Origin of the sequence: Pseudomonas sp. TMW22089, from assembly GCF_022496645.1 — a bacterium.
GTDB lineage: Bacteria > Pseudomonadota > Gammaproteobacteria > Pseudomonadales > Pseudomonadaceae > Aquipseudomonas > Aquipseudomonas paraversuta.
On record NZ_SCFG01000008.1, the window covers coordinates 1 to 115,343 of the forward strand.

Genomic DNA, 115,343 nt, shown 5'->3' on the forward strand with positions numbered 1-115,343 from the left:
TCGACTTGGTCGACGACCGACAATTTAAAGGTCAGCGTGTAGTCTCGCTGACTACGCCTTTTACTTGTCTCCATTACGCCCTCCTGAAAATAGATCAGAAGGTGTAAACCTTATTCAGGACGGGACAACTAAAACAAATAAAGGGGCATATTCGCCCCTTTAATTGTTCCTGCACCTGATGATCAAGTGTGGTGCGCAGTATTAGTTCGCAGCCACTTCCTGAACCATACGGATGACTCGCTGAGGAAACGGAATGTCCACACCCTCTGCCCGCAGGCGATCACGTGCGTGCTCGTTGAACATGAACAGAACATCCCAGTAATTCGGCGTATCCACCCAAACCCGCAGCGACATCGTGATAGCACTCTCACCCAGGGCGGATACCACCACCACCGGGGCCGGATCTTTAAGTACCCGCGGATCATCTGCCAGCATCAGCAGCACCTCACGCACCTTCTGCAGATCCGCGTCGTAATCAACACCGACGTCAAACACCACCTTGCGTGTCGGCTGACGGTTGTAGTTGGTGATGATGCCGTTGGACAGATTACCGTTTGGCACGATCACGGTTTTGTTGTCACCGGTACGCAACACCGTGTGAAAGATCTGAATGCTATCGACGGTTCCGCTCACGCTTTGCGCTTCGATCCAGTCACCGATCTTGAACGGACGGAACAACAGAATAAGCACTCCGCCGGCAAAGTTCGCCAGGCTGCCCTGCAACGCCAGGCCAATAGCCAGGCCTGCCGCACCAATGGCCGCCACGAACGACGTGGTCTGGATGCCAATCATTGAGGCAACGCTAACAACCAGTAACACCTTGAGAATGATATTGACCAGGCTGCTGATGAAACCCTGCAACGCCAGATCAGCCTTCCTCAACGCCAGCAAGTGCGCCAGTTTTGCCGTCAACCGGTTGATCAACCACCAGCCTACCGCCAGGGTGATCACTGCCAGCAGCACACGGCTGCCGTATTCCATAATCATCGGGATCCAGGCCTGTGAGGCCTTGATCAACTGATCAACTTCAGCATTCAAATCCACTTGTATCTCCTTGCACCCATATCCGGCGACTTCATTCGTTCAGCGAGACGATAGGACAGCTCAATCGTTTTTGCAGGTCCAGGGAAAATCGGACGTAGATAATCGCCATAGGTTCCCCCGTATTCAGTCACGGAAGTTATTGAACTGCAGCGGCATATCGAAGGTTTTGGCCCGCAGTGCAGCGATCGCTTCTTGCAAGTCGTCACGCTTCTTGCCAGTGATACGCACTTGCTCGCCCTGAATGGAAGCTTGAACCTTTAGCTTGGCGTCCTTGACGTGAGCAACGATTTTCTTCGCCAGCTCCTTGTCGATGCCTTCCTTCAATACGGCTTCCTGCTTCATCAATTTGCCAGAAGCGTAGGCATCCTTGATCTCAAGGCATTGCGCATCAATCTTGCGCTTGATCAGGGCCAGCTTGAGAATCTCGATCATCGCTTCCAGCTGAAAGTCAGCCTCGGCGGTCAAGTTCACGGTCAGGTCCTTCTCCTTGAACTCAAAAGTACCCTTACCCTTGAGGTCATAACGACGATCCAGCTCCTTGACCGCGTTTTCAACGGCGTTGGTGACTTCGTGCTTGTCCAGTTCGGATACCACGTCGAACGACGGCATGTAGTTTTCTCCAATAATAAAGGGCGCGCTCAACACAGATGGAGCACGCCTGACCTGACAGTTAAAATGCGCGGGCATTATAGCGGTTCTTCGACTTCATTCACTTGCGAGTACACATGCCAAATTCGGCCTTGCCTCAAACCTCCTCCAATATGCCGACGCCGTGGCACATTCTCGGCGCCGGGAGCATGGGCATGCTGTGGGCCGCGCGACTGGCGCGTGCCGGCCTGCCTGTCACGCTGATCCTGCGCAACGGCGCGCGCCTGCAAGCCTATCAAGCGGCACAGGGGGTAACTTTAGTTGAAGGTGAGCACTCGCAACTGATACCCATCCGCGCCCAAACACCCGAGGCCGACGAGCCAGTTCAGCGTCTGCTGGTGACCTGCAAGGCCTATGACGCAGAGCACGCCGTCAGGCAGATTGCCGGACGGCTCAGCCCCGATGCCGAACTGATCCTGTTGCAGAATGGCCTTGGCAGTCAGCAAATCGTCGCCGACCTTGTCCCACACAACCGCTGCATCTTTGCCTCAAGCACTGAAGGCGCATTTCGCCAGAGCGACTGGCGCGTAGTATTTGCCGGCCAAGGCCAGACATGGCTGGGAGATACCAGCGGCGGCGAAGCACCGCAATGGCTTGAAGAACTGCAGCGCAGCGGCATAGCCCACCAGTGGAGCCCGAATATTCTAAGCCGTTTATGGCGAAAACTGGCCCTTAACTGTGCGATCAATCCGCTGACCGTACTGCACGACTGTCGTAACGGCGGTTTGCAAGCACACAGTGGCGAAGTCGGCACGCTGTGCACCGAACTCAGTCGCTTGCTTGAAGATTGCGGACACCCTGAGGCTGCGATCGATTTGACTGCCGAAGTCAACCGCGTCATCCAGGCCACTGCCAACAACTTTTCTTCCATGCACCAGGATGTCACCCAAGGCCGGCGCACCGAAATCAGCTACCTGCTGGGCTATGCCTGCGCAGCCGCTGCCAATCACCAACTCGCGGCCCCGCACTTGCAGGCGTTGCAACAGCGGCTCAGCAATCACTTGAAGCAGCGTGGATTGCCCTGCAACTGAGGCCCGCGCTACTCTGCGGCCTTGTTCTTCTTGAATGCGACGACCCATGCCCTTGCGCCAGCGCCTTGAAAACCTCCCGGTAGGCCAGAAGTTGCTGGCCGCCCTCCTCGTATTGCTGGCTACCGTGTTGCTGGTGGCCAACCTGACGTTTATCAGTGCTGCGTACTGGATCTCCCACGAGAGCACTGCACCACAGGCCTTGCAGACACTGGGGCAGCTGGCGTCGAAACCCGCACTTATCGCTCACGCACTGGACTCCGAACACAACGCCGAAGCCCTGCTTGAGGAAATTGGCAGCTACGCCCCTCTGCGGGCCGCTGCGATTTATGACAGTGCGGGTAATCTTCTGGCGCAATTGCAGCACGGAGAGCACCTGCCGCTGCCCGAGCACTACCGCCAGATCGAAGCCTGGCGCCTGACCGAACTGCGCAGCAATCAACTCGCGAAACTCCCCCGGGACCAGGGCCCTCCAGGGCATTTACTGCTGGTCGCCAGCAGCGAACTGCCCATGGCGTTTTACACCGGCACACTCACCGCCAGCCTGGGGATTTTGATCTTCAGCACCTTGCTCTGGTTCGTGATTGCCCGGCAGATCAAACGCCTGATTACCCAACCCATTTACCGACTTGAAGAGCTGTCGCGCCAGGTCACCCGGGAAGAGAACTACGCCTTACGCGCAGCGCCGGGCAACAACGACGAAATCGGCAGCCTCGCCGAGGCATTCAACACCATGCTGTCGCGCATTGAAGCGCGTGAACAGGAACTCAAGCGTGCGCGGGATGAAGCACAAGCAGCGTACGATCAAGCGAAGGCACTCGCAGAAGAAACCCGCAACACCAATCGCAAGCTGGAGCTGGAAGTCCAGGTACGCAGCAAAATCGAGAAAAAACTGACCGGGTTTCAGAAATACCTGAACAGTATTATCGACTCCATGCCTTCAGCCCTGATCGCTCTGGACGAGCAACTCTATGTCACCCAGTGGAATCAGGAGGCCAGCGTACTCTCGGGAACGCAACTGGATGAAGCCTTGAATCAGCCGATTGACCTTGCCTTCGAACCCCTCCAGCCCTTCCTGCCACAGCTCAAGGACACCATCGAAAACCACCGGGTCGCTAAAATTGAACGCGTGACCTGGGGCCAGGGCGAAGATGCACGGCACTATGCTCTGACGTTCTACCCGCTGATGGGCGGTGGCGGCCGCGGTGTGGTTATCCGGATTGACGACATTACCCAGCGCCTGTCACTGGAAGACATGATGGTGCAATCCGAGAAGATGCTCTCCGTGGGCGGCCTGGCCGCCGGCATGGCACACGAAATCAATAATCCGCTGGGCGCCATCCTGCATAACGTGCAGAACATTCGCCGGCGCTTGTCCAGCGACCTGCCAAAGAATGTGGAACAGGCGCAGCAGGCCGGTATAGAACTGGAGGCTATCAATCGCTACCTGCAAGCCCGTGAAGTACCCAAACTGCTGGATGGCATCCAGCAGGCAGGGGCCAGAGCCGCAAAAATCGTCACCCACATGCTGAGTTTCAGCCGGCGCAGCAATCGACAAATGAGCCCCTGCGATCTGTCTGCGCTCATCGATCAGGCCATAGATATCGCCAGCAATGACTTTGACCTGAGCATTGGCTTTGACTTCAAGGGACACGCCGTTACGCGCCAGTTCGATCCGCAGCTAGGCCCCGTGCCCGTTATTCCCAACGAGCTTGAACAGGTGTTGCTGAACCTGCTGAAAAACGCCGCCCAGGCGATTCACCAGCGCACCGACAAGCGCGAACCGGGACGCATCATCCTGCGTACCAAGCTCAACCCGCCGTGGGCGCAAATACAGGTTGAAGATAACGGCGTCGGCATGCCGGAGCACGTGCGCAAACGGATTTTCGAACCCTTCTTTACCACCAAGGAAGTTGGCCAGGGCACAGGGCTCGGCCTGTCAGTGTCGTACTTCATCATTACCAACAACCACAAGGGCCAAATGGAAGTGCATTCAACTCTGGGTCAGGGCACCTGCTTTACCCTGCGCCTGCCGTTGGCTGGTAACCTGATAGCCGCACAGGAATCAACCAAGGTGGAACTCTAGACATGGGCTTTCGTTTATCGAAAATTTATACCCGCACGGGCGACAAGGGCGAAACCGGCCTGGGTGACGGGCGCCGTGTCCCCAAGGACCATCCGCGAATAGAAGCCATTGGTGAGGTCGACAGCCTAAACAGCCAGGTCGGCCTGTTGCTGGCCGGACTCACCGAGCACAGCGCGCAATGCCCGGGGCTCAATGAGCTGATTGAAGTACTTGAGCCCTGTCAGCATCGGCTGTTTGATCTGGGCGGCGAGTTGGCCATGCCGGCCTACCAGGCGCTCGACAACCTTGAAATCGAAAGACTTGAAGCGGCGATTGACCGCTGGAACGAAGAACTGGGCCCGCTGGAAAACTTCATTCTGCCCGGCGGCTCGAGCCTGATCGCACAAGCTCATGTTTGTCGCAGCCTGGCACGCAGTGCCGAACGTCGCTGCCAACAACTCAATGCAGTTGAGCCCATGACCGGGGCAGGCCTGGCGTATATCAACCGTCTGTCAGATTTACTGTTCGTCGCAGCCCGCCTGATCGCCAAGCGGCAGGGGATCGCTGAAATTCTATGGCAGGCAGCAGCAAAGCCCGGGGCTTGATGGCAGCTCAAAAAGTGCCACCCGTGCGAAGTCACGCACAAGGTTGCGGTCAAAAAGCAGAAAGAGAGTAAAGCGCTGCCCGAAGCGGGCCAGATGCAGGCGGGGGTAAAACATGAAGGCAGCCACTGGGGCTGCCTTCATTTGACATCAGGCTACCGGATTGATTGGCTTTTCCGGGTACCACACGTCCAACAGCGGGCTAACTTCAACGCTGGTCAGCTCTGGGCGAGCTTTCAACCAGGCTTCAACAGCGGCACGCTGCTCTTCGCTGACCGAGCCGCGCTTCTGCAGGCAAACCAGACCGTAGTCGTCGCCGCCAACATAGCCCAGACCGTTAGCTTCCATGGCTTCTTTCAAAAACGCTGCGAGGAATGCATCGATAGCCTCTTCCGACAGGTCTTCTTTGAAATCCAGGTTCAGCTCAAAACCCAGCTCCTGAAATTCATCAACGCACAGTTTTTTGCGCAGACGCTGGGAACGATTAGTAGCCATTGAACAATCCTCATAAGTAATTACGGGCGGCACTTTAGCAGCTTAAGGCCGCAGTTGCCCGGTTCCATGTGAACGGTTCATCGTTTTCTGTATTTAATCAGCCAATACCTGCATCACAGCGATGCACAAGCCCGCTGACCTTGGGGCATAATGCCGATACTTTTATGACTATCGAGGGCTTATTTATCATGCCCTCTTATTTTCTCCCCTCGCCTGCAGGGTTTTACTTCATATGATCAAATCTTTACGACCATTGCTTCTGGCCAGCCTGTTTTTGCCGCTCGCCTTCGGCGCCAACGCCGCCCCCGTCAACACCACCCTTTCGCCAAAAGTCCAGCAAGCCCTCAAGACCAACAAGCTGCAAAACGATGCACTGTCATTGGTCATGATCCCCCTGGATGGCCCCGGCACTCCAACAGTCTTCAATGCCGACGTATCGATGAACCCCGCCTCCACCATGAAGCTGGTGACCACCTACGCGGCCCTGGAAATGCTCGGCCCGACCCATCAGTGGAAAACCGAGTTCTATACCGACGGCACCCTGAGCAACGGCATCCTGCAGGGCAACCTGTACCTCAAGGGTGGTGGCGATCCCAAGCTGAACATGGAAAAACTCTGGCTGCTGATGCGCGACCTGCGAGCCAACGGCGTGCAGCAAATCACTGGCGACCTGGTGCTTGACCGCAGTTTCTTCGAGCAACCACAGCTGCCGGTGTTTGATGACGACGGTAACGACAAGAACAAACCGTTCCTGGTCAAACCCGACTCACTGATGGTCAACCTTAAAGCCCTGCGCTTTGTTGCACGCAATGATGCCGGCAAGGTGCTGATCTCGGTCGAACCACCGATTGCCAGCATCCGGATCGACAATCAGGTAAAGGCCGTCAACACCAAGCAATGCACGGGTGATGTTCGCTACAACCCCGTTACCCAGGCCGACGGGTCGGTCCTGGTCACCGTCAGCGGCCAGCTGGCCGATGGCTGCAACTCCCAGACCTACCTGTCCTTGCTCGACCATGCGACTTATACCGCCGGTGCGGTACGCGCCATCTGGAAAGAACTGGGCGGCAGCATTCAGGGGCAGAACCGTCAGGCCGCCGTGCCCAAAAATGCCAAATTGCTGGCCCGGGCCTACTCACCGGATCTGGCAGAGATCATTCGCGACATCAACAAGTACAGTAACAACACCATGGCCCAGCAACTGTTCCTGAGCCTGGGCGCGCAGTTCCGTAGCGATGCCGATGGTGACGACGCCAAGGCTGCACAGCGTGTCATACGCCAGTGGCTGGCCAAGAAAGGCATTACCGCGCCCCATCTGGTCATGGAGAACGGCTCCGGACTGTCACGGGCCGAACGAGTCAGCGCGCGGGAAATGGCGCAAATGCTCCAGGCCGCCTGGAAAAGTCCGTATGCGGCCGAGTTCATCAGCTCTATGCCCATTGCCGGTAAAGACGGCACCATGCGTAAACGTCTGAAAACCACAGCCATGAACGGCCAGGCCCATATCAAAACCGGCACCCTCAATACCGTGCGCGCGATTTCAGGCTTTAGCCGCGACAGCAACGGTCATACATGGGCAGTCGTGGCCATCCTCAACGACCCTCGCCCATGGGGCGCTTCATCGATTCTCGACCAGGTACTGCTCGACCTGTATCGCCAGCCTGCCCTGGCCAACAGCTCGGTATCTATCGCGCAATAAATTTGCAGGCCATAGCCACTATGATTCTGTAGCGCCGCGGGCATTTGGCCCACAATAAAAAACGCCCCCGATCACAAGATCGGGGGCGTTTTTATTTATGCCGGTGTCACTGCTCTTAACGAGCCGTGATTTTCCAGGCACGGTGGATTTTGCTGTTGCGGGCAAAGTCCGGATCGATGGTGCTGGCGGTAATTTCTTCTACCGCATAACGCGCTTCCAGATTTTCATCGAGGATGAATTTGCGGAAGTTGTTCGAGAAGTACAACACGCCACCCGGCGCCAGACGCGCCATGGCCAGGTCCAGCAACTGCACATGATCACGCTGGACATCGAAGATGCCTTCCATGCGCTTGGAGTTGGAGAAGGTCGGCGGATCGATAAAGATCAGGTCGTACTCTTCACGGCAGGCATCCAGCCACGCCATCACATCGCCCTGCTCCAGACGGTTCTTGTCCGAGAAACCGTTAAGGGACAAGTTGCGTCGCGCCCAGTCCAGGTATGTTTTCGACAGGTCGACGCTGGTAGTGCTGCGTGCGCCGCCCTTGGCCGCGTGAACGCTGGCGGTTGCGGTGTAGCAGTACAGATTGAGGAAGCGCTTGCCGGCCGCTTCTTTCTGAATGCGCATCCGCATCGGGCGGTGGTCAAGGAACAACCCGGTGTCCAGATAGTCCGTGAGGTTCACCAGCAGCTTCACGCCACCCTCATTGACCTCAGTGAACTTGCCCTGGGCGCTTTGACGCTCGTACTGCTTGGTGCCGCTCTGGCGCTCGCGACGTTTGACGATGACGCGGCTTTTATCGATGTTCAGCGCCTGCGGAATTGCCGCCAGGGCATCGAACATACGGGCCGAGGCTTTCTCCGGATCGATGGATTTTGGCGCCACGTATTCCTGGACGTGAACCCAGTCGTGATACAGGTCGATAGCCATCGAGTACTCAGGCATATCGGCGTCGTATACACGGTAGCAATCAATACCTTCGCGCTTGACCCACTTGCCCAGCGCTTTGAGGTTCTTTTGCAGACGGTTGGCAAACATCTGCCCGCCTTCGCTCAAGCGCGGCTGCTCGATCACCACAGGAGCCGGCTTGATCGGGTTGCCGTTCTTGTTGAACTTCTCGTACTTGCCCGGAGCTTCGATGTTGGACGGCAGATCAGATTCGACCTGCTCACGCTCAGCCTGACGCTGCTCAGGCGTGCGGCGCTCGCCAGTGACGAACTGATCCGGGACGACCTTGATCAGCAACAACTTGCACGGCAAGGCGCCGTTCCAGAACGAATACTGTTTGTGACTGCGAATACCCATGCGCTTGCCCAGATCCGGGGCGCCGGTAAACACTGCCGCTTCCCAGTTCAGACAGGCCTGACGCAGGCGCTCGCCAAGGTTCTGGTAGAGATAGAGCAAGCTAGCCTCATCCCCCAGACGCTCGCCGTACGGAGGGTTACAGATAACCAGACCTTTCTGGTTCTGATCAGGACGCGGCTCAAAGGTCGCGACTTCACCCTGGTAGATCTTGATCCAGTGACTCAAGCCCGCACGTTCAATGTTGTTGCGGGCAGGCTGGATCAGACGCGGATCAGCTTCATAGCCACGAATCCACAACGGCGGTTTGGCCATGCCGGCCTCTGCACGCGCTGTGGCTTCTTCATGCAGCTTCTTCCAGATCGCCGGCACATGGCCCAGCCAGGCGTCAAAACCCCAGTGAATACGGTTGAGGTTTGGCGCCATATCGGCAGCAATCATCGCGCCTTCGACCAGGAAGGTACCCACACCGCACATCGGGTCAGCCAGGGCTGCGCCTTCGGCGGCCATACGCGGCCATCCGGCACGGATCAAAATGGCTGCTGCCAGGTTTTCTTTCAGCGGTGCAGCACCTTGCTGCAGACGGTAGCCGCGCTGGTGCAAGCTGCTGCCCGACAAGTCCAGGGACAAAATCGCTTCGCCGCGATCAAGGCGCAAGTGAATGCGAATATCGGGACTGATCTTGTCGATGGAAGGACGCTCGCCGGACGGCGTGCGCAGCTTGTCGACGATGGCGTCTTTAACTTTCAGGGCGCCAAAGTGGGTGTTATCGATGCCTGAGCCATGGCCACTGAATTCAACGGCGAGGGTGCCGTCCGGAACCATATGGTCTTGCCATTCGATATCCAGCACACCGTGGTACAGGTCTTCCGCATCTTTCATCGGGAAGCGCTTGAGCACCAGCAACACTCGGTTGGCAAGACGCGACCAGAGGCACAGGCGGTAGGCAGTTTCCATAGTTGCCATGCCACGAATGGCCGAGGTGTGCTCGCGGGCTTCCTCAAGACCAAGGCCGGTAGCCTCCTCAAGGAGAAGGCCTTCAAGGCCTTTGGGACAAGTAAGGAAGAATTCGTAACGATCCGACATGGGATTCCTGAGCTTTTAGCTATCAGTGAGCAGACAACGCATTGCCTGCTCCGTTTTCAATCAAGCGCTTTTCTTGAAGAGCGCTCGTATGGCACGAAACTGTGCCGTTCCACCCCCGCGATCAGTCATGCCCTGAGGCACGAAGAGTTTAGACGCAGAGGCAGGTCATTCATCGAGAAACAAATGGTCATGATCAGACCCTTCGTCGAATAGTCTCCCAGCGCTATGGATAGGTATTCGCAGCAGAGAATGAAACACATCATCTTTGTAAACACTCGCCCTATCAGGCTTTGGGCGAAACCGGCCATGCAAAAGCAGCCGTTCTTATGGCCTTAACACCATTATCGTTACGTCCTTATGACAAAACGATCATTCACACGCCTTGGCGCATTGGTTAGAACTGAACCTAGGTTGTCGCCGCACAGGCGCCAAAAAAATGCTCGCCACGCCGGCAGCGAGCACACCAACGGCAGAACACTCTGCCCCGACCCTTGGTAGGTCGACGCTATATAAAACAGTCAACAAGTGAGGGCAACACCCTATGAGAAGACTTAAGCGTGATCCGTTGGAAAAAGCTTTTATACGCGGATATCAATACGGCGTTCATGGAAAGTCCCGTGAGCTTTGCCCTTTTACTCTACCGTCGGTACGCCAAGCCTGGATTAACGGCTGGCGCGAAGGACGCGGCGACAACTGGGACGGTATGACTGGCACTGCGGGCATCCACAAACTCAACGAACTCCACGCCGTCGGCTAACACCGGGCATAATCCGACATCACCTCGAAGATGTAACGACTTAACCATGCCGTCCTATCCGGGCGGCGGGCTTCGGCCCAAGGGCTCCTTTTGGGAGCCCTTTTTTATGCCTGCCTGTCGACGCAATTACCCTTTTGCAAACTGTTATTTGCGAACCAGAGCAGAAATGGCGTCGACCGACTCACGAATCAAGGCTGGCCCCTTGTAGATAAAGCCCGAGTAGAGCTGGACCAGGCTAGCACCAGCAGCGATTTTCTCAGCTGCGTACTTGCCTTCAGTGATCCCGCCGGCGGCAATGATCGGCATGCGCCCTGCCAGCTCTGCCGCCAGTACCTTGACCGTATGGGTGCTCTTGTCGCGAACCGGCGCGCCAGACAGACCACCGGCCTCGTCACCATGCTCCATACCCTCAACCCCGACACGACTCAGGGTGGTGTTGGTCGCAATCACTGCATCCATCCCCGTCTCAAGCAGTGCCTGGGCTACCAGGACGGTTTCTTCGTCAGTCATGTCCGGGGCAATCTTGATCGCCAGCGGTACTCGTTTGCCGTGGCGTTGCGTCAGTTCGTTCTGACGCAGTTGTAGGGCTTCAAGCAATTGCTTGAGCGAATCACCGAATTGCAGGCTGCGCAATCCAGGTGTATTCGGCGAACTGACGTTGACCGTTACATAGCTGGCGTGGGTATACACCTTGTCCAGGCAGATCAGGTAGTCGTCGACTGCGCGCTCAACCGGTGTATCGAAGTTCTTGCCAATATTGATGCCCAGAATACCGCTGTACCTGGCAGCCTGAACCCGCGTCAGCAGGTGATCAACCCCAAGGTTGTTAAACCCCATACGATTGATGATTGCCTGTGCTTCAGGCAATCGAAAGATTCTCGGTTTCGGGTTGCCTGGCTGAGGGCGCGGCGTAACCGTACCAATCTCGACGAAGCCAAAACCCAGCTGTGCAAAGCCATCAATGGCCGCACCATTTTTATCGAGACCTGCCGCCAACCCCACCGGGTTCGGAAAATCGAGTCCCATGACGGTCACTGGCAGTTTTGCCGGTGTCTTGCACAACAAACTGTTGAGCCCCAGACGGCCACCCGCACCGATCAAATCCAGGGACAGATCGTGAGAGGTTTCTGGGGATAGTTTGAAGAGCAACTGGCGGGCCAGGTTATACATGGGCTCAATGGTCTCGAAGATGACTTGAATAGGGGCGCGATTATAGCCGCGCATCCCCTGCGCAAGCGAGGGGCAGACGCATCACAATGCCCCTGCCGGGCTAAATCGCAGGCAAAGAAAAACCCGGCCTAAGCCGGGTTTTTCTGAACAGCCTAGCTAAAAATTACTTAGCTTCTGCTTGAACGGTAGCTTCTACGCGACGGTTCAGAGCACGGCCTTCTTCAGTTGCGTTGCTTGCAACTGGGTTAGCTTCACCGTGACCAACAGCGTCTACACGGTTAGCTGCAACACCTTGGTTAACCAGAGCTGCACGAACAGCGTCAGCACGACGTTGCGACAGTTTTTGGTTGTAGGCGTCTGGACCGATGCTGTCAGTGTAACCAGCAACAGTAGTGTTGGTCGCAGGGTACTGCTTCATGAAATCAGCAACGTTGTTGATGTCAGGCATGTACTGCGATTTAACAACCGACTTGTCGAAGTCGAATTTCACGTCAAGTTCAACGCGAACCACTTCAGCGATCGGAGCTTCTGGCTCTGGCTCAGCAACTGGTGCTGGCGCTGGAACTGGAGCAGGAGCAACTTTACCGCCGTTGCCGCCGAAGTTCACACCCAGGCCAACGGTAGGAGCGTAGTCCCACTTGCCGTTGTCCAGTTTGTAGTCAGCTTCAACGCCTGCACGGGCGAACAGGTTGTCAGTGATGTACCACTTAACACCAGCGCCTGCAGTCAGGAAAGTCGACTTGTCGCGACCGCTGTGGCCATTGGCCTCAACGCCGGTCATGCTCTTGTGAGCAACACCGCCGGAAACGTATGGACGCAGAGCGTCACCTACGGTGCCGAAGTGGTACTGAGCGTTCAGACCAAAGTTGTCGCCTTTGATTTTCTGATGGTCACCCTTGGTGGAACGGGTGTGGTTAGTCGTGTCGTAGGTCAGGTTCAACGAAACGTCGTCGGTCAGGAAGTAACCGATCGATGCGCCTGGGTTGTAACCGTCTTCTACGGACTTGACGCTGTCGTTGTACTGTTTTTTGTAGAACAGTTCACCCTCGACCGCGCCTTGGCCTTGTGCCAGGGCACCGAACGAAGTTGCGGCTACAAAGGAACCAATGGCAATGCCCAAGGTGTTTTTCAGTTTCATCCGTTAAATCCCCATCTGGTGATTGTAAAGCAGTCCCACATATCCGGGGGACAACTCGGCGACAAGTCTATCAGACCTTGCCTACACGTAGAGCAATTTGCGCTGAACTAAGTTTCAGCAATACCTGCAAATTTCTCACGTAATTTATCAAGAGCACGCTTGTAACGCATCTTTGTCGCACTCAAACCCATATGCATTATGTCTGCGATTTCCTGAAATTCCAGTTCTGCGACAAAACGCAGCACTAAAATTTCACGATCTATCGGGTTCACATGCACCAGCCAGCGATCAAGTCCGCCCTTTTCCTCAGGTTTCGGCGCCTTTTCTTCGGACGCTTCCTCGAGGGGGTCAATACTTAATGCGTCCATCAAGCGACGCTTTCGCCGTTCCTTTCGATACTGCGTAATACATTCGTTGTAAGTAATACTATATAGCCATGTTTTGAATTTCGATTTGCCCTCGAAATTCTTCAGACCATACAGCACCTTTAGCATCACTTCCTGACAGACATCATCAGCGTCCCTATCGTTCCCTAAATATCTTGAACAAACGTTGAACAAGGTGCGCTGATAGCGTCGCATCAGTTCTTCATAGGCGCGCGTGACGTGAAACAACTCATCATGCGCGCGCGCCACCAACTCCTCATCAGAGAGCTCGCGGGGGTCGTAGCGCATGGATAGCGATTGGGCTTTATTCAAAACGAGTCGTGCCGACAGTCAGGTCAATGTCCGCCGCAGCCTTGAAAACAGGCTTTTTTGCGGTGGCATACATTAGCAGGGTTTGCCGCATCAGCGGCTGGTCACGTGCTGCTCCAGCAAGATCCGATTAGAGATGGAGACTAGCTCACCCTCATCAGTCAGCAACGTGGTTTTAACCGTGCCTATTTCTTCAATCTGACCTGCAACCTCACCCACTCGAACGTCCTGCCCAACCTGATACAGCTCACGCACATAGATCCCGGCGAGGATCTGCCCTGCAATCTCCCGACTTCCCAGCCCCATGGCCAGGGCCACAGCCAGGCCAACGGTAATCAGTACAATCACAATTACATGGTTAAGCAGGTCAGTCTTGACCTCCAGCTGGCTGATTGCCACGGAAATACTGATGATGATCACCAGACCCTGTGCCACACGCCCCAGACCGCCTGCGTAATCAAACCCGACACTCTCGGCAGCGCCACGTACAAGACCGTTGAGCAACTGTGCAACTAGCACACCTACCAACAACACTAGCAGCGCACCAAAGACCTTGGGCAAATACAGCGTAAAGATGTCAAGCGTAGCAGAGACACGTTCCAGCCCCAGCGACTGCGCGGCGGAGACCAGAAAGATCAGCAGAATAAACCAATAGACGATTTTGCCAATCAGGGTCGAAATCGGGACCTGAATGCCTGCGCGCCCCAGAATCTTGGTGAGACCGGTACCGCCCATCAAACGGTCAAGACCCAACTTGGCGAGCAGCTTCGACAGCAGGGTATCCAGCAGCTTGGCTACAACGAAGCCCAGCAGCACCACCACCAACGCCCCGAAAAGGTTAGGGATGAAGTTGGCAATTTTAGTCCACAAGGCAGTCATTGCCGTGACCAGGCTCTGGGTCCAGAGATCAAGTTCCATGTTCAATCAGCCTTATCAGCAGGGCGAGCAACAGGTTTGCGTCGCGAAACGGGCGCAATATGAGCCGAACCGCTGTTCAAAGCAATCATCAGTGCTTGCACCCAGCGCCCCAGCAAGCTGAAAAGATCGCCCGCGCCTACCTGGCGGTTAGCGGTTTTCAGTACTCGGCCCAGGCAGGCGTCATCGTCCCGCGTGGACGGCGGCGCCTTGAGCATTTCACGTAATGACTGTTCAAACGGATCGTGCATAAGCACCTCTCGGTATGTCTGTAAAAGACGCGAACAACTTTATCGGCGTCACATGCGCCCCGTTCAAAGCCACTGCAAACGACGATAAAACCACCACTGACCGACACCAATGATCAGCATCAAAATGCAAATCACGGCAAAACCATAGGGGTCGTTGGAGAGCGGTACACCGCCCACGTTGATCCCGAGCAAACCGGTAAGAAAGGTGATGGGCAGGAATATCCCGGTAAGCACGCCGAAGCGATACATGATGCGACTCATGCGCACATTCAAACGACGATCTTCAGCCTCAAGGACCAGCCCCACGCGCTCGCGGGTCAACTCGAGTTCTTCCAGATAGCGGGTCAGGCTGTTGTTCAGCTCGTTCCAGTAATCAGCATCATCAGAGCTGAACCACGGTAATTTTGTCCGTGTGAGCTGTCCGAAAATATCCCTTTGCGGTGCCAGAAAACGACGCAAAGCGGCAGCCCTCCGACGAATCTGCAGAATAGATCCATGCTCCGGCGTATACCGTTCGTCGGCATCTATTTTATCTTCTTCGTCATCGACGATTTCTGACAGCTCGCTTATCAAATCCTGCACCTTCAATGTCAGGTGCTGAGCCAGATAAAGGATCAGTTCAGCCGGATTTTTTGGGCCTTCACCCACGGCAAACTCACCGAGCAGCTCGTCAGTGGCCCGCAACGGACGCATCCGCAAAGAAATAACCCGCTGGGCACTGCCAAAGATCCGCAGCGAGACCATGTCTTCGGGCTCTGCCCCGGGGTTCAGATTGACCCCGCGCAAAAACAGCAGCAGCTCACTGTCGGGCAGTGACAGCAAACGAGGACGGGTGTTTTCTTCAAGCAGCAAATCACAGCTGAAGTCACTTAAACCACTGGAGTCCCGCAACCAGCTCTGGGTTTGCGGGTGACTGCGATCCCAATGCAACCAAATGCTTTCATGCGCCTGCAACTGCAGACCGTTCAGCTCGGTACGAGCGATCGAGCGCGCACCGCCTTCACCGTCCAGCACCAGCGCATGCACCAGCCCCCATTGAGCGTTTTCGTCCTCGAACATCCATGATCCTTAGTGTTAAAGCGTTTAGTCCGGCATTTTCAGAGCAACTGGAGAAATGATAACGCCATTGTTATCGGCGTAAATGAATTCTCCGGGACGAAATGTGACACCTGCAAACGTCACTGGCACATTCACATCACCAAGACCACGCCTGACGGACTTGAGCGGGTGGCTGGCCAAGGCCTGCACCCCCAGGTCAGTTTGAGCGAGAACATCGACATCACGGATACAACCGTAAATCACCAGCCCTTCCCAACCGTTCTTCGATGCTTTTTCGGCAATCATGTCGCCCAGCAGGGCATGACGCAGAGAGCCCCCGCCATCAACAACCAGGACTTTGCCCTTGCCATTGAGCTCGGCTTGCTCCTTGACCCGGGAATTGTCCTCGAAGCACTTGATGGTCACGATCTCACCACCAAAGGAGTCCCGTCCGCCAAAATTGCTGAACATCGGCTCAAGCACCTGAACAGACTCAGGGTAGGCATCACACAGATCGGGAGTGATGTAGTGATTCATGGAATAACTCCTGTTTCGGATGGCGCAGCAGGGAGAAATACGACAACACTACTTTATAGACGCTCTGGTACAGGCTGACTGTATATGTTTACGCATCCATCAGCGAGATCAGAGCACAAGCCAGGACGCCAAATGTGACCATAATCACAAGCGGCGTCACCGACCTGCCAGCACCTGCAGCACTCAGCGCCCCGAATTAAAAACCGCTGACCCGGGCATGCCCTTCTTCGGCCGCCGGCACGGAGTGCTGCATCAACCAGTTACGCACCAACGGCCAGACTTCCTGCCGAGCCGCCTGGCTAACCAGCATTTCTACGTGACTGAAGTCAGAAGTGAAACCCTGCTGGCGCCCCAACGTGACAAAAGTACGCTGCTGCGAGCCCAACTGATCGTAGAGTTTTCGGCACGCCCACTCCGGCGTTTGCTGATCGCCCGCGGCAGCAACGGCCAGTACCGGCACCTGAACCTCGGCCAGCCCTGCCCACCAATCTCTTTGCGCATCTTTGAAGCCACCCATGAAACCATTCCAGCGCAAGGTTTCCAGGGCCATGCTGATGGGTTCGTCTTCCGGACCACGCTTAAGCCGCGAACCCGAGAGCTGCGCAAAGCGCTTCAACAGCAGATAAGCGCACCACTGCACCGGCGGAATTTTCAGTGACCAGTAACGGCGGTTGATCTGGCACCCAAAAAATGCCGCCGAGGCCACGTCCTCATCCCCCAGATACTGTCCGCCAAGGGCCGCTGCCAGGCTGATGCCGCCTTGAGAGTGACCGATCCAGTGCGGGATATCCCCGCTTTGCTCGCGCACGAATGCGCCGATGGCCGGCAAATCATAACGGGCGTAATCCGCCACCCGATTCTTGCCCCAATGGATATTGCGTGACGAAAGACCATGACCGCGCATTTCGGGCAACCACACATCAAAGCCGGCCCGGGCCAGAAATGCCCCCAGCCCCACACCTTTGGGCGAGTACCAGAACCGACGATTGGAAAAGCTGCCGTGCAACAGGATAACCGGCACACCGCGCACTTCGCTGGCGTCAGCCATGCCCAGGCGCGTCACCACCAGCTCCACGGAAATGTCCGGGCTATTGGCGGGTTTCAAGCGATAAACGTCTTCGCTTAGATCACCCCGACGCTCAGCGCTAATCAGGGCAACGGGAAAAAGATGACTGCTGCTTTGCATAATGCTCTTGCACAAAAAAGGGCGACTCCATAGAGGAACTCGCCCTACCACTGCTTATAAAGAGCAGAGCAGCCCATTGGCTGCCCCGCCCTTCTCTCAACGACTCAAGCCTGGGCTTGACCTTCCGCCAGGAAGAACCAGGTTTCCAGCACGGTGTCAGGGTTCAGGGACACACTTTCAATGCCCTGCTCCATCAACCACAGCGCCAGATCCGGATGATCGGACGGGCCCTGACCGCAAATACCGATGTACTTGCCAGCCTTGTTGCAGGCCTGGATAGCATTGGACAGCAGCTTTTTAACTGCCGGGTTACGCTCGTCAAACAAATGTGCGATGACACCGGAGTCGCGGTCCAGCCCCAGGGTCAACTGGGTCAGGTCGTTGGAACCGATGGAGAAACCGTCGAAGAACTCAAGGAACTCTTCAGCCAGAATCGCGTTGGACGGCAACTCGCACATCATGATGATGCGCAGGCCGTTTTCGCCACGCTTGAGGCCGTTTTCAGCCAGCAGGTCGATGACCTGGCTCGCCTCACCCAGGGTGCGCACGAACGGCACCATGATTTCGACGTTGGTGAAGCCCATCTCGTTGCGCACACGCTTGAGGGCGCGGCACTCGAGCTCGAAACAATCACGGAAGTTTTCGCTGATGTAACGCGAAGCACCGCGGAAGCCCAACATCGGGTTCTCTTCTTCCGGCTCGTACAGCTTGCCGCCGATCAGGTTCGCGTATTCGTTGGACTTGAAGTCCGACAGACGCACTATCACTTTTTTCGGAGTGAAGGCACCGGCCAGGGTGCTGATACCTTCAACCAGTTTCTCGACATAGAAACCGACCGGGTCGTCATAGCCAGCGATACGCTTGTCGACGCTGTCCTTGATTTCCTGAGGCAGACCGTCGTAGTTCAGCAGTGCCTTGGGGTGCACACCGATCATACGGTTGATGATGAATTCCAGACGGGCCAGACCCACACCGGCGTTCGGCAACTGTGCGAAGTCAAACGCGCGATCCGGGTTACCGACGTTCATCATGATTTTGAACGGCAGTTCCGGCATGGCATCAACCGAGTTTTTCTTGATGTCGAAGCCCAACTCGCCTTCGAAGATGAAACCGGTGTCACCTTCGGCACAGGAAACAGTCACGCCCTGGCCGTCTTTCAACAACTGGGTTGCGTTGCCGCAACCGACCACGGCCGGAATCCCCAGCTCGCGCGCGATGATCGCCGCGTGACAGGTACGCCCGCCACGGTTGGTGACGATGGCGCTGGCGCGCTTCATGACCGGTTCCCAGTCCGGGTCAGTCATGTCAGAGACCAGAACGTCGCCCGGCTGGACTTTGTCCATCTCGGACACGTCCTTGATGATGCGCACCTTGCCTGCGCCGATACGCTGACCGATTGCCCGACCTTCCACCAGCACCGTGCCGGTTTCTTTCAACAGATAGCGTTCCATGACATTGCCGGCACTGCGGCTTTTCACGGTTTCAGGACGCGCCTGAACGATGTACAGCTTGCCGTCGTCACCGTCTTTGGCCCATTCGATGTCCATCGGGCACTTGTAGTGCTTCTCGATGATCATCGCCTGCTTGGCCAGCTCGCTGACTTCAGCGTCGGTCAGGCAGAAGCGGGCACGGTCGGCCTTGTCAACGTCGATCACCTTGACCGACTTGCCGGCGCTGGCTTCTTCGCCGTAAATCATCTTGATTGCCTTGCTGCCCAGGTTGCGGCGCAAAATCGCCGGGCGACCGGCTTCCAGAGTCTGCTTGTGGACGTAGAACTCGTCCGGGTTGACCGCGCCCTGCACAACGGTTTCGCCCAGGCCGTAGGCGCCGGTGATAAACACTACATCACGAAAACCCGACTCGGTGTCCAGGGTGAACATCACACCCGCGGTGCCGGTTTCGGAGCGCACCATGCGCTGCACACCTGCCGACAGGGCGACCAGTTTGTGGTCAAAACCCTGGTGCACGCGGTAAGAAATCGCACGATCGTTGAACAAGGAGGCAAATACCTCTTTGGCCGCACGGATCACGTTCTCGACACCACGGATGTTCAGAAAAGTTTCTTGCTGACCGGCAAAGGAGGCATCCGGCAGATCTTCGGCGGTGGCCGAGGAGCGCACGGCAACAGCCATGTCCGGGTTGCCCTGGGACAAGGTTGCGAAAGCGGTACGGATTTCTGCGTTGAGCTTTTCCGGGAACTCGGCTTCCATGATCCATTGACGGATCTGGGCACCGGTGCGGGCCAGGGCGTTCACGTCATCGACATCCAGCGCGTCCAGCGCCGCATGAATCTGATCGTTCAAGCCGCTCAGCTCAAGAAAATCACGATATGCCTGGGAGGTGGTGGCAAAACCACCGGGAACCGAAACACCAGCGCCTGCAAGATTACTGATCATCTCGCCGAGGGATGCGTTCTTGCCCCCCACATGCTCTACATCATGGACGCCGAGCTTATCGAGGGAAACTACGTACTCTACCAAGGTGATCTCTCCACTAACTGTGTTGGAAAAGCTCAGGGCGCTGAATGCTCATCTGGGGGGCATCGCAGCGATTGTGGCCTGGACCTGGAAAATAAGTGACACTGCCGGCCATGTAGCGCGACAAATCGCACCTATCATATCCAACAATCGTCACCAGCTTAAGGCCCAAGGCGCAAATGAAACGATCTGCTTTCTTTATCTCCGATGGCACCGGCATTACTGCCGAAACCCTGGGCCAAAGTTTGTTGGCACAATTTGAAAATGTGACCTTCAGCAAGTTCACACGCCCCTATATAGACAGCGTGGACAAAGCGCGGGCAATGGTACAACAAATCGACAACGCCGCCGAAAAAGACGGACTTCGGCCGATTATCTTCGACACTATCGTCAATCAGGATATTCGCGAGATCCTCGCCACCTCCAATGGCTTCATGATCGATATTTTCTCCAGCTTCCTTGCACCACTGGAGCAAGAGCTGGATGAGCATTCCTCGTACTCGGTGGGCAAATCCCACTCCATCGGCCACAACTCCAATTACATGGAGCGAATCGAAGCCGTGAACTTTGCCCTCGACAACGACGATGGCGCCCGCACCCACAAGTACGACAAAGCCGACCTGATCCTGGTGGGCGTGTCACGCTGCGGCAAAACCCCGACCTGCCTTTATATGGCAATGCAATTCGGCATTCGGGCGGCCAACTACCCGCTGACCGATGACGACATGGAAAGCCTCAAGTTGCCGGCGGCCTTGAGCGCGCACAAACACAAACTCTTCGGCCTGACCATTGACCCTGACCGCCTGACCGCCATTCGCAACGAGCGCAAACCCAACAGTCGCTATTCAAGCTACGCCCAATGCGAGTTTGAAGTGCGCGAAGTCGAGCTACTGTTCCAGCGCGAAAACATTCCCCACATCAATTCCACGCATTTTTCGGTGGAAGAAATCTCGGCCAAAATCCTGGTCGAAAAAGGCGTGGAGCGACGTTTCAAATAACCCCGGCCCTTACTCTGCGGGAGCTGGCAATCCAGCTCCCGCAATCATTGCTCTGGGGTTACAACGGGTTTACATCACCAACAAATCCACAAATGTATGAACCGGTGTCGCCTCCAGCGCCGCCTGGTCCTTGCACAGCGCAAAAATCTGCTTGCAACGCTGGCCCACAAAGCGCGTCGCCAAATTGGCCTTGAACTTGTCTTCCAGCAACGGAATACCTTCGGCACGCCGCCGACGATGGCCAACCGGATACTCCACCACCACTTGCCCGGTGCTGCTGCCATCGCTGAAAAACACCTGAATCCCGTTGGCTATCGAGCGCTTGTCGGCCTCCAGGTATTCGCGGGTAAAACGCGGCTCCTCAACAATCACCATCTTCTCGCGCAACTGATCGATGATCGGATGCGCCGCGTGAAAATCATCCTCGTACTGCTCCGCCACCAAATTGCCAAAGGCCAGCGGCACAGCCGTCATGTATTGAATGCAGTGATCCCGATCCGCTGCGTTGGCCAATTTGCCCTGCTTGGAAATGATCCGAATCGCTGATTCGTGGGTTGTAATCACAATTTTTTCGATCTCATGCAGACGATCCTTGACCTGCGGATGCAAGGTTACCGCCGCTTCACAGGCGGTTTGTGCATGAAATTCGGCCGGAAAACTGATCTTGAACAGCACGTTTTCCATCACATAAGTGCCATAGGGCCGGGACAGGCTGAACTGACGCTGGCCTTCAGGCTTGAGCGCCAGATCCTTGTTGGTATGGCTGAACAGCACATCGTAAAAACCCCACTGCGGCGCCGTCAGCACCCCGGGAACCCCCATCTCGCCGCGCATCGCGATATCCGCCAGACGCACGCCACGACTCGACGCATCACCGGCCGCCCAGGATTTTCGCGACCCGGCATTGGGTGCATGGCGGTAGGTGCGCAGCGCCTGGCCATCGACAAAGGCATGGGACAATGCCGACAGCAACTGCTCGCGGTCAGCCCCCATCAGCTTGGCGCAGACCGCCGTCGAAGCGACTTTCACCAACAGCACGTGATCGAGTCCTACACGGTTGAAGGAGTTTTCCAGGGCAATCACCCCCTGAATCTCATGGGCCATAATCATGGCCTCAAGCACCGCCCTCACCCTCAGCGGCGCTTCGCCATTGGCCACCCGCTTTTGCGACAGGTGATCGGCCACCGCCAGAATGCCCCCCAGATTATCCGAAGGATGACCCCACTCCGCCGCCAGCCAGGTGTCGTTGTAATCCAGCCAGCGCACGATGCAGCCGATGTCCCACGCCGCCTTGACCGGGTCCAGCCGCAACGAAGTCCCCGGCACACGGGCACCAAAGGGCACCAGCGTGCCCTCGACTATCGGCCCCAGGTGCTTGGTGCACTCCGGAAAACGCAACGCCAGCAAGCCACAGCCCAAGGTATCCAGCAGACAGTGGCGGGCAGTGTTCAGGGCTTCGGGCGAAGTGATGGTGTAAGTCAGGACGTAATCGGCAATGTCCTGCAAGACGCGGTCATAGTCGGGACGATTGTTGAGGTCGACGTTGGCACTCATTGATAATTGCTCCAGTGCGGATAATTAAAAGGTGTGTTCCATCCTCAGGCTCGGCGTGATCATGCGGGCCTGGAGCGCCCGCTCAAGTAGGTTTCTACAGTCAGACAGCCTCCCACTGTAGAGGGCTTAAGTCGTACTTGCGTTCAGCTGCGGGTTAAAAAGGCGTCTGCCAGCAGCCGGTTGCGCGCCAGCCCCGCCAGAAACAAACGCTTGGCGAAGGCCTCGACACTGTCGGGGTGACCGCAGACCAAAGCATGGGTCTGGCGCGAATCCACCCTCAGCCCGGCCAGAAAGTCCGCTAGCCGGGCACGTTCGACCCACTCGACCTGCAGATTTGGCTCAGCGGCCGCCAGCGCCTGCAGTTCAGCCTTAAGGTAGTGTTCAGCGGCATCCCGGGCCACATGGATCAGACGGATCGGCCCTTGATGGTCCTGACGCAGCGCCTCGCGCAGTACGCCATACAACGGCCCCAGCCCGGTGCCGGACGCCAGCAGCCAGAGCGGCTGCTCCTGCCAGTCGGGGTCGTAACGCAGGGCGCCGCCACGCAGCTCCCCCAACCGCAGCGGATCGCCAACCCGCAACTGACGCGCGGCGCTGACAAACTCACCGGCATGGGCGCAATCGAGGTGGAACTCCAGAAACCGCTCTTCATCCGGCAGGCTGGCTAGCGAATACGGACGCGCGACACCGCTGGCTGTCCACAACACCATATGCTGACCGGCGCGATAACGCAGCGAACGCCCGGGCAACAACCGCAAGCGCAACACCGTCGGGCTCAACCAGTCGACACTCAGCACCTCGGCGGGCAAGCCATCGCGGATCGGATCGAAGGCTTCAAGCTGCAAGTCCTCCACCACCCGACACTGACAGGCCAGGCGCCAGCCTTGTTCGCGCTGGGCGCGGCTCAATGCCTCGGGCTTGAGATCGGCCGGCTCGCCACGCACACAACGCACCAGACAGGCATGGCAACTGCCGGCACGGCAGCTGTAAGGCACCGCCACACCGGCCTGATTGAGGCTATCGAGCAAATTGGCATCCTGGGGAACCGACCAGCGCCGGTCAGCGACGTGTAACTCGGGCACTTCATATGTCCTGTAAGAGATTCAGTGCTGCATGATAATCCGATAAGCCTGTAGCCGCTGCCTGCCACAGGCCGCGCAGCGGCCCCGAATGTGAAAAGCCAAGGTCCGGCGCAGCCTTCGCCAGCGGCTACAAATACCCCCGACCTTCGTTTATACCCCCCGCAGGTGTATCAAGTCGTACGCCGGGTTATACTGCCGCGCCTTTTTTGTACCGGCCCTCCGTGCCCGGTATGCCCAGCAAAGATGTTTTCGACAGACCGATAGACCCAGGTCGCAAACACCTTATTGAATGTTCCCGTCTTATAGAGGAGCGCGACCCATGACCGTGATCAAGCAAGACGACCTGATTCAGAGCGTTGCTGACGCCCTGCAGTTCATTTCCTACTACCACCCCGTGGACTTCATCCAGGCCATGCACGAGGCTTACCTGCGCGAAGAATCGCCAGCGGCCCGTGACTCGATGGCGCAAATCCTGATCAACTCGCGCATGTGTGCCACCGGCCACCGCCCGATTTGCCAGGACACCGGCATCGTCACCGTATTCGTGCGTGTGGGCATGGATGTGCGCTGGACCGGCGCCACCATGGGCCTGGACGACATGATCAACGAAGGCGTGCGTCGCGCTTACAACCTCCCGGAAAACGTCCTGCGGGCTTCGATCCTGGCCGACCCGGCCGGTGCTCGTCGCAACACCAAGGACAACACCCCGGCAGTTATCCACTACTCCATCGTTCCGGGCAACACCGTGGAAGTGGACGTAGCAGCCAAGGGCGGCGGCTCCGAAAACAAGTCGAAAATGGCCATGCTCAACCCGTCCGACTCGATCGTTGACTGGGTACTCAAGACCGTTCCGACCATGGGTGCAGGCTGGTGTCCACCGGGCATGCTCGGCATCGGTATCGGCGGCACGGCTGAAAAAGCAGCGGTAATGGCCAAGGAAGTGTTGATGGAATCCATCGACATCCACGACCTGATCAAGCGCGGCCCGTCCAGCCGTATCGAAGAGATGCGTATTGAGCTGTTCGAGAAGGTCAACCAGCTGGGCATCGGCGCCCAGGGCCTTGGCGGCCTGACCACCGTACTCGACGTAAAAATCATGGACTACCCGACCCACGCCGCTTCCTTGCCGGTGTGCATGATCCCGAACTGCGCGGCCACCCGCCATGCGCATTTTGTGCTCGACGGTTCCGGCCCGGCCGAACTCGAGGCACCACCGCTGGACGCCTACCCGCAAATCGTCTGGGAAGCAGGTCCATCGGCACGCCGTGTAGACCTGGACACCCTGACCCCGGAAGACGTGCAAAGCTGGAAGCCGGGCGAGACCGTTTTGCTCAACGGCAAAATGCTCACCGGTCGCGACGCTGCGCACAAACGCATGGTCGAAATGCTCAACCGCGGCGAAACCTTGCCGGTCGACCTCAAGGGTCGCTTCATCTATTACGTGGGCCCGGTTGATCCGGTCGGCGACGAAGTAGTGGGGCCTGCCGGTCCGACCACAGCCACGCGGATGGACAAGTTCACCCGCCAGATCCTGGATCAGACCGGCCTGCTGGGCATGATCGGCAAATCCGAGCGCGGCCCGACCGCTATCGAAGCGATCAAGGACCACAAAGCCGTGTACTTGATGGCGGTTGGCGGTGCAGCGTATCTGGTGGCTCAGGCCATCAAGAAATCCCGCGTAGTCGCCTTTGCCGAACTGGGCATGGAAGCGATCTACGAGTTCGACGTAAAAGACATGCCGGTTACCGTGGCTGTCGACAGTAAAGGCGAGTCGGTGCACATCACCGGCCCGGCAATCTGGCAGAAGAAAATCAGCGAAAGCCTGGCCGTTGAAGTGCAGTAAGCCCTTCTAAGCCAGACACAAAAAACGGCCGGGTTAATCACCCGGCCGTTTTTTTATGCCACTTCACTGTAGGAGCGAGCTTGCTCGCGAGCTTTTCGTTGCTGCGCTAAAAAGCGCGCTCCTGCGGGATATTAAAACGCATTACGGAAGATTTCTTCAATCTGCCCCTGATCTGCCTTGCGCGGGTTGGTAAAACCACAGGCATCTTTCAGCGCGTTGGTTGCCAGAATCGGGATGTCATCCAGCTTGGCCCCCAGATCCCGCAGCCCCGCCGGAATTTCAACATCCTTAGCCAGGGTCCGAATCGCCGCAATGGCTGCTTGCGCACCCTCCTCCGGACTCAAACCCCGGACATCGGCGCCCAGCGCGTGGGCCACGTCGGTCAGGCGAGCCGCACACACATGAGCGTTAAAGGTTTGCACATGGGGTAGCAGTACCGCGTTGCACACCCCGTGCGGCAAGTCATAGAAGCCACCCAACTGGTGCGCCATGCCGTGCACAAACCCCAGCGACGCATTGTTGAACGCCATGCCCGCCAGGAACTGCGCGTAGGCCATGTTCTCCCGGGCGGTCAGATCCTGGCCGTCGGATACTGCCTGACGCAAGTTCTGACTGATCAGCTCCATGGCTTTAATTGCACAGGCATCGGTAATCGGGTTGGCCGCCGTCGACACATAGGCTTCAATGGCGTGGGTCAGCGCGTCCATACCGGTCGCAGCCGTAAGCCCCTTGGGCATTGCCACCATCAGTTGCGGGTCGTTGACCGACAGCAGCGGTGTTACGTTGCGGTCGACAATTGCCATTTTCACGTGGCGCTCTTCGTCAGTAATGATGCAAAAACGCGTCATCTCACTGGCCGTACCCGCCGTGGTGTTGATCGAAACCAGCGGCAGTTGCGGTTTGGCCGACCGATCGACGCCTTCGTAATCACGAATATGCCCGCCGTTGGTGGCGCACAGCGCAATCCCCTTGGCACAGTCGTGGGGCGAACCGCCGCCCAGCGAGACAATAAAGTCGCATTGATGCTGCTTGAGGACCTTCAGGCCCGCCTCTACGTTGCCAATGCTCGGGTTCGGCCTGGCCCCGTCGAAAACCACCGATTCGATATCCTGCAAGCCCAGCTTTTCTGCGATCAGCGTCGCTACCCCGGCCTTGGCCAGCCCGGCATCAGTCACGATCAGCGCCTTGCGAAACCCATAATTGCGAATCGCGCTCATCGCTTCATCCAGACAACCGTTACCCATTATGTTCACGGCGGGAATAAAAAATGTGCTGGTCATGGCGAGTCCTCTAAGGCGGGGTGCAGCCCGCGACGCTGAATAAATCCATGTGCATAGCTTCAACCTGTTTTGGTACACCAATGTTGATCTGGCTCAACACTTGAGCGTGATAAAGTCCTGCTTTGCCCCCGCCTTGAGACGATATTTGCCATGACCCCCTTCCAGGAATTTGATGCAGAACTAGAAGACTGGAATGCACTGAGCACCGGCACAGCGTGCAGCGGACTGCTGATTGGTAACGGCGCAAGCATGGCCGTGTGGCATGACTTTTATTACGACTCGCTATTCGAAAAAGCCAAAAGCGTCGCCGAAAAGCCCCTCAGCCAGACCGAACTCAGCGTGTTCGAAGCACTGGGTACGCGCAATTTCGAGCACGTGTTAAGTGCACTCAAAACCGCAAGCAAGGTCAACAAGGCCCTGGCCATCAACTCGGCTTCGCCGCGCAAACGCTACTACGCCATCAAGGAAGCCTTGATCAACAGCACCCAGGACGTACATATCCCCTGGCGCCTGATGCAACCCGAAACCCTGGCATGCTGGAACCAGGAGCTGGCGCGCTACGCCACGGTGTACTGCTCCAACTACGACCTGCTCACCCCCTGGGCTGTGATGCAGGCGCCAAAACAGTTCAATGACTTGTTCGACAGCCCCGGGGCTACCTTCGAACTGGGTGCAGCACTGGGCAAGAGCAAATCCACCCGCGTGCTTTACCTGCACGGCGGCCTGCACCTGGTGAAAAACCAGGAAGGCAAGGCGCGCAAGATCAACGCCACGCCACCCGTGCTGCTAAGTAACTTCGCGATTAATCACTCGATCAGCGCCCTGGACGATGTGCCGCTGTTTGTCAGCGAAAGCAACAGCGACGACAAGCGTAAATCCATTCGTCACTCGGATTACCTGTCGTTTTGCCATGAACAGTTGATGACCCACAAAGACAGCTTGTGCATCTTTGGTCACAGCCTGGGAGAGCAGGATCAGCACCTGATTGATGCCCTGCGCCAGGCGCCGCTGAAAACCCTGTGGATCTCGATTTACCCGCGCAACGAAGCCTTTATCCGCTTTCAGAAGCACCACTACGCGGCGCTATTTGCAGACAAAAAGCTGACATTACGCTTCTATAATTCGAAAACCCACCCGCTTGGCTACACCAGGCACTCGGTGACGGTGGAGGTCTGAATCCGCTCCCCTCCCGCAACGGGAAAAGGGCCCGCCATCCCTAGTCATCCCTGCTATTGACCACCACCAGCAACTGCGCCTGAACCTGCCCCACCGAACGTAAACGGTGGGGCTTTTGGGCGTTGAAATGCAAGGCGTCGCCCTTCTGCAAAATGACCCGCTCAGTCATGAAATCCACCTCTACTGCCCCCTCATGCACGAACAAAAACTCTTCGCCCGTATGCTCCTTGAAGCTGGGATCGGCGAATTCGAAAGGGGGGAACATCATGAACGGCAACAGGTTGCGCTCACTGACCTGATGCGCCAGCACTGCATAACCGGGTGACTGCCCGGTGCCCGACAGCAACTGGCGCTGATCACTTCTCACCAGGCTGTAGTTGTCCAGACGTGCGCTGTCCTCCGAGAACAGCTCCTCGACGTTCACATTCAGCGCCCTGGCCAATTTAAGCGCCGCGGCGATCGACGGCGTATTAAGCCCGCGCTCAACTTTGGACAGGTAACTCTTGGTCATGCCGGATTTTTCGGCCAGCACCTCAAGGGTAACGCCCAGTTTTTTTCTGAGTAATTTCAAGCGGATAGACATGTATAGCAATTAATCCATCAAAGGAGCCGCGGGTTTCTCTTGCCAATGACAATTTGTGTCATATAGCCTCTTAAGTGTCATATGCGCTGCCCCGCCACTTTCCAGGCTGCGGGGCAGGCAATCCGGCAATCACTGCAAAGGACACCGACATGGCCAAGACATTAGCACTCCCGAAAGAGCAGCTGGTCAAGCAAGCGCTTGTACAGATGCAAAATACGCTGGCGGATAATACGTGGACTGACCGGCAAAAGCTGGCCCTGACCTGCCGCATCCTCTTTGAAAACGGCCACGACTCTGGTCTGGCCGGGCAAATCACGGCTCGCGGGCCACAACCCGGCACCTATTACACCCAACAACTGGGCCTGGGATTCGACGAAATAACTGCCGGCAATCTACTGCTGGTCAATGAAGACCTGGAAGTACTCGAAGGCCACGGCATGCCGAACCCGGCCAACCGCTTTCACAGCTGGGTCTACCGCGCCCGCCCGGATGTGAACTGCATCATCCACACTCACCCGACCCACGTAGCCGCACTGTCGATGCTGGAAGTGCCGCTTGAGGTGTCGCACATGGATCTCTGCCCGCTGTACGAAGACTGCGCTTTTCTGGAAGGTTGGCCGGGGGTGCCAGTGGGTAATGAAGAAGGTGAAATCATCACCCGGGCGCTGGGCGCCAAACGCGCGATCCTGCTCTCGCACCACGGCCAGTTGTCGAGCGGGGCCAGCATCGAAGAAGCCTGCGTGATCGCGCAACTGATCGAGCGCGCCGCCAAGCTGCAACTGCTGGCGATGGCGGCCGGCACTATCAAACCCGTCGAGCCGGCGCTGGGTCGCGAAGCCCATGACTGGATCAGCCGTCCTAAACGTCACGCTGCCGCATTCAATTACTACGCCCGGCAAAACCTGCGTCGTCATGCCGATTGCCTGAACTGAGCCCACCTTCCTGTTGAAACGGAGATACTTCATGTCGACCTCAAACATTCACGGCATCATCGGTTACACCATCACCCCGTTTACCGCCGACGGCGAACAGATTGACCTGAGCGCACTGGGACGCTCCATCGACCAACTGATCGACAGCGGTGTTCACGCCATTGCCCCCCTGGGCAGCACCGGCGAAGGCGCGTACTTGAGCGACGCCGAGTGGGATCAAGTCAGCCAGTTCACCCTGGCCCATGTCGCCAAAAGGGTACCGACCATAGTCAGTGTGTCCGACCTGACCACCGCCAAGGCTGTGCGGCGCGCGCGCCTTGCCGAGCAATATGGCGCCGATGTGGTGATGGTCTTGCCGGCCGCCTACTGGAAACTCAGCGAAGCCGAAATCCTCGCTCACTACCGCGCCATTGGCCACAGCATCAGCACTCCGATCATGCTCTACAACAACCCGGCCACCAGCGGTACGGACATGTCGGTCGAATTGATCCTGCGCATTTTCAATGCGGTTGAAAACGTCACCATGGTCAAGGAAAGCACCGGCGACATTCAGCGCATGCATCACCTGCAACAGCTGGGCGAGGGGCAGATCCCGTTTTATAACGGTTGCAACCCGCTGGCACTGGAAGCGTTCGCGGCCGGAGCCAAAGGTTGGTGTACGGCTGCACCGAACCTGATTCCGGCACTCAATCTGGGGTTGTATGAAGCGGTACTGGCCAACGACCTGAAAACAGCCCGCGAGCTGTTCTATCGCCAATTGCCACTTCTGCAGTTCATTCTAAAAGGTGGCTTGCCCGCAACTATCAAGGCAGGCCTGCGCCTTACCGGCATTGAGGCTGGAGACCCGCGCCTGCCGGTATTTCCACTGTCTGAAAGCGCCGTTTCACAATTGCAGCAAATCTTGAAAATCCTGCGCTGACGCTCCCGCAACACCCGGCCTGCTGCCGAAAATGACACTGATGTTTTGCCCTTGAAAACCCAGTGACACCTTCGCCAGCAGGCTCAGACCAATGGGGTCATCAAAATTTTTCTTTGATCAGCGTGGTCGGCCCGTTGGTTTTGACGCTGGCTATGCCTTTGTCCCGTGCCGCCTCGGCGCTGTACTGCTCGCTGGTACCAATGATCTGGTGATTCGCCGCCTTGAGGTTGAAGTACGGCTTGCCGTCTTTGGCGACCTTCTTCTCATAGCGCTCATCATGGGGGCTATTGGCCTGCACCGAGGCAATCCCGGCTTTGGCCGCCGCCAGGGTGGTGTAGTGCTCACTGACCAAAATCGTTTCGGCGTTTGCCGCCTTCAAGACAAAACGGAACTGTCCGTTGCTGGTTTTGCTCAACTCGTACCAACCTGACATAACCACTCTCCTGCTGTAGTAGGGATTTTTCCCTTCTTCAGTAAAGCGGCCACAGGGTATTTAGCCATTTATCCGCCGCAATAAGCGCAAAGATGAATTTCCAGCGAGACAAATAGCAATAATTCTCGATACCATTCGCGACTTGTTTGCATCGCTGCATCCTTAAGGATCTTCATGTCCCGCTTCAAACCTGACCCGCCAGTGGCCGAATCCTTGCGCGAGTTCTACACACAGATTCTGCACTTCCTGCGCAAACGCACGGACAACGCCAGCGATGCAGCTGACATGACCCAGGATGTATTCACCCAATGGCTGGGTTATCAGGACCGGGCCAAAGTCGAGCAGCCGCGAGCCTTTCTGTTCCAGATGGCGCGCAATCTGTTACGCGATCACTGGCGTCGCCAACAGGTACGCCAAGCGGTGCACAGCGAACAGAGTGCGGGTCAACCCGAGCCCCTGACCGACGAGAGGGATGAGCCGATGGCTGGCGCACAACGCCTGCAATATCTCGAGCAACTCAAAGCCGTGCTCGCAGAACTCTCGCCCAGACGCCGCGAAGCCCTTATGCTGCATCGTTTTGAAGGCTTGAGTCAGGCGCAGATTGCCGAACGTATGGGGATCTCCGTCAGCATGGTGGAAAAGCACATTGCCTTTGCCTTGCTTCACTGCAAGCGACATTTACAACGGGACAGCGGCAAGGAGCAGCCACAATGACCCCTTTTCAAATGACCGCTCACGAGAGCATCGACGCACAGGCGGCCACCTGGTTTGCGCGTAATCGCAATCAACCCGACAGCAATTGCCGCGAGCAATTCAACAGCTGGAAGGCCGTCCCTGCCCATGCCCGGGCATATGCCGAATTTGAGTCTCTGTGGGCCGATCTCGGCGAACTCAAGCAGTTGAATAAACCCGTGCCCCTGCCCCGGCGCCGTCGCTCAGTGTTTGCCCTGGCAACGGCCGCAGCAGTGTTATGCGCCGTGTTTGCACTCAATATCGGTACCCCGGTACAGCTGCATCAACAACAGATCGCAACCCAGAGTCAGGACGCAAAAACCGTCAGACTGCCCGACGGCAGCACCTTGACCGTCAATGCCAACACCCGCTTGCGCATCGACTTCAGCGCCAGTCAGCGGGACATCTATCTGGATCGGGGCCAGCTCTATATCGAAGTGGCCGCCAATAAGGAACAGCCGCTGGTGGTACACGCCGGCCATGCGCAGGTCCGGGTCGTCGGCACCGGTTTTGATGTGCGCCGCAGCCAGCGTCAATTGGTGGTGAGTGTCGCCCACGGGCAAGTCGCGTTTATCCCCGATGGCAAGTCGGCCACCTTGCTGGGCGCCTCACAGCGTGCCACTTACGACTACGCCAAAGGCTCGCTTGAGGAGCAAAGTCTCAGCCCGGGTGAAGTGGCTGACTGGCGCAGCGGGCATCTGTCCTTTCGCAATCGTGAACTGGCCAGCCTGGTGGACGAGCTGGACTTATACCGCCCCGGGGTGATCGAGCTGGCAGACGGCCCGCTTGGCCGCTACAAGGTCTCGGGCAATCTGGATGTCAGTGACCCCTTGGCGCTGGTCAAGGCTTTACCCGCGCTGATCCCGGTGAAAAATCACCTGCTGGATAACGGAAAAATCCGTATCGAGCCCCGCTAAAAAACATATGCGAATATTTTTCATTCGCATATGTGGTTTTCTCTTTGTGCCGCGTCTTCCTTCGGTCTGCTAACGCATGTCTTTTTTGGCCTTTGTTGCCGCACCGGGGGATTTCATGTTTCGCGCACCACATCACTTCTCGCACTTGTGCACACGTACTGGATTGCTCGCTGCGTGTATGGCGGTCAGCCTGCACGCCCATGCCGAATCGATCCAGTTGCAACTGCCGGCGCAATCGCTGGCCAGCTCATTGAGTGATGTGGCACAGCAGGCAAAAATCCAGCTGCTGTTTGACGAAGCCTTGTTACGCAATGTGCAAGCCCCGGCCCTAAGTGGCACTTTCAGCCCGCAAGAGGCGATCAACCGGTTGCTCAAAGGCACGGATTTCAGTCTGATCCAGGTCGACCGCACCTATGTTGTGCGCCCCCGGGAAGAAGGCATCACCACCAGCAACAGCCTGGAGCTGGGCGCGGTCAGCGTGGTGGGCAACGGCAACGAAGTCGACTCCAGCAACGTCGGCAAGTCGACCATGACCCAAACCGAAATCAACAGGTATCAGGCCAATAACATTCCCAGCCTGCTGGCCACCTTGCCGGGCATCAACCTCGGCGGCTCCCTGAAACCGGGCGGCCAGACCATCAACATCTGGGGCATGGGCGAAGCCGAAGACGTCCAGATGACCGTTGATGGCGCGACCAAAAGCGGTTTTGAGCGCTACAAGCAAGGCACGATCTTCATCGAACCTGAACTGATCAAACGCCTTGCAGTAGAAAAGGGCCCCCACGATTTCCGCACCGGCAATGGCGGTTTTGGTGGCGTCGTGCACATGGAAACCAAAGACGCACCGGACCTGCTGGAAGAAGGCAAAGACCTGGGCGCCATGCTCAAGTACGGTTACAGCAGCAACGACCATCAACAGGTCTACAGTGGCGCCGCCTACGGCCGGACCGAAGATGGCCGCGCCGATGCGCTGGTGTACTACACCAAACGCGACGGCGATGACATGAAGCTCGCGGATAATATGCCCAACCCCGGCAATGTCTACCCGGTGAACCCCTTGCGCCTGCCCAATACGGCCCAGGACCTGGATGCGCAACTGCTCAAGCTCAACCTGCACCTGACCGACGAGCACAGCGTCGCAATGTCCTACTCGCAATCGAACAACCACTTGTGGGTCCCGTTCTCGGCTGTCAGCTACCCGGCGCCGCCGAGCCAGGCCAACATCGATAAATACGGTTACGACATTGCTTCGCAGCGCTACCTGTCCACCCGTTCGACCGTCGACACCACCTGGTCGGCCAAATACAACTACGAGCCCATCGATAACCCTCTGCTTGATCTGGAAGTGAAGTACTCGCACTCCAACACCGAGCAGACCGACGAGCGCGGCGAACAGGCCTTCATCCAGCCCACCAGCGGCGGGCGCAAGATGGAAACCGGCTACACCGATGACATGCTCCAGATCGAAAACATCAGCCTGTTTGCCACCGGCCCCCTGGACCATGCAGTCACCACCGGCGTGCAGTTTCGCAAGCATGAACGCGATGTGAACATGTGGATGCCGGGCAAGACCTACGAAGTAGAAAAATACAACTATGGCCATTACCAGCCAGGCTTTATGCCCGCCGGCAAGGTGGACACCAACAGCTTTTATATCCAGGACGCTATTACCCTCGGTGATTTCACTCTGACGCCGTCGATGCGCTATGACCATGTTCGAAATCGTGGCCAGGAGAACGATGCGCCCTACTACAACCACCTGGAACTGGGCCATGACTATAGCGCCAAAACCTACACCGGCTGGTCGCCGCGCCTGTCAGCGTTCTGGAAAATAACCCCGCAGACCGCCCTGTTTGTCGACTACAGCAAAACCTGGCGCGCCCCGGTGATCGACGAACAATACGAAGTCCAGGCCATTGGCGGCCGAACGTCCACCAGCCTCGGCCTCAAACCGGAGCGCATCACTGGCTGGCGCGGGGGCAATATCACCACGTTCGATCAGATCTTTGGCGACAGCGACCACGCACTGATCCGCACCACCCTGTTCAGCAACAAGATCGACGATGAGATTTTCAAAGCCACGGGCGTGGGTTGTGCAGCGCAAACCGCGTCAGGCGGCATGACACAAGACTGCGGCCCCAACATGCCGAACTACCGCAACATTGGTAGCGTGACCATCAAGGGCTTTGAGATCGAAAGCTTCTACGAGGCCACTTACCTCTTCGGATCGCTGTCGTACGCATGGATGACCGGCAAACACCAAGGCGCCTACACCAACCCCTGGGGCCCCGACGTATGGGCCCGAGATGTTCCTGCGCCCAAGTGGGTGGCCGTACTGGGCACGAAAATTCCGGCCTGGGATGCCCGAATCGGCTGGAAAGGCGAGTTCGTGCGCAAGACTGACCGCTTGCCGAGCGATAACTACTACAGCAGCGATATCAGTGCCCTGGGCGACCGCTACTGGGACCACTACGACAATGACGGCTACAACGTACAGGGCCTGTTTGCCAACTGGAAACCGACTCAGCCCTACCTCAAAGGCACCGAGGTCAACTTCACGGTGGATAACCTGTTCAACAAGAGCTATCGCCCGATGCTCAGCGGAGAAAATGCCTACAGCCAGGGCCGCAACGCCAAAGTCAGCGTGACCCGGTTCTTCTAAAACTGCAGATACCTCGCACACCGACCTCAGGACAGCTTCGCCACCGGATGCAGCCTGTCGGCAGCGGCTACAAGAGAGTGGCTCAACCCTGCTTGCGCCCCACCAAATTCAATTCCGGCGCCTGCACCCGGCGCTGGCTCAGGTAGCGGCTGCAACTTACCCGCAGGAACGAGGCGAAGTTGACCACTTCGCCCCGATAATCCATCACCTCTTCGTAGAGCTTGGCCACCAGCTGGTTGGTGGTCATGCCATCGGTTTCAGCAATCTCGCTGAGGATGTCCCAGAACTGGTTTTCCAGGCGCAAGGTGGTGACCACGCCGCAAATACGCAAGGAGCGCGAGCGCGACTCGTAAAGAATCGGATCGGCTTTGACATATAGCTCACACATGGTCGCACCCTCTTCTTACAAGGTAATGGTCGTACCCAACAACCCAAGAAACGCCGCCAGCCAGGCAGGATGCGCCGGCCACGCAGGCGCCGTCGCCAGGTTGCCTTGCACATGGGCCTTGGTCACGTCGATATCAATGTAAGTACCGCCGGCCAATCGCACTTCCGGGGCGCAGGCCGGGTAAGCACTGCACTCACGGCCTTGCAGCGTTCCGGCAGCCGCCAGCAATTGCGCGCCATGGCACACAGCAGCAATTGGCTTACCGGCCTTATCGAATTCACGAACCAGTTCCAGAACCTTTTCGTTCAACCGCAGGTATTCCGGAGCTCGGCCACCTGGTACCACCAGCGCGTCATAGTCACTGGCCCGGACTTTGTCGAAATCGAAATTCAGGGCGAATAGATGACCCGGCTTCTCGCTGTAGGTCTGATCGCCCTCGAAGTCATGAATCGCCGTGCGAACGGTCTGCCCCGAGGTTTTGCCGGGGCACACTGCGTGAACCTGATGACCCACCATCAACAGCGCCTGAAACGGCACCATCACTTCGTAGTCTTCAACGTAGTCGCCAACCAGCATCAGAATTTTTTTCGCCGCCATGGTGAGTTCTCCTCCGGGGTAAGCCTTGGACTGATAAGAGTAGCCAAGGTACCCCCTGAGGGCCCACGCGGGTAATAGCCAGGTACTACGTGCCCGCCCGCAGGCTTGTTACAGGCCTACTTCAACAAACCGTCCGCCTGCAGCAAGGTTTCCAGGCAGTGCTCCTGAATGTTGTAAAACGCCTTGAGCTCCTGGATTTTCACCAGCAACTGCGCCGGGTCCAGGGGTTCGTCGCGTTTTACCGCGAGGATCATTTTGTTTTTGTTGGTGTGCTCCAGGGAAATGAACTCAAACACTTTGGTTTCATATCCGCAGGCCTCAAGGAACAGTGCACGCAAGCTGTCGGTGACCATTTCGGCCTGCTGGCCAAGATGCAACCCGTATTGCAGCATCGGCTTGAGCAGCGCCGGGCTCTGGATCTGCAGGCGAATCTGCTTATGGCAGCACGGCGAGCACATGATGATCGCCGCCCCCGAACGAATGCCCATATGAATCGCATAGTCGGTGGCAATGTCACACGCATGCAGGGCGATCATCACGTCAATCGGGGTCGGCGCAAAGCTGCGTACGTCACCATGCTGAAAGGACAGGCCCGGGTGCTCCAGGCGCTGGGCGGCGTTGTTGCACAGCGTGACCATGTCTTCACGCAGCTCAACCCCGGTGACCACACCTTCAGCCTTGAGGCTGTGACGCAGGTAATCGTGAATGGCAAAGGTCAGGTAACCCTTGCCCGAACCGAAATCCACCACCTTGACCGGTTGATCGAGCTTGAGCGGCGAGTTGCTCAAGGCGTGGGAAAACACCTCGATGAATTTGTTGATCTGCTTCCACTTGCGCGACATCGCCGGGATCAGTTCTTGCTGCTTGTTGGTGACCCCCAGATCCGCCAAAAACGGCCGGGTCAGGTCCAGGAAGCGATTTTTCTCACGATTATGCTCAGCCGACGGCAGTTCACGCTCCTGCTGGCTTTTACCTTTGAACAGCGAGCTTTTGCCCTTTTTGCTGTATTCCAGCTGCACTTCGTCGGTCAGGGTCAGCAAATGCGCGTTTTTAAACGCTTCAGGCAACAGCCCGGCGATATTGGCCACGCCGTCTTCAAGGGGGAAGTTCTTGGTGATATCGCGGGTTTTGTAACGGTACACAAACGACAGGCAAGGCTGATCCTTGACCGTGACTTGCTTGATGATGATCCGCTGCAGCTCGGCCTCTGGCCCGACATACTTGGCCAGTACCAGTTTGATAAAGGAGTTCTGGGCCAGGCCGGTTTCCAGCAAGTGCAAAAATTGCGCACGATGATCCGGCACAGACGGGGCGGTGGTAGCAGTCACTGACATTGAAAAAGGTGCCTCGGGGGATGCAGGAGGGGGAATCTGAAAAGCAATGGCGGCTATTTTAGGCGCGTTCGCCGCCAGGGGCACGGGGTTATTTCAGCCAGCGGCGATTACAACATCACCAGCCGATTGGGCAATTGATTGCGCGGATGGGTTTTCGGCACATGCCGCTCCAGCAGTTCGGCACAGGCATCGATGCAGGAAATAAAGCCTTCAGCCGTATGACCCAATGCCACACGGCGCGTGAAATCACTGACGATGCTGCCCCAATCGCTGTCGTCCAGATGTTGCGATATCCCTTCGTCCACCAGAATCTCGACATAGCGCTCGGCTTCGCTGACAAAAATCAGCACGCCGGTGCGGTCCCGGGTGTGATGCAGTTTTTGTTCGAGAAACTGGCGCCGGGCAAGATTGCTCGCGCGCCAATGCCGAATGCGCGGCGGGATCAAGCGGGTGGTGATGGCCGGCAGACGAAAGATCAGGCTGAGGAAGACGAAGCAGGCCCACTGCAACATCAGCAAGCCGTAAATCTGCAGACCGCCGATCAAAAAATGCACCAGAGCGGGTACCACCAGGGCGATCAGGCTGGCCCATAACAAGGGGATATAGCTGTAATCATCCGCGCGCGGCGCCAGCACGGTGACAATTTCGGCGTCGGTACGCTGTTCGGCGCGGGTTACCGCGTCTGCGACCTGCTGTTGTTGCTGTGGGGTAAGTAAAGCCATGAGTGTCGATGCCCGTTAAATAAGTGAATTACCAGCCGCCGGAAGCTCCGCCGCCGCCAAAACTGCCGCCGCCACCCCGAAAGCCGCCACCGCCTGCGCCACCGAAGCCCCCGCCACCGAACCCGCCGGAGCGGGTGCCACCGCCGCCGCCCGAGTTGCAAATGCCGTAAAACTGGCAGACAGCCACGACCACAACGAACAACAGAAATAGCAGCAACACCACACCGGGGTGCTCGGTCATCAAGTCACTGCCATCGCCCTGCCCGCTGGCGTAGGCCGGCTCAGGCACGGGATCGCCACCCAATACTTGCAGGATCGCGGCAACACCGTCGCTGATGCCCTGGCTGAAGTTACCGGCTTTGAAGGCCGGGGTAATGATCTGATTAATGATGACCGAGGATTGCGCATCGGTCAGGCGGCCTTCCAGACCGTAGCCGACCTCGATCCGCAGTTTGCGGTCATCACGCGAGACGATCAGCAGGGCGCCGTTGTTTTTATCCTTTTGCCCGATACCCCAGGCCCGGCCCAACTGGTAGCCGAAATCCTCAATGGGAGTCCCTTGCAGATCCGCCACCGTAACCACCACCACTTGCTCGCCGGTGGCTTTTTCGTGGGCTTCCAGTGTTTGTGCCAGTTGCTGGCGTGTGGCGGGGTCGAGCATCTGCCCGTCATCCACCACCCGCCCGCTCAGCGTCGGAAAAGTGAGTGCCTGTGCGGTGGCTATAAATAGCCACAGCAACAGACCCAAACCCGGTTTTGATACGCGCATCAGCACCTCGGCAGCTTGCCCCCCAGTAAGTGCAGGGTCAGGCGGTGGTTAGAACTTCACTTCCGGGGCTTTGTCGGCATCCGGTGCGGTGGCCTCGAAAGTCGGGCGAATCGGCAAGTCGCTGTACATCACGGCATGCCACAAACGGCCGGGGAAGGTGCGGATTTCGGTGTTGTAACGTTCAACTGCCTGGATGAAGTCGCGACGGGCCACGCTGATGCGGTTTTCCGTGCCTTCAAGTTGCGACTGCAAGGAGAGGAAGTTTTGATTGGACTTGAGGTCCGGATAGCGCTCGGACACCACCATCAGACGGCTCAAGGCTCCGGTCAGCTGGTTCTGTGCATCCTGGAACTGTTTGAGTTTTTCCGGATTGTTCAGGGTGCTGGCATCCACCTGGATCGACGTTGCCTTGGCCCGTGCCTCAATCACCGCGGTCAGGGTCGCCTGCTCTTGCCTGGCCGCACCTTTGACCGTTTCCACCAGGTTGGGGATCAAGTCGGAGCGCCGCTGGTATTGGTTCTGCACTTGCGACCAGGCCGCCTTGACCTGCTCGTCCAGGGTCGGAATGGTATTGATCCCGCATCCCGCCAGCAGACTGCTCAACGCCAGCAGCGCGATGACTTTCCAGCCCGAGGACCTAACGCTTTGTAATTCCATGCTTGTGACGCTCCGAAATAACCCGATTGAGTTTATTGACCGCATACCCTGTGGAAAAACTCCCTCACCGTGACTGAATATCTCCCGGCAACACTGGATTGCTGGTAGCTAATCAGCTAAAAGACTGCCTGCCATGTGGGAATACTTACCTTAACGATAGGGTAATTTTTAAGTTAAGTAGTCCTTACATCCCCCACAGAACAATATCGCTTCAAAAGCGCGGGCCATCCCTCGCTTTAAGAGAGCGGCCGCGTAGAAGAATGTCATGAGAAATATGTATTTGCTGGGCCTGGCCCTTTGTCTGGCCAGTCACTCGGTTTTAGCCCAGAACCCGCCGACACCGCTCCCGCCCAAAGATGTGTTTGTGGCTGATCTGCTCAAACAAATGACGGTCGATGAAAAGATCGGCCAACTGCGCCTGATCAGCATCGGCCCGGAAATGCCCCGCGAGATGATTCGCAAGGAAATCGCTGCAGGCCGTATCGGCGGCACGTTCAACTCGATCACCCGCGCCGAAAACCGTCCGATGCAGGATGCCGCTCAACGCAGCCGCCTGAAAATCCCGATGTTTTTTGCCTACGACGTGATTCACGGCCATCGCACCATATTCCCTATCAGCCTGGCCCTTGCCTCCAGCTGGGACATGGACGCCATCGGCCTGAGCGGCCGGATTGCCGCCAAAGAAGCCAGCGCCGACGGTATTGACCTGACCTTCGCGCCGATGGTCGACATTGCCCGCGACCCGCGCTGGGGGCGCACCTCGGAAGGTTTTGGCGAAGACACCTACCTGGTATCGCGCATTGCCAAAGTCATGGTCCACGCCTATCAGGGAGTTTCACCCGCCCTGCCCGGCAACATCATGGCCAGCGTCAAGCACTTCGCCCTGTATGGCGCAGTGGAAGGCGGCCGGGACTACAACATCGTCGACATGAGCCCGGTGCGCATGTACCAGGATTACTTGCCTCCGTACCGCGCCGCAATTGATGCCGGCGCTGGCGGGGTGATGGTGGCGCTGAACTCGATCAATGGTATCCCGGCCACCGCCAACATGTGGTTGATGCAGGATCTGCTGCGCAAGGACTGGGGCTTCAAAGGGGTCGCCGTCAGCGACCATGGCGCGATCATCGAGCTGATCAGGCACGGCGTCGCCAAGGACGGGCGCGAAGCCGCCAAGCTGGCAATCAAGGCCGGCATCGACATGAGCATGAACGACAAGGTCTATGGCGAAGAATTGCCGGGCTTGCTGAAGTCGGGCGAAGTGCCACAAAGCGATCTGGATAATGCGGTACGCGAAGTGCTCGGGGCCAAATACGACATGGGTCTGTTTGCCGACCCGTACCTGCGGATCGGCAAGGCCCAGGACGATCCGGCCGATGCCAACGCCGATAGCCGCCTGCACCGGCGCGAAGCCCGCGAAGTGGCGCGCAAGAGTCTGGTCCTGCTGAAGAACCAGGACCAGACCCTGCCACTGAAAAAACAGGCACGCATCGCTCTGGTGGGCCCGCTGGCCAAGGCACCGATCGACATCATGGGCAGCTGGGCGGCCAATGGCCAGCCGGCGCAATCGGTCACCGTGTTTGACGGCATGCGCAACGCACTCGGCCAGCAGGGCACGCTGATTTATGCCCGGGGCGCCAACATCACCGACGACCAGAAAATCGTCGACTATCTGAACTTCCTGAACTTCGACAGCCCGGAAGTGACCAACGACCCGCGCCCGGCCCATGTGATGATTGACGAAGCGGTCAAGGCGGCGCAGCAGGCCGATGTGGTGGTGGCTGTGGTGGGCGAGTCGCGGGGCATGTCCCACGAGTCGTCGAGCCGCACCAGCCTGGACATGCCAGCCAGCCAGCGCGCCCTGATCACCGCCCTCAAGGCCACTGGCAAGCCGTTGGTGCTGGTGCTCATGAATGGCCGGCCGCTGTCGATCGACCTGCAACAGCAGCAGGCCGATGCCGTGCTGGAGACCTGGTTCAGCGGTACTGAAGGCGGCAATGCCATTGCCGATGTCCTGTTCGGCGACTACAACCCCTCCGGCAAGCTGCCCATCACCTTCCCGCGCTCTGTAGGGCAGATTCCGACCTACTACAGCCACCTGAGCATTGGCCGGCCCTTTACCCCGGGCAAGCCGGGCAACTACACCTCGCAGTACTTCGACGAGGCAAACACCCCGCTGTACCCGTTTGGCTATGGCCTGAGCTACACCGATTTCAGCCTGTCGGCCGTCAGCCTGTCCGCCAAAACCCTGAAACCCGGGGCATCACTGACCGCCAGCGTGACCGTGAAAAACACTGGCAAGCGCGATGGCGAAACCGTGGTCCAGCTCTACCTGCATGATGTCGCCGCCTCCATGAGCCGGCCGCTCAAGGAGTTGAAGGACTTCCAGAAAATCATGCTCAAGGCCGGAGAGCAGAAAGTCGTGCAGTTCAACATCGACGAGAACGCGCTGAAGTTCTACAACCCGCAATTGAAATACGTCGCCGAGCCCGGTGAGTTCGAGGTGATGATCGGCCTTGATTCGCAGAACGTGCAGCAAAACAGCTTCCAATTGTTGTAATTTCCCGCATCTGCCGCAAAGGTCAGCCAAGGCCTTTGCGGTGTCTTGAAACACCAATATCCCCTTGACCTTTCCTATCTTTGCACGCGCCTGAAAATGCGTTCGGACAGCGCTGTTTTTTGTGGTAGGGTTCGCGCCCTCAAAATTCAGTCCGGGGCGTTTAATCCGGCAAAATTTGGTGACAAACGGTCTGAAGCCGAGCCCATGGGGCCTACACGGTTTTTTACGCTTTCATACACAAAACACGCAGTGATTCAAGCCAAGATCCTACGTTGCAGAGACTCGGCAAAACGCATATCTTGTATCTATTCGGCCAAACAACCCCACATATAGGGTTTTAGGCCAAAAACCCAACACAACTCAGACGAGAATTTCAAGTCCTTTTCTCGCGCCTGTCGGGTTTGAGTAAACACGCTTTTAAAGTCCAAACCGCGCATGCGGATGGCAGCCGGTTTCCAGCGTAAAAGCCGGAAAGCGGCCCGGGTGTTGCAGTAAAAATACTGTCACCCATCAGGAACAGGATTTGCGCCGGTACGCGCAACGCCAGGACTTCGGCACGGAAGCGGCTTAACCCCCCTTTCTGTACGTCCCGAAGTTGTTATACCCGGCTTGATCGTCGGTTGTAGTGCTTCAGGACGGAACGGTGGGCCCCCAAAAGGTGCCCAAACAAACATAGAGAATGTGGAGACACCCCCCCATGCAAACCGACACAACTCGCGAGAACTCGCAGGGTTCCGATTCAAATCTGGATCTGTCTGCGACCGCGCCAGGCCAATTGCGCGTGATCAAACGTAACGGGACTGTTGTTCCTTACACCGATGACAAGATCACCGTCGCCATCACCAAAGCGTTTCTCGCAGTTGAGGGTGGCAAAGCTGCCGCCTCGTCCCGCATTCACGACACTGTTGCGCGCCTGACTGAACAAGTCACCGCGACCTTCAAGCGTCGCATGCCATCGGGTGGCACCATCCACATCGAAGAAATCCAGGACCAGGTTGAACTGGCCCTGATGCGCGCCGGCGAGCAAAAAGTGGCTCGCGACTACGTGATCTACCGCGATGCCCGCTCCAAGGAGCGTGCTAACCGCGCCCCGGCCGAAGACACTGTCCAGGCTCACCCGTCGATTCGTATCACCCGCGCTGACGGCACGTTCGCACCTCTGGACATGGGCCGCCTGAACACCATCGTCACCGAGGCCTGCGAAGGTCTGGCAGAAGTTGACGGCGACCTGATCCAGCGCGAAACCCTGAAAAACCTCTACGACGGCGTAGCCCTGAGCGACGTCAACACCGCCCTGGTGATGACCGCCCGCACCCTGGTAGAGCGTGAGCCAAACTACTCCTTCGTAACCGCTCGCCTGCTGATGGACACCCTGCGTGCCGAAGGCTTGAGCTTCCTCGAAGTGGCAGAAAGCGCGACTCACCACGAGATGGCCGATCTGTACGCCAAAGCCCTGCCGGCCTACATCGCCAAAGGTATCGAGTTCGATTTGCTGAACCCGGTGCTGGCGACCTTTGACCTGGAAAAACTGGGCAAGGCGATCAACCACGAGCGCGATCAGCAGTTCACCTACCTGGGCCTGCAAACCCTGTACGACCGTTACTTCATCCACAAGGATGGCGTGCGTTTCGAACTGCCGCAGATCTTCTTCATGCGCGTGGCCATGGGCCTGGCAATCGAAGAGAAGCAAAAAGAAGACCGTGCCATCGAGTTCTACAACCTGTTGTCGTCCTTCGACTACATGGCTTCGACTCCGACCCTGTTCAACGCCGGCACCCAGCGTCCACAGCTGTCCAGCTGCTACCTGACCACAGTTCCGGATGACCTGTCGGGCATCTACCACGCGATCCACGACAACGCCATGCTGTCCAAATTCGCCGGTGGCCTGGGCAACGACTGGACTCCGGTACGTGCACTGGGTTCATGGATCAAGGGCACCAACGGCAAATCCCAGGGCGTGGTCCCGTTCCTCAAAGTAGTGAACGATACCGCCGTAGCCGTTAACCAGGGTGGCAAGCGCAAAGGCGCTGTCTGTGCCTACCTGGAAACCTGGCACATGGACATCGAAGAGTTCATCGAGCTGCGCAAGAACACCGGTGATGACCGTCGTCGTACCCACGACATGAACACCGCCAACTGGATCCCTGACCTGTTCATGAAGCGCGTCTTCGATGACGGCCCGTGGACCCTGTTCTCGCCATCCGAAGTACCGGACCTGCACGACCTGACCGGCAAGGCCTTCGAAGAGCGTTACGAGTACTACGAAGCCCTGTCCCAGTACCCGGGCAAGATCAAGCTGTTCAAGACCATTCAGGCCAAAGACCTGTGGCGCAAGATGCTGTCCATGCTGTTTGAAACCGGCCACCCGTGGCTGACCTTCAAAGACCCGTGCAACCTGCGCAGCCCGCAGCAGCACGTGGGCGTGGTCCACAGCTCGAACCTGTGCACCGAGATCACCCTGAACACCAACAAGGACGAAATCGCGGTCTGCAACCTGGGCTCGATCAACCTGCCGAACCACATCAAGGACGGCAAGCTCGATACCGACAAGCTCAAGCGCACCATCGATGTAGCCGTACGCATGCTCGATAACGTAATCGACATCAACTACTACTCGGTGCCACAAGCCCGCAACTCGAACTTCAAGCACCGTCCGGTCGGCCTGGGGATCATGGGCTTCCAGGACGCGCTGTACCTGCAGCACATTCCATACGCCTCGCAAGCGGCCGTGGAATTTGCCGACAAGTCGATGGAAGCGGTCAGCTACTACGCGATCCAGGCGTCCTGCGACCTGGCAGACGAGCGTGGCGCTTACGAGACGTTCCAGGGTTCGCTGTGGTCCAAAGGCGTACTGCCACTGGACTCGCAACAGATCCTGATCGAACAGCGCGGCCAGAAGTACATCGACGTTGACCTGAACGAATCCCTGGATTGGGCACCGGTTCGCGCCCGTGTTCAGAGAGGCATCCGTAACTCCAACATCATGGCCATCGCACCGACCGCCACCATCGCCAACATCACTGGCGTATCGCAGTCGATCGAACCGACTTACCAGAACCTGTACGTGAAATCGAACCTCTCGGGCGAATTCACCGTGATCAACCCGTACCTGGTTCGCGACCTCAAGGCCCGCGACCTGTGGGACTCGGTCATGATCAACGACCTGAAGTACTACGACGGTTCCGTGCAGCAGATCGAACGCATCCCGCAAGAGCTTAAAGAGCTGTATGCCACTGCGTTCGAAGTCGACACCAAGTGGATCGTTGACGCCGCCAGCCGTCGTCAGAAGTGGATCGACCAGGCTCAGTCGCTCAACCTGTACATCGCCGGCGCTTCGGGCAAGAAGCTGGACGTGACCTACCGCATGGCCTGGTACCGTGGTCTGAAAACCACTTACTACCTCCGTGCCCTGGCCGCGACCAGCACCGAGAAGTCCACCGTCAACACCGGCAAGCTCAACGCGGTGTCCAACGGCAACAACAGCGAAGACGTGGTTGCCGCGCCTGCCGGTCCTGCACCGGTGCCAAAGGCTTGCGCCATTGACGAGCCGGATTGCGAAGCTTGCCAATAAGCTGAGCCGTCAGACGGCTTGACCGCCTGACCGAAACCCCCGTTAAACCCTGGTAACAGTTGGGTTTAACGGGGTTTTTTTTTATGGGCAACACACCCGCGTCCAGCGCTGGCAAGCCGGCTCCCACAAGGAGGTCACCAGCCCGTTGTCGGAGCCGGCGATTGGCCATAAGCACCCACAACGGTGCATCAGCGCTACAAAATGAATCACTCTGCACACCTCTGCCCGCCAATCCCCTTCAAATATGTTCAACCTGAACACCGATCTCTATGCCCTCTGCCCGCTTTTTTCTGTTTTGACATCTGGCCCGAAACAGGCCCGCTTATTGCTCTAGCCCCAGGGTGCCACTGACCACGGCCCTACCCATTCGAGGCGGAGAAATACAACATGAGTGCACCCGGCGAATTTCCTTTAAGCGAAGCCCCGCGTTCTGCACGCAAGGGGCTGCTATCGATTTCCATGGTGTTGTTCAGCTTCACGTTCTTTACCGGCACCATGTTCGCCGGCGGCAAACTGGGCATGGCGTTCAACTTCGTCGACATGCTGTGGATTGCGGCCATCGGTAACAGCCTGCTGGCCCTGTATGCCGCCGCACTGGCGCTGATTGCCGCCCGCAGCGGCCTGAATACGGTATTGATGGGGCGTTTTTGCTTTGGCGAGGCCGGCAGCCGTCTCTCGGACTTTCTGCTGGGTTTTGCCGAGCTGGGCTGGTTTGCCTGGGGCACGGCCACCGTGGCCATCGTACTGGTGAAAATGCTCGGCCTGGCAGAAGGCTTCACCTGGCCGCTGATGGTGTTTTTCGGGCTGGGTTTCAGTATCACCGCGATTATCGGCTACAGAGGGCTGGACGTGCTGTCGCGGGTCTCGGTGCCGCTGATGTTTGTCCTGTTGATCGTGTCCATGTACATCGCCACCCGCCATGTCGGCGGCTTCAAGGGCCTGGCAGCGGTAATCCCCCATGAAGCAATGACCTTCTCGGCCGCCATCACCATGGTCTTCGGCACGTTCGCCAGCGGCGCGACCCAAGCCACCAACTGGACCCGGCTATCGCGCACCGGGCGGATTGCCGTCATCGCCAGCGTGGTCAGTTTTCTGCTGGGCAATGGCCTGATGATAGTGGCCGGCGCATGGTGCGCCATGGTCTATCAACAGGCCGACATCGTCAGCGTGATGATGCTCCAGGGCCTGTCGTTCGCCGCGGTAGTCATGCTGTGCCTGAACCTTTGGACGATCCAGGGCCCGACCATCTACAACGTGTCGGCGGCAGCCTGCCATCTGGTGCGCAGCGAACGGCGCCGCACCATGACCCTGATCGCCGCTGCCGTCGGCGTGGTGCTGGCCATTGGCGGCATGTATGAAATGCTGATCCCGTTTCTGGTGCTGCTGGGCTCGATCATCCCGCCCATCGGGGGCGTCATCATGGCCGACTTCTGGTATCGCCATCACGGCAAATACCCGACGCTGGCCAGTGTGAAACTGCCGCGCTACAACGTCCCGGGCCTGACCGCCTACGCCTTCGGCGCACTGCTGGCCTACTGCTCACCGTGGATTGCGCCGCTGGTTGGAATTGCCGCTTCCGCCGCGTGCTACATCCTGCTGCTGGAAATCAGCCGCCGGCGTGCCGTGCTGCCCGTCGTGCAGGAGGACATTTGAGCCTCACGGTTGCAGAAATTCTGGGGCTGGCCGGCCTGGAAGAAATGACCCTGCGCGCCGGTGCCTGCAACCTGCAACGCAACGTGCGCTGGCCCTACGTGGCCGAGAACGAAGGCCTGAGGCAATGGGTCATGGGCGGCGAACTGGTGTTCGTCACCGGCATCAACCATCTCCGGGACGAGGCCAACTTGCTGCGTCTGGTGCACGAAGGCGATGCCAGCGGCATTGCCGGGCTGGTGATCCTGACCGGAGATGCCTTTATTCAGCGTATTCCGGACTCGGTCATAGCACTGTGCGAGGAATACGGTCTGGTGCTGATCGAACAGCCGTACTTGCTGAAGATGGTTATTGTCACGCACCTGATCGGCACGGCGCTGGTACAAATGGGCCAGACCAAGCGTTCACGCCACGACATTCTGGCGCAGTTGCTCAGCGGCGATTATCCGAGCCTGGCCACTGCCCGCCAGCGTGCGGCGCACTTGAAACTGCCTCTGGACGGCCCGCGACGCCTGGTGGCAATGCGGCTGTCGGCGGTCAGCGTGCTGTTCGACAACCATGCCCCGGATGCCGCAGAACGGTTATTGCAACAAACGCGACAGGCCGTACAGGATCATCTGGATATCTGGGCCCGTGCCCTGCCCCGCGCGCTGCCGGTCATCGTCCAGGGGGATCTGTTCATCCTGCTGCTGAACGAGGGCGAAACCATTCGCGCCGAACTGGGCTGCCTGTATCGCGACTTGCATGCCATGATCGGTGACATGGCGCTGTTCATGGGGGTGGCGAGCAAGGCAGAGGATTGCGGCCACTACCATCAGGCGCTGAACGAGGCGCGCCAGGCCCTGGATGTTGCAGAAAATCTGCGCCCGGCCAGCGGTTTCTGTGATTTCAGTGAGCTGGGGGTGCTGCGCCTGTTGCAGGCCATTGGCGAACGCTCGGTGATCGAGGCATTCGTGCAGCAGACCCTGGGTTCCATGATCGAGCCCCGGCGCAAGCAACCCCACAGCCTGCTTGAAACCCTGGACGCCCTGCTCCAGGAAAACGGCAATGCCCTGCAGGCGGCCCGGCGTTTGAACATTCACCGAAACACCATCAACCAACGGATACAACGCATCGAGCAACACAGCGGACAGTCGCTCGATGACCCACTTTTCAGAATGAATGCTTCGGTTGCCCTCCTCGTGTGGCGCATGACCGAAGCCCAACGACAGGACCAAGCATGAACATCATCAATGCCACGCTACGTAAAACTCCAGGCCTGTATACGGTCAGCTGCGAGGGCGAGCGCATTAGCGCCATAACCCAGCAGTGCGCCAGTTTGATGGCGCAGGCGGGCGATATCGACGCTCAAGGCCAATTGCTGATCGCGCCCCTGGTGGAACCGCATATCCACCTGGATGCCGCCCTCACGGCGGGCCAGCCCGAGTGGAACCTGAGCGGCACGCTGTTCGAAGGCATCGAACGCTGGGCGCAGCGCAAGGAAACCATCACCCATGAAGACACCAAACAGCGCGCCCACACCACCATCCGCATGCTGGCCGAGCATGGCATTCAGCATGTGCGTACCCATGTCGACGTCACCGACCCGACGCTGGCTGCCCTCAAGGCGATGATCGAGGTCCGTGAAGAAGCCCGGGGGCTGATCGACCTGCAAATCGTCGCCTTCCCCCAGGAAGGAATCGAGTCCTACGCCGGCGGCCGTGAGTTGATGATCCGTGCAGTGGAGATGGGCGCCGATGTGGTCGGCGGCATTCCGCACTTTGAAAACACCCGCGAGCAAGGCGTCAGCTCGATCAAGTTTCTGATGGACCTGGCTGAGCGCAGCGGTTGCCTGGTGGACGTGCACTGCGACGAAACCGACGACCCGCACTCGCGCTTTCTTGAAGTGCTGGCCGAAGAGGCCCGGGTCCGCGGTATGGGCAGCCGGGTAACCGCCAGCCATACCACGGCCATGGGGTCCTACGACAATGCCTATTGCTCGAAACTGTTTCGCCTGCTCAAGGCTTCGGGGATCAATTTCGTTTCGTGCCCGACCGAAAGCATTCACTTGCAAGGGCGCTTTGACAGCTTTCCAAAACGCCGCGGCGTGACCCGCGTGGCCGAACTGGACCGCGCCGGGATGAACGTGTGCCTGGGCCAGGACTCGATCAAGGACCCCTGGTATCCGCTGGGTAACGGCAACATTCTGCGGGTGCTGGATGCGGGTTTGCACATCTGCCACATGATGGGCTTCGAAGACCTGGCACGTTGCCTGGACCTGGTCACCGACAACAGTGCCCGCACCCTCAACCTTGGCGAGGGTTATGGCATCGCCGTCGGCCGGCCGGCGAACCTGGTGATACTGGACGCCGACAGTGATTACGAAGCAGTACGCCGCCAGGCCAAGGCCCGGGTCTCGATCCGTGCCGGCAAAGTGCTGATGACCCGGGTACCGGAGCGGGTTGAATTCAACAGACCCTGAAGCCATTGTGGGAGCTGGCTTGCCAGCGGTACAAACGACGCGGTACAGCTGCAACACCGCACCGCTGCAATCGCCAGCAGGCTGGCTCTCACAATCAGTAGCAAGCCCCCTGCTTCAACAACAAAAAGCCCCGGCATTGGCGTGCCGGGGCTTTTTGTCGTGCTGCCCGCTATCAGGTCATCTGGATAATGGTCTGCATGATGGTGCTTTGGGTCGAGATGGTCTTGGCGTTGGCCTGGTAGTTGCTCTGCGCCTTGATCAGGTCCACCAGTTCACTGGTCAGGTTGACGTTGGAGTCTTCCAGCGAGTTGGACTGGATCGCGCCCAGGCTGCCGACCTTCGGCGCATCGTAGCCGGCCAGGCCCGAAGCGAAAGTCTCTTTCCAGGCAGTACCGCCCGCCGGCTGCAGGCCTTGTTCGTTGGTGAAGCTGGCCAGCGAGATCTGGCCAATGGCACGGCTCTGGTTGTTGCTGAAGTTGGCGAACATCACGCCTGAACCATCGATGGTCAGGTTGTTGATCTGGCCGGTAGCGTAGCCGTCCTGGGTTGGCGGGTTGCGCGAGGTGTCGGTGTTGTACTGGGTGGTACTGGCCATGTTGATGCCAAAGCCGTCATCTTTGGCCTTGGCGCCGTTGGACACCCATGCACCATTGACGGTTGCGCCAGGCATCCAGTCCGCGACAGTCAAAGTGCTGCTGATGATGTCCGGGCCTCCGGCAACCGGGTTCGGCGTCGTGACGCTGACCAGGGCACCGGTCGAATCGAAACTCATGGTCGAGGCCACCGGATCTTTGACGCCGGCGCCGCTGACCGGGCTGCCATCAGGGTTGCGGCCGTCGATCAGGGTGTAGGTCTTCCAGGTGTTGGAACCGGTCTTCACCATGTACTGATCCATCGGGTGCGGGTTGCCCTGGGTATCGTAGACGGTGGTGTTGAATTTTTTGCTGTAGCTGGCGGTCTCGCCCGGGTCGAACTTGTTCACGACCTGATCAATAGTGTCGGCATTGGAGTTCAGGTTGATCGTGGACTCCACCGAGCCGGTCGGCTTGGGCGCCAGGTTGGAAGTATCGATACGCAGGTCGGTCAAGGTGCCGTTGACGATATTGCCGTTGGCATCCACGCCATAGCCCTGCAAGCGCGACGTGCCGTCTGTGCTGGTCACGTAACCGTCCTTGTCGGACTTGAAGGTCCCGGCGCGGGTGTAGCTCAGGGAGCCATTGTCACTGAGCACGAAGAAGCCGCTGCCGGAGATGCCCATGTCCAGCAGGTTGCCGGTGTTATTGATCGCCCCCTGGCCAAAGTTTTGCGAGACCGCCGCCAGGTTGACGCCGCTGCCGACCGTCTTGCTGCCGATCCCCAGCTTGCTGGCCGAGTAGATATCGGCGAACTCGGCACGGGACGCCTTGAAGCCGGTGGTGGCGACGTTGGCGATGTTGTTGCCGGTAACGTCAAGTTGCTTGTTGGCCGCATACAGGCCGCTAAGGCCGATATTGAATGACATGTGTCTCTCCTTGGGTCGGCTTAGAGGCCAATGGTCTGGACTTTGGATATGCCAATGCTGCCCAGGCCTGCGAGGTTGAGCATGATTTCACCGCCGGTCTTGCTCAGGGTCACGCTGTTGACCGTGGCTGGCAGGTAGGTGGTGAGCGCGGTAGTGGTCGTGTCGGTTTTACTGGATGCGGTAAAGGTGTAGTTACCCTTGTCCAGCAACAGGCCGTCGTCATCCTTGCCGTCCCAGGTGAAGTCGACATTGCCGGCTTTCTGGGTGCCCATGTCGATGGTCCTGACCACCTCACCGTCCGCATCGGTAATAGTGATGGTGGGTTTGGAATCGGCATCCTTGACCACCACGGTGCCGTTAAACGGCTTGCCGCTGGCGGGGTCGACATAGGCTTCGCCGGTTTGCACTATCACCGAACGGCCCACCAGCGACGACGCCTGCAAGGCTTGCGACGACTGCAGGCCACCCGTGATGGAATTCACCGAATCGTTCAGAGTGGTGATGCCCTCCAGGCTGCTGAACTGCGCCAGCTGGGCAACGAACGCCGTGTTGTCCTGCGGGTCCAGCGGGTTCTGGTTTTTCAGCTGGGTGACCAGCAATTGCAGGAATGCATCCTTGCCCAGGGAGCTACTGCCGGCAACGGCCTTGGACGCCCCGCCCAGGCTGGTGTCGGTGGTCGTGGTCCGGGCCGAGTTGGCGAGTACCTGATTAAGGGTCGGGCCGCTGGTGGAATCGGTCACACTCATTTGCGTCGTCCCTTATCACTGACCGAGGGTCAGGACCTTCTGCATCATGGTTTTGGCGGTGTTCATCATTTCCGCGTTGGTCTGGAACGAACGGCTGGCAGAAATCATGTCAGCCATTTCTTCAACCACGTTGACGTTGGGGTAGTACACGTAGCCCTTGGCGTCGGCAGAAGGATGGCTGGGCTCGTAACGGGCCTGGAGCTCGCTCTGGTCCTCGACCACACCCAGCACCTGCACGCCTTTGCCGGCACCGTCCTGGTTCTGGAACAGTGAACCGTCGGTGCCGTTTTGCGCGCCCTGAAACATGGTGGCAAACACCGGGTGCCGCGCGCGGTAAGTCTGGTCGATGCTCGACGACACGGTATCGGCGTTGGCGATGTTACTGGCGACGGTGTTCAGGCGCGTGGTCTGCGCGCTCATGCCACTACCGGCGATATTGAAAACACTGGCTAGAGACATGAATTACTCCCCGCGCAGGGCTGACATCAGCCCTTTGAATTTGCTGTTGAGCAAAGTGAAGCTGGCCTGGAAGTTGACCGCATTCTCTGCGTAGTTCGACTGTTCCAGCTGTGCATCCACCGTGTTCTGGTCAATCGACGGTTGCATCGGCACCCGGTACTGCAGGGACTCGTCGCCACTGCTCAGGCCCTGGGCTTCGATGTGCCGGCCGTTGGTCTTGTTCAACGCAAACGTGCCGTTCTGGTTTTTGTCACTTTGTGCGGCGAGCACGGAGGCAAAATCCAGGTCCCGAGCCTTGTAGTTCGGGGTATCGGCATTGGCGATATTGTTCGCCAGCACTTCGGCCCGCTGTGCGCGGAAGCCCAGGGCCTGTTCGTGGATACCGAGCGCTTTATCGAAGCTGATGCTCATGTCGGGAAACCTTTGTGGGCTGACCTGAACGCAATTCAGGCTTTATATGACATGAACTGAGCAAACCCCGTGCCAATTACCTAAGGGCCATATTTCAGGGCTTTGCAGGGAGATGGGGCGCGGCAATGTCATAAAAGCGGCAATGCCTGACCGCTGACTGCCGTTTTTCTGCCGCCCCCCCCTCCCTGCTCCTGCAGGGAAAGATTGGCGGACATAAAAAAGGAGCCGTACAAGGGCTCCCGTTTTGCTTACTTGGCCTGGTAAATGATCCCCGGGCTGCATTGCACCATCTGGTAATGATCCGGCAAGCCATTAAGCGCTTCGGAGGCCCCCAAAAACAGGTAGCCGCCCGGCTTCAAGGTGCTGTGAATGCGCAGCAAGATGTCTCTCTTCACTTCAGCCGAAAAATAGATCAGCACGTTGCGACAAAACACGATGTCGAACTTGCCAAACCCGGCGTAGCTGTCCAGCAGGTTGAAGGAGCGGAACTCGACCCGGCTCTTGATTGCCGCTTTGAGCACCCAGCGCCCGGGCCCTTTGGGGTCGAAATAGCGCTGCAAGCGCTCTTGCGACAGACCGCGACCAATCGCCAGGTTGTCGTATTCGCCGGTTCTGCAGGTATTGAGCATCAAGCTGGAGAGGTCGGTGGCCACAATTTGCACCCCGGCTTTCAACTGTCCCGGATTGCTGCGCTCAAACTCGTCAATCGCCATCGACAGCGAGTAGGGTTCCTGCCCCGAAGAGCACGCCGCCGACCAGATACGCAGACGCTGACCGGGACTGGCCTTGATCTGCTCGGGCAGGACTTTGTTCTTCAGTACTTCATAGGGGTAGGTATCGCGAAACCACAGGGTTTCGTTGGTGGTCATGGCATCGACCACCTGCTCGCGCAACCCGCTGCGGGGCTGGCTCTGAATGCGCTGAATCAGCTCGCCCAGGGACTTGATCCCTTGCTGCTCCATCAGCTTGTTGAGACGACTGGAGACCAGGTACTGCTTGTTCTCACCCAGCAAAATGCCACAGGCTTTTTCCAGGAAAACCCGGAACTGTTGAAAATCCAAATTAGCCGTCGACAAATGATCGCGCCTCTTAAATCGTTTTGACCGCCAGGGATGAACCCTGGCTATGGTCTGCTGCTTTGATCCGGTCTACTACCCGGGATGCCAGGTCATCGGGGCGAAACTTGGCCAGGAAGTCATCGGCACCGACTTTCTTGACCATCGCCTGATTAAATACACCGGACAATGAAGTATGCAGAATGATGTGCAAATTTTTCATGCGTGGATCGTTACGAATCTCGGCGGTCAGGGTATAGCCGTCCATTTCCGGCATCTCGATATCCGAAATCATCATCAGAAGCTCTTCGGCCGGGTCCTTGCCTTCACCCGCCATGTTGCGCAGGTAGTCCAGCGCCTGACGGCCGTCGTTCAGCGATATCACCTCGACCCCGACCGTTTGCAGGCAACGGGCAACCTGTTTGCGCGCCACCGACGAATCATCGACCGTCAGCACCCGCAAAGACAGCGCTCTGGCTTGGGTTTCGACATCTATCACCCCCTGGGAAATGGTTTCCGGCGAAGGCGAAACTTCAGCCAGAACCTTTTCCACATCGATGATTTCCACCAGTTGCTCGTCCAGTCGCGTCACAGCCGTCAAGTAATGGTCGCGACCGGCACCCTTGGGTGGCGGATGAATGTCTTCCCAGTTCATGTTGACGATACGCTCGACCGAACGAACCAAAAAGCCCTGGGTCTTGGTGTTGTACTCGGTGATGATGACAAACGGGCTGCTTAGATCTTGCAGGGGACCCGACCCGGTGGCCATTGCCAGATCGAGAATCGGGATGGTCGCCCCGCGAATATTCGCCACTCCACATACCACTGGATGGGATTTGGGGATCATTGTCAGCTTGGGGCATTGCAGCACTTCCCTGACTTTGAACACGTTGATCCCGTAAAGCTGTGGCCCGTCCAGACGAAACAACAACAGTTCAAGGCGGTTTTGCCCTACCAGTTGAGTGCGCTGGTTAACCGCATCCATCACCCCGGCCATACTCAGCTCCTGTTAAAACTTTAAGTTACGACACACATTGCCCGGCAAACGGCACGGGCTTTGCTATTTATCTGCCATGAACGCTAAAACGACAAAATCCTGCCACGTGCCGCGCTGCTGTTTCAGCCTGCTTGCGGCCTTGTGCCTGACGGTTATCGGCATGCCGTCCCACGCCGATGAATTCACATCGCCTGATCAGCTTATCGGCGTGACCCAGGGCTTTCTTGAATTTACCGTCGAAGACTACCTTGCCACTGGTCAGATCGAGGGGCGCTATCAAATCCAGGTCAACAACCTCGACCCCCGGCTGCGCCTGGCCTGGTGTGACAAGGAATTGACAGCCAGCCTCGAGAGCCCTGCCCAACCCATGGGCCGCGTCATTGTGCGTGTACGCTGTGAAGGGCTCTCACCCTGGACCATCTTTGTTCCGGCACAGGTCAAACTGTTCCGCGATGTCGTCACCGTGACCCACCCCCTGCAGCGCGGCATGGTCATCGACTACGCCGATGTCACCCTGCGCGAGCGCGATATCAGCCTGATCAAACAGGGCTACCTGACCGCGACCGAGCTGGCAGTGGGGCAAAAGCTGCTGCGGCCCATGGTCACTGATCAGGTGCTGACCCTCACCCATCTGGAGCAGGCTGCGGCCGTGCGTAAAGGCGATCACGTGGTGATCAGCGCACGTAGCGGCACATTAAGTGTCAAGATGCCCGGCGAGGCCCTGTCTGATGGTGGCCTCAGCGAACAGATCCGGGTTAAGAACCTGAACTCCAAGCGCGTCATCCGGGCACGGATTACCGCACCGGGCCAGGTTGAAGTAGCACTCTAGGAAAATTGGCATCAGTTTCGCGACTTTCCTACACTGTGCCTTGACGCAGGTCAGTACCGACAAGCAGTCAGCCATGATTAATCGCGCCTAAAGTTTTCCCGGATTTGGCCGAAAACATGGCAAGCGTCCAAATACCCAGAGGTTTTTCGTCATGGTCATCGACTTTAGCCGTCTCAACAGTGCCCCGCCCTTAAACGGCAGTACCCGCAGCAATGCCAACCAGGAAGCGGGTAGCGCCACGCAAGCGGCCCCTGCAAAAAAACCTGAACAAACCAGTGTCAGCGCCCCAAGCGGTGAATCTGTGCACCTCAGTCAAGAAGCTCAACAGTTGCAGAAAATCAGTGACTCGTTGCGTGACCAACCGGTGGTCGATAAAAATCGGGTTGCCGAATTGAAGCAAGCCATTGCCGATGGCAGTTATAAAGTCGACAGCAATCGGGTTGCCGGCAAACTGCTGAATATAGAAGCTGAGCGCTAGGCCCACGGCCAGTGCCAGGCTTTTGGACGCTTAACACCCATGAGCCCGACATGCACAACATCCACGATGAAAATTTGCTGCAACTGATCAATGACGATCTGGCACCGGCCGAGCAACTGCTCGGCCTCTTGCAGGACGAGTCCATTGCCCTCAAAAGCCGCGACATGCGGGTGCTGGAAAATATTCTGGCGCGTAAACAGTCGCTGATCATCCTGCTTGAACAGCATGGCCGCCGACGCAGCGAGATACTGGCAAGCCTGGGCTTGACCACCAACCGCCGCGGCCTCGAAAGCCTTGCCAGCCACTCCAGCGTGGGCGAGCAATTGCTGACACAGAGCGATCTGCTGAACCAGTTGCTGGCCCGGTGCCAGGCAGCCAACCTGCTAAACGGCCAATCGATCCAGACGCAACAGGCGATCACCGCCAATCAGTTGCGCATCCTGCACGGCGGCGAAGCGCCTTCGCTGTATGACGCCCGCGGCTCGACCTCAATGCTGGATAAACCCCGCGCTTACAGCCAGGCCTGAACCTGCACGGTCACGCTATCTAGACACGCAACACAATGGCAAAATGCCACCCCCCCCCCCTGCGTGTTGCTGTTTATTGTCCGGAGACCGCTGAACCGTGTTCGATTCCCAAGATGCTCCGCAGCCACCCAAGGTGCTTTCCACACCTTTGGAAGTGGCCTCCAGCCTGCGCATGCTGCAAGAGAGCCATGACCCGCTGATTATTACGTTCCAGGACCGCAGCCAGCGCTTCCAGAGCTATGTGGTCGAAGTGGATCGTGAGGGCAACTCCATGGCCCTGGACGAAATGATCCCCCGTGACGGCGAGCGTTTTCTTCAGGACGGCGTACCGTTTCGGGTTGAAGGTTTCCATGAAGGCGTACGCATCGCCTGGGAATGCACCAGCCGCCTGACCATTGACGACGCCCATGACCACCGCTGCTACCGCACCGCCCTGCCGGGCGAAGTGCTGTACCACCAGCGGCGCAACGCATTTCGCGCGGCACTCAAACTGGCCAATCTGGTGAATGTCGAAGTGGCGGGCGAAAAGCTCAAGGCGCCGCTCAAGGGCAAGCTGCTTGATGTATCGGCCACGGGCTGCAAATTGCGCTTCGAAGGCAATATCAGCGAGAGCATGCAGCTGGGCCAGGTGTATGAGCGCTTCAGTGCCGCCCTGCCCTTCGGCGCCATGACCACGGCCGTGGAGTTGCGCTACCTGCATTTTGAAGAGCGCCTCAACGTCACCTTTGCCGGCCTGCGGTTTCACAACATCAGCGGGGCTGTGCAGCGTCAGGTCGAGCGTTTTGTCTATCAACTGCAGCGCGAAGCGCGCCAGTTCGATAAAGACGACTACTGATAAGCCTGTAAAAAAGAAATAAACCTGTAGGAGCGAGCTTGCTCGCGAGCTCTTCAAAGAGAGATCAAAAGCTCGCGAGCAAGCTCGCTCCTACAGTCAGTTCGCTCCTGCCTTCAGGGCTCAGGCCTGGTTTCAGGTTCTGAATGCCCGGTTTCAGGATCAGGTTCAGGCTCCGGTGCGATGTTGTCCACCATCTGATCCTGCACCACCTGCTCATCCACCCGCGGGTCAAGCGCTGCCACCAGCGGTGAGCTGGACATGCTGTCAGGCATGGCAACGTGATGCAGAGGCGCATCGTCGACCTGGTGCAGGTTGGTGACCGCATTCGGCCGTATGCGCCAAACCAGCAGTAACCCCGCAACGCTGAAAAACGCGTAGAGCATATGGCTGCCAAACAGTTTCATCAGCACCCCGGTCACCAGAGGGCCGATGCTCGCGCCAATGCCGTAGGTCACCAGCAGCATGGCGGTCAGCGAAACCCGGCGCTCGCCTTCAATGTGGTCGTTGGCAAACGCCACAGCCAGCGGGTAAATACAGAACTGCACCAGCGCACTCAGGCAACCTGCTGCAAACAACACTTGCAGCGGCACTGAAGGCAGGATTGCCAGCGGCAATGAAACCACCGCCAGGATCAAGGCAAAGATCCGGATCAGCAAAGGCCGGTCATAACGGTCCGACAGCCAGCCCAGCGGCCACTGCACCAGCAGGCCGGCGAAAATGCAGCAGCCCATATACAGGCCGACCAGTTCGGTGGACAGCCCTTGCTGCGACGCATACAGCGGCGCCAGGCCGTAAAAGGAGCCGACCAGCGAGCCGGCGCCCAGTACCGCAATCAATGACTGCGGTACCCGTTTCATAAAAAATTTCGGGTCCATCGGTGCCGGGTGCAGCGGCGCCGGGTGAATCCGCCGGGTCATGGCCACGGGCACCAGGCACAGGGCAAAACACAACGCCACCAGCATCAGCAATTCAGGGCCAAGGGCCGGATGAATCACCAGTACCAGCTGGCCGAGTACCAGACCCAGGTAGGAAGCGATCATGTACAGACTGAACACCACCCCACGCTGCTTGGCATCAGCCTGCTCGTTGAGCCAGCTTTCGATGACCATGTACTGGCACATCATGCCCAGACCGACGATCACCCGCAGCAGCAACCATATCGGCAACCAGTCCGTCAGGCCGTGGCACAGTACTGCTGCCCCGACGATACCGGCGCAGGTGGCATAGGCCCGGATATGACCGACACGGGCAATCAGCCGGTGACCGATCTTGCCGCCCAGCACCAGACCAAAATAGTTGGCCGCCATCAATGCGCCGATCCACAAGCCGTCGACATCGTCGGCAGCCAGGCGCAGGGCAAGATAGGTGCTCAAAAGCCCCGAGCCGATCAACATCATCAGCGAAGCAAAATACAGGGCGCGAAAAGACTTCCAGATTTGGTGCATGGCGTTCCGTGCAGCTCCGTGTGCGGGCCGCCGGCAATCCTTCGATAGCCGGCGGCCACAGTGTCAAACGCTCATGCCAAGTGGCAGGCGCTTGAACGATTAAGCCTGAGCCGCCAATACACGACGCTCCCAGGGGGTGATTTCATCATAGAAGCTGGTGAGTTCCAGGGTCTTGGACGCAATGTAACCTTCGATGAACTCCTTACCGAACAGTTCAATCGCCAAGTGACTGCGTTTGAGACGCTCAAGGGCGGCATGCAAGGTACATGGCAGGGACAAAGAATCCGGCACTTCGAATTCACCCTGGATCGCAGCCGTCGGCTCCAGCTCGTTTTCAATCCCGTACAGGCCCGCCGCAAGGCTCGCGGCAATCGCCAGATAGGGGTTGGCGTCTGCCCCCGGCAAGCGGTTTTCGACCCGCCGGGCGACCGGTGAACTGGCCGGAATCCGCAACCCTGCGGCACGGTTGTCATGGGACCAGCAGGCATTGTTCGGCGATGCATAAGGGTGGCACAGGCGCTGATAGGAGTTGACGTTCGGCGCAAACAGCGCCGTAAAGTCGGCCATGCCCGCCTGTTGTCCGCCGATAAAATGACGGAAGGTCGCGGTCGGCTGCCCCGCCTCATCGCTGAACACATTACGTCCGCTGCCCAGTTCCACCACACTTTGGTGAATATGCATCGAGCTGCCGGCCGTGTGCGCCAGGGGCTTGGCCATGCACACCACGGTCAGGCCATGTTTGAGTGCGACTTCTTTAAGCAGGTGCTTGAACAAAAAGGTCTGGTCGGCCAGCAGCAGCGGATCGCCATGCAGCAGGTTGATCTCGAACTGGCTGACGCCCATTTCGTGCATGAAGGTGTCACGGGGCAAGCCCAGTGCCGCCATGCACTCATAGACTTCATTGAAGAACGGCCGCAGACCGTTATTGGAACTGATGCTGAACGCCGAAAAACCGTCTTCGCGACGACCGTCCAGCCCCACCGGCGGACGGAACGGCTGGGTCGGATCGGGGTTGGGCGCGAACACAAAGAACTCAAGTTCTGTCGCCACCACCGGCGCCAGGCCGCGAGCGGCATAACGGGCGATGACCGCCTTCAACTGGCCACGGGTCGACAAACGCGAGCTTTCACCGCTGAATTCATCCGCGTCGCAAATGGCCAGCGCCCGGGGTTGCTGGCTCCAGGGCAAGGGATAGATGTGGGCCGGGTCAGGCACCAGTGCCAGATCGCCATCATCGCTGCCGTAAAAGCGCGCCTCGGGATAACCGCCCATGATGCATTGCAGCAACACCCCCCGGGCCATTTGCAAACGCCGCCCTTCGAGGAACCCCGCTGCAGTCATTACCTTGCCCCGGGGAACGCCGTTCAAATCGGCAGTCACACATTCAATCTCGTCAATGCCGGTCAATCGCTGTGCGAGAGAGCGCTGGTCATCGGTCGTCATGACACTTTCCTTGTTGTGGTACGGGCCGCGAACGGCAATCCGTACAAAATACGCACCACCCGTTCGGGATTTCAAGCAGTCGCCGAACAATTCCTGGAATACCCTCGTAGTCGCTGCCGAGGAACGAGGGCTGCGATAAGGGCCCCAGGCCTTCAGATGTTCAGCTCGCTGAATCTGCCCTCGCAGTCTTTGTTCCTTGGCAGCGACGACGTAGAGCGTGATAGCGCGAAAAAACGCCGATACCTATGCAACGGCAACACAAGCCATTAGGGTGGCGATTCTATTTTTCTTCGCAGTGCCCGGCATGCCTAAAGACGACACTCACTTGATCACCGCCCACGACGTCGCGCGCCATGCCGGAGTCTCCCGTTCAGCGGTTTCACGCACCTTCACCCCGGGCGCCAGCGTGTCGCCGCTTACCCGCGACAAGGTCATGGCTGCGGCCCGGGCCCTGGGTTACCAGGTCAATCTGATCGCCCGCACCATGAACAAGGGCTACAGCAATTTCGTCGGCGTGGTCACCGCAGGTTTTGAAAGCCCGTTTCGGGCCAGCCTGCTCAGTCCGATCACCGAGGCGCTGAACAAACAGGGGTTGATGCCACTGTTGATGAACGCCGATGACCCGCGGCAACTCGAACAGTCACTGCACGAACTGCTCAGCTACCAGATTGCCGGGGTGATTCTGACCTCGGCATCACCGCCGCTGTCGGTGGTTCAGCATTACCTGAAACACCAGATCCCGGTGGCCATGATCAACCGCGGACACGAACTGGAAGGCGCCGAGGTAATCGGCAGCGACAACCGCGGCGGCGGCCGCCTGGCAGCCGCCACCCTGCTCGCCGGTGGCGCCAGACGCCTGGCCTTCATCGGCCAGGGGCAAAACAACTTCAGTAGCCGCGAACGCTGGGAAGGCTTTCGCGACCGGCTCGCCGAAGCGGGCCTGAGCCCGGTCGCGGTTCTGGATGCAGCGCCCAGCTATGACGGCGGACTTGGCGCCGTACAACAATTGTTCAGCGGCCGCGAGCGACCGGACGCCCTGTTCTGTGCCACCGACATGCTGGCCCTGGGCGCGCTGGACGGGCTGCGTTACAAGTTGCAGTTATCGGTGCCGAACGACGTGCAAGTCATAGGTTTCGACGATATTCCCCAGGCTGCGCACCTGGCCTACAACCTCACCACCCTGCGCCAGAACAGCAGTGAACTGGCAAAAAGCGCGGTAGCCGCAATTGTCGCCCGTCGCAAAAATTTTCAGCACTGTGGTCTGCACGGCTCTATTGCGGTGTCTCTGGTTCGTCGCGGCAGCACAGTGGAATAATTGTTTTATTTTTATGTTGAATTGAATTTTTGTTTCGTGTTGTATTAGCCCAACAGTGAATCGCCCCCTGCCCGCCCCAAGGCAAAAAGGTCCATTCACTTTTTTTAAACAGCAGATTGCACACGTGTGCAACCCAAGGAAAAAAGCATGCCGGCAACCCTCACTGCTCATCTGGACCTCGACCCAAACCAGCCGCTGGCCCTCGAACATCGCTACCTGCAAGCCCAGCGCATCGCCGTACAGGCGGCGCAGTTGGGGCTTGAATACTATCGCCAGCGCGAAACCCTGGAAGTCGCGCACAAGGACGGTGTTGGCCAGGACGTGGTCAGCATGGCCGACCGCGAACTGGAAGATTTCATCAAGGGGCAATTGGCCCAACACTTCCCCGAAGATGGCTTTCTCGGCGAAGAAACCGGCGGCAGCGATTTGCAGGCACGCTGCATCTGGGTGGTCGACCCGATTGATGGCACCAGCTGCTTCGTCAACGGCCTGCACACCTGGTGTGTGTCCATCGGCTTGCTGGTGGATGGCGTGCCCAGCCTGGGCGCCGTGGCCGACGCCAACCATGACGAACTGTTCCATGCCTGCAAAGGCCTGGGCGCCTACGTCAACCAGACCCCCATCGTGGTCAACCCGGCTGTCGATCTGACCCTGGGCGTAACCGGGGTCGGTACCTCCCATCGACGGGGCAAGGAACACTTTCTGCCATTCATCAAACAGCTGCTGGATGAAGGCGGAATGTTCATTCGTAATGGTTCGGGTGCATTAATGATCGCCTACGTCGCCGCCGGGCGCCTGCTCGGTTACTACGAAACCCATATCAACAGCTGGGATTGCCTTGCCGGTCTGGTACTGGTCAGCGAAGCCGGCGGTCAATGCAGTGACTTTTTAAAGGACCGGGGCCTGATCGAAGGCAACCCGCTACTGGTGGCCGCGCCTCAGCTGTACCCGGCACTGGCCCGTATGATCGGGCCTTCTCTGAACAGCTGACTGCTGTGGCTGCGGGCTCAACCCGGCAGGTCAGATCAATCAGGCTGCACCGGACAGATCCAGAAAAGGTTTTACAAGCAGGCCCCTAGAAAAACAAAAACAGGAAATCTTGCGCCATGAAATCTCTACTCAATGCCTTCAAGGCTGCACCTGCCCGCGAGGGTATCCCCAGCCAGGACATGTAAAGGTTCAGGGTTTTGCGCTGGCAGACCTTTATATCCATGTCACTGAGCTACGCCTTGTTCTCTGTGTGTCGCCTCTCGTTCAACGTGGTCAAGCCGGCACTGGTATCGAACAACATTCTGAGCCCCACCCAACTGGGCATCATCGGCTCGGCGCTGTTCTTCGCCTATGCCATCGGCAAACTGGTCAACGGCTTTCTGGCCGATCACTCCAATGTGCGCCGCTTCATGATGCTGGGCCTGCTGCTCAGCGCCATCGTCAATGCCTGCATGGGCATGACCACCAACACCATCATTCTGACCCTGATCTGGGGCCTCAATGGCTGGGCCCAATCCATGGGGGTCGGGCCGTGCGTGGTCTCGCTGTCGCGCTGGTACACCGACAAGGAACGCGGAACCTTCTATGGCTTCTGGTCGATTGCCCATAGCCTGGGCGAAGCCTTGACCTACGTGGCCGTGGCCGCTGTGGTGGTGACCTGGGGCTGGCAGTTCGGCTACTGGCTCGCCACCCTGATGGGCCTGGCGGGTCTGGCCCTGATTTACTTTTTTATGGCCGACTCGCCACAAAGTTGCGGCTTCCCCCCGGTACAAGCCCCTGAACCCCATGACAAGACGGGGCCGAGCATCTTCGGCAAACAGCTGGAACTGCTGAAAAACCCGGCCCTGTGGCTGCTCGCCCTGGCCTCTTGCCTGATGTACATCGGGCGCTATGCAGTGATTTCCTGGGGCGTGTTCTTCCTGGAAAACGCCAAGGCCTACAACACCCTCAGCGCCTCGACACTGATCTCCATTACCGGGGTTTTCGGGATTATCGGTACCGGCCTGAGCGGGCTGATTTCGGACCGTTTCTTCAACGGCAAGCGCAATGCCCTGGCGATGATCTTCGGCTTGATGAACACCGCGTCGCTGGCCGCATTCCTGTTCGTTCCGGCCGGCCACTATTGGCTGGATGCTACGGCCATGATGTTCTTCGGTCTGTCGATGGGGGCTCTGCTGTGTTTCCTCGGCGGCCTGATGGCCACTGACATTGCCTCCAAAAGCGCTTCCGGTGCTGCGCTGGGCATGATCGGTATCGCCAGCTATGGCGGCGCTGCAGCAGGTGAAATTCTCACCGGCGTACTGATCGAGCACGGCACTACGGTGTTGAGCAATGGCAGCAAGGTCTATCAATTCCAGACCCTGTCGATCTTCTGGGTCAGTGCCTCGCTGATCTCGGTGCTCATGACCGCCCTGTTTGCCCTGTATATCCAAAAGCGCACACAACCGCCTATGGGTAAAACAGCAGCCTTTGCTGAACCGGCAAAGATTTAAACCGCTCTTGATCCTGAAACAAAAAGTGACATATACCTGCAACATTCATCCCGCATAGTTGGCGACTGGCCAGCAAGGAGTTGTGTGTTTCCCAAGAGCAATACCGCCGTGTCTTGGAACTAACAACAACAATAAACGAGCAAACAAGATGACCTATCCATTGAATGAAGCCCTGAACACATCTTTTTTTTCGCCGCGGAATGCACACGTGTGCAAACCCGGTCGCTACAACGGTCTGATCGCCGCCCTGTGCTTCACAGCACTGGAAGGCGCGCTCATGCTGATGCCCACTGCGTCCCACGCACTGGATCTGGACTACCAGCATCAGTACAACGAAAAGGATCGCGACCACACCGACAAGGTGATGATCACCCAGGCCCTGGACAATGGCCTGGCGTTCTCCTTCCAGATGGTTGCCAGCCCCGCAGTCAAGGAAAACGGTCAGCCCGGCCAGCCGTTTGAACACATGACCAAGGATTCCCTGAAAGGCAAGGTCAAGTATTCACACAAACTCACCAAGCGCCTGAAGTTCAAACCCAAGTTCACCTACTCCCAGGGCAAGGATAAAAAGTCCTATAAACCGGCGTTCAAGTTCCCCTACGAGTTGAACAACAGTTTTTCCGTGATCCCCGGTTACTACTACAAGGTCACCACCTATAAAGATGACGGCAAGGAAAGCAAAAGGGACAACGTCTGGTCATTGGGCGGCAAGTACCGAACCGACCGGATGTCCATCGGCATAGCGCGCAAAGAGATTTACAGCAACCAGATAGCGTTTGACGGCAAGAAGCGTAACTACAGCAACAAGTTCGTCATCGACTACAAAGTGACCCACCGGTTTATTCCTTACTTTGAAGTGGCCGACGTGTACGTCGACAAAGACACCGACGAGCGTCAGGCCCGCTATCGCGTGGGCTTTAAATACAAATTCTGATCGCGCGCCCCCCTGCAACCCCCTCCAGGAGACTGTGAATGAACGTTTCTCTTTCGGCCCTTTTTCGCCTCAGCGGCCCGCTGCTGACGGCGGCCCTGAGCATCAGCGCCCCCCAGATTGCCCACGCCCAGGACAACGGCCACTACGTACTGGAAAAAGCCGTGCAGGTCAGCCGCCACGGCGTACGCCCGCAGACCGACACGCAAAAACTGGTGGACGCCACCCGGCGCGAGTGGCCCACCTGGCTGGTGCGTGACCGCGAACTCACCGGCCACGGCTATCTGGCAGCCAGCCTGATGGGCGCCTGGCAGGCCGGGCACTATCGTCAGGCCGGGTTGCTCCCGGCGGGTTGCCCGGACACCACCACGGTGTACACCTTGTCCAGCCCCAAACAGCGTACCCGCGCCACCGCTGGCGCATTGCTCGACGGCATGTTCCCCGGCTGCGGACAAAAGGCCCTGGCCAGCACGGAAAAACTCGACCCGCTGTTCCAGACCGACAAGATGGACTTTGCCCGCATCGATCCGGTGATCGCCAAAGGTGAAATCCTCAAGGCCCTGGGCGGTGACCTGCAGGCGGCGAAGGCCCGACTGCAACCGGACCTGGACCTGCTCAAGGCCGCAGCCTGTATCGAAGGCAAACCATGCCCGTTCTACGAAGCCGAATGGGTGCTTAAACAGAATGATGAGGGGCGTCTGAAGATCAAGGGCCTGGACAAGGCGTCATCCCTGGGCGAAACCTTTCGCCTGCAATACAGCGAAGGCAAACCTTTGTCCGAAGTCGCTTTCGGCCATGCCGCCAACGCCAAACAGGTGATGGCCCTGACCCGACTGCACCGCGCCAAGTACGACTTCGTCAATGACACGCCGCACATTGCCAAACGCGGTGGTTCGCAGTTGATGAACCAGCTGCTGCTGGCACTGGAACAAGGCACCGCACTGGAAAAATCCGACCCGCTGGGCAATCCGCCCAAAGCCCCGTTACTGGTGATTGTCGCCCACGACACCAACCTCTCGCACTTGCGCACCATGCTCGGCTTTCACTGGGCCCTGGGCGAGTACCAGCCCGGCAACATCCCGCCCACCGGCACCCTGGCCTTTGAACGCTATCGCGATACCAACAGTGGCGAACGCTTCATCAGGACCACCTTCGTGACCCAGTCACCGGATCAGATCCGCAACCTGACCCCGCTGACCGGCAACAACGCGCCGCTGCAGGTGGACTTCGAACAGCCCGGCTGCAAGAAAACCGCGGTTGGCACCCTGTGCCCGCTGGAGAGTTTTGCCAGCAACCTGAGCAAAGCCATTGACCGCACAGCGATGACCACAGCGCGCTACCCATAAACCCGCAGGCTGCGATGGGGCCGGACAGAGACGAAGGTCCTTGGGCCCTTATCGCAACCTTTGGCAGCGACTACAGGATTCACCGTACTTGAGTCATTAGCCGACTAGACTCTGCGCCCATTGTGTCCAGGAAGACTAAAAGGAAAACCCATGAAGACCTCGCTCTATGCCAGCCTGCTGCTGGCCGGCATGCTCAGCCCGCCAGCCTTTGCCCAAACGCCATCCAGTGACGGCTACGTCCTGGATAAAGTGGTACAGGTCAGCCGCCACGGAGTCCGCCCGCCTACCGAGTCCAATGAAAAACTGCTCACCAGCGTCACCCAACGCCAATGGCCGACCTGGCTGGTGCCCCTGGGCAACCTGACCGGTCACGGCTACACCGGCGCCGTGGAAATGGGCCGCTACCGGGGCCAGGTGCTGCGCACTGCCGGGCTGATCCCCAAAGGCTGCCCGGACGCCAGCCAACTGCTGGTCCATGCCAGCCCCCTGCAACGCACCAAAGCCACGGCCCAGGCCTTGCTCGACGGCATGTTCCCCGGTTGCGGTTTCCAGCCGACCTACGTTGCAGGCAAACAGGACGCCCTGTTCCAGGCCAATGAAATGCCATTTGCCGCACTCGACCCGGACAAAGCCAAGGCCGGCATATTCAAAGCCCTGGGGGGCAGCATCGAAGCCGCCCAGGCACGCTACAAACCCTATGAAGAAAAACTTCGGGAAGTGGCCTGCTTGCCGGGTGCTGATTGCCCGTACGGCAAACAGCCCTGGGTGCTCGAAGAAAATGCCAAGGGCCGCTTCTCGATCAAGGGCCTGAGCGCCGGGGCCAACATGGGCGAAGTGTTCCGTCTGGAGTACAGCCAGGGCCTGCCGCTGGACAAGGTCGCTTTCGGTAATGCCCGCACCCCGGCCGAAGTGTCGAGCCTGATGGTACTGACCAAAGCCAAATACGACTTCCTCAATGACATCCCCTATATCGCCAGCCGTGGCGCATCCGAGCTGATGAACCAGATTTCCCTGGAGCTCAAGCAAGGCACCTCCTTCGCCAAAAAAGATGCCCCAGGCACCCCGCCCGATGTACCGCTGATGCTGCTGGTGGCCCATGACACCAACATCTCGTACCTGCGCACCATGCTCGGCTTCGGCTGGAAACTGGGTGACTATCTGGAAAACAACATCCCGCCGGTGGGCACCCTGCAGTTCGAGCGTTACCGGGAAGTCAAAACCGGCGAGTACTTTTTGCGCATCGCCTTTGAAGCCCAGTCGATGGATCAGATCCGCAACCTGACCCGGCTGGACGGCGCCGAAAAACCGCTCAAGGGTGATTTCGCCAGCGCCAAAGACTGCCGCAAAACCAGCGTCGGCCTGCTGTGCCCGCTCAAAGAGGCGCTGCTGAAAGTCGATCAGAACATTGATCCGACCGCGCTCACGCCTTACAGCTTCCAATAACCGGCGGCCTGGGGTAAAAGTCGCTTTCTGCGTTGAACCCGGGATGGGCACAATAGCGGCGCGACTCGCCAGGCATTTCCCGGCGTCTGAATCAGCATTTGAGGGGAGCGGTATCGTTTGGAGTTGAGGCAACTGCGCTATTTCGTAAAGATTGTTGAACTGGGCAGTCTTGGACGTGCCGCCCTGGAGCTGGAGGTCGGGGTTTCGGCCCTGAGCCAGCAAGTCTCCAGGCTCGAAAACGAGCTGTCGACCCGCCTGCTGAATCGCACCTCCACCGGCGTCACCCCCACCAACGCCGGTGTTGCCTTTTTACATCACGCCCAACTGACCCTGCGTCAGGCGGAAAACGCCGTGATGGCTGCCCATCGCGGCCGTATGAGCGGGTACGTCAGCGTCGGCCTGGCCCCGACCACGGCTACCGTGCTCGCGCTGCCCTTGATCAATGCGATGCGTGAGCGCTATCCGGACATTCAGTTGCATCTGGTGGAAATGCTGTCGGGCCATTTGGCCACGCAGCTCAATGCCCGCCAGATCGACCTGGCCATCCTGTTTCAGCTCGAAGGCGGGAAGCGCTGGAGCATCACCCCCCTGCTGGATGAAAAGCTGTTTGTCATCGCCTCACCCCAATTGCCCAATGCTCCTCGCGGTGATGGCGTGCAGATAGCCGATCTGGGGGGCTTGCCGCTGGTGATGCCGAGTTCGCAACACGGGCTGCGTTCAACCTTGATGACGGCCTTTGAGCGGTCGGGGATCACCCCCAATATCGTGATGGAAGTCGACGGTCTGGCAATCTTGATGAACGCCGTGCGGGCCGGGCATGCCGCCACGATTCAACCCGGCGCGGCAGCGGCGCTTAAAGGCGAGTCCGGGCTTTCACTGGTGCAAATCACTGATCCCCATGTGGGCCGGCGTAATCTTCTGGCGACCCTGGCCGATGACGAACTGTCCCCGGCGGCGCTGGCCACGCGGCTGGTGATGGTAGAGGTGGCAAAAAAACTGGTGCTCGATCAGCAATGGCCCGGCGCAACCCTGGTTGAAACCGCCAGCGGCTAGCAACCCGAACCGGCCAACCCTTTAATAAAACTAAACACCCCGCGTCGAATCCCGTCTTTCGGCGCTTTGCGCTGTCACCTACCTTCTCCCTCCTTTGCAAGGCGCACTTTGCTCCGGCTGCCTTGGGAACCGAGGAGAAATAATGATCGATGTACTCATCATAGGTGGCGGCAATGCAGCCCTGTGTGCCGCACTGATGGCTCGGGAAGCCGGCGCCAGCGTCATGCTGCTTGAAGCCTCGCCCAAGGTTTGGCGAGGCGGCAATTCACAACACACGCGTAACCTGCGCTGCATGCACGATGCTCCTCAGGATGTGCTGATCGATGCCTATCCCGAAGAGGAATACTGGCAAGACCTGCTGAAGGTCACCGGCGGTATCACCGATGAGAAGCTGGCCCGAATCGCCATTCGTGCGTCGTCCACCTGCCGCGACTGGATGCGCTCCCACGGCGTGCATTTTCAACCGCCGCTATCAGGCGCGCTGCATGTGGCGCGGACCAACGCCTTTTTCATGGGCGGCGGTAAAGCCCTGGTCAATGCTTATTTCCGCAGTGCCGAACGCTTGGGCGTCGAGATCCGCTACAACACGCAAGTGACCGACATTGAGCTCAAGGACGGCAAATTTATCGCCGCCCACATTGGCGCCCATGAGGTCGATGGCCAGGCCGTGGCCGCGCAACGCATTGAAGCCCGGGCCTGCGTACTGGCAGCTGGCGGCTTTGAGTCCAACCGCGAATGGCTGCGCGAAGCCTGGGGGCAGAATGAACGGGGGGAATGGCCTTCGGACAACTTCCTGATCCGTGGCACACGGTTCAACACCGGTATCCTGCTGCGGCGCATGCTTGATCACGGTGCTGATGGCATCGGCGATCCGACCCAGGCGCACATGGTCGCCATTGATGCTCGCGCCCCTCTGTATGACGGCGGTATTTGCACGCGCATCGATTGCGTATCCCTGGGTGTGGTCGTCAACCGTGACGGCGAGCGGTTCTACGATGAGGGCGAAGATTTCTGGCCCAAGCGCTATGCCATCTGGGGACGGCTGGTGGCGGGCCAACCGGGTCAACAGGCGTACTCGATCATCGACCAGCAAGCCATCGGCCGCTTCATGCCGCCGGTCTTCCCCGGTACCCGGGCCAACACCCTTGAGGATCTGGCCCGCCAGTTGCAGCTGCCCCAGGCTGCGTTCGTGAAAACCGTGGAGGACTACAACCAGGCCTGTCACGTCGGCACCTTCGACCACACCGCGCTGGACGATTGCCACACCCGGGGGCTGACCCCGGCCAAAACCCATTGGGCACGGCCGCTGGTGCAACCACCGTTCTATGCCTATCCGCTCAAACCGGGCGTTACCTTCACCTATCTGGGCCTTGCCACCGACGAAACCGCTGCCGTGCATTTCAATGGCGAGCCCAGCCCCAACCTGTTCGTTGCCGGCGAAATGATGGCCGGCAACGTGCTGGGCAAGGGCTACACCGCGGGTATCGGCATGGCCATCGGTACTGCGTTCGGGCGTATTGCCGGCGTCCAGGCCGCGGCCTCCGTGGGCTATGGCCCTTCCTCCACGATATCGGAATCTCGACATGCAACTGTTTGATCCCAAGGCATCCGGCGAATTGATCCCGGTATTGAACCTTGATGAAACCGAAGTCCAGCGCCAGCTGGCGATATGCAACTCCTGCCGTTACTGCGAGGGCTTCTGCGCGGTGTTTCCGGCCATGACCCGGCGTCTTGAGTTTGGCCAGGCCGATATCCACTACCTGGCCAATCTTTGCCACAACTGTGGTGCGTGCCTGCATGCCTGCCAATACGCAGCTCCCCACGAATTCGCAATCAATATACCCAAGGCCATGGCCAAGGTACGCCTGGACACCTACGCCGAATACGCCTGGCCCAAGGCCCTGGGCACTTTGTATCAGCGCAACGGCCTGACCCTGGCTCTGGCCACTGCGGCGGGGCTGACGCTATTTCTGTGCCTCATGCTGCTGGTGATGGGCAATCTCTTTACCGCTATGCCCGGGGGCAATTTCTACGGAATTTTCCCGCACAACACACTGGCATTGATGTTCGGGCCGGTGTTCGGCTTTGCAGTGCTTGCCCTGACCCTGGGCGTACGCCGCTTCTGGCGCGATGTATCACCTGCCAGTGCCAGCCTGGGGCTTAAAACCTCAGCGGCCCTTGAGGCGACGTCCAGCGTTGCCCGGCTCAAGTATCTGGACGGCGGGCATGGCGAGGGCTGCAACAATAGCGACGACGCTTTCACCCTGTGGCGTCGGCGCTTCCACCACCTGACCTTCTACGGCTTCCTGCTGTGCTTCGCAGCGACCGGCGTCGCCACCCTCTATCACTTTGTCCTGCACTGGTCGGCTCCGTATCCCGTGTTCAGCCTGCCCGTGATGCTGGGGATTGTCGGTGGGCTTGGCCTGCTGGTCGGCCCCGCCGGGTTGTTGTGGCTGAACCTGCGCCGTCATCCGGATCAGGGCGACGAGCAGCAAAAACCCATGGACCGCGGCTTTATCGCACTGCTGCTGTTGATCAGTGCCAGCGGCCTGGCGTTACTCGCCCTGCGTGAAACCAGCGGCCTGGGGCTGGCTCTGGCGATCCATCTCGGCCTGGTCATGGCGTTCTTCCTGACCATGCCGTACAGCAAATTTGCCCACGGCATCTTCCGCAGCGCAGCACTGCTCAAATACGCCATCGAAAAGCGCCAGCCAAACCCGATCAACGCGGCAAGCGACTGACACCAGAAGCACTCATTCCAATAACAATATCCAGCAAGACGGTAGCCATGATGAAAACAACAACAGAAACAAGCCGCAAAAAGGGGTCCAAGCTGGGCGCCATTTTGCGGGTCACCAGCGGTAACTTCCTCGAACAGTTCGACTTCTTCCTGTTCGGCTTTTACGCCACCTATATCTCCAGGACCTTCTTTCCGGCGACCAGCGAATTTGCCTCGCTGATGATGACCTTTGCAGTCTTTGGCTCCGGCTTTTTGATGCGCCCGCTGGGCGCCATCATTCTGGGTGCCTACATCGACAAAGTGGGGCGGCGTAAAGGGTTGATCGTAACGCTGTCGATCATGGCCGCGGGCACGGTACTGATTGCACTGGTGCCGGGCTACGCCAGCATCGGCATTGCCGCACCGGTTCTGGTGTTGCTGGGACGGCTGCTGCAGGGATTTTCTGCGGGTGCAGAAATGGGCGGTGTTTCGGTTTATCTGGCTGAAATCGCCACACCCGGGCGTACCGGTTTCTACACCAGCTGGCAATCAGCCAGTCAGCAGGTGGCGATCATTCTGGCCGCCGCTCTGGGATACTCGATCAATACCTATATGGAGGCATCCGAAATTGCCGCCTGGGGCTGGCGCATTCCGTTCTTCATCGGCTGCGCGATTATCCCGTTCATCTTCGTCATTCGCCGTTCGCTGGAAGAAACCGAAGACTTCAAAGCCCGACGCCACCATCCGAGTACCCGTGAAGTGTTCCGCTCCATGCGTGATAACTGGCGGACCGTACTGGCGGGCGGCCTGCTGGCTTCCATGACCACTACCACCTTCTACCTGATCACGGTCTATACCCCGACCTTCGGCAGAACCGTGCTCAACCTGAGCACCACCGACAGTCTGGTGGTGACCCTGTTCGTCGGCCTGAGCAACTTCATCTGGTTGCCCATTGGCGGTGCGCTCTCCGACAAGATCGGCCGTCGGCCCCTGCTGCTGGGCATTTCCCTGCTGTGCATGCTGACCGCCTACCCGGCCATGCACTGGCTGGCCGAGGCCGCGAGCTTTGAACGGCTGCTCATCGTGCTGCTGTACTTCTCGTTCTTCTTTGGTCTGTACAACGGCGCAATGGTGGCGGCCCTGACCGAAGTCATGCCGCAAAACGTGCGGGTGGTGGGGTTCTCTCTGGCCTTCAGCCTGGCTACCGCGTTGTTCGGTGGCTTTACCCCGGCTATCTCGACCATCCTGGTGCAAACCACCGGAGACAAGGCATCACCTGCGTTCTGGCTGATGTTCGCGGCCTTCTGCGGGTTCTGCGCAACGATGGCGCTCTATCGTCAGCATAAAGCGCCGGTGCTCAACGCGGCATAAGCAAATAGCCGTGCCCCCTGTGTAGATACGCTCACGTGAGATACATTGAGCTCGCATCTAATAACAACACTCCCACAGGGGGAAACTTGAACACTAATCAAAAGCTCAGAACTTTCGACCGTATCCGTGAAGCAGTACTCCCTGAATTTCGCGACCGGGTAGCTGAATACCTGGTGGTGTATGAAGAGGCATTGCACGACGAACATGCACCTGTGGACGTCGTGCGCTCTACCGCAAATCAGCTCAGGGGCTATCTGCGCGGCCTGAACACCACCCGGGTACTGGGCATGGCTGATCTGGAAGAGCTGGACCGGCGTATCAGCGAATCCTGGCTGTGATCACGGCGCTTACTGAGCGCTGCGACTGAAAATCCGGATCACTTCATCCAGATGCTCGGCCATCGCCTGACGCGCAGCGGCCGGGTCATGCTGCTCCAGCGCCTGCAGCACTCGCCGGTGCTCATCTTCGGAACGATGGGGCATGTCACCTGAGCCGTAATGACTTTGCAGGCGCTGGAACATGCTGCCGTAACGATGGCCCAGCAGGTGCTGGATCATCAGCGCGTAGGCCGGATTGTCCGAGGCCTGGGCGATGCGGATATGGAACAGGCGATCACCGGGATGGGTGTGCGAGTCCTGGCGGTTGTCCTGCACGTTGCGCTCGAACGCTTCGCGGATGCCTGCCAGTTCTTCATCGCTGGCATTCACCGCCGCCAGCGCCGCGGCTTCGGGTTCGATCAGACGGCGCGCCTGGAGCAAGGCGAAGGGCGGGATCTCGGCACTGAAATCCACCTCGATACCCAGCTCGGGGTCCAGTTCTTTCCACTGGTTGCGCGTAACCTGGGCCATCACCGGTTCATTGGATACCGCTTGTACCGGCGGCTCGCATACCAGCACCCCGTTACCCACACGCACATCCACCAGACCAATCACTTCCAGCGCAATCATCGCCTCGCGCACAGAAGCCCGGCTCACCCCCAGCAACTTGGCCAGCTCGCGTTCGGCCGGCAAACGGCTGCCCGGCGGAAATTCTCCGCTGTCGATCAAGGCCCGCAACTGATCGGCGATCTGTCGATAAAGTCTTTGGTTATCAATTACTTGAAATGGCATCGTGAAATAAGCTCTGGTCTGGACAGCGTTCGACGAGCACTTTTGGGGAAAAAAGACGCTTGTTGATGCTTGAGGTGCATGCTACAAAAGGCCCAATGGCCTGACCATTGAACGGATAACGTAAAGCGATCATAGCAAACCTTATCCCGATACTTGCGTGGTTTTGCCATTTGCTACGCCCACAATGGCCTGACCATTGGGCCAAAATAAAAATAATGAACTGCAACACGGAGCATCTATGGATCTTTCCGGCAAACGCGTACTGATCACGGCCGCCGCCCAGGGCATTGGCCTGGCCAGTGTCCAGGCATACCTCGCCGCTGGCGCTGAAGTATTCGCCGCCGACATCAATGCCGCCGCCCTCGACGCCCTCGAAGGCGCACACCCTGTTCTTTTAGACGTTACCGATGCCGGTGCCATCGAGCGCCTGGCCAGTGAGCTTGGCCCGCTGGATGTGTTGTTCAACTGTGCGGGTGTGGTGCACAGCGGCAATATCCTGCAGTGCAGCGAAAAAGACTGGAGCTTCGCCCTGGACCTCAACGTCACCGCCATGTACCGCATGATCCGCGCCTTCCTGCCGGGCATGCTGAGTAACGGCGGCGGTTCGATCATCAACATGGCGTCGGTGGCATCCAGCGTCAAAGGCGTGCCCAACCGTTTTGCCTACTGCGCCAGCAAGGGTGCCGTGATTGGCCTGACCCGTTCGGTGGCGGCTGACTTTGTGAGCCAGAACATCCGCTGCAACGCCATCTGCCCCGGCACCGTCGACTCCCCTTCCCTGCGTCAACGCATCAGCGAACAGGCCCTGCGCGAAGGCCGCAGTGTCGAGGAGGTGTACGCCGCCTTCGCTGCACGCCAGCCCATGGGCCGCATCGGCAGCGCCGAAGAAATCGCCCAGTTGGCGCTGTATCTGGGTTCCAGTGCCAGCGGCTTCACCACCGGCACCGCACAAATCATCGATGGCGGCTGGAGCAACTAGCCCCTCTCCACACCTGTAGGAGCGAGCTTGCTCGCGAGCTGTTGATCTTGAAAAAAGCTCGCGAGCAAGCTCGCTCCTACAGGGACTTGATAATTGATAAAGGAATTTTCATGAAACTGCTGCGCATCGGTAACAAAGGCCAGGAACGTCCCGCCCTGCTTGATAACAACGGTCAATTGCGCGACTTGTCCGCCGTAATCCCCGATATCGCAGGCGACAGCCTCAGCCTGCAAAGCATTGCCCGCCTGCAAGAGATCGACCCATCGACCCTACCGCTGGTACAAGGCTCGCCACGCATTGGCGCCTGCGTCGGCCAGGTCGGAAAGTTCATTTGCATCGGCCTCAACTACGCTGACCACGCCGCCGAAACCGGCGCCGCCATCCCGGCTGAGCCGGTGGTGTTCAGCAAGTGGACCAGCGCCATTGTCGGCCCCGACGACGATATCGAAATCCCGCGCAATTCCCGTAAAACCGACTGGGAAGTCGAACTGGGCGTGGTCATCGGCAAGGGCGGGCGCTATATCAGCGAAAGCGACGCCCTTGAGCATGTAGCCGGTTACTGCGTGATCAACGACGTGTCCGAGCGCGAGTTCCAGCTGGAGCTGGGCGGCACCTGGGACAAAGGCAAAGGCTGTGACACCTTCGGCCCGCTCGGCCCGTGGCTGGTCACCCGGGATGAAATCGCCGATCCGCATCAGCTCGACCTGTGGCTGGAAGTCGACGGCAAGCGCTATCAGAACGGCAACACGCGGACGATGATTTTCCAGATCCCGAAAATCATCAGCTACCTCAGCCAGTTCATGAGCCTGCAACCCGGTGATGTGATTTCCACCGGCACCCCGCCCGGGGTCGGCCTGGGCATCAAGCCCGAGCCGGTGTACCTGCGCGCCGGCCAGCAAATCCGCCTGGGCATCGCCGGCCTTGGGGAACAAAACCAACGCACCGTGAATGCCGAGTGACAGGGAGCTGCGCCATGACCACCATTACCGCCGTACGCGTTGAAGATATTCGCTTTCCCACATCGCAATCCCTGGACGGTTCGGATGCGATGAACCCGGACCCGGACTACTCCGCCGCCTATGTGATTCTCGAAACCGATACCCCGGGTCTGGAAGGCCACGGCCTGACCTTCACCATCGGCCGCGGCAACGAAATTTGCTGCGCTTCGATCAAGGCCCTGGCCAGCCTGCTGGTGGGCTTGAAGCTGGAATGGATCGCCGAAGACATGGGGCGTTTCTGGCGCCACGTCACCAGCGACAGCCAACTGCGCTGGATCGGCCCCGACAAGGGTGCAATTCACCTGGCCACCGGCGCCGTGGTCAACGCCGCCTGGGACCTGTGGGCCAAAGCCGAAGGCAAGCCGGTATGGCGCCTGGTGGCAGACATGAGCCCCGAGCAATTGGTGCGCTGCATTGATTTCCGCTACATCACCGACTGCATCACTCCCGCCGAAGCCCTGACCTTGCTGCGCGAACGCGCCCACGGCAAAGCCGGGCGCCTGGCACTGCTCGAAGCCAACGGCTACCCCTGCTACACCACCTCGGCCGGGTGGCTGGGCTATGCCGACGACAAGCTGCGCCGCCTGTGCCAGGAAGCGGTCGATGCCGGGTTCTCCCACGTCAAACTCAAAGTCGGTCACGACCTGCAGGACGACATTCGCCGCGTACGCATTGCCCGTGAAGTGCTGGGCCCGGACCGCCAGTTGATGATCGACGCCAACCAGGTCTGGGAAGTCGATACCGCGATCGACTGGGTGCGTGAACTGTCGTTCGCCAACCCCTGGTTTATCGAGGAGCCCACCAGCCCGGACGACGTCGAAGGCCACCGCAAGATCCGCCTCGGTGTGGCCCCGGTCAAAGTGGCCACCGGCGAGATGTGCCAGAACCGCATCGTGTTCAAGCAACTGATCATGCGTGAAGCGATTGATGTGGTGCAGATCGATGCCTGCCGCCTGGGCGGGGTCAACGAAGTGCTGGCCGTGATGCTGATGGCCGCCAAGTACAACTTGCCGGTGTGCCCGCACGCCGGCGGGGTTGGCCTGTGCGAGTACGTGCAGCACCTGTCGATGATCGATTACCTGTGTCTGGCCGGCACCCATGAAGGTCGGGTGGTGGAATTTGTCGATCACTTGCACGAGCACTTTGAAGACCCGTGCGTGATTCGCAACGCGGCCTATATGCCGCCACAGGCGCCGGGGTTCTCGATCCAGATGAAAGCCGCGTCCCGCGAACAGTACCGCTATCGGGGCTAAACCAACGGACGGAGCACAATAACAATGTCGTCCTCACCCTCACTACGGCTCGATGCACACCAGCACTTCTGGCGCTATGACGCCGCGGCCTATCCCTGGATCGGCCGTGACATGAGCGCTTTGCGCCGGGATTTTCAGCCCGCTGATCTGCGCCCGTTGCTGGACGCAGCCGGGTTCGACGGCTGCATTGCCGTGCAAGCCCGGGCCTGCGAAACAGAGACCGATCAGTTACTGGCACTGGCTGAACGCTACCCGTGGATTCACGCCGTGGTGGGCTGGGTCGACCTGTGCGCCGCCGACCTTGAACAGTCGCTGGAACGCTGGGCGCAAGCGCCGGCCTTGCGAGGCTTTCGTCATCAGTTGCAAGACGAACCCGCGCCGCCCGACTTCATGCAAAACCCGGCGTTTAACCGGGGGTTGAACACCTTGCAACGCCGGGGGCTGGTCTATGAAGTGCTGATCAAGGCTGCGGATTTACCCGCTGCAACCGCTTTGTGCCAACAGCACGACCAGCACGCCATGGTGCTCGATCACTTGGGCAAACCCGATGTACAGGCCAACGATTTACCAACCTGGGCCCGGCAACTCGCCCCCTTGGCCGCCCTGCCCCATGTCAGTTGCAAACTGTCGGGGTTGATCACCGAAGCCCATTGGCAACACTGGAACAGCGCACAACTGACGCCTTATCTGGACACCGCACTGCAGCTGTTCGGCCCCGAGCGCCTGATGTTTGGCTCGGACTGGCCGGTGTGCCTGCTGGCCAGCCAATACGCCGATACCTGCAGCCTGGTCGACAGCGCGCTGCAGGGTTTGAGTGCGCCGCAGCAAGCAGCGGTTTGGGGTGGCAATGCCTGCGCCATTTACGGGATTGAAGGAGTGAAGCAATGAATCTTTATCTGCAGGACAAGGTTTTTATCGTTACCGGCGGTGGCTCGGGCATTGGTGCAGCCATCTCTTTGGGCCTGGCTGACGAAGGTGCGATCCCGGTGATTTTCGGCCACAGCCCGCTGTCCGATGAACTGGCGCGGCAACTGGATCAGCGTGGCGCGCAAAGTCTGTTCATCCAGGTTGAATTGCGCGATGAAGACGCCTGCCGCGCCGCCGTCGCCAGCGTGTTGCAGCGTTTCGGGCGCATCGACGGGCTGGCCAATAACGCCGGGGTCAACGATAGCGTGGGGCTTGAAGCCGGGCGTTCGGCGTTCGTCGAATCCCTGGAAAAAAACCTGATCCACTACTACCTGATGACCCACCTGTGCGTTGACGCGCTGCGGGCCACCCGCGGTTCCATCGTCAATATCAGTTCCAAGACTGCCCTCACCGGGCAAGGCGGCACCAGCGGCTACACCGCGGCCAAAGGTGCGCAACTGTCGCTGACCCGGGAATGGGCCACCTCTTTACTGGCTGATGGCATACGGGTCAACGCCGTGATCCCGGCCGAAGTCATGACCCCGCTCTACGAGCGCTGGATCAGCAGCTTTGCCGACTCCGAGGCCAAGCTGGCGAGCATCGTCGAAAAGATCCCCTTCGGCCAACGCATGACCACCAGCGAAGAAATCGCCGACAGCGTGCTGTTTCTGTTGTCGCCACGCGCCTCCCACACCACTGGTCAATGGCTGGTGGTGGATGGCGGCTACACCCACCTCGACCGGGCGCTGACATGAACCGCCAATGCCTGGCCCTGGACCTGATCGACGACCCGGCGCTGATTGCCGAATACGAGCGCTTGCATCAACGGATCTGGCCACAGATCAGCGCCCACCTGCACCGCCATGGCGTACTGGACATGCAGATCTGGCGCCTGGGTACACGGCTATTCATGGTCATGGACACCGGCCCGCAGTTCAGTAGCGACGCGTTTGCACAGGCCGCTGCCAGCGACCCCAACGTGCAGCAATGGGAAGCACTGATGTGGCGCTTTCAGCAACCTACGCCCTGGACACCACCGACAGAGAAATGGGCACCAATGACCCGAATCTTCAGCCTCACATAACCCTGTAGGAGCGAGCTTTCAAGATCAAAAGATCGCGAGGCAAGCTCGCTCCTACAGGTGATTCGGTGATTCATGCCGGCAGATACAACGCTCTAAAAACAACAGACAGAGAAGTAGGCACCAATGACCCGGATTTTCAGCCTCACATAACCCTGTAGGAGCGAGCTTGCCTCGCGAGCTTTCAAGATCGAAAGATCGCGAGACAAGCTCGCTCCTACAGATGATTCGGTGATTCATGCCGGCAGATACAACGCTCTAAAAACAACAGACAGAGAAATAGGCACCAATGACCCGGATCTTCAGCCTCACATAACCCTGTAGGAGCGAGCTTGCCTCGCGAGCTTTCAAGATCAAAAGATCGCGAGACAAGCTCGCTCCTACAGGTGATTCGGTGATTCATGCCGGCAGATACAACGCTCTAACAACAATAACAAGGAGATGCGCCATGTCATTCAAGCACTCGAACGTCGCAGCACCGCCCATTGTCCGTGGGGTTACGTCCTATCGCTGGGCACTGATTCTGGTGACCTGCCTGTTCTTTCTATGGGGCCTGTCCTATGGCCTGCTGGACGTGCTGAACAAGCACTTTCAGGAAACCCTGCACGTCAGCAAGGCGCAATCGGGCTTGCTGCAAAGCGCGTACTTCGGGGCGTATTTTCTGATCGCCCTGCCCGCCGGTTTGCTGATGGACAAGTACGGCTACAAGGCGGGTATCCTCCTCGGTCTGTGTCTCTACGCCACAGGCGCCCTGCTGTTCATGCCGGCCGCCGCCGCGCAGAGCTTTCAGTTCTTTTTGTTCGCCCTGTTTGTGATTGCCTGCGGCCTGGGCTGCCTGGAAACCGCCGCCAACCCCTATGCCACGGTATTGGGTTCACCTGCGGGCGCTGAGCGACGTTTGAATCTGGCGCAATCGTTCAATGGCCTGGGGCAGTTTTTCGGTCCATTGATTGGCGGTGCACTGTTCTTCAGCGGCGCCAACAGCGCCGACACCACGCAATCGCTGCAAATGACCTATCTGGTCATTGCCGCGATGGTGTTGCTGGTCGCTGTGCTGATTGCCCGTACCCCGCTGCCCGACTTGCGCGAGCAGGAAGCCGAGGTTCAGCAGCACAACCCCAAAACCCTGTGGCAGCACCGCGAGTTCGTCACCGGGGTCATCACCCAGTTCTTCTATGTCGGCGCGCAGGTCGGCGTCGGCGCGTTCTTCATCAACTACGTGACCGAACACTGGGCGCAGATGAGCAGCCAGCAAGCCGCGTATTTGCTGTCGGTGGCCATGCTCAGTTTTATGTTCGGCCGTTTCTTCAGCACCTGGCTGATGGGCCGGGTCAATGCCCAGCTTATGCTGCTGATTTATGCGCTGATCAACGTCGCACTCTGCGTGGTGGTGGTGCTGGGGTTTGAAGGCGTTTCGGTGGTGGCACTGGTGGCGATGTTCTTCTTTATGTCGATCATGTTTCCGACCCTGTTCGCCATGGGCGTGAAGAATCTGGGCGCGCATACCAAGCGCGGAAGCTCGTTCATGATCATGGCCATTGTCGGCGGTGCGTTGCTGCCCTACGTGATGGGGCTGGTGGCCGACCACTCGTCCACTGCCGTGGCTTATCTGTTGCCGATGGGCTGTTTTGTGATCGTCGCAGCTTATGCCCGTGCGGCCCTGAAAAAAATCTGATTGCTGTACTCCATAAAAAAAACAAACGGAGCACTTCATGTCCAACCCCGTATTGCAACAAGCACTCAGCAAAATCCGCTGGCGCATCCTGCCCTTTGTCGCACTGATGTTTGCCATGGCAATCATCGACCGCTCCAACATCGGCTTTGCCAAACACGCCTTGCAGGCAGACACCGGCCTGAGCAACGCCGCGTTTGCGCTGGGCGCGGGTATTTTCTTCATCGGCTATGCGGTGTTTGAAGTACCCAGCAACCTGATGCTGCACAAGGTCGGCGCGCGTATCTGGCTGAGCCGGATCATGGTCACCTGGGGCCTGGTGTCGGCGGCGATGATGTTTGCCCACGACGAAACCAGCTTCTACATTCTGCGCTTTCTGCTGGGGGTGGCCGAAGCCGGCCTGTCGCCGGGGGTGGTGCTGTACCTGACCTACTGGTTCCCGCAGAACCAGCGCGGTTCGGCCTATGGCATCTACTACTTCGGGGTGCCGGTGTCGCTGATGGTGGGCGGCCCGGTGTCGGGCTGGCTGCTGGAGTCCGCGCAGTTCGGCCTCACCGGCTGGCAATGGATGTTTCTCACCGAAGGCCTCGCGGCCTCGGTCATCGGCGTGTTTGCGTTCTTTTACCTGACCGACAAACCCCGGGACGCCAAGTGGTTGAGCAACGATGAAAAGGCTGCCATCGAACACGAGCTGGACAAAGAGCAACAGCTCAAAGCCAACAAAGGCCCGTCTTCGTGGCGCGCCGCGCTGATCAACCCCAAGGTGCTGTACTTCACCCTGATCTACTTCACGATTCAGGTCAGCGTGTATGGCGTGCTGTTTTATCTACCGACCCGGATCGCCGAACTGCTGGGCACCGGCATTGGCCTGAAGGTAGGCCTGCTGACGTCGATCCCGTGGATCGCCACAGTGATCATGCTGTATGCCGTGACCCGGCATGCCGACCGCAAAGGCCAGCAAACCCGCTTCGCGGCAATCATGCTGGCACTGGCAGCGGTGGGCATGGTCGGCTCGACCTTGAGCGGCAGCTTGCCACTGGTAATTCTGGCGTTCTGTGTCGCGGCAGCCGGATTTATCACGGTGCAACCGCTGTTCTGGACCTTGCCAACCCGTTTTCTGGGGGGTGCGGCAGCGGCCAGCGGGATTGCGGTGATCGGCGCCCTGGGCAACCTCGGCGGCTTCCTCGCGCCAACGGTCAAGACCTGGGCTGAGCAACACTTCAACAACCCCCATGCGGGCATGTACTTCCTGGCCGCTATGGCGTTGCTGGGAGCCTTGATGTTGATGCGCTCGGCAAGGGCGGGCAAGCAGGCCGACGGCGCGCAGACGGTGCAGTCACCGGGATAAAAACCCACCCACCCCCCTGCCCCCCCTGTAGGAGCGAGCTTGCTCGCGAGCCCTTGAAGAGCTCGCGAGCAAGCTCGCTCCTACAAGAAGCTCGTTCCGACAAGAAGCTCGCGCCTGCAGAAGTTCGCTTTCAGGCCGCTGCCGGTGCGCCATCCGGCTTGAGTCGCGGTTCTACGGGTACACCCGGCTCTTTGAGCAGCGCGAAGTAGGCAAACGCTGAACACACCGCCACCACCGCGCTGATCACGAACGCCGTGGAAAAAGAGCCGCTCTGCTGCACGCTGAAGCCGGTCAGGATCGGCGCCACGGAGCCCGCCAGATAACCACCGAAATTCTGGATCGAGCCGAACGACGCCACCCGCTCCGAGGGCACGATGGTGTTGACGATCATCCACGCGGTGGCGCTGGAGATGTTAATGAAGAACATGGTCAGGCACAGCAGCACCACACAGGCCACAACGTTGGTGGTGAAGGCGACGATCAGGGTGAACAGCGCCCCGCCGAGCAAGCCGAGGATGACCATCAATTTGCGGCTGGCCAGCACCCGCATGCCGCGCGCCACCAGACGGTCGCAGCACTTGCCGGCCACGATGGTGCCCAGCGCGCCGAACAGATAGGCCAGGGATACCACCCACGCCGTGCGATACAGGTCCAGGCCGTGTTCGCGCTCAAAGTAACCGGGCAACCAGGTGAGGTTGAGCCAGATCATGTAGATCACGCCCATGAATCCGAGAAACGCACCCCAGGTGTTGCGGTCTCTGAACAGTGAGGTCCAGGCCACCTTCGGCGCCTTTTTCTGTTGCACCGCCACCGGCTCGGCGCGGCCCGTCTCAGCCATGTACTGGGCTTTGCTTTTGTAGAATTTGAACCAGCACACCGCCAGCAACAGCCCCATGACACCGGTGAGGATGAACATCCCGCGCCAGCCCAGATGAACCATGAATACGGTCAGCAATGGTGGCGCCAGGCATGGCCCGATGCAGGTCGATGACCAGACCCAGCCGGTGGCCGTGCCACGTTCCTGGGTGTCGAACCATTCGGACAAGGCCTTGGCCGCCGAAGGAAACACCGGGGCTTCGCCAATCCCCAGTAATACCCTTAGCCCCACCAGATGCCCGTAGCTGCTGAACAGGCCGAATGCCGCCTGCGCCACCGACCACACCACCAGGGATCCACCCAGCGCCAGTTTGCTGCCGAGTTTGTCGATCAAGGCGCCAAGGGGTAACTGCGAGAAGGCGTAGGCCACGGAAAAGGCCGAGAGCATTACCCCCATCTGCATGGGGCTGATGGCCAGGTCGTGCTGGATGGTGGTGTTGGCAATGGACAAGGCGCTGCGGTCCAGGTAGTTGACCACGCCAATCAGGAACAGGAAAAAGATCGTCAGGTTTTTGTAGGTTTTTATTGTTTTCATGCACGCCTCTCGTGAGCGGTTGCGCTCCTGCCCGACAGGTGGAGCGTTGCTCACTGTAGTTGGCGTCCCGGTTACTGCCCAATCACATGATTCGATCGACTAATAACCTCGAGTTATCAAGGCGTCTGGGGGGGACCGCGCAGAGCATCCGGGCCACTCAAAAGTGCATCGATAAAGGCTTTCGCGGACCATTGCGCTACTTCGTTGCGCCGGGTAATGACCCCGTAATCGGCCAGCACCAGCGGAAACGGCAGCGCCAGACGGGTCAAGCGCCCGGCGCGGATTTCCGGCTCCACCATCGACTCTGCCAGCATCGCCACCGTCGGGGTGGTTTGCAGCAGTTGCATGGTCGTTTGCAGCGACACGGTTTCTACCGTGTTTTCCGGGGTCTGCATGCCCGCTTCGACAAAGGCCTGCTCCACCCGCATGCGCATCGGCGTGCCCGTGGGGTAAATCACCCACGGCCAACTGCCCAGATCAGCCAGCGGTACTTCGCTGGCCCCGGCCAGCGGGTGCTGGCTGCCCGTGACCAGGCACAGCGGCTCCGGCGCCAGGGCCTGAAAATCAAACAGTTCGCGATGACGGTCGAGGGTAAAGCGGGCCACCACCACGTCCAGCTCCTTGTGTTCGAGCATGGCCAGCATGTTGGCGCTGGTGCCCTCGAGCACCTGCAAGGTGAGCAGCGGCCAGTCTTGTTTGACCCGCACAATGGCCGCCGGAACGGCCAAAGCCGTGGCGGCGTAGATGGTGCCGACTTTCAGCAGGCCATGGCCGCCCTGGCGCAAATGATTGATCTGACCGACAAACTGCCCGGTGTCATTCAATGCGATCTGGGCAAACCGGGCCACATGACTGCCCAGATCGGTCAGCGACATGCTGCGTGGCAAGCGCGCAAACACTTCAAAGTCCAGCTGGTGCTCGATCTCCCGCAACATCTTGCTCACCGCGGGCTGGCTGATGTTCATTTCATGGGCGGTGGCATGCATGTTTTGCGTGCGCGCCAGGGTGTCTATAAGCACCAAATGGCGATAGCGCAGCCAGTTGCACAGTTGATTAAATCCGACATCAGCCATCCGATAACCTCCGGTTATTGAGACTTAAGAATATCTCATTGGCGATTATCGAGAAGCAATATTAGGGTGAACCGGTCGCGCTAAATAAAAACAATGGAAACCGCCCATGAACCTTGCCAATAAACGCGTAGTGATCACCGCTGCGGCTCAGGGAATCGGACTGGCATCGGTGCTCGCGTTCCGCGATGCAGGCGCCGAGGTCATTGCCACCGACCTGCACATTCAGGCACTGCAGGACATTCCCGGGATCCGCGTGCTGCAACTGGACGTGACGCAACCTGCGGCCATCGCTGCCGTCTGCCAGCAGGTCGGAGCGGTGGACGTGCTGTTCAACTGCGCCGGTTACGTTCATAGCGGCGCACTGCTGGACTGCGACGAACAGGCCTGGCAGTTCTCCTTCGATCTCAATGTCACGGCCATGTACCGCATGATCAGCGCCTTCCTGCCCGGCATGCTGGCCGCGGGCGGTGGCAGCATTATCAACATGGCCTCGGTGGCTTCCAGCGTAAAAGGCGTACCCAACCGCTTTGCTTACACCGCAAGCAAGGCCGCAGTTATCGGCCTGACCAAATCGGTGGCCGCGGACTACGTGCGCCAGGGTATCCGTTGCAATGCCATTTGCCCCGGCACGGTGGACTCGCCGTCCTTGCGCCAGCGCATTGCCCAACAGGCGCTGGAACAGGGCCGTACGCAAGCCGAGGTGTATCAGGCATTCGTCGACCGCCAGCCCATGGGCCGCATCGGCACCGCCGAAGAAGTCGCCCGCCTGGCCTTGTATCTGGCCAGCGACGCCAGCGCCTACACCACCGGCACCACCCAGGTGATTGATGGCGGGATGAGTAACTGAAATGCATAAATCCTCTGCAGGAGCGAGCTTGCTCGCGAGCTCTGGCTTGAAACGCTCGCGAACAAGCCCGCTCCTGCAGGCACCGTTTTTCTTATTGGATGAAGGAGTTTTTATGAAACTGCTGCGCTACGGCGAGAAAGGTCAGGAAAAACCGGGGCTGCTGGATGCCCAGGGCAAGATTCGCGATTTGTCGGCACACATCGCCGATGTAGCCGGCCAGGCACTGGATGCCGCAAGCCTGGCCGCCCTGGGCAAAATCGACCCTTGCAGCCTGCCGCTGGTCAGCGGTTCGCCACGCATTGGCGCCTGCGTCGGCCAGGTCGGCAAGTTCATCTGCATCGGCCTCAACTATGCCGATCATGCCGCCGAGTCGGGCCTGGATGTGCCATCGGAACCGGTGGTGTTCAGTAAATGGACCAGCGCCATCTGCGGCCCCAACGACAACGTCGAGATCCCCCGCGACTCGACCAAGACCGACTGGGAAGTGGAGCTTGGCGTGGTGATCGGCAAAGGCGGACGCAATATCGATGAACACAATGCCATGGACCACGTGGCCGGGTTTTGTGTGATCAACGATGTCTCCGAACGCGAGTGGCAACTGGAACGTGGCGGCACCTGGGACAAGGGCAAGGGCTTTGACACTTTCGGCCCCCTCGGCCCGTGGCTGGTCACCCGCGACGAAATCAGCGACCCGCACCAGCTTGACCTGTGGCTTGAGGTCGACGGACAGCGCTACCAGAACGGCAATACCCGCACCATGGTGTTCCAGATCCCGGCCCTGATTGCTTACCTGAGCCGCTGCATGTCGCTGCAACCGGGGGATGTCATCTCCACCGGCACTCCGCCGGGCGTGGGCCTGGGGGTAAAACCGGCACCGGTGTATCTGCGTCCCGGGCAGGAAATACGCCTGGGCATCAGCGGCCTCGGCGAGCAACGCCAGCGCACGGTACAGGCTGACTGACCCACAGCAGGCCTTGAAAATAATCATAAGAAACAGGAGCAACACATGCGGATTCTGATCACTGGCGGTACCGGCTTCATCGGCAAACAACTGGCCCAACGCCTGCTCGACCTCAACAGCCTGACGCTTGAAGGCCAGGCCCCCCGCGCGATCGAGCGCATCGTGCTGTTCGACACCTTTGCCGGTGAAGACCTCCCCGTCGACCCGCGTATCGAACTGGTGACCGGCGATGTAGCCGACCCCGAAGTGATTGCCCGGGTCACCGACGGCGTGGACCTGGTGTGGCATTTGGCAGCGGTGGTCAGTTCGGCTGCCGAGGCCGACTTCGACCTGGGCATGCAGGTCAACCTGCACGGCCTGATGCTGTTACTCGAAACCCTGCGCAAACAGGGCAACGCCCCGCGTTTTGTGTATGCCAGCGGCTTCGCCGTATTCGGTGGCGAGCTGCCGGACGTGGTCGACGACAACACGGTACTCACCCCGCAATCGTCCTACGGCATGCAAAAAGCCGTGGGCGAACTGCTGGTGGCCGACTATGCCCGCAAGGGCTTTGTCGATGGCCGCGTGCTGCGTCTGCCAACGGTGGCAGTACGCCCCGGCAAACCGAACAAGGCGGCATCGACGTTCTTCAGTTCGATTATCCGCGAGCCGCTGGTGGGCCTGCCTGCGGTCTGCCCGGTACGCCCGGACACACAGGTCTACCTGACCTCGCCACGGCGGATTATCGAGTCAATGCTGCTGGGCATGACCCTGTCGCCAGAGACCCTGGGCAATCAACGGATCATCCCGCTGCCGGGTGTGACCACCACCGTTCACGACATGGTCTCGGCGCTGCAACGGGTCGCGGGTGAGCAAGTGACCAAACTGATTCGCTGGGAACCGGACGCGACCATCCAGCGCATCGTCGAGAGCTGGCCGAGCAAGGTCGAGGCGCCCCGCGCCCGCGCCCTGGGCTTCACTGCCGACGCCGATTTCGACGCCATCGTGCGCGCGCATATTGAAGACACTGCCGTTTGAGACCTCGCCTATAACCTGTAGGAGCGAGCTTGCTCGCGATCTTTAGATCTTGAAGAGCTCGCGAGCAAGCTTGCTCCTACAGAACACTGCACAACAGGTTCACGTTACTCACAACAATAAAAAACTGAGGCCGTGCGATATGACCACTCCACTCACCGATGTCTCGGACATCGAACAACAGACGATCAAACGCGTTACCAAACGCATGATCCCCTTTCTGATCCTGCTGTTTGTGGTCGCCTTTCTGGACCGCAACAACGTCGGTTTCGCCGCCCTGCGGATGAACGAAGACATCGGTATCAGCCAGACCATTTATGGCCTGGGCGCCGGGATTTTCTTCCTCGGTTACTTCATGTTCGAAGTGCCGAGCAACATTCTGCTGCACCGCTACGGCGCCCGGGTCTGGATCGCCAGGATCATGGTGACCTGGGGCATCATCGCCGGGGCCATGGGCTTCCTGCAGACGCCGGTGCACTTCATCTCCCTGCGCGTATTGCTGGGTATTGCTGAAGCCGGGTTCTTCCCGGGGGTAATTTATCTGCTGTCGCTGTGGTTCCCGAGCCGTTACCGCGCCCGCATGATCGCCACTTTTTACCTGGGCGTACCCATCGCGCAAATCATTGGCGCCCCGTTGTCGGTGGGCCTGATGGAGCTGGGCGATGCCTGGGGCTTCGTCGGCTGGCGCCTGATGTACATCGTCGAGGCCGTACCCGCGGTGATTCTCGGTGTGGTCTGCTATTTCTACCTCACTGACCACCCGGCCGATGCCCACTGGCTGACCGACAAGCAGCGCAACTGGCTGATCAGCACCCTGGAACAGGAAGAACGCAACAAACCGCTGGTGGTGGGCCTGCAACCAACCAAAGGCCAGATGATCCTCAAGGCACTGAGCAGCCGTCAGGTCTGGCTGCTGGCGCTGGTGTATTTCGGCATCACCTCGGGCTCCAACGCGATGAACTTCTTTATGCCCACGGTGCTGGCATCGTTCCGCGGCTCGTTCGGGCTGGAGATCGGCCTGATGCAGAACGGTCTGATCACCGCCATTCCTTACGCCGTCGCCGCCGTCGCGATGATCTGGTGGAGCCGTCGTTCGGACCGTCTGCAAGAACGCCACTGGCATGCCGGCGGTGCCGCCATGCTGGCCGCCGTGTCCATCGCGGTCGCGCTGTGGCTCAACCAGCCGTGGATCATCGTCATCGGCTTCATCCTGTTGGCCATGGGTGTGTACAGCGCCATCAACGTGTTCTGGGCAGTGCCGGGGCAAGTGCTGACCGGGGTCGGAGCCGCCGCAGGGATTGGCCTGATCAACTCCATCGGTAACCTCAGCGGTTTTGTCGGCCCATATCTGACCGGCTACCTGTTCACCGTAACCGGCAGCTATACCCCGGGTTTCCTGGTGATCGCCGCACTGGTGGGCGCCGGTGGTCTGGGCATGGTGCTGATGCCGCGCAACAAGGTGTCGCAGATTGGCAGCGCCATCCCCGCAGCCGCAGGAGGTAAAGCATGAGTCTGGCGACCGTAGGGTTTATCGGCACCGGGATCATGGGCAAACCCATGGCCCGCAACCTGTTGCAGGCCGGATATCCGGTACGGGCCTGGAACCGCTCGCCGGCCAAGGCCCAGGAACTGGCTGCCCATGGCGCCGAGGTACTGCCGACCCCGGCTCTGGCGGCCAAAGGCGCCCAGGTGCTGGTTTGCATGCTCAGCGATGGGCCGACCTGTGATGAGGTGCTGTTCGGCGAAGGCGGCGCTGCGCGGGTTCTGGCCCCCGGGGCGCTGGTCATTGTGATGAGTTCGATTGCGGTGGACAGCGCCGTGGAGCAGGCCCGCCAGTGTGCTGCCCTGGGGCTGCACTACCTCGACGCGCCGGTGTCGGGCGGTGAGCGCGGGGCGCGTGAAGCCAGCCTGGCGATCATGGTCGGCGGTGAAGTGGCGGCCTTTGAACAGGGGCGCCAGGTGCTGGCGGCCATGGGCCGTCCGGTCCACGTAGGCCCGGCCGGAACCGGCGAATTGTCAAAACTGGTCAATCAGCTGATTGTCGCCAGCACCATCGCCACCGTCGCTGAAGGCCTGCTGCTGGCCGAACGCGGCGGTGCCGACCCGGCCAAGGTTCACGAAGCGCTGCTGGGAGGCTTTGTCGATTCGCCGATCTGGCGCCAGCACGGCCAGCGCATGCTCGACAACGACTTCACTCCCGGTGGCCCGGCCAAATGGCAACTCAAGGACACCCGCACTGCCCTCGCCCAGGCCCAAAAGCTGGGCCTGAGCCTGCCGGTGGGCAGCCTGGTGGATGGCCTGTTCCAGGCCATGATCGAAGCCGGTGACGGTGAACTCGACCACGCCGGGCTGATCCGCCAGTTACGCCGCCACAACCAATTGCCTGAATAATCTGCTGGAGCCTGTCATGACCGAATCAACCCCTCGCCGCCTGCGCAGTCAGCTGTGGTTCGACGATCCCAGCCATGCCGATCTCACTGCGCTGTACGTAGAGCGTTACATGAACCAGGGCCTGACCCGCGCCGAACTGCAATCGGGGCGGCCGATCATCGGGATCGCCCAGACCGGCAGCGACCTGACGCCCTGCAACCGGCATCACATCGAACTGGCCAAACGGGTCAAGGATGGCATCCGCGATGCGGGCGGCATTCCGATGGAGTTTCCGGTGCACCCGATTGCCGAGCAGTCGCGCCGGCCGACTGCCGCTCTGGATCGCAACCTGGCGTATCTGGGCCTGGTGGAAGTGCTGCACGGTTACCCGCTGGATGGTGTGGTGCTGACCACCGGCTGCGACAAGACCACCCCGGCCTGCCTGATGGCGGCGGCGACCACCGACCTGCCGTCCATCGTGCTGTCCGGCGGGCCGATGCTCGACGGCTGGCACAAAGGCCAGCGCATCGGTTCGGGCACTGTGCTCTGGCATGCGCGCAATCTGCTCAGCGCCGGAGAGATCGATTACGAAGGGTTTATGACCCTGACCACGGCGTCATCACCCTCGGTCGGCCACTGCAACACCATGGGCACCGCCCTGTCGATGAACGCCCTGGCCGAAGCCCTGGGCATGTCTTTGCCGGGCTGCGCGAGCATTCCGGCGCCTTATCGCGAGCGCGGGCAAATGGCCTATGCCACCGGCATGCGTATCGTCGATCTGGTGCGTGAAGATGTTCGCCCCTCGCACATCATGACCCACGCCGCATTCGAGAACGCCATTGCCGTGGCCTCGGCACTGGGGGCCTCCACCAACTGCCCGCCGCACCTGATTGCGATTGCCCGCCACAGCGGCATCGACCTGTCGCTGGAAGACTGGCAGCGGGTCGGCGAAGACGTACCTTTGCTGGTGAACTGCATGCCGGCCGGTGAATACCTGGGTGAAGGTTTCCACCGTGCGGGCGGCGTGCCGGCGGTGATGCATGAACTGGACAAGGTGGGTCGCATGCACCGCGACTGCCGCTCGGTGAGTGGCCGCAGCATGGGCGAGATCGTGGCCGACGCCGTCACCGGCGACCGCGACGTGATCCGTTCGTACGAAGACCCGCTGATGCATCGCGCCGGTTTCATCGTGCTCAGCGGCAACTTCTTCGACAGCGCGATCATGAAAATGTCGGTGGTGGGCGAAGCCTTTCGCAGCACCTATCTCAGCGATCCGTTGCAACCCAACAGCTTCGAAGCCCGGGCCATTGTGTTCGAGGGGCCGGAGGACTATCAGGCGCGAATCAACGACCCGTCGCTGGACATCGACGAGCGCTGCATTCTGGTGATTCGCGGCTGCGGTACTGTGGGTTTCCCGGGCAGTGGCGAGGTGGTCAACATGGCCCCGCCTTCGGCGCTGATCAAGGCCGGCATCGATTCGTTGCCGTGCCTGGGTGACGGTCGCCAGAGCGGTACTTCGGCCAGCCCATCGATTCTCAACATGTCCCCGGAATCGGCGGTGGGCGGCGGCTTGTCGTTGCTGCGTACCGGCGACCGGCTGCGGGTCGACCTCAATGCCCGCAGCGTCAATTTGCTGGTGGACGAAGTTGAACTCGACGCCCGTCGCCAGGAACCGCTGCCGCCACTGGCGCCGTCGCAAACCCCGTGGCAGGAGCTCTATCGCCAACTGGTTGGCCAGTTGTCTACCGGCGGCTGCCTGGAGCCGGCCACCTTGTACTGGCGCGTGATCCCGGAAAACGGCCCGCCGCGCCACTCCCATTAAACAATGAAACCCCTGGAACCCTGAACCCTGAACCCTGTAGGAGCGAGCTTGCCTCGCGATCTTTTGATCTTTTGATCTTTTGATCTTGTAAGCGCTCGCGAGCAAGCTCGCTCCTACAGAGGTGGAACGGGTTATGGGCTACACCATGAATTCAAGGAATGACCTTATGAACCCGCTGCAATTGAGCATTGAAAATTCCCTGCCTGAGGACTGGCAGCGCGCGACGCTGGTCGGGCGTGTGTGCTTGCCGGGTGTACGCGGCGGTCCGGCGGTGGTGGTGATTCGTGACGGTGAAGTCATTGACTGCAGCGCACAGTTCCCGACCCTGAGCCTGCTGCTGGATACACAGAATCCGTTACAGGCAGTACGTGAAATCAGCGGTCACTCCCTGGGGACGATCCAGGATCTGCTGGCCAACAGTGGCGAACAGCGCGACCCGGCCAAACCCTGCCTGCTGGCCCCCGCAGACCTGCAAGTGATCAAGGCCGCAGGGGTCACCTTTGCCGCCAGCATGATCGAACGGGTGATCGAGGAAAAAGCCGGGGGCGATGCCCTGAGGGCCGAGCAGGTACGCGCCCTGGTGCAAGAGGTGATCGGTGACAACCTGCGCGACCTGCGCCCCGGATCGCCCGAGGCCATGCGTCTGAAGCAGGTATTGATTGAACAAAACATGTGGTCGCAGTATCTGGAAGTCGGTATCGGGCCCGACGCCGAAATCTTCACCAAGGCACCGATTCTGGCCGCCGTGGGCAGCGGCAACGCAATCGGTGTCCACCCCGGGTCCAGCTGGAACAACCCGGAACCGGAAGTGGTGCTGGCCGTCGACAGCCGGGGGCAGATTCATGGTGCAACCCTGGGTAATGACGTCAACCTGCGTGACTTCGAAGGGCGCAGCGCACTGCTGCTGAGCAAGGCCAAGGACAACAACGCCTCTTGCGCACTCGGCCCGTTCATTCGCCTGTTTGACGAACATTTCAGCCTCGACGATGTACGCCGCTGCGAAGTGACCTTGCGCGTCGAAGGGCGGGACGGTTACGTGCTCAATGGCAAAAGCTCCATGGGCCAGATCAGCCGCGACCCGGCCGACCTGGCGCAACAGACCCTCAATGAAAATCACCAGTATCCGGATGGATTCGTGCTGTTCCTCGGCACCCTGTTCGCCCCGACCGACGACCGCGACCAGCCGGGCCAGGGCTTCACCCACAAGGAAGGCGACGTGGTGAGCATTGCCAGCGGCAAGCTGGGCGCCCTGCACAACCGCGTGACCAGCAGCGACCAGGCGCCGCAATGGTCATTCGGCGTGGCCGCGCTGATGAAAAATCTGGCGGGCCGGGGCTTGCTGGGGTAAAGGACGACTGTCGCCACCCCGAGCGCATGCACGCCATGCACTCGGGGCCGTCGCCATCACGGCCCGGGTGTTACCTGCCGCAACCCTTTTCGTGTAATATCCGGCGCTGGGTGCCACCGCAACAACGCGGCAGGGCAGGTTAATTTAGCGAAGGTCGGGCCGCCATCGCGGAGTCGCCGCACCTATGAGTCATGAACCCTCGCGTCTGGATAAAGCCGCAAACACCCGCAAGTCTGCTTCCTCCCTCGCGTTTATCACGCGCTTTTTCGCCGCTGAATCTGCGGGCGGCTTGATCCTGATGGCCTCTGCCCTGGCAGCCCTGCTGCTGGCAAACTCCCCCTGGGCTGCTGCCTACTTCTCCACCCTGCAAATCAAACTCGCCGGACTCTCCATCGAGCACTGGATCAATGATGGCCTGATGGCGATCTTCTTCCTGCTGGTGGGCCTTGAGATCAAGCGTGAAATGCTCGCAGGCCAGTTATCCAGCTGGAGCCAGCGCGCGCTTCCGGGGTTTGCCGCACTGGGCGGCATGCTGCTGCCGGCCCTGATCTATATCGCGGTCAACTGGGGCAACTCGCAAACTATCGGCGGCTGGGCCATCCCCGCGGCAACCGATATCGCGTTTGCGCTGGGGGTACTGTCACTGCTGGGCAAGCGGGTTCCCGTTTCGTTGAAGATCTTTCTGGCGGCGCTGGCGATTCTCGATGACCTGGGGGCGGTACTGATCATCGCCCTGTTCTACACCAGCGGACTGTCCATCAGCATGTTGCTGGCCTCCGTGGCTGTGGTTGCGGTGCTGGTGGTGCTCAATCGCTGCGGTGTACGCCGACTCGCCCCTTACCTGATAGCCGGCGCCCTGCTCTGGTTCTTCATGCTGCAATCGGGCATCCACGCGACACTGGCCGGGGTCATCCTTGCCCTGTGCATTCCGCTGGGTAACACGGAACACAAACACCAATCCCCTCTGCTCCACCTCGAAGAAAAGCTGCATCCGTGGGTCGCTTTCGCCGTGGTCCCCATCTTTGGCTTTGCCAATGCCGGTGTATCCCTGGCCGGCATTTCCCCAGGTGACCTGCTGGACCCGGTACCGCTCGGGGTCACTCTGGGTCTGTTGCTGGGTAAACAACTGGGCGTCTTCGGCCTGGCCGCCCTGGCCATCCGCTTTGGCCTGGCAAAACTGCCCGAGGGTAGCAACTGGGTCCAGCTCTATGGCGTGGCACTGCTGTGCGGTATCGGCTTCACCATGAGCCTGTTCATTGGCGCCCTGGCATTCCCGGGGGCCCCGCATCTGGTGGATGAAGTGAAAGTCGGCGTGCTGATGGGCTCCATCCTGTGTGCCATCCTCGGCGTCGTGGTACTGATGAAGGCCGGCCGTCAAAAGGCATCTGCCTGACCCGTGCCGGGGTGCGTCCGATCACGGGCGCACCTGCGGGGTAACCCGCTCCCTCCCGCCAAAGCCCCGCCAGGTCTAACCTGAGCGGGGCTTTTTAGTGCGCGACTGGTTGAGCATTACGCTGCTGGTCCGGGGCTTTTGGCAGATGCTTGCCATTATCCGGCTGACTACTAGACTCCCGCTCCTCGCGAACAGGCTGATGTTGGGCAGTAGCTTTCGCAAAAAACTGCAGGATCGCAGTTTTCAAATACTCAGGAGAGGATTGAACATGACTCGCAAAGAGCAATCACCTTTAGCACTTAAAAACCAAGCTGCCGCACTCCATTTTCCGGATCAAACGATGGGTCACACCTTGAGTTCCCGGATGGCGCTACTGTGGCGGATATCGCAGGCGCAAGGGAGAGGACCAGTAAAGCGGTTGAACCGTTGTCGGCCAGCGCAGCTCTGCGACTGAAGCGCATCATTGATACGGGCTTACGTATCAATCATCGAGACCTGCGCGGTGTAACGAGCAATGTACGGAGCAGCATGGGATTTTCGAGATCATTTCCTGCCCGGGATATTGGGCAATGATCGATGCTGCTTCGCCTGCGTGATTGGCCACTGCTCGTAGCCAGCGACAACGTTCTTACTCCTTTCGGAGAGCCTCTGCATGAATACACTCGCCATAGTCGGCGCCGGTGCTGCTGGCGTCGCGACTTTTATTGCTGCGGTCAGAGCCCAAGTGGCACGAAGCATCTACATGATCGATCCGCAGCCAATTGGTCCGGGCGCAGCATTCTCAAATACGGACAACGATATTCTCTGTAATACCTCGGTCGACACCATGTCGGTGCTGCACGACATGCCGCTGGATTTTCTTGAGCACCTGCGGTGCGAGGGCTACGCCTTTACAGCTGAAAGTTTTGTCCCGCGGTTTCTGGTAGGCCGATATCTGGCCAGCCGGTTTCTGCAGTACTCAGCCATTGCCCGTGAGCAGGGAGTACGGGTTCAGTATGTTTGCAGCAGGTTCAAGGCATTGAAAGTTCACGGCCATCGCCATTACGAGCTTGAGTTCTGTGACGTGCAGATGAAGCCAGCACCCTCACTGAGGGCGACCGATGTGGTGTTCTGTACGGGGTTTGGGCCGCCACACATACCGGCAGTTGCCCGGCCTTTTTTCAACCACTCGAGCTTCATCAAGAACCCCTATCCTGAAGCAAGCATGCTGGCCATGATTCCTGAGAATTCCCGGGTGCTCATCATGGGTAGCAAGCTCTCGGCCATCGACAGTGCAATCGTTCTGTGCCGCGACGGACATCAAGTGACCATGCTATCGCCGTCAGGAGAGCTCCCCTCTGTGCGCGCCCGCTTCATGCGCAGTCCAAAAACGGCATTCGACGTTGAGGCCATTGCAGCAGTAATGAAGCAGGAGCAACACGAAGCGCAAACCTGCAGCCCGGCCATGGGCTATAGATACCTGAACTATTTCTCCAGGGTGCTTCGCCAGAACCTGGGCAAGGACTGGAGCCTGCAGTTCTCCCGTGCATCAAGCGTTGTCGACAGGCTAAGGGAGGAGGTGGAAATTGCCGGCAGCGGTGCCAGTCACTGGCAGGAATACGTGGTTGATTTCATACATGCCATCAACCGGCTGCACAGCAAGGGTGACCTCTATTTCGAGGGTTGCTTCCATCCCGCCTTCGAGCAGCTGCTTTACCGATACATATCCGCACTGGCACTCCCCAACGCACGCAAGCTGCTGAAGTACTTGGAGGACGGTGTTCTGTGTGTGCAGAGCGGCGAAGTAACCCGTATCGGCTACTCCCAGGGTCGCCCTCACCCATGGCGGGTGAACTGGGCCGCAGGCGACCACCGCTTTGACGCCATTGTCTCGGCTACTGGCTACCACCAGTCCAGATATGTCATGGGCGATGACGGCAAGATTGAGCTGGACATGCGCGGCGATCGCAGCCAAAGACAGCCGATTACTGTCTTGCCGACCATGGCAGGGGCCCATGAAAGCTTCGGTGAGCACGAGAGCATCTGGTTCCTGGGCGCGCCGGCCAGACCCCGGCTGTGGCACCCGAATGCACTTGTGGTGGTCACCCCGATGGCAAACCGGATTATCGAGAGCATGCGTCGGCTGCCCCAGGTCGGGAGTGCTGCTTGATGCCAAAAGAGACAGGTTTGCGCAAGTCGTCGAAGGATGGCCCATGAAGTGAAACCGCTTCACCTGAAAAAGGGCCTGTACAGGCCCTTTTTTTGCTAGTCGCACACGACTTCGAGGGTGGCGGTACAACTGAGCAAAAGGCGCGATTACAGGTGGAAATGGCCCGCGGCCTCTGGCTGGTAAAGCACTTTCCTGATCTCGATCCGGCGGGTGCGATCCGAGATTCGCCAGTCGATGGCGTCCCCCTCCTGATAACCCAGAATGGCAGCGCCGATGTCGGAATAGACGGAATGCTTCCCTGCGTTGCTGTCTGCATCTTCAGGGTAAACCAGGGCCACTTCGATCTCTTCGTCGTCCAGCTGCAGCAAGGCCCTGGAGTTCATCGTGACGACATTGCACGCCACCTGCTGCGGCTTGACGACAATGGCTCGCTCAAGCTCATGCTCGAGTTCAACCACGGCCGGGCCTTGCTCGAGCACGATCAGACTCTCCAGCCTGGCCTTGTCGATTTCAGTGATGTAGATCCTGGTGGAGTCACCAACGGCACCTTCGCGCAACAACTGGCGATAGCGCCCCGCCGTCATGGAAAATGACTTCAATGTCGGGGTTTCGCTCTCGAGCACAAAGCCGCTGCGCACAAAGGCTTTCAGCGAGCGCCCGTTGTCAGGGTGGATCTTGGCGATGAGCTTCTGGGCCCGCATATCGAGGAAGGCCAGTTTCATGCCTTCGCGGATCGTGCGGGCGCCAAGGTTGCGGCCCCATTTGTCACTGTCCCCGATGACCAGGACTATCTCGCAATTGGGCCCGGTCTTGATTAGACGGACAAAGCCCACCGGGGCATCATGCCGGTCATAGGCCATGAAGAATCGGCCGCCCTGGTTGAATAGATGGGTCAGGATCGGCGATTGAGTCCGATCGATAGCTTGCCCGATGGAGCGAGAGACATGACGCGAATCGCTCAGATAGCAGGTAACGCGCTCATCCTCCAACCAATCCATCAGCGTCAGCGCGTGCGCCCGAGTAATTTCAGGGCACAGAGAAACGAAAGGCTTGTTCATCTTCAACACACATATTTGTAAAAGGATGAAAGCCCTTCATGGCTATGGCCATGACGGTTCTTTCGGCAACCGGCTATCTTAAGACATAACGCGAGTAATGCCGAACAGGGTGGAGGACATTCGACACCGTTCAGCTCTGCCGGCGGGGGCCAAACTCAGGACTATCAGTAACAATCCCTTAACCACCGGCTACAAAAAAGCCCCGATCAGCAACATATGATCGGGGCTTTCTTTTGCCTGCAGCTGGCACCTTGCTGTCACCGTCGTTTGCACGGTAAGTCGAGAATAGCCGGAGGTCTTGAATTGTATGGTGTCCCAGGCGGGGTTCGAACCTGCAACCTTCCCCTTAGGAGGGGGATGCTCTATCCAATTGAGCTACTGAGACAAATCATGTGCACTGCACGCGGTGTGCGGTGCGATCAACGGCGTGCATGGTAACGGGCAAGGCTTTATTTGTCATGTCGTGCGTTGGCTTTTTAACTGTCACAAGCATCGCGTACAAGTCTCGCGCCCGCAGAGGTCCTGCCCTGCCCCGAATATGTTGCCGTTGCCCAGGCACGCCGGGGCGATCAATTGCAGGCGCCCCGCTGCTGATAAAGGGTCATGAGCACGGTCAAATAATCGTATACAAAATGTCACGTAACGGTGCACCAGAAATTCAAATACTGCTTTTTTGCATCAAAAAGTAACAACCCCGCAAATGGCCATCATCGCCAATCGGCCATGCTTTTATCCCTCGCCTGATCCTCCTGCCCGAAATCTTGAAAAATAAAATCCATATTTTTCAGTCAGATAAATAGCAACTTTGAAATCTTCCGCTGCTGATAGCCACACGCAATTTTTCGCTGGCATGAATATCGCTTACACCAACACGTCACTTGTATACAAAACAGACAAAAACTAAGTACAGATTATTTCGTGGCCTGCGACATCAAGCAGGCATACCGCGGACTTTCATAACCAGTGATTCTCGCTAGCCGTGACGAAGATTTGTCGAGCCCGTGCTCATGAACAGTCATCACGCTGCAGGTATCAGGAGCTTGCCAGAATGCGTTCAAGACTCTCCCCTACCATCGCTCTGGATTTACCTTCCCCGGTTTCAACCCCCGCCCTCGCTCCTGACAGCGTGTCGTCAACCCTGGCGCTCAGTCCGCGCTTGCACAACAGCGACCTTGCCCCCACCAAAACCGAAGGCCGGCGTTGGGGCAGGTACAGTATTTTTGCGTTGTGGACCAACGATGTGCACAACATTGCCAATTACTCATTCGCCATCGGCCTGTACGCACTGGGCCTGAACGGTTGGGAAATCTTGCTTTCCCTCGGAATCGGCGCGGCCCTGGTGTTCAATTTCATGAACCTGTCGGGCTATATGGGGCAGCGCACCGGGGTGCCTTTTCCGGTGATCAGCCGTATAAGTTTCGGCATTCATGGAGCGCAAATTCCGGCATTGATACGCGCAGTAATCGCTATCGCCTGGTTCGGGATTCAGACCTATCTGGCATCGGTGGTGCTGCGGGTGTTGCTGATCGCAGTTCATCCGGGGTTTGCCGAGTATGACCACAACTCGATTCTTGGTCTGTCGAGCCTGGGCTGGCTATGTTTTGTCGCCATCTGGTTCGTACAGCTGGCGATTCTTGCCTACGGCATGGAAATGGTCCGGCGCTATGAGGCGTTCGCCGGGCCGGTGATTCTGTTGACGGTGATCTGTCTTGCCGGCTGGATGTATTTTCAGGCCAACGGCACCATTGCCTGGTCAAGCCGCGAGCCGTTGAGCACCGGTGAAATGTGGCGCAACGTGTTTGCTGGTGGCGCGCTGTGGCTGGCGATCTACGGCACGATGATTCTTAATTTCAGCGATTTCTCCCGCTCTTCGCCCTGCTGCAAAACGATCAAGGTCGGGAATTTCTGGGGCTTGCCGGTGAACATTCTGGTATTTGCCGGTATCACTGTGCTGTTGTGCGGCGCGCAGTTCCAGATCAATGGAAAAATCATTGAGAGCCCGACCCAAATCATCGCTTCGATTCCCAACACTTTATTTCTGGTGCTGGGCTGCCTGGCGTTTCTGATCGTTACAGTGGCCGTGAATATCATGGCCAACTTTGTCGCTCCGGCATTTGTACTGAGCAATCTGGCACCCAAATATCTGACCTTTCGCCGCGCCGGGCTGATCAGTGCAACCATTGCGGTGCTGATCCTGCCGTGGAATTTGTATAACAGCCCGCTGGTGATCGTTTACTTCCTGTCCGGTCTCGGCGCCCTGCTCGGCCCGCTGTATGGCGTGATCATGGTCGATTACTGGCTGGTACGAAAAGGTCAGGTCGATGTGCCGGCGCTGTACAGCGAAGACCCCAGCGGCACTTACTACTACTCCAATGGCGTCAATCTACGTGCGGTCGCAGCCTTCGTTCCTGCCGCACTGATCGCCATCGTGCTGGCCCTGGTCCCGGGCTTCCACACCGTTTCGCCGTTTTCCTGGCTGATTGGTGCAGGTATCGCGGCGATGCTCTATCTGATCATCGCCAAGCGCCAACCCTATTACGCCCAGGTCAGTGGCGAATCGATTGCCGTCGAGAATGCCAGCCATTGATCTGTCACGGTCTGCCTGGTGCAGACCGCCCCCCCCCTCACTTCAAGGAGAGCCCATGCGAATTCTCGTGGTTAATGTCAACACCACTGACAGCATCACCCAGGCCATTGCCCGCCAGGCGCAGTCGGTGGCAGCGCCCGGCACCGAGATCATCGGCCTGACCCCCGCTTTCGGCGCAGAGTCGGTGGAAGGCAATTTTGAGAGTTATCTGGCGGCCATCGCGGTAATGGACTGTGTCATGGCCTATGACCGGCCTTTCGATGCGGTCATCCAGGCCGGGTACGGCGAGCACGGCCGTGAGGGGTTGCAGGAACTGCTTGATGTGCCAGTGGTGGATATCACTGATGCGGCGGCGAGCACGGCGATGTTTTTGGGGCGGGCCTATTCGGTGGTCACCACCCTGGATCGCACCGTCCCGCTGATTGAGGACCGCCTGAAGCTGTCGGGACTCTGGGAACGTTGTGCGTCGGTGCGGGCCAGTGGCATGGCAGTGCTGGAGCTTGAGGCGTCACCGCACAAGGCGTTGGAAGCCATTGTTCGCCAGGCCGAACTGGCAGTTATCGAAGACAAGGCCGAGGTTATTTGCCTGGGTTGCGGGGGGATGGCCGGGCTTGATGAACGCATTCGCCAGCTCACTGGAGTGCCGGTGATCGATGGCGTGACGGCTGCTGTAACCATTGCCGAATCACTGGTGCGCCTGGGGCTGTCTACGTCCAAGGTACGCACTTATGCAACGCCCCGGCCCAAGGCGATTGCCGGCTGGGCGGCACGGTTCTGCCGATAGCTACGGGCGGCTGACTTGCCCATGACTGCATGACTGGCGGGGTGCTGCCGGCAGCTGTCGTGCAATTTGCACTACAGCAAAAAGCCATCATTGCAATCTGCAATCATCCGCCCTTTAAAAACCCACTCAAGATGCTGTTTTATAAGGGTTTTACCCTATAAAAAAGTTGGCACGAAGAGTGCTCTATCAACAGTAATCAGTCCATGCCCTCAGAGATGACCGCCATGAACAGCACTCTTTTACTGTTGAACGCCCTTGGGCTTGCCGTCCTGGTGGCTTTTCACTTTCAACCAGCCCCCACCGCCCCACAGACTGCCGAGCTGGTCACTTACAACAAACCGCTGACCCCCATGCCACAACTGGCTGTGATGACAGAGACCGATCAGGTTGCACCTCGATTGACGGCTGAGCTCCCCGTGGCCAGCGCAAATATTCAAGACGAGCGCTGGTTTTTCTAAAGCAGCGCCTGAACAACCCGGGCAAGGCCGTCGACTCGCAGTTACGCCGAGTGGGCAGCAGGGGCCACGCTCGCATCAATAAGCGCCAACAAACCTTGAACGCCCCGGGACAGCGTGGCCGAGTTATTCAGTAGCGACACCTGCTCTGCCTGCAGCTCATCAGTGGTATCGAGAAACAATTGATTGCGCTGCAGACGGGCGCTGATTTCAGCCGGTGTCTCCCGGCCACGCGCCAGCAAACGCTGGTGCAGCACCCGGGTATCGACGCAAACCATGATCGCCAGCAGATCCGGGTAACGTTCACGGGCGTTTTTGAGGTAGCCGCGGGAGCCGTTGACCAGTACATGGCGCCCGCTATCGAGCCACTCGTCGATCTGAGCCGGAATACCGTACTCAAGGCCATTGGCCTGCCAATGCATGGCAAACGCGCCCTCCTCCTTGAGAGACTGAAAGACTTCCCGGGAAACCCCCAGCGCATCCTCTCCCACAGCCTCGCAGGAGCGGGTAATCACTCGCCGGATAACCTCACAGCCGCGCTCGGGCAGATAAGGTCGTGCTGCATCAATCAGGCTGTCCTTGCCTGAGCCCGAAGGGCCCATCAAATAAATCAATTTGCCTGGCATGATTTGGATCTCCCGGAACCTGACTGCCCGTAAACCGAGCCACCCGCAGAATGCGCAAACACATAAGGGCCGGCTAGCGGCTTTCAAGCATTCGTCGTAAAAAACGTGCCAGCGCTGCTTTCGGATGAAGAACACGACTATCAGCTTCCCAAGCCAGCGCAGATTTCCGATAATCGTTACTGGCAAAAAGCCTCTATCCGGTTCAATATTTGTCACAGAATTGACGCCAGGGAAGTGGCGGACTTAAGGCATGATGCGTGCCTCTTAACAATTCAGGTTGAACATTTGGCCACAGGGACGGTCTTAAACCACATCCTGCGGCCAATTCCGAGAACCGCTCCCCTGAACTAACCGGTTAACTATAATGCGCCCATTGAAACAGGCAATTTACTCAAGCCGTACGGCCGACAAGTTTGTCGTACGCCTGCCAGACGGAATGCGCGAGCGCATTGCCGAAGTGGCTCGCGATCATCACCGCAGCATGAACTCTGAAATCATCGCCCGACTGGAGCAAAGCCTTATTCAGGAAGGCAATCTGGGTGAAGAACTCAGCATGCGCCTGGACAGCCCCGAGCTTTCCCTGCATGAGCGTGAACTGCTGCAACGCTTCCGCCAACTCTCCCATCGCCAGCAAAATGCGCTGGTGTCCCTGATTGCTCACGACGCCGAAGCAGCATCCAGCGCGTCCTGATTCAATACAGATACAAAAAAGCCAGCACTGCGCTGGCTTTTTTATGGGCGTTATTTACGCCTGGCTGATCTGGCGCGGGTCATAGCAAGAAGATCGTTGCCAGGCCCAGAAAGATAAAGAATCCGCCACTGTCTGTCATGGCCGTGATCATCACGCTTGCCCCCATCGCCGGATCACGCCCCAGTCGGGACAGCGTCATGGGGATCAATACCCCCATCAGCGCAGCCAGCAACAGGTTGAGGGTCATGGCAGCCGTCATCACCACCCCCAGCGACCAGCTGCCATACAGCAGGTAGGCGACAACACCTATCACGCCACCCCACACCAGGCCATTGATCAGGCCTACGGCCAGCTCTTTGCGCATCAGGCGCGAGGTGCTGCCGGTATTGACCTGGTCAAGGGCCATGGCGCGCACGATCATGGTGATGGTCTGGTTGCCGGAGTTGCCGCCAATCCCCGCCACAATGGGCATCAGCGCAGCCAGGGCGACCAGTTTTTCAATGGATCCTTCAAACAGCCCGATCACCCGCGACGCAATAAATGCAGTCACCAGGTTGACCGCCAGCCAGGCCCAGCGGTTACGCAGGGATTTCCAGACCGATGCAAAGATGTCTTCCTCTTCACGCAGACCGGCCATGTTGAGGACTTCGTTTTCACTTTCTTCCCGGATCAGGTCGACCATTTCATCGATGGTCAAACGGCCAATCAGCTTGCCGTTCTTGTCGACCACGGGCGCAGAGATCAAGTCATAACGCTCAAATGCCTGGGCCGCATCGTAGGCATCTTCGTCCGGATGGAAACTCACCGGGTCGCTGGCCATGACTTCAGCCACCTGCTTCTCCGGGTCGTTGACCAGCAAGCGCTTGATCGGCAGCACGCCTTTGAGCACGCCGTCGTAATCGACCACAAACAGTTTATCGGTGTGCCCTGGCAACTCTTTGAGGCGGCGCAGATAACGCAACACCACTTCAAGACTGACATCCTCGCGGATGGTCACCATCTCGAAGTCCATCAGGGCGCCGACCTGATCCTCGTTATAGGACAGTGCGGAGCGAACGCGCTCACGCTGCTGCCCGTCCAGGGTTTCCATCAGCTCATGGATGACGTCTCGCGGCAGCTCAGGGGCCAGGTCAGCGAGTTCGTCGGCATCCATCTCCTTGGCCGCAGCCAGGAGCTCATGATCGTCCATGTCGGCGATCAGGGTTTCACGTACCGAATCCGAAACTTCCAGCAGGATGTCGCCGTCGCGATCAGCCTTGACCAGCTGCCAGACCGTCAGACGGTCGTTCAGGGGCAATGCTTCAAGGATGTAGGCAACGTCTGCAGAGTGCAGGTCTTCAAGCTTGCGCTGGAGCTCAACGAGGTTTTGCCGGTGGACCAGGTTTTCAACCCGGTCATGGTGCTGGCCTTCCTGACGATGGGTCAGGTCCTCGACCACACGCTGGCGATTAAGCAGCTCAATGACTTGAGCGAGGCGGCTTTGCAGGCTGTCTTGAGTTTTCTTTACTTCAACTTCGGTCATAGGCGAACTCCACTCCCAGCAGCAGGGCACGCCGGAAGGATCAATCAGTCAATTCATGATTGGAAAAACGGGATGCTGAGTTTCTACTGGGTAAGTCCATGGAGGTCTTCCACAAGCCCCGGCGGGGCTGACGGGCGCAATCATACACGGCTTAAAAATTAATGACGCGAAAAATCTCGGCGATAACAACTGCTTGCGCGATGCCTGTGGTCGCTGCCGCGGTACCAACCCCAAACCTCGATCGATCCATTATGGCAGGCGCCTGAGTTTTACGACTGCCGCGCTGCCGATCGCAGCCTGGCGCCTCGACAGTCACTACCGAGAATCCAAATCGCAGACAGCAAAAAGCCCGCACAATGTGCAGGCTTTTTGGTGTTTGGTGCACTCGACAGGATTCGAACCTGTGACCGCTCGGTTCGTAGCCGAGTACTCTATCCAGCTGAGCTACGAGTGCAAGTTGTGTTTGTTAGACCAGACCACCCTGGTTGAAGCAAAGTTAACTGCCGAAGCAACTAACTCTTAAATGGTGCACTCGACAGGATTCGAACCTGTGACCGCTCGGTTCGTAGCCGAGTACTCTATCCAGCTGAGCTACGAGTGCAAGTTGTGTTTGTTAGACCAGACCACCGCTGGTTGAAGCAAAGTTAACTACCGAAGCAACTAACTCTTTAAATGGTGCACTCGACAGGATTCGAACCTGTGACCGCTCGGTTCGTAGCCGAGTACTCTATCCAGCTGAGCTACGAGTGCATTTGAAGCTGCGTATTATAGACCGTTGAATCTCTCTGCCAAGTACTTTTTTCAGTAATTTCAACAACTTACCGAAATGGCTAGATTCGAACGTGCTACTTGAATAAATGGCGGAGAAGGGGGGATTCGAACCCCCGACACCCTTTTGAGATGTACTCCCTTAGCAGGGGAGCGCCTTCGGCCACTCGGCCACCTCTCCGCAACACGGGGCGTATAATAACCAGCCTTTTCCCCGTATGCAACTAAAAACTTAAATAAAATTAGAGACTTGGTTCTTCATCCTTTTCTTTCTTGATCCGCAGGTAGATTTCCTCGCGGTGCACGGCCACTTCCTTGGGTGCATTCACACCAATCCGCACTTGGTTTCCTTTGACGCCGAGCACGGTCACAGTAATTTCGCCATCGCCTATGATCAGGCTTTCCGCACATCGGCGAGTCAGAATCAGCATACGTTTCTCCTCACGCTATTCATTTCAGGGACAACAGTCTGCAAAAAAAAAGGGCTTCGGCCTACTAGCTGAACAGCTATAGCCCGCCGCGCCTTAAGTATTGACCAACATGACGAAAACAGCAGAGTTCGTTCACATCTATCAAAAAACAAAGGGCGCGGATCAACCGCGCCCTCCGGGCAACGCTTTACTCACCCTGTCGGGCAGGAGCGTCCAGTTCAAAAGCGGTGTGCAACGAGCGCACAGCCAGCTCCAGGTACTTCTCTTCGATCACCACCGAGACTTTGATCTCCGAGGTCGAGATCATCAGGATGTTGATGTTCTCCTTGGCCAGCGACTCAAACATGCGGCTGGCAACGCCCGCATGGGAGCGCATGCCAACACCGACGATCGACACCTTGGCAATCTTGGTATCACCGACCACTTCACGGGCGCCAATTTCACGCGCCGTGTTTTCCAGCACCGTCTGCGCTGCAGTGAAGTCATTGCGATGCACGGTGAAGGTGAAGTCGGTGGTGTTATCGTGCGCCACGTTCTGCACGATCATGTCGACTTCAATGTTGGTCGCACTGATCGGGCCCAGAATCTTGAACGCCACGCCCGGAGTGTCAGGCACGCCACGGATAGTCAGCTTGGCTTCATCGCGGTTGAAAGCGATACCAGAAATGATCGGCTGTTCCATGGATTCCTCTTCATCAATAGTAATAAGGGTGCCAGGACCCTCTTTGAAGCTGTGCAATACGCGCAGCGGAACGTTGTACTTGCCTGCGAACTCGACCGCCCGGATCTGCAACACCTTGGAACCCAGGCTGGCCATTTCCAGCATTTCTTCGAAGGTGATTTTTTCCAGACGCTGAGCCTGCGCCACAACCCGCGGGTCAGTGGTGTAGACGCCATCGACATCGGTGTAGATCTGGCACTCATCCGCCTTCAAGGCTGCCGCCAGCGCCACACCGGTGGTGTCAGAGCCGCCACGGCCCAGGGTGGTGATGTTGCCGTGCTCATCCACGCCCTGGAAACCTGCCACCACAACCACGCGCCCGGCCTTGAGGTCGGCGCGAATCTTCTGATCGTCGATTTGCAGAATCCGGGCCTTGGTGTGCGCGCTGTCCGTAAGGATCCGCACCTGGCTGCCGGTATAGGACACCGCTGGCACGCCGCGCTTGTTCAGCGCCATTGCCAGCAGGCCTATTGTCACCTGCTCGCCCGTGGACAGGATCACATCCAGTTCACGGGGCAATGGCTGATCGCTGATTTGCCTGGCCAGTTCAATCAGGCGATTGGTTTCGCCGCTCATTGCAGACAGCACAATCACCAGGTCATTGCCGGCTTCACGGAACTTCTTAACTTTCTCGGCGACCTGTTCGATTCTCTCGACAGAGCCGACCGAGGTGCCTCCGAATTTTTGTACGATCAAAGCCATTTCAAAGCAGCCTCAGCCCATAAAGGGCGCCCATTTATCATTCAAACGACGCGCCGTAGACGACGGCGCGTGCTGGACCTCAGATACCTTGCTCGACAAATGGCACAGTCAGGGCCAGTGCGGCGTCCAGGGCTGCAGCATCAACACCGCCGCCTTGCGCCATGTCCGGACGACCACCGCCCTTCCCGCCCACTGCCGCAGCGGCCTGCTTCATCAAATCACCGGCTTTGAGTTGGCCAGTCAGGTCCTTGGTTACGCCTGCAACCAGAACGACCTTGTCTTCATGAACACTGCCGAGCAGGATCACTGCACGGCCGAGCTTGTTCTTCAGCTGATCTACCAGCGCCAGCAGCGCCTTGCCATCCTGACCGTCCAGGCGAGCGGTCAACACTTTCACGCCTTTCACATCCACTGCAGACGATGACAGATCATCACCGGCAGCACTTGCGGCCTTGGCCTGCAATTGTTCGAGTTGTTTTTCCAGCTGGCGGTTACGCTCCAGCACAGCCGACAGTTTGTCGACCAGGTTCTCACGCGAGCCCTTGATCAGGCTGGCGGCTTCCTTGAGCTGCTCTTCAGCGGCGTTCAGGTAAGCCAGTGCGGCAGCACCGGTGACCGCCTCGATACGACGAATACCGGAGGCTACACCACCTTCACTGGTGATTTTCATCAGACCGATATCACCGGTGCGATTGGCGTGGATACCGCCACACAGCTCGACCGAGAAATTACCGCCCATGCTCAGCACGCGCACGTTGTCGCCGTATTTCTCGCCAAACAGCGCCATGGCGCCTTTCTGCTTGGCGGTGTCGATGTCGGTTTCTTCAGTCTCGACCGGGGTGTTCTTGCGAATCTCGGCATTGACGATATCTTCCAGCGCCTTGATCTGCTCGGGCTTGATCGACTCGAAGTGGCTGAAGTCGAAACGCATGCGCTGACTGTCAACCAACGACCCCTTCTGCTGAACGTGCTCGCCCAGTACCTGGCGCAGGGCCGCGTGCAGCAAGTGGGTAGCCGAGTGGTTCAGCGCCGTGGCATGACGGACTTCAGCATCGACCTGCGCTTCAACGGTTTCGCCGACCTTCAGGCCGCCCGCTGCAACCACACCGTGATGCAGGAACGCGCCGCCGGTTTTAGTGGTGTCGCGCACGTCAAAACGGGCACTGCCCGCCTGCAGATAACCGCAGTCGCCGACCTGACCGCCAGATTCGGCGTAGAACGGGGTTTGATCGAGAACCACCACGCCCTCATCACCTTCATTCAGGCTGGCAACAGACTGGCCATCCTTATAGAGGGCAACTACCTTGGCCGGGCTGTGGGTGGCGCTGTAGCCGATGAACTCGGTGGGCACGTCGACCTTGACCAGGGTGTTGTAGTCCAGGCCGAACGAACTGGCCGAACGCGCACGCACACGCTGGGCTTCCATCTCGCGCTCGAAACCTTCTTCGTCCACGGTCAGGTTACGCTCGCGGGCGATGTCGGCGGTCAGGTCCATCGGGAAACCGTAGGTGTCGTAGAGCTTGAACACTACATCGCCCGGCACCACGGTGCCTTTAAGGTCAGCCAGGTCCAGCTCAAGGATTTTGAGGCCTTGCTCAAGGGTCTTGGAGAACTGCTCTTCTTCGGCTTTGAGCACGCGCTCAATGTTGGCCTGCTCGCGCACCAGTTCAGGGAAGCTCGCCCCCATCTCGGCAACCAGTGCCGCGACGATTTTGTAGAAGAAGTTGCCGGTGGCGCCCAGCTTGTTGCCGTGACGGCAGGCGCGACGAATGATGCGGCGCAGCACGTAGCCACGGCCTTCATTGGACGGCAGCACGCCATCGGCGATCAGGAAGCTGCACGAACGAATGTGGTCAGCCACCACTTTCAGCGACGCCTGGCCGTCGTTGGCGCAACCAATCGCTTGGGCTGCAGCTTGCAACAGGCTCTGGAACAGATCGATGTCGTAGTTGGAGTTGACGTGCTGCATCACCGCACTGATCCGCTCCAGGCCCATGCCGGTGTCTACCGACGGCGCAGGCAGCGGATGCAACACGCCATCGGCGGTGCGGTTGAACTGCATGAACACGTTGTTCCAGATTTCGATGTAACGGTCACCGTCTTCATCCGGCGAGCCCGGCGGGCCACCCCAGATTTCAGGGCCGTGGTCATAGAAAATTTCGGTGCACGGGCCACACGGGCCGGTATCACCCATGGTCCAGAAGTTGTCCGAAGCGTACGGAGCACCTTTGTTGTCGCCGATGCGGATCATGCGCTCGGCAGGCACGCCGACGTCTTTGGTCCAGATGTCATAGGCTTCGTCATCGCTGGCGTAGACCGTCACCCAGAGCTTGTCTTCAGGCAGCTTCAAGACACCGGTCAGGAAGGTCCAGGCAAAATTGATCGCGTCTTTCTTGAAATAGTCGCCAAAGCTGAAGTTGCCCAGCATTTCGAAAAAAGTGTGGTGACGGGCGGTGTAGCCGACGTTTTCCAGGTCACTGTTCTTGCCACCGGCACGCACGCACTTCTGGCTGCTGGTAGCACGGGTGTATGCCCGTTTTTCCTGACCCAGGAAACAGTCCTTGAACTGGTTCATCCCCGCGTTAGTGAACAGCAGGGTCGGATCGTTGTTCGGGACCAAGGAGCTGGACGGGACACGGGTGTGACCTTGCTCCTCGAAGAAGCGAAGGAAGGCTTCACGGATTTCTGCGCTTTTCATAGGTTCTTCCACGGAGGCTGCGGCCAGAGGCAAGTCAATCACGTCCATCGACAGTGCGACTCGCAAAGGGCCGCATTATATCGGCCCTTCGCCTTGGGTACAGCGTGTTTATACGATAGGCGCAGGCAATTGGACGGCCTGCACACTCATTGTTGGTTAAATTCAGTTAAAACCGAGATTACCTGCTCAATCTGCTGGCGACTGACATCCATGTGCGTGACCATTCGCAGACGCGGTGCGGCACTCAGTTTGATACCACGTTCACCGGCAAATATCTTGAGCGCTTGCGCCCGCTCACCCAGTTGCGCATAAACCATGTTGGTCTGGACCGGCTCAACTTCATAGCCGCCAGCACGCAAGCCATCGGCCAGCAGCCGGGCGTGCTCATGGTCATCGGCCAGGCGCTCAACCTGATGGTCCAGCGCGTAAAGCCCCGCAGCCGCCAGCTGACCGGCCTGGCGCATGCCGCCGCCGACCATCTTGCGCAAACGCCGGGCCTTGCCGATCAAGTCCACAGTACCGCACAGCACCGAGCCCACTGGCGCGCCCAACCCTTTGGACAGGCATACCGACACCGAATCGAAATGCCGGGTGATATCCGCCGCATCCACCCCCAGCCTGACGGCAGCGTTGTACAGCCGCGCACCATCGAGATGCAGGCCCAGCCCGTGCTCACGGGTAAGACGGCTTGCCGCAGCCAGATACTCCAGTGGCAGGACTTTACCCTGCATGGTGTTTTCCAGCGCCAGCAAGCGGGTGCGTGCAAAGTGAAAGTCATCAGGCTTGATCGCTGCCGCGACCTGATCCAGGTCCAGCGAACCATCCGCCTGTACCTCCAGCGGCTGCGGCTGGATGGAGCCCAATACCGCCGCACCGCCACCTTCATACTTGTAGGTGTGGGCCTGCTGCCCGACGATGTATTCATCGCCGCGCCCACAATGGGCCATCAGCGCCAGCAGGTTGCTCATGGTGCCCGTGGGCACGAACAGTGCCGCGGCAAAGCCCAGTCTTGAGGCCAGCTCCCACTCCAGCTTGTTCACCATGGGATCTTCGCCATACACATCGTCGCCCAGTGGCGCATTCGCCATGGCCTCGCGCATGCCGCGGCTGGGTTGGGTCACGGTGTCACTACGAAGATCGATAACAGTCATTGAACAAGCCTCGGCAATGGGGGGATCAGCACTTGATGCTAATCGGGGACCTCCCTTGCTAACAAGAGTACTGCGGGCAACCCCGCCATATTCAAGGCGTAACCTGACAATGGACAAATAAAACAATCTGCAAAATCGATGACTATTAGCAAAAAGCAGCAATGCATATTTAAAACATATGTGATACAAAATGCCCGCCGCCAGAAAGGCTGGCGGCAACGTTCTCAGGGCGGGGTGCAACTCCCCACCGGCGGTAATTGCGCGCAATGCGCATAGCCCGCGAGCGCTTGGCAGGTCCTTCAGCTTTGGCTGATGACCGGCCAAGGTCAGCAGACCCGGTGTGATCCCGGGGCCGACGGTCATAGTCCGGATGAAGAGAGAACGGGATTGGCGCCAAAGGGCCGTCAACCCGGCGGGCTTGTACTGCTGCTTTATTGCCGCGTACAGCCCACCGGAGCGCACCCTTAAATCCCATTCGATTCATATGCCCTGTTTTTCACACAAACAGGAGTCAGAACATGCAACCCACCGCAATTCACCACAACGAGCGTGTAGCGTTTATCCAGGCCAGCTGGCACAAAGAGATCGTCGACCAGAGCCGTAAAGGTTTCCTCGCCGAAATGCTGGTGCAGGGTTATCAGGAAAGCGACATCGATTTCTTTGAAGTCGGCGGTGCGTTTGAAATCCCGCTGCACGCCAAACTGCTGGCCAAGACTGGCCGCTATGCCGGTATCGTCGGCGCAGCCCTGGTTGTCGACGGCGGCATCTATCGCCACGACTTCGTCGCCCAGTCAGTGGTCAGCGGCCTGATGCAGGTTCAACTGGAAACCGAAGTTCCGGTGTTCTCGGTCAGCCTGACCCCGCATCACTTCCACGCAGGCGAAGAACACCAGAAGTTTTTCTTCGAGCACTTCGTGCACAAAGGCCAGGAAGCGGCAAAAACCTGCGTCGATACCCTGCAGAAAATTCGCGCTATCAAGCGTATGGATACCCAGCAAAAACGCGCGGTGTAATTCAGGTCAATCGCGATGACTGTTGACGATGGCGCCGTGTTTACCCGATAAACACGGCGCCATCGAGCGCATCGCGAGACAAGCCCGCGCCTATAGCTAAACGAGCACCGCCGCCTTCGCCGGCTCGATAATCATCCCGGCCCGCAAACCATTCTTCACCTTTGGATTGGGGAAGATGATCCGCGCACCCTCCTCTTCGACGATCCAGTGCGTCCTGGGCGTGTCTTGCGCCAGCAAATAGCCCTTGGGCAATTCGCAGAAATTCTCGACATCCGCCGGCAAGTGCAGGACGAAGGCATCACTGTGCTTGATCACTTCGCGAGCCACGCTGAACAGCTGCAGACCTTCCAGCGAAGCATCAGCCAGGGGCGGTTCGGTGCCCTCGATGATCTGCTTCAAACGCAACTCAAGACGCTCGACGTTAACCCCGTCGTTCTGCCCGAAAGGTCGTGCCTTGCCCAGCTCCAGGGTAAAGGCTTCAGCGCCCAGCTGCTCGTAGGTGTAGGCACTGAAGACGATTGAAGGCTTGTTCTGCAGCAGGACCGCTTCCATACCGGCAGCACGCAGGCGGGCCAGCTCGTCACGGGAATGGACCCGACCTTCTTTGTAGGGATAGAGCGCGAACTGCTCGATCTTCGAACCGCGAATGGCGGTGTGCAGGTCGTAATGAAGGCGGGTACGTTCAGGAAGGCTGAAAAATGTTTCGGCCAGATGTTCAAGTTCGCACGCACGCAAGGCTTCTGGGCCGCTGCTGTTCTCGTGCCGACCGTTGAACAGCCGGTTCAGGTCCTCTTCGACAAACCGCGCTCCGGTGCGCATGGCACCAGGGTTGCCGAACAGGAACAGAATTCGGGTTCGGGGCTTGATGTCGCCCCGGGCAATGTCATTCAACAGGCGATCGAGCAACTCGATAGGCGCTGTTTCATTGCCGTGGATGCCGGCCGACAACAGCAGATCCATACCATCGTCGCGACCTTCAGGAGGGCGCACTTCAAGTGCCCCCTCGGCCAGCCAGCGCATCCGCACGCCGTCGACAGTCAGTTGAGTCTTCTCGGCCGGTTCACGTCCGGCCAGGGTCAGTTCAAGCAGTTTGCCGAGGGCGAGCATAGAGCATCCTTTATCAGTGGTTGCAGTCTGGGCCGTGAACGTGACCGTCTTCGTCGTCGCCCAGGTCAGCCGGTTCCATTTCCAGTTGCAGGCTTACAAGGTTAGTCGCCAATGGGCGCAGCAACAGGTTGGCGTATTCGGCATCGCCTTCCTCAACGTCCACACCGATCAGCAACTGGCCACGGCCGTCTTGCTGAATCCACAGTTCCTTGCCCTGCCACATGACAGCGACGCGGGTGCAGGAGGTTTCCAGCTGGGTGCCGTCGGTATCTTCAAGGATCAGCTTCAGGGTATCGGTCATTATTTAGCTCTCATTTGCGGGTGACGTTGCGTGCCCGGGGCGATAAAACCCCGGGCACGCACGTGTTCAATTGATCTGGAACGGGTAAACCGCGCCCAGTTTAAGGATTTGCGTCAGTTCATCCAGTGCCGTCCGGCATTCAAGCAACAATTGCGGGTCTGCCAGATCGCTTTCGCGCAAGGCATCGCGGTAGTGCTTGTTGACCCAACGGGTCAGCGTGTCGTACAGCGCAGGGGTCATGATAACCCCGGGATTGACCGCCGCCAGCTCAGTTTCATTAAGTGCGACCCGCAGCCGCAGGCACGCCGGGCCGCCACCGTTCTGCATGCTTTGCTTGAGGTCGAACACCTTGACCTCGCGAATCGGTCCGCCCGCCGCCGTCAGCCCTTGCAGGTACTGCCACACACGGGGGTTGCTGCGGCACTCTTCGGGCACGATCAACAGCATCGAGCCGTCAGCACGACTCAGCAACTGGCTGTTAAACAGATAAGAGCGCACTGCATCTTCCACTGCTACCTGATCACGGGGCACGCTGATCGACTGGAAGTTGCCACCACGTGCCGCCAGCTTGGCGTGCAGCTCGGCCAGCATCTGCTCGGTGTTGAGAAACGCATCCTGGTGATGGAACAACAACTCGCCATTACCGACAGCGATCACGTCGTTGTGAAACACCCCTTGATCGATCACGTCAGGGTTCTGCTGGGCAAACACTACCCCCTCTTCACTCAGGCCGTGCAGACGCGCCACGGCTTGCGAAGCTTCAAGGGTCTGGCGCGCCGGATATTTTTGCGGCGCCGGGTAGCGGCTGTCGAACGCACTGCGCCCGTATACAAAAAACTCTACCCCCGGCTGGCCATAATCCCGGCAAAACCGCGTGTGGTTGGCCGCACCTTCATCACCAAACTGAGCCACCGCCGGCAATGCCCCGTGGTGCGCAAAATGCTGCGGATCAGCAAACATCGCCCCCAGTACACGGCTGGTGGTCGGATGCTCGATGCTGCGGTGAAATTTGCAATTGAGGTTGGCAGCCGTAAAGTGCACGCGGCCGTCTGCCGTATCCGCGCCCGGGCTGACCGTGGCCGCGTTGGCCACCCACATGCTCGACGCCGAACAACTGGCGACCAGCAAGGGCATTGCTTGCTTCGCGGCGCGCTGGATGACCTGCGCATCGCTGCCGCTAAAGCCCAGGCTGCGCAAAGCGCCGACATCCGGACGTTCCTGAGGCGCCAAAACCCCCTGGACAAAGCCCATGTCCATCAGCGCTTTCATTTTTTCCAGACCCTGCAGCGCGGCTTCCTTTGGATTGGAGGCCTGCTGACTGTTGCTCTGGGAGGCGACGTTGCCAAACGACAGACCGCCGTAGTTATGGGTCGGCCCCACTAAACCGTCAAAATTGACTTCAAAGGACTTCATCGGCGAGGCTCCGGCAAACGGTTGTAATTGGCATGAATCAAAATTCTGAGGCAAACAGGCCCTGATCCTGGAGCCGGCTTGCCAGCGATGCAGGCGACGCGGGGTATCGAACGGACCACGCTGCCTCAATCGCTGGCAAACCAGCTCCCACAGGAATCGGCGCTTTAGGACATTCGCACACCGGGGGTCAACGCCGCCGGCAACGCCAGGGTCGGCGTCTCCAGAGAAGCAACCGGGTACGCGCAA

General features: G+C 58.7%; 101 protein-coding genes, 5 tRNA genes and 1 riboswitch (1 of these 107 running past the window's edge). Of the genes, 55 read left to right on the plus strand and 51 right to left on the minus strand.

The features are described from left to right. Positions 1-201: 201 nt before the first annotated feature. Both EQV90_RS09915 and EQV90_RS09920 read right to left on the minus strand, forming a co-directional pair. Complete coding sequence (locus EQV90_RS09915; protein WP_003441197.1) at positions 202-1,044, minus strand: mechanosensitive ion channel family protein; 843 nt, start codon at positions 1,042-1,044, stop codon at positions 202-204. 123 nt (positions 1,045-1,167) lie between these two features. Next, positions 1,168-1,653 carry a YajQ family cyclic di-GMP-binding protein gene (locus EQV90_RS09920; RefSeq protein ID WP_003441196.1) on the minus strand — a complete coding sequence of 162 codons (486 nt, stop codon included), beginning with the start codon at positions 1,651-1,653 and terminating at the stop codon, positions 1,168-1,170. A gap of 152 nt (positions 1,654-1,805) precedes the next feature. On the opposite strand from EQV90_RS09920, the gene EQV90_RS09925 reads away from it, so the two are divergent. From EQV90_RS09925 to EQV90_RS09935, 3 genes are read left to right on the plus strand one after another with little or no spacing between them, the layout of a single operon-like run. Then, positions 1,806-2,723, plus strand: coding sequence for a putative 2-dehydropantoate 2-reductase (locus EQV90_RS09925; protein ID WP_029612357.1), 918 nt, complete (start codon positions 1,806-1,808; stop codon positions 2,721-2,723). A 46-nt stretch (positions 2,724-2,769) separates the two neighbouring features. Beyond that, entirely contained in the window at positions 2,770-4,806 is a 2,037-nt protein-coding gene (locus EQV90_RS09930; protein WP_240878045.1) for an ATP-binding protein, read from the plus strand. A gap of 2 nt (positions 4,807-4,808) precedes the next feature. After that, complete coding sequence (locus EQV90_RS09935; RefSeq protein WP_003441193.1) at positions 4,809-5,390, plus strand: cob(I)yrinic acid a,c-diamide adenosyltransferase; 582 nt, start codon at positions 4,809-4,811, stop codon at positions 5,388-5,390. A 147-nt stretch (positions 5,391-5,537) separates the two neighbouring features. Here EQV90_RS09935 and EQV90_RS09940 read toward each other — a convergent pair whose 3' ends face one another. Beyond that, positions 5,538-5,882: a YggL family protein gene (locus EQV90_RS09940; RefSeq protein ID WP_003441192.1), complete on the minus strand. Its 345-nt coding sequence runs from the start codon at positions 5,880-5,882 to the stop codon at positions 5,538-5,540. A gap of 232 nt (positions 5,883-6,114) precedes the next feature. On the opposite strand from EQV90_RS09940, the gene dacB reads away from it, so the two are divergent. Further along, on the plus strand, positions 6,115-7,581 hold the full coding sequence (gene dacB / locus EQV90_RS09945; RefSeq protein WP_003441186.1) for a D-alanyl-D-alanine carboxypeptidase/D-alanyl-D-alanine-endopeptidase: 1,467 nt from the start codon (positions 6,115-6,117) through the stop codon (positions 7,579-7,581). A gap of 115 nt (positions 7,582-7,696) precedes the next feature. Here dacB and rlmKL read toward each other — a convergent pair whose 3' ends face one another. Continuing rightward, positions 7,697-9,967: a bifunctional 23S rRNA (guanine(2069)-N(7))-methyltransferase RlmK/23S rRNA (guanine(2445)-N(2))-methyltransferase RlmL gene (gene rlmKL, locus EQV90_RS09950; RefSeq protein ID WP_003441183.1), complete on the minus strand. Its 2,271-nt coding sequence runs from the start codon at positions 9,965-9,967 to the stop codon at positions 7,697-7,699. A gap of 541 nt (positions 9,968-10,508) precedes the next feature. Between rlmKL and EQV90_RS09955 the strand changes: the two genes are divergently transcribed. Further along, complete coding sequence (locus EQV90_RS09955) at positions 10,509-10,724, plus strand: ribosome modulation factor (protein WP_003441178.1); 216 nt, start codon at positions 10,509-10,511, stop codon at positions 10,722-10,724. Between the two features lie 144 nt (positions 10,725-10,868). Here EQV90_RS09955 and EQV90_RS09960 read toward each other — a convergent pair whose 3' ends face one another. The 9 genes from EQV90_RS09960 to ppsA all read right to left on the minus strand — a co-directional run bounded on the left by EQV90_RS09960 (position 10,869) and on the right by ppsA (position 20,134). Continuing rightward, the gene (locus tag EQV90_RS09960) at positions 10,869-11,894 is read right to left on the minus strand and encodes a quinone-dependent dihydroorotate dehydrogenase (protein ID WP_003441176.1); all 1,026 of its coding nucleotides are present in this window, start codon (positions 11,892-11,894) and stop codon (positions 10,869-10,871) included. Between the two features lie 163 nt (positions 11,895-12,057). Then, entirely contained in the window at positions 12,058-13,032 is a 975-nt protein-coding gene (locus EQV90_RS09965) for an OmpA family protein (protein ID WP_003441173.1), read from the minus strand. A gap of 107 nt (positions 13,033-13,139) precedes the next feature. Further along, the gene (sigX, locus tag EQV90_RS09970) at positions 13,140-13,730 is read right to left on the minus strand and encodes an RNA polymerase sigma factor SigX (protein ID WP_029612359.1); all 591 of its coding nucleotides are present in this window, start codon (positions 13,728-13,730) and stop codon (positions 13,140-13,142) included. A gap of 90 nt (positions 13,731-13,820) precedes the next feature. Beyond that, positions 13,821-14,645, minus strand: coding sequence for a mechanosensitive ion channel domain-containing protein (locus EQV90_RS09975; protein WP_003441169.1), 825 nt, complete (start codon positions 14,643-14,645; stop codon positions 13,821-13,823). A 2-nt stretch (positions 14,646-14,647) separates the two neighbouring features. Then, a complete protein-coding gene (locus tag EQV90_RS09980; RefSeq protein WP_003441167.1) occupies positions 14,648-14,893 on the minus strand; it encodes a hypothetical protein in 246 nt (81 codons plus the stop codon). 63 nt (positions 14,894-14,956) lie between these two features. After that, the gene (locus tag EQV90_RS09985; protein ID WP_003441165.1) at positions 14,957-15,952 is read right to left on the minus strand and encodes a CorA family divalent cation transporter; all 996 of its coding nucleotides are present in this window, start codon (positions 15,950-15,952) and stop codon (positions 14,957-14,959) included. 24 nt (positions 15,953-15,976) lie between these two features. Next, complete coding sequence (rraA, locus tag EQV90_RS09990; protein ID WP_003441164.1) at positions 15,977-16,468, minus strand: ribonuclease E activity regulator RraA; 492 nt, start codon at positions 16,466-16,468, stop codon at positions 15,977-15,979. A 196-nt stretch (positions 16,469-16,664) separates the two neighbouring features. Beyond that, the gene (locus EQV90_RS09995; RefSeq protein WP_003441162.1) at positions 16,665-17,654 is read right to left on the minus strand and encodes an alpha/beta fold hydrolase; all 990 of its coding nucleotides are present in this window, start codon (positions 17,652-17,654) and stop codon (positions 16,665-16,667) included. Between the two features lie 104 nt (positions 17,655-17,758). After that, the gene (gene ppsA, locus EQV90_RS10000; protein ID WP_010655860.1) at positions 17,759-20,134 is read right to left on the minus strand and encodes a phosphoenolpyruvate synthase; all 2,376 of its coding nucleotides are present in this window, start codon (positions 20,132-20,134) and stop codon (positions 17,759-17,761) included. A 176-nt stretch (positions 20,135-20,310) separates the two neighbouring features. Here ppsA and EQV90_RS10005 point away from each other — a divergent pair, with 176 nt between their 5' ends. After that, entirely contained in the window at positions 20,311-21,129 is an 819-nt protein-coding gene (locus EQV90_RS10005) for a pyruvate, water dikinase regulatory protein (RefSeq protein WP_003441157.1), read from the plus strand. A gap of 69 nt (positions 21,130-21,198) precedes the next feature. Here the strand turns inward: EQV90_RS10005 and prpD are convergent, their stop codons facing one another. Further along, positions 21,199-22,683 carry a 2-methylcitrate dehydratase gene (gene prpD / locus EQV90_RS10010; protein ID WP_003441141.1) on the minus strand — a complete coding sequence of 495 codons (1,485 nt, stop codon included), beginning with the start codon at positions 22,681-22,683 and terminating at the stop codon, positions 21,199-21,201. Positions 22,684-22,826: 143 nt separating this feature from the next. Next, the gene (locus EQV90_RS10015; RefSeq protein ID WP_240878046.1) at positions 22,827-23,765 is read right to left on the minus strand and encodes an iron-sulfur-binding ferredoxin reductase; all 939 of its coding nucleotides are present in this window, start codon (positions 23,763-23,765) and stop codon (positions 22,827-22,829) included. A 319-nt stretch (positions 23,766-24,084) separates the two neighbouring features. Between EQV90_RS10015 and EQV90_RS10020 the strand changes: the two genes are divergently transcribed. Next, positions 24,085-25,608 carry a fumarate hydratase gene (locus EQV90_RS10020; RefSeq protein WP_003441135.1) on the plus strand — a complete coding sequence of 508 codons (1,524 nt, stop codon included), beginning with the start codon at positions 24,085-24,087 and terminating at the stop codon, positions 25,606-25,608. A gap of 131 nt (positions 25,609-25,739) precedes the next feature. Here EQV90_RS10020 and yiaY read toward each other — a convergent pair whose 3' ends face one another. Then, positions 25,740-26,888: an L-threonine dehydrogenase gene (gene yiaY, locus EQV90_RS10025; protein ID WP_240878047.1), complete on the minus strand. Its 1,149-nt coding sequence runs from the start codon at positions 26,886-26,888 to the stop codon at positions 25,740-25,742. A 150-nt stretch (positions 26,889-27,038) separates the two neighbouring features. On the opposite strand from yiaY, the gene EQV90_RS10030 reads away from it, so the two are divergent. Further along, positions 27,039-28,064 (plus strand): DUF4917 family protein, encoded by a 1,026-nt coding sequence (locus EQV90_RS10030; protein ID WP_240878048.1) that lies wholly within the window; start codon positions 27,039-27,041, stop codon positions 28,062-28,064. Positions 28,065-28,104: 40 nt separating this feature from the next. On the opposite strand, the gene EQV90_RS10035 is transcribed toward EQV90_RS10030, so the two are convergent. Further along, positions 28,105-28,647, minus strand: a complete 543-nt coding sequence (locus EQV90_RS10035; RefSeq protein ID WP_010655864.1) for an XRE family transcriptional regulator — start codon at positions 28,645-28,647, stop codon at positions 28,105-28,107. Positions 28,648-28,796: 149 nt separating this feature from the next. On the opposite strand from EQV90_RS10035, the gene EQV90_RS10040 reads away from it, so the two are divergent. Together EQV90_RS10040 and EQV90_RS10045 are read left to right on the plus strand one after the other, a co-directional pair. Next, a complete protein-coding gene (locus tag EQV90_RS10040; RefSeq protein WP_202210947.1) occupies positions 28,797-29,579 on the plus strand; it encodes an aldolase in 783 nt (260 codons plus the stop codon). A 31-nt stretch (positions 29,580-29,610) separates the two neighbouring features. Then, the gene (locus EQV90_RS10045) at positions 29,611-30,498 is read left to right on the plus strand and encodes a dihydrodipicolinate synthase family protein (RefSeq protein ID WP_240878049.1); all 888 of its coding nucleotides are present in this window, start codon (positions 29,611-29,613) and stop codon (positions 30,496-30,498) included. Positions 30,499-30,598: 100 nt separating this feature from the next. Here the strand turns inward: EQV90_RS10045 and EQV90_RS10050 are convergent, their stop codons facing one another. Continuing rightward, positions 30,599-30,931: a YegP family protein gene (locus tag EQV90_RS10050; protein ID WP_127196590.1), complete on the minus strand. Its 333-nt coding sequence runs from the start codon at positions 30,929-30,931 to the stop codon at positions 30,599-30,601. Between the two features lie 174 nt (positions 30,932-31,105). Here EQV90_RS10050 and EQV90_RS10055 point away from each other — a divergent pair, with 174 nt between their 5' ends. The 3 genes from EQV90_RS10055 (at position 31,106) to EQV90_RS10065 (ending at position 35,242) form a co-directional block, all read left to right on the plus strand. After that, positions 31,106-31,645: an RNA polymerase sigma factor gene (locus tag EQV90_RS10055; protein ID WP_003441114.1), complete on the plus strand. Its 540-nt coding sequence runs from the start codon at positions 31,106-31,108 to the stop codon at positions 31,643-31,645. Next, positions 31,642-32,580 carry a FecR domain-containing protein gene (locus EQV90_RS10060; RefSeq protein WP_240878050.1) on the plus strand — a complete coding sequence of 313 codons (939 nt, stop codon included), beginning with the start codon at positions 31,642-31,644 and terminating at the stop codon, positions 32,578-32,580. The genes EQV90_RS10055 and EQV90_RS10060 overlap by 4 nt, the downstream gene beginning before the upstream one ends. A 115-nt stretch (positions 32,581-32,695) precedes the next feature. Continuing rightward, on the plus strand, positions 32,696-35,242 hold the full coding sequence (locus EQV90_RS10065; RefSeq protein WP_037001426.1) for a TonB-dependent receptor: 2,547 nt from the start codon (positions 32,696-32,698) through the stop codon (positions 35,240-35,242). Between the two features lie 82 nt (positions 35,243-35,324). Here the strand turns inward: EQV90_RS10065 and EQV90_RS10070 are convergent, their stop codons facing one another. The 6 genes from EQV90_RS10070 to EQV90_RS10100 all read right to left on the minus strand — a co-directional run bounded on the left by EQV90_RS10070 (position 35,325) and on the right by EQV90_RS10100 (position 39,709). Continuing rightward, positions 35,325-35,630: a ribbon-helix-helix domain-containing protein gene (locus tag EQV90_RS10070; protein WP_003441106.1), complete on the minus strand. Its 306-nt coding sequence runs from the start codon at positions 35,628-35,630 to the stop codon at positions 35,325-35,327. 15 nt (positions 35,631-35,645) lie between these two features. After that, positions 35,646-36,227, minus strand: coding sequence for a DJ-1/PfpI family protein (locus tag EQV90_RS10075; protein ID WP_003441103.1), 582 nt, complete (start codon positions 36,225-36,227; stop codon positions 35,646-35,648). Between the two features lie 116 nt (positions 36,228-36,343). After that, positions 36,344-37,561, minus strand: coding sequence for an SAM-dependent methyltransferase (locus EQV90_RS10080; RefSeq protein ID WP_240878051.1), 1,218 nt, complete (start codon positions 37,559-37,561; stop codon positions 36,344-36,346). Between the two features lie 107 nt (positions 37,562-37,668). Next, complete coding sequence (locus tag EQV90_RS10085) at positions 37,669-38,283, minus strand: TPM domain-containing protein (RefSeq protein WP_003441098.1); 615 nt, start codon at positions 38,281-38,283, stop codon at positions 37,669-37,671. 28 nt (positions 38,284-38,311) lie between these two features. Continuing rightward, positions 38,312-39,052, minus strand: coding sequence for a TPM domain-containing protein (locus EQV90_RS21685; protein WP_003441095.1), 741 nt, complete (start codon positions 39,050-39,052; stop codon positions 38,312-38,314). A gap of 48 nt (positions 39,053-39,100) precedes the next feature. Then, complete coding sequence (locus tag EQV90_RS10100; RefSeq protein ID WP_003441093.1) at positions 39,101-39,709, minus strand: LemA family protein; 609 nt, start codon at positions 39,707-39,709, stop codon at positions 39,101-39,103. A 265-nt stretch (positions 39,710-39,974) separates the two neighbouring features. Between EQV90_RS10100 and bglX the strand changes: the two genes are divergently transcribed. The 5 genes from bglX (at position 39,975) to codA (ending at position 49,948) form a co-directional block, all read left to right on the plus strand. Further along, positions 39,975-42,266, plus strand: a complete 2,292-nt coding sequence (gene bglX, locus EQV90_RS10105) for a beta-glucosidase BglX (protein ID WP_240878052.1) — start codon at positions 39,975-39,977, stop codon at positions 42,264-42,266. A gap of 697 nt (positions 42,267-42,963) precedes the next feature. Further along, the gene (locus EQV90_RS10110; RefSeq protein ID WP_003441086.1) at positions 42,964-45,837 is read left to right on the plus strand and encodes a ribonucleoside-diphosphate reductase subunit alpha; all 2,874 of its coding nucleotides are present in this window, start codon (positions 42,964-42,966) and stop codon (positions 45,835-45,837) included. Between the two features lie 387 nt (positions 45,838-46,224). After that, positions 46,225-47,490 (plus strand): cytosine permease, encoded by a 1,266-nt coding sequence (codB, locus tag EQV90_RS10115; protein WP_003441082.1) that lies wholly within the window; start codon positions 46,225-46,227, stop codon positions 47,488-47,490. Continuing rightward, positions 47,487-48,710 carry a PucR family transcriptional regulator gene (locus EQV90_RS10120; protein ID WP_240878053.1) on the plus strand — a complete coding sequence of 408 codons (1,224 nt, stop codon included), beginning with the start codon at positions 47,487-47,489 and terminating at the stop codon, positions 48,708-48,710. Before codB ends, EQV90_RS10120 begins: the two co-directional genes overlap by 4 nt. Further along, a complete protein-coding gene (codA, locus tag EQV90_RS10125; RefSeq protein ID WP_240878054.1) occupies positions 48,707-49,948 on the plus strand; it encodes a cytosine deaminase in 1,242 nt (413 codons plus the stop codon). The genes EQV90_RS10120 and codA overlap by 4 nt, the downstream gene beginning before the upstream one ends. 172 nt (positions 49,949-50,120) lie before the next feature. Here codA and flgE read toward each other — a convergent pair whose 3' ends face one another. The 6 genes from flgE to EQV90_RS10155 form a co-directional block, all read right to left on the minus strand. Then, complete coding sequence (gene flgE / locus EQV90_RS10130; RefSeq protein WP_240878055.1) at positions 50,121-51,449, minus strand: flagellar hook protein FlgE; 1,329 nt, start codon at positions 51,447-51,449, stop codon at positions 50,121-50,123. Positions 51,450-51,469: 20 nt separating this feature from the next. Next, complete coding sequence (gene flgD / locus EQV90_RS10135) at positions 51,470-52,195, minus strand: flagellar hook assembly protein FlgD (protein ID WP_003441059.1); 726 nt, start codon at positions 52,193-52,195, stop codon at positions 51,470-51,472. Between the two features lie 15 nt (positions 52,196-52,210). Beyond that, complete coding sequence (gene flgC, locus EQV90_RS10140; RefSeq protein ID WP_003441056.1) at positions 52,211-52,654, minus strand: flagellar basal body rod protein FlgC; 444 nt, start codon at positions 52,652-52,654, stop codon at positions 52,211-52,213. A 3-nt stretch (positions 52,655-52,657) separates the two neighbouring features. After that, positions 52,658-53,065: a flagellar basal body rod protein FlgB gene (gene flgB, locus EQV90_RS10145; protein WP_003441054.1), complete on the minus strand. Its 408-nt coding sequence runs from the start codon at positions 53,063-53,065 to the stop codon at positions 52,658-52,660. Between the two features lie 248 nt (positions 53,066-53,313). After that, positions 53,314-54,141: a protein-glutamate O-methyltransferase CheR gene (gene cheR / locus EQV90_RS10150; RefSeq protein WP_003441051.1), complete on the minus strand. Its 828-nt coding sequence runs from the start codon at positions 54,139-54,141 to the stop codon at positions 53,314-53,316. A gap of 13 nt (positions 54,142-54,154) precedes the next feature. Continuing rightward, positions 54,155-55,117: a chemotaxis protein CheV gene (locus EQV90_RS10155; protein WP_240878056.1), complete on the minus strand. Its 963-nt coding sequence runs from the start codon at positions 55,115-55,117 to the stop codon at positions 54,155-54,157. Between the two features lie 160 nt (positions 55,118-55,277). On the opposite strand from EQV90_RS10155, the gene flgA reads away from it, so the two are divergent. The 4 genes from flgA to EQV90_RS10175 all read left to right on the plus strand — a co-directional run bounded on the left by flgA (position 55,278) and on the right by EQV90_RS10175 (position 57,786). Beyond that, complete coding sequence (flgA, locus tag EQV90_RS10160; protein ID WP_235972521.1) at positions 55,278-55,946, plus strand: flagellar basal body P-ring formation chaperone FlgA; 669 nt, start codon at positions 55,278-55,280, stop codon at positions 55,944-55,946. A 151-nt stretch (positions 55,947-56,097) separates the two neighbouring features. Then, positions 56,098-56,424: a flagellar biosynthesis anti-sigma factor FlgM gene (flgM, locus tag EQV90_RS10165; RefSeq protein WP_127196594.1), complete on the plus strand. Its 327-nt coding sequence runs from the start codon at positions 56,098-56,100 to the stop codon at positions 56,422-56,424. A 59-nt stretch (positions 56,425-56,483) separates the two neighbouring features. Then, complete coding sequence (locus EQV90_RS10170; RefSeq protein WP_029612370.1) at positions 56,484-56,951, plus strand: flagellar protein FlgN; 468 nt, start codon at positions 56,484-56,486, stop codon at positions 56,949-56,951. A 97-nt stretch (positions 56,952-57,048) separates the two neighbouring features. Next, positions 57,049-57,786 (plus strand): flagellar brake protein, encoded by a 738-nt coding sequence (locus EQV90_RS10175; RefSeq protein WP_240878057.1) that lies wholly within the window; start codon positions 57,049-57,051, stop codon positions 57,784-57,786. A gap of 113 nt (positions 57,787-57,899) precedes the next feature. Here EQV90_RS10175 and EQV90_RS10180 read toward each other — a convergent pair whose 3' ends face one another. Both EQV90_RS10180 and EQV90_RS10185 read right to left on the minus strand, forming a co-directional pair. Next, the gene (locus EQV90_RS10180; protein WP_127196595.1) at positions 57,900-59,231 is read right to left on the minus strand and encodes an MFS transporter; all 1,332 of its coding nucleotides are present in this window, start codon (positions 59,229-59,231) and stop codon (positions 57,900-57,902) included. 99 nt (positions 59,232-59,330) lie between these two features. Then, the gene (locus tag EQV90_RS10185; RefSeq protein ID WP_177412990.1) at positions 59,331-60,572 is read right to left on the minus strand and encodes a glutamine synthetase family protein; all 1,242 of its coding nucleotides are present in this window, start codon (positions 60,570-60,572) and stop codon (positions 59,331-59,333) included. A gap of 406 nt (positions 60,573-60,978) precedes the next feature. Here EQV90_RS10185 and EQV90_RS10190 point away from each other — a divergent pair, with 406 nt between their 5' ends. The 11 genes from EQV90_RS10190 (at position 60,979) to EQV90_RS10240 (ending at position 73,673) form a co-directional block, all read left to right on the plus strand. After that, complete coding sequence (locus EQV90_RS10190; RefSeq protein WP_010655882.1) at positions 60,979-61,989, plus strand: LacI family DNA-binding transcriptional regulator; 1,011 nt, start codon at positions 60,979-60,981, stop codon at positions 61,987-61,989. A 147-nt stretch (positions 61,990-62,136) separates the two neighbouring features. Continuing rightward, positions 62,137-62,979 (plus strand): inositol monophosphatase, encoded by an 843-nt coding sequence (locus EQV90_RS10195; protein WP_003440998.1) that lies wholly within the window; start codon positions 62,137-62,139, stop codon positions 62,977-62,979. A gap of 221 nt (positions 62,980-63,200) precedes the next feature. After that, the gene (locus EQV90_RS10200) at positions 63,201-64,472 is read left to right on the plus strand and encodes an MFS transporter (RefSeq protein ID WP_240878058.1); all 1,272 of its coding nucleotides are present in this window, start codon (positions 63,201-63,203) and stop codon (positions 64,470-64,472) included. 148 nt (positions 64,473-64,620) lie between these two features. Beyond that, positions 64,621-65,406: an oligogalacturonate-specific porin KdgM family protein gene (locus EQV90_RS10205; protein WP_003440992.1), complete on the plus strand. Its 786-nt coding sequence runs from the start codon at positions 64,621-64,623 to the stop codon at positions 65,404-65,406. A gap of 38 nt (positions 65,407-65,444) precedes the next feature. Then, on the plus strand, positions 65,445-66,749 hold the full coding sequence (locus tag EQV90_RS10210) for a histidine-type phosphatase (RefSeq protein WP_240878059.1): 1,305 nt from the start codon (positions 65,445-65,447) through the stop codon (positions 66,747-66,749). Positions 66,750-66,899: 150 nt separating this feature from the next. Then, on the plus strand, positions 66,900-68,192 hold the full coding sequence (locus EQV90_RS10215; RefSeq protein WP_003440986.1) for a histidine-type phosphatase: 1,293 nt from the start codon (positions 66,900-66,902) through the stop codon (positions 68,190-68,192). Between the two features lie 117 nt (positions 68,193-68,309). Further along, the gene (locus tag EQV90_RS10220) at positions 68,310-69,245 is read left to right on the plus strand and encodes a LysR substrate-binding domain-containing protein (protein WP_240878060.1); all 936 of its coding nucleotides are present in this window, start codon (positions 68,310-68,312) and stop codon (positions 69,243-69,245) included. A 142-nt stretch (positions 69,246-69,387) separates the two neighbouring features. Next, positions 69,388-70,842: an FAD-dependent tricarballylate dehydrogenase TcuA gene (tcuA, locus tag EQV90_RS10225; RefSeq protein ID WP_003440983.1), complete on the plus strand. Its 1,455-nt coding sequence runs from the start codon at positions 69,388-69,390 to the stop codon at positions 70,840-70,842. Further along, positions 70,829-71,986: a tricarballylate utilization 4Fe-4S protein TcuB gene (tcuB, locus tag EQV90_RS10230; protein WP_003440982.1), complete on the plus strand. Its 1,158-nt coding sequence runs from the start codon at positions 70,829-70,831 to the stop codon at positions 71,984-71,986. The genes tcuA and tcuB overlap by 14 nt, the downstream gene beginning before the upstream one ends. A gap of 47 nt (positions 71,987-72,033) precedes the next feature. Beyond that, positions 72,034-73,335, plus strand: a complete 1,302-nt coding sequence (locus tag EQV90_RS10235; protein WP_003440980.1) for an MFS transporter — start codon at positions 72,034-72,036, stop codon at positions 73,333-73,335. Between the two features lie 86 nt (positions 73,336-73,421). Next, the gene (locus EQV90_RS10240; protein ID WP_010655885.1) at positions 73,422-73,673 is read left to right on the plus strand and encodes a hypothetical protein; all 252 of its coding nucleotides are present in this window, start codon (positions 73,422-73,424) and stop codon (positions 73,671-73,673) included. Between the two features lie 9 nt (positions 73,674-73,682). Here EQV90_RS10240 and EQV90_RS10245 read toward each other — a convergent pair whose 3' ends face one another. Next, entirely contained in the window at positions 73,683-74,444 is a 762-nt protein-coding gene (locus tag EQV90_RS10245; RefSeq protein WP_003440976.1) for a FadR/GntR family transcriptional regulator, read from the minus strand. A 238-nt stretch (positions 74,445-74,682) separates the two neighbouring features. On the opposite strand from EQV90_RS10245, the gene EQV90_RS10250 reads away from it, so the two are divergent. The 8 genes from EQV90_RS10250 (at position 74,683) to EQV90_RS10285 (ending at position 82,681) form a co-directional block, all read left to right on the plus strand. Then, on the plus strand, positions 74,683-75,423 hold the full coding sequence (locus EQV90_RS10250) for an SDR family oxidoreductase (RefSeq protein ID WP_240878062.1): 741 nt from the start codon (positions 74,683-74,685) through the stop codon (positions 75,421-75,423). Positions 75,424-75,533: 110 nt separating this feature from the next. Continuing rightward, positions 75,534-76,382: a fumarylacetoacetate hydrolase family protein gene (locus EQV90_RS10255; RefSeq protein ID WP_240878063.1), complete on the plus strand. Its 849-nt coding sequence runs from the start codon at positions 75,534-75,536 to the stop codon at positions 76,380-76,382. Positions 76,383-76,396: 14 nt separating this feature from the next. Then, entirely contained in the window at positions 76,397-77,674 is a 1,278-nt protein-coding gene (locus EQV90_RS10260) for an L-fuconate dehydratase (RefSeq protein WP_003440967.1), read from the plus strand. Between the two features lie 24 nt (positions 77,675-77,698). After that, complete coding sequence (locus tag EQV90_RS10265) at positions 77,699-78,562, plus strand: amidohydrolase family protein (protein ID WP_240878064.1); 864 nt, start codon at positions 77,699-77,701, stop codon at positions 78,560-78,562. Further along, positions 78,559-79,335 (plus strand): SDR family oxidoreductase, encoded by a 777-nt coding sequence (locus tag EQV90_RS10270; RefSeq protein WP_240878065.1) that lies wholly within the window; start codon positions 78,559-78,561, stop codon positions 79,333-79,335. Before EQV90_RS10265 ends, EQV90_RS10270 begins: the two co-directional genes overlap by 4 nt. Next, positions 79,332-79,664, plus strand: a complete 333-nt coding sequence (locus EQV90_RS10275) for an L-rhamnose mutarotase (protein WP_003440958.1) — start codon at positions 79,332-79,334, stop codon at positions 79,662-79,664. Before EQV90_RS10270 ends, EQV90_RS10275 begins: the two co-directional genes overlap by 4 nt. A 445-nt stretch (positions 79,665-80,109) precedes the next feature. Beyond that, a complete protein-coding gene (fucP, locus tag EQV90_RS10280; protein ID WP_010655890.1) occupies positions 80,110-81,336 on the plus strand; it encodes an L-fucose:H+ symporter permease in 1,227 nt (408 codons plus the stop codon). A 37-nt stretch (positions 81,337-81,373) separates the two neighbouring features. After that, complete coding sequence (locus tag EQV90_RS10285; protein WP_003440953.1) at positions 81,374-82,681, plus strand: MFS transporter; 1,308 nt, start codon at positions 81,374-81,376, stop codon at positions 82,679-82,681. 130 nt (positions 82,682-82,811) lie between these two features. On the opposite strand, the gene EQV90_RS10290 is transcribed toward EQV90_RS10285, so the two are convergent. Beyond that, positions 82,812-84,092, minus strand: coding sequence for an MFS transporter (locus tag EQV90_RS10290; protein WP_003440950.1), 1,281 nt, complete (start codon positions 84,090-84,092; stop codon positions 82,812-82,814). Between the two features lie 116 nt (positions 84,093-84,208). Next, on the minus strand, positions 84,209-85,165 hold the full coding sequence (locus tag EQV90_RS10295; RefSeq protein ID WP_003440947.1) for a LysR family transcriptional regulator: 957 nt from the start codon (positions 85,163-85,165) through the stop codon (positions 84,209-84,211). A gap of 106 nt (positions 85,166-85,271) precedes the next feature. Between EQV90_RS10295 and EQV90_RS10300 the strand changes: the two genes are divergently transcribed. The 9 genes from EQV90_RS10300 (at position 85,272) to EQV90_RS10340 (ending at position 97,069) form a co-directional block, all read left to right on the plus strand. Next, positions 85,272-86,012: an SDR family oxidoreductase gene (locus tag EQV90_RS10300; protein ID WP_003440944.1), complete on the plus strand. Its 741-nt coding sequence runs from the start codon at positions 85,272-85,274 to the stop codon at positions 86,010-86,012. Between the two features lie 112 nt (positions 86,013-86,124). Continuing rightward, positions 86,125-86,973, plus strand: a complete 849-nt coding sequence (locus EQV90_RS10305; protein WP_003440933.1) for an ureidoglycolate lyase — start codon at positions 86,125-86,127, stop codon at positions 86,971-86,973. A gap of 45 nt (positions 86,974-87,018) precedes the next feature. Further along, positions 87,019-87,990, plus strand: a complete 972-nt coding sequence (gene denD, locus EQV90_RS10310) for a D-erythronate dehydrogenase (RefSeq protein WP_010655893.1) — start codon at positions 87,019-87,021, stop codon at positions 87,988-87,990. Between the two features lie 139 nt (positions 87,991-88,129). Further along, a complete protein-coding gene (locus EQV90_RS10315) occupies positions 88,130-89,497 on the plus strand; it encodes an MFS transporter (RefSeq protein ID WP_003440931.1) in 1,368 nt (455 codons plus the stop codon). Beyond that, positions 89,494-90,378 (plus strand): NAD(P)-dependent oxidoreductase, encoded by an 885-nt coding sequence (locus EQV90_RS10320; protein WP_203008004.1) that lies wholly within the window; start codon positions 89,494-89,496, stop codon positions 90,376-90,378. The genes EQV90_RS10315 and EQV90_RS10320 overlap by 4 nt, the downstream gene beginning before the upstream one ends. Positions 90,379-90,394: 16 nt before the next feature. Then, complete coding sequence (locus EQV90_RS10325) at positions 90,395-92,179, plus strand: IlvD/Edd family dehydratase (protein ID WP_240878066.1); 1,785 nt, start codon at positions 90,395-90,397, stop codon at positions 92,177-92,179. Positions 92,180-92,345: 166 nt separating this feature from the next. After that, a complete protein-coding gene (locus tag EQV90_RS10330) occupies positions 92,346-93,527 on the plus strand; it encodes a fumarylacetoacetate hydrolase family protein (protein WP_010655896.1) in 1,182 nt (393 codons plus the stop codon). A gap of 184 nt (positions 93,528-93,711) precedes the next feature. Next, on the plus strand, positions 93,712-94,920 hold the full coding sequence (nhaA, locus tag EQV90_RS10335) for a Na+/H+ antiporter NhaA (RefSeq protein ID WP_003440923.1): 1,209 nt from the start codon (positions 93,712-93,714) through the stop codon (positions 94,918-94,920). Between the two features lie 652 nt (positions 94,921-95,572). Next, on the plus strand, positions 95,573-97,069 hold the full coding sequence (locus EQV90_RS10340) for an FAD/NAD(P)-binding protein (protein WP_240878067.1): 1,497 nt from the start codon (positions 95,573-95,575) through the stop codon (positions 97,067-97,069). A 146-nt stretch (positions 97,070-97,215) separates the two neighbouring features. Here the strand turns inward: EQV90_RS10340 and EQV90_RS10345 are convergent, their stop codons facing one another. Together EQV90_RS10345 and EQV90_RS10350 are read right to left on the minus strand one after the other, a co-directional pair. After that, the gene (locus EQV90_RS10345) at positions 97,216-98,127 is read right to left on the minus strand and encodes a bifunctional GNAT family N-acetyltransferase/nucleoside diphosphate kinase regulator (protein ID WP_003440918.1); all 912 of its coding nucleotides are present in this window, start codon (positions 98,125-98,127) and stop codon (positions 97,216-97,218) included. A 308-nt stretch (positions 98,128-98,435) separates the two neighbouring features. Continuing rightward, a tRNA-Arg gene (locus EQV90_RS10350) sits at positions 98,436-98,512 on the minus strand. 663 nt (positions 98,513-99,175) lie between these two features. Between EQV90_RS10350 and EQV90_RS10355 the strand changes: the two genes are divergently transcribed. The 3 genes from EQV90_RS10355 (at position 99,176) to EQV90_RS10365 (ending at position 101,956) form a co-directional block, all read left to right on the plus strand. Beyond that, positions 99,176-100,714: an NCS1 family nucleobase:cation symporter-1 gene (locus EQV90_RS10355; RefSeq protein WP_003440916.1), complete on the plus strand. Its 1,539-nt coding sequence runs from the start codon at positions 99,176-99,178 to the stop codon at positions 100,712-100,714. A 55-nt stretch (positions 100,715-100,769) separates the two neighbouring features. Further along, entirely contained in the window at positions 100,770-101,498 is a 729-nt protein-coding gene (locus EQV90_RS10360; protein WP_240878068.1) for an aspartate/glutamate racemase family protein, read from the plus strand. A gap of 224 nt (positions 101,499-101,722) precedes the next feature. After that, a complete protein-coding gene (locus EQV90_RS10365) occupies positions 101,723-101,956 on the plus strand; it encodes a hypothetical protein (RefSeq protein WP_003440910.1) in 234 nt (77 codons plus the stop codon). Positions 101,957-101,997: 41 nt separating this feature from the next. Here the strand turns inward: EQV90_RS10365 and phnN are convergent, their stop codons facing one another. Continuing rightward, positions 101,998-102,579, minus strand: coding sequence for a phosphonate metabolism protein/1,5-bisphosphokinase (PRPP-forming) PhnN (gene phnN, locus EQV90_RS10370; RefSeq protein ID WP_240878069.1), 582 nt, complete (start codon positions 102,577-102,579; stop codon positions 101,998-102,000). 364 nt (positions 102,580-102,943) lie between these two features. Here phnN and EQV90_RS10375 point away from each other — a divergent pair, with 364 nt between their 5' ends. Beyond that, positions 102,944-103,270: an Arc family DNA-binding protein gene (locus tag EQV90_RS10375; protein WP_003440903.1), complete on the plus strand. Its 327-nt coding sequence runs from the start codon at positions 102,944-102,946 to the stop codon at positions 103,268-103,270. A 79-nt stretch (positions 103,271-103,349) separates the two neighbouring features. Here the strand turns inward: EQV90_RS10375 and mgtE are convergent, their stop codons facing one another. The 9 genes from mgtE to ltaE form a co-directional block, all read right to left on the minus strand. Next, a complete protein-coding gene (mgtE, locus tag EQV90_RS10380; RefSeq protein ID WP_003440900.1) occupies positions 103,350-104,792 on the minus strand; it encodes a magnesium transporter in 1,443 nt (480 codons plus the stop codon). Positions 104,793-105,169: 377 nt separating this feature from the next. Continuing rightward, a tRNA-Arg gene (locus tag EQV90_RS10385) sits at positions 105,170-105,246 on the minus strand. Between the two features lie 70 nt (positions 105,247-105,316). Next, positions 105,317-105,393, minus strand: a tRNA-Arg gene (locus EQV90_RS10390). Positions 105,394-105,465: 72 nt separating this feature from the next. Beyond that, a tRNA-Arg gene (locus tag EQV90_RS10395) sits at positions 105,466-105,542 on the minus strand. Positions 105,543-105,650: 108 nt separating this feature from the next. Beyond that, positions 105,651-105,741: transfer RNA gene (locus EQV90_RS10400), tRNA-Ser, on the minus strand. A gap of 61 nt (positions 105,742-105,802) precedes the next feature. After that, positions 105,803-105,991, minus strand: a complete 189-nt coding sequence (gene csrA / locus EQV90_RS10405; RefSeq protein ID WP_003175645.1) for a carbon storage regulator CsrA — start codon at positions 105,989-105,991, stop codon at positions 105,803-105,805. A gap of 187 nt (positions 105,992-106,178) precedes the next feature. Next, positions 106,179-107,414: an aspartate kinase gene (locus EQV90_RS10410; protein ID WP_003440896.1), complete on the minus strand. Its 1,236-nt coding sequence runs from the start codon at positions 107,412-107,414 to the stop codon at positions 106,179-106,181. Between the two features lie 79 nt (positions 107,415-107,493). Continuing rightward, positions 107,494-110,112, minus strand: coding sequence for an alanine--tRNA ligase (gene alaS / locus EQV90_RS10415; RefSeq protein WP_160628296.1), 2,619 nt, complete (start codon positions 110,110-110,112; stop codon positions 107,494-107,496). A 146-nt stretch (positions 110,113-110,258) separates the two neighbouring features. Next, positions 110,259-111,263 carry a low-specificity L-threonine aldolase gene (gene ltaE, locus EQV90_RS10420; protein WP_003440889.1) on the minus strand — a complete coding sequence of 335 codons (1,005 nt, stop codon included), beginning with the start codon at positions 111,261-111,263 and terminating at the stop codon, positions 110,259-110,261. A 216-nt stretch (positions 111,264-111,479) separates the two neighbouring features. Further along, positions 111,480-111,650, plus strand: a riboswitch (FMN riboswitch). A gap of 131 nt (positions 111,651-111,781) precedes the next feature. On the opposite strand from ltaE, the gene EQV90_RS10425 reads away from it, so the two are divergent. Beyond that, positions 111,782-112,276, plus strand: coding sequence for a 6,7-dimethyl-8-ribityllumazine synthase (locus EQV90_RS10425; RefSeq protein WP_010655905.1), 495 nt, complete (start codon positions 111,782-111,784; stop codon positions 112,274-112,276). Positions 112,277-112,372: 96 nt separating this feature from the next. Here EQV90_RS10425 and astE read toward each other — a convergent pair whose 3' ends face one another. The 4 genes from astE to astD all read right to left on the minus strand — a co-directional run. Continuing rightward, a complete protein-coding gene (gene astE / locus EQV90_RS10430; RefSeq protein WP_240878070.1) occupies positions 112,373-113,383 on the minus strand; it encodes a succinylglutamate desuccinylase in 1,011 nt (336 codons plus the stop codon). A gap of 13 nt (positions 113,384-113,396) precedes the next feature. Then, positions 113,397-113,684, minus strand: a complete 288-nt coding sequence (locus EQV90_RS10435) for a hypothetical protein (RefSeq protein WP_003440880.1) — start codon at positions 113,682-113,684, stop codon at positions 113,397-113,399. A 66-nt stretch (positions 113,685-113,750) separates the two neighbouring features. Further along, positions 113,751-115,097 carry an N-succinylarginine dihydrolase gene (astB, locus tag EQV90_RS10440; RefSeq protein ID WP_010655907.1) on the minus strand — a complete coding sequence of 449 codons (1,347 nt, stop codon included), beginning with the start codon at positions 115,095-115,097 and terminating at the stop codon, positions 113,751-113,753. 164 nt (positions 115,098-115,261) lie between these two features. Then, a protein-coding gene (astD, locus tag EQV90_RS10445; protein WP_240878078.1) for a succinylglutamate-semialdehyde dehydrogenase crosses the window boundary here: on the minus strand, positions 115,262-115,343 show its final stretch. Its footprint extends 1,388 nt past the window's final position; only the last 82 of its 1,470 coding nucleotides appear in the window; its start codon lies beyond the right edge, outside the window — the gene reads right to left on this strand; it ends in the stop codon at positions 115,262-115,264.

Excerpts from the sequence above, each read along its gene's own strand:
- EQV90_RS09920 (WP_003441196.1), bottom strand. The coding sequence starts at position 1,653 with ATGCCGTCGTTCGACGTGGTATCCGAACTGGACAAGCACGAAGTCACC.
- EQV90_RS09925 (WP_029612357.1), top strand. The coding sequence starts at position 1,806 with ATGCCGACGCCGTGGCACATTCTCGGCGCCGGGAGCATGGGCATGCTG.
- EQV90_RS09930 (WP_240878045.1), top strand. The coding sequence starts at position 2,770 with ATGCCCTTGCGCCAGCGCCTTGAAAACCTCCCGGTAGGCCAGAAGTTG.
- EQV90_RS09935 (WP_003441193.1), top strand. The coding sequence starts at position 4,809 with ATGGGCTTTCGTTTATCGAAAATTTATACCCGCACGGGCGACAAGGGC.
- EQV90_RS09940 (WP_003441192.1), bottom strand. The coding sequence starts at position 5,882 with ATGGCTACTAATCGTTCCCAGCGTCTGCGCAAAAAACTGTGCGTTGAT.
- dacB (WP_003441186.1), top strand. The coding sequence starts at position 6,115 with ATGATCAAATCTTTACGACCATTGCTTCTGGCCAGCCTGTTTTTGCCG.
- rlmKL (WP_003441183.1), bottom strand. The coding sequence starts at position 9,967 with ATGTCGGATCGTTACGAATTCTTCCTTACTTGTCCCAAAGGCCTTGAA.
- EQV90_RS09955 (WP_003441178.1), top strand. The coding sequence starts at position 10,509 with ATGAGAAGACTTAAGCGTGATCCGTTGGAAAAAGCTTTTATACGCGGA.
- EQV90_RS09960 (WP_003441176.1), bottom strand. The coding sequence starts at position 11,894 with ATGTATAACCTGGCCCGCCAGTTGCTCTTCAAACTATCCCCAGAAACC.
- EQV90_RS09965 (WP_003441173.1), bottom strand. The coding sequence starts at position 13,032 with ATGAAACTGAAAAACACCTTGGGCATTGCCATTGGTTCCTTTGTAGCC.
- EQV90_RS09975 (WP_003441169.1), bottom strand. The coding sequence starts at position 14,645 with ATGGAACTTGATCTCTGGACCCAGAGCCTGGTCACGGCAATGACTGCC.
- EQV90_RS09980 (WP_003441167.1), bottom strand. The coding sequence starts at position 14,893 with ATGCACGATCCGTTTGAACAGTCATTACGTGAAATGCTCAAGGCGCCG.
- EQV90_RS09985 (WP_003441165.1), bottom strand. The coding sequence starts at position 15,952 with ATGTTCGAGGACGAAAACGCTCAATGGGGGCTGGTGCATGCGCTGGTG.
- rraA (WP_003441164.1), bottom strand. The coding sequence starts at position 16,468 with ATGAATCACTACATCACTCCCGATCTGTGTGATGCCTACCCTGAGTCT.
- EQV90_RS09995 (WP_003441162.1), bottom strand. The coding sequence starts at position 17,654 with ATGCAAAGCAGCAGTCATCTTTTTCCCGTTGCCCTGATTAGCGCTGAG.
- EQV90_RS10005 (WP_003441157.1), top strand. The coding sequence starts at position 20,311 with ATGAAACGATCTGCTTTCTTTATCTCCGATGGCACCGGCATTACTGCC.
- prpD (WP_003441141.1), bottom strand. The coding sequence starts at position 22,683 with ATGAGTGCCAACGTCGACCTCAACAATCGTCCCGACTATGACCGCGTC.
- EQV90_RS10020 (WP_003441135.1), top strand. The coding sequence starts at position 24,085 with ATGACCGTGATCAAGCAAGACGACCTGATTCAGAGCGTTGCTGACGCC.
- yiaY (WP_240878047.1), bottom strand. The coding sequence starts at position 26,888 with ATGACCAGCACATTTTTTATTCCCGCCGTGAACATAATGGGTAACGGT.
- EQV90_RS10030 (WP_240878048.1), top strand. The coding sequence starts at position 27,039 with ATGACCCCCTTCCAGGAATTTGATGCAGAACTAGAAGACTGGAATGCA.
- EQV90_RS10035 (WP_010655864.1), bottom strand. The coding sequence starts at position 28,647 with ATGTCTATCCGCTTGAAATTACTCAGAAAAAAACTGGGCGTTACCCTT.
- EQV90_RS10040 (WP_202210947.1), top strand. The coding sequence starts at position 28,797 with ATGGCCAAGACATTAGCACTCCCGAAAGAGCAGCTGGTCAAGCAAGCG.
- EQV90_RS10045 (WP_240878049.1), top strand. The coding sequence starts at position 29,611 with ATGTCGACCTCAAACATTCACGGCATCATCGGTTACACCATCACCCCG.
- EQV90_RS10050 (WP_127196590.1), bottom strand. The coding sequence starts at position 30,931 with ATGTCAGGTTGGTACGAGTTGAGCAAAACCAGCAACGGACAGTTCCGT.
- EQV90_RS10055 (WP_003441114.1), top strand. The coding sequence starts at position 31,106 with ATGTCCCGCTTCAAACCTGACCCGCCAGTGGCCGAATCCTTGCGCGAG.
- EQV90_RS10060 (WP_240878050.1), top strand. The coding sequence starts at position 31,642 with ATGACCCCTTTTCAAATGACCGCTCACGAGAGCATCGACGCACAGGCG.
- EQV90_RS10065 (WP_037001426.1), top strand. The coding sequence starts at position 32,696 with ATGTTTCGCGCACCACATCACTTCTCGCACTTGTGCACACGTACTGGA.
- EQV90_RS10070 (WP_003441106.1), bottom strand. The coding sequence starts at position 35,630 with ATGTGTGAGCTATATGTCAAAGCCGATCCGATTCTTTACGAGTCGCGC.
- EQV90_RS10075 (WP_003441103.1), bottom strand. The coding sequence starts at position 36,227 with ATGGCGGCGAAAAAAATTCTGATGCTGGTTGGCGACTACGTTGAAGAC.
- EQV90_RS10080 (WP_240878051.1), bottom strand. The coding sequence starts at position 37,561 with ATGTCAGTGACTGCTACCACCGCCCCGTCTGTGCCGGATCATCGTGCG.
- EQV90_RS10085 (WP_003441098.1), bottom strand. The coding sequence starts at position 38,283 with ATGGCTTTACTTACCCCACAGCAACAACAGCAGGTCGCAGACGCGGTA.
- EQV90_RS21685 (WP_003441095.1), bottom strand. The coding sequence starts at position 39,052 with ATGCGCGTATCAAAACCGGGTTTGGGTCTGTTGCTGTGGCTATTTATA.
- EQV90_RS10100 (WP_003441093.1), bottom strand. The coding sequence starts at position 39,709 with ATGGAATTACAAAGCGTTAGGTCCTCGGGCTGGAAAGTCATCGCGCTG.
- bglX (WP_240878052.1), top strand. The coding sequence starts at position 39,975 with ATGAGAAATATGTATTTGCTGGGCCTGGCCCTTTGTCTGGCCAGTCAC.
- EQV90_RS10110 (WP_003441086.1), top strand. The coding sequence starts at position 42,964 with ATGCAAACCGACACAACTCGCGAGAACTCGCAGGGTTCCGATTCAAAT.
- codB (WP_003441082.1), top strand. The coding sequence starts at position 46,225 with ATGAGTGCACCCGGCGAATTTCCTTTAAGCGAAGCCCCGCGTTCTGCA.
- codA (WP_240878054.1), top strand. The coding sequence starts at position 48,707 with ATGAACATCATCAATGCCACGCTACGTAAAACTCCAGGCCTGTATACG.
- flgE (WP_240878055.1), bottom strand. The coding sequence starts at position 51,449 with ATGTCATTCAATATCGGCCTTAGCGGCCTGTATGCGGCCAACAAGCAA.
- flgD (WP_003441059.1), bottom strand. The coding sequence starts at position 52,195 with ATGAGTGTGACCGATTCCACCAGCGGCCCGACCCTTAATCAGGTACTC.
- flgC (WP_003441056.1), bottom strand. The coding sequence starts at position 52,654 with ATGTCTCTAGCCAGTGTTTTCAATATCGCCGGTAGTGGCATGAGCGCG.
- flgB (WP_003441054.1), bottom strand. The coding sequence starts at position 53,065 with ATGAGCATCAGCTTCGATAAAGCGCTCGGTATCCACGAACAGGCCCTG.
- EQV90_RS10155 (WP_240878056.1), bottom strand. The coding sequence starts at position 55,117 with ATGGCCGGGGTGATGGATGCGGTTAACCAGCGCACTCAACTGGTAGGG.
- flgA (WP_235972521.1), top strand. The coding sequence starts at position 55,278 with ATGCCGTCCCACGCCGATGAATTCACATCGCCTGATCAGCTTATCGGC.
- flgM (WP_127196594.1), top strand. The coding sequence starts at position 56,098 with ATGGTCATCGACTTTAGCCGTCTCAACAGTGCCCCGCCCTTAAACGGC.
- EQV90_RS10180 (WP_127196595.1), bottom strand. The coding sequence starts at position 59,231 with ATGCACCAAATCTGGAAGTCTTTTCGCGCCCTGTATTTTGCTTCGCTG.
- EQV90_RS10185 (WP_177412990.1), bottom strand. The coding sequence starts at position 60,572 with ATGACTGCAGCGGGGTTCCTCGAAGGGCGGCGTTTGCAAATGGCCCGG.
- EQV90_RS10190 (WP_010655882.1), top strand. The coding sequence starts at position 60,979 with ATGCCTAAAGACGACACTCACTTGATCACCGCCCACGACGTCGCGCGC.
- EQV90_RS10195 (WP_003440998.1), top strand. The coding sequence starts at position 62,137 with ATGCCGGCAACCCTCACTGCTCATCTGGACCTCGACCCAAACCAGCCG.
- EQV90_RS10200 (WP_240878058.1), top strand. The coding sequence starts at position 63,201 with ATGTCACTGAGCTACGCCTTGTTCTCTGTGTGTCGCCTCTCGTTCAAC.
- EQV90_RS10205 (WP_003440992.1), top strand. The coding sequence starts at position 64,621 with ATGACCTATCCATTGAATGAAGCCCTGAACACATCTTTTTTTTCGCCG.
- EQV90_RS10210 (WP_240878059.1), top strand. The coding sequence starts at position 65,445 with ATGAACGTTTCTCTTTCGGCCCTTTTTCGCCTCAGCGGCCCGCTGCTG.
- EQV90_RS10215 (WP_003440986.1), top strand. The coding sequence starts at position 66,900 with ATGAAGACCTCGCTCTATGCCAGCCTGCTGCTGGCCGGCATGCTCAGC.
- tcuA (WP_003440983.1), top strand. The coding sequence starts at position 69,388 with ATGATCGATGTACTCATCATAGGTGGCGGCAATGCAGCCCTGTGTGCC.
- tcuB (WP_003440982.1), top strand. The coding sequence starts at position 70,829 with ATGCAACTGTTTGATCCCAAGGCATCCGGCGAATTGATCCCGGTATTG.
- EQV90_RS10235 (WP_003440980.1), top strand. The coding sequence starts at position 72,034 with ATGATGAAAACAACAACAGAAACAAGCCGCAAAAAGGGGTCCAAGCTG.
- EQV90_RS10245 (WP_003440976.1), bottom strand. The coding sequence starts at position 74,444 with ATGCCATTTCAAGTAATTGATAACCAAAGACTTTATCGACAGATCGCC.
- EQV90_RS10250 (WP_240878062.1), top strand. The coding sequence starts at position 74,683 with ATGGATCTTTCCGGCAAACGCGTACTGATCACGGCCGCCGCCCAGGGC.
- EQV90_RS10255 (WP_240878063.1), top strand. The coding sequence starts at position 75,534 with ATGAAACTGCTGCGCATCGGTAACAAAGGCCAGGAACGTCCCGCCCTG.
- EQV90_RS10260 (WP_003440967.1), top strand. The coding sequence starts at position 76,397 with ATGACCACCATTACCGCCGTACGCGTTGAAGATATTCGCTTTCCCACA.
- EQV90_RS10265 (WP_240878064.1), top strand. The coding sequence starts at position 77,699 with ATGTCGTCCTCACCCTCACTACGGCTCGATGCACACCAGCACTTCTGG.
- EQV90_RS10270 (WP_240878065.1), top strand. The coding sequence starts at position 78,559 with ATGAATCTTTATCTGCAGGACAAGGTTTTTATCGTTACCGGCGGTGGC.
- EQV90_RS10275 (WP_003440958.1), top strand. The coding sequence starts at position 79,332 with ATGAACCGCCAATGCCTGGCCCTGGACCTGATCGACGACCCGGCGCTG.
- fucP (WP_010655890.1), top strand. The coding sequence starts at position 80,110 with ATGTCATTCAAGCACTCGAACGTCGCAGCACCGCCCATTGTCCGTGGG.
- EQV90_RS10285 (WP_003440953.1), top strand. The coding sequence starts at position 81,374 with ATGTCCAACCCCGTATTGCAACAAGCACTCAGCAAAATCCGCTGGCGC.
- EQV90_RS10290 (WP_003440950.1), bottom strand. The coding sequence starts at position 84,092 with ATGAAAACAATAAAAACCTACAAAAACCTGACGATCTTTTTCCTGTTC.
- EQV90_RS10295 (WP_003440947.1), bottom strand. The coding sequence starts at position 85,165 with ATGGCTGATGTCGGATTTAATCAACTGTGCAACTGGCTGCGCTATCGC.
- EQV90_RS10300 (WP_003440944.1), top strand. The coding sequence starts at position 85,272 with ATGAACCTTGCCAATAAACGCGTAGTGATCACCGCTGCGGCTCAGGGA.
- EQV90_RS10305 (WP_003440933.1), top strand. The coding sequence starts at position 86,125 with ATGAAACTGCTGCGCTACGGCGAGAAAGGTCAGGAAAAACCGGGGCTG.
- denD (WP_010655893.1), top strand. The coding sequence starts at position 87,019 with ATGCGGATTCTGATCACTGGCGGTACCGGCTTCATCGGCAAACAACTG.
- EQV90_RS10315 (WP_003440931.1), top strand. The coding sequence starts at position 88,130 with ATGACCACTCCACTCACCGATGTCTCGGACATCGAACAACAGACGATC.
- EQV90_RS10320 (WP_203008004.1), top strand. The coding sequence starts at position 89,494 with ATGAGTCTGGCGACCGTAGGGTTTATCGGCACCGGGATCATGGGCAAA.
- EQV90_RS10325 (WP_240878066.1), top strand. The coding sequence starts at position 90,395 with ATGACCGAATCAACCCCTCGCCGCCTGCGCAGTCAGCTGTGGTTCGAC.
- EQV90_RS10330 (WP_010655896.1), top strand. The coding sequence starts at position 92,346 with ATGAACCCGCTGCAATTGAGCATTGAAAATTCCCTGCCTGAGGACTGG.
- nhaA (WP_003440923.1), top strand. The coding sequence starts at position 93,712 with ATGAGTCATGAACCCTCGCGTCTGGATAAAGCCGCAAACACCCGCAAG.
- EQV90_RS10340 (WP_240878067.1), top strand. The coding sequence starts at position 95,573 with ATGAATACACTCGCCATAGTCGGCGCCGGTGCTGCTGGCGTCGCGACT.
- EQV90_RS10345 (WP_003440918.1), bottom strand. The coding sequence starts at position 98,127 with ATGAACAAGCCTTTCGTTTCTCTGTGCCCTGAAATTACTCGGGCGCAC.
- EQV90_RS10355 (WP_003440916.1), top strand. The coding sequence starts at position 99,176 with ATGCGTTCAAGACTCTCCCCTACCATCGCTCTGGATTTACCTTCCCCG.
- EQV90_RS10360 (WP_240878068.1), top strand. The coding sequence starts at position 100,770 with ATGCGAATTCTCGTGGTTAATGTCAACACCACTGACAGCATCACCCAG.
- EQV90_RS10365 (WP_003440910.1), top strand. The coding sequence starts at position 101,723 with ATGAACAGCACTCTTTTACTGTTGAACGCCCTTGGGCTTGCCGTCCTG.
- phnN (WP_240878069.1), bottom strand. The coding sequence starts at position 102,579 with ATGCCAGGCAAATTGATTTATTTGATGGGCCCTTCGGGCTCAGGCAAG.
- EQV90_RS10375 (WP_003440903.1), top strand. The coding sequence starts at position 102,944 with ATGCGCCCATTGAAACAGGCAATTTACTCAAGCCGTACGGCCGACAAG.
- mgtE (WP_003440900.1), bottom strand. The coding sequence starts at position 104,792 with ATGACCGAAGTTGAAGTAAAGAAAACTCAAGACAGCCTGCAAAGCCGC.
- csrA (WP_003175645.1), bottom strand. The coding sequence starts at position 105,991 with ATGCTGATTCTGACTCGCCGATGTGCGGAAAGCCTGATCATAGGCGAT.
- EQV90_RS10410 (WP_003440896.1), bottom strand. The coding sequence starts at position 107,414 with ATGGCTTTGATCGTACAAAAATTCGGAGGCACCTCGGTCGGCTCTGTC.
- alaS (WP_160628296.1), bottom strand. The coding sequence starts at position 110,112 with ATGAAAAGCGCAGAAATCCGTGAAGCCTTCCTTCGCTTCTTCGAGGAG.
- ltaE (WP_003440889.1), bottom strand. The coding sequence starts at position 111,263 with ATGACTGTTATCGATCTTCGTAGTGACACCGTGACCCAACCCAGCCGC.
- EQV90_RS10425 (WP_010655905.1), top strand. The coding sequence starts at position 111,782 with ATGCAACCCACCGCAATTCACCACAACGAGCGTGTAGCGTTTATCCAG.
- astE (WP_240878070.1), bottom strand. The coding sequence starts at position 113,383 with ATGCTCGCCCTCGGCAAACTGCTTGAACTGACCCTGGCCGGACGTGAA.
- EQV90_RS10435 (WP_003440880.1), bottom strand. The coding sequence starts at position 113,684 with ATGACCGATACCCTGAAGCTGATCCTTGAAGATACCGACGGCACCCAG.
- astB (WP_010655907.1), bottom strand. The coding sequence starts at position 115,097 with ATGAAGTCCTTTGAAGTCAATTTTGACGGTTTAGTGGGGCCGACCCAT.